The following is a 115,343-nucleotide window of genomic DNA, read 5'->3' on the forward strand; positions in this document are numbered from 1 at the left end:
TGGCAACCTTGTTGTTCAGTCTTGGGTTGCTGGCACTGTCAGGTTGGTTTATCACGGCAACAGCTTTGGCTGGTCTGACGGTCGTGACCGCTCAGAGATTTGATTTCTTCTCTCCCGGTGCCGGGGTCAGAGGTTTTTCAATCGGTCGTACCGCTGCCCGTTACTTTGAACGTTTGGTGAGTCACGATGCGACCTTCAAACTGTTGGCCTGGTTAAGAAGCTGGTTTTTCGAAAAACTGCTCCCACTTTCTCTGACTCAGTTGAAACGTTATCGTAAGGCTGAATTGCTGAACCGCCTTGTGGCGGACGTTGATGCCCTGGATCAGCTGTATCTGAGACTGTTCAGTCCGGTTATTGCTGCGGTGCTGGTTGTGATTCTGCTTTCTCTTGGGCTGAGCTTTTTTAGCCCTGTTCTGGCTCAGGGGGCGCTGCTGCTGATGGGAGTCTGGTTGATCGTTCTGCCGGTGATGTTCTACCGTCTGGGTTTCAAGAGTGGCCGGGCACAGGGCAAACTTCTGGGGGAGCTGAGACAGAAAGCCCTGGATTATCTGCAGGGCATGGCCGAATCCAGAATTTATGGATCAGAAGTCCGAATGAGGGAGCATATCGATGTTACCGGGCAAAATTTGAGTTATATCCAGAGAAAAATGTCAAGGCTGGAGGGGCTGGGTGGTGCGTTGATGGTGGCCGGGGCTGGTATTTCAGCGGTCATAATGCTCTATCTTGCTGCAGGGGAATACCAGCAAGGCGTTATTTCCGGACCAGTGATGGTTATGTCCGTCTTTGCAGTACTGGCAGGCTTTGAGGCATTGATGCCTCTGCCGGGTGCTTTCCAGTTTCTCGGCAACACGCAACTGGCCGCTGCGAGGCTGACAGAGATCCTTGAAGAAGAAGCTATTGAGTTTGGTGATCAAACCATTCCGGATGCCTTCAAGGGTCATATCATTTTTCGGGATCTGTGTTTCCAATACCCCGTAGCTGCGGGAATTTCGACAGCAGGGCCGATGATTCTGGATGGCATCAGTCTTGATGTTCCGGCGGGTCAGCACTTGGCGTTACTGGGTAAAACGGGCTGTGGTAAATCGACACTGATCCGTATCCTGACCCGGCAGCTACCGGGTTTTGAGGGCAGTATCGAGCTGGGTGGCATTGCTATTAATGAATATTCCGAGGCTTCACTTTATCAATTACTAACGGTGATTCCCCAGCAAACCCACGTGTTCAGTACAACGTTGAGGCAAAATCTGAAAATGGCCCGACCCGAAGCGCAAGACAGTGAGCTACTGGAAACTGTCAAAGTGGTAGGCCTGGATCGTCTTGCGGCGGCTGAGGGTGAACAGAACCTGCTGGATCTATGGTTGGGACAGGCTGGGATCGCTCTCTCCGGTGGTGAGCAGCGCAGGCTCGCAATAGCCCGGGCACTCTTGAAAAAGGGTGAAGTGTTGATTATGGATGAAGCCAGTGAAGGTCTGGACCCGGTCAGTGAGGATCATTTGATGAATCTGATTCTGGACGCATACCGGGATAAAACCGTCATTATGATTACTCATAAGAAGGCCATGCTGGAGCGCATGGACCGAGTGATCCGAATGGATGGCGGACGTATTGTGTAGTCCACAAACGTTATCGTCATGACGGTTTTTTTGGACGACCTTTCTCGTCCAGTTCGGTATCAAAGTCGACAAGGTTGTCATCACTGCCTTGTCGCTCGCTCAGAAATTGAGCGGTCTCCTGCTTTTGACGGTCACTGATCACTTTTCTCAGCAGGTTCTGCTCGGATAGCTGATGACTTTCCGGGTGGGTCGCCAATTCATCCCGGCAGGCTTTGAGGAGTTCGATCTGTTCACTGGGGGTATAGTTGCCAATAAAACTGTCCAGATACATATCGGCTGATTCCTCATCATGATCGAGATTGAGAAGTTTTTCGTTATATTTCTCCTTTCTTTCAATCTCATCCGGGGTATCTGTGGGCAATACGGTTAACAGGTTTTCCCTTTGACCAGCAGCTTCAGAGGGATGCAGCAGCTTAACTGCAATGCTCAGACGCAGGGACATGCGGGCCGCATGATTGCGATTAAGGCCCAGGCTGGCAAATTGCTCCATCTGCCAGGGGATAAGCTCTGCCTCCAGAAAGTGTTCCGGGAAAGGTTGATCGTTTTCAATGCACCAGAGAGCAAAACTGTACGGGTCTTTTTGCCAGAGTTCCCGGGCGAGGCGGGTGCGCTCAACAAGCTCCTGCTGAGGAATGTTGGCAGGAAAAAAATTCTGGTCAACCAGTCCAGCCCCGGCAACACTTCGAGCCCACCGGCATTCGCGAATTTCCCGTTCATTGATCTTTTTATTACTGAGCCAGCCCCGGCCCCTGAGTATATCGGCCAGCTTAAGACCGAAACCCTTTACTTTTCTGACCACACGCCTTCCGAGCCAGAGAGGCTTATTCTCAGATGTCTGCTGGCTTGTGGGAATGTCCTGAAGAAGGTCCTGGCGAAGTATATTGAGGCAGTTTTCAACGCTGCTGGTCATGATTAAGTCCCTGTAGAGCTGTCCTTATTGTGTTTTGAAAGAAGACACTCTCAGTATAGAAGGCTACCCATGATGGCTTATGACAGCTTGTCATGCAGGTAGTGATCAATTTTATCAGTCATGGGTCACCCTGTGGCGGATCAATTTATTCAAAGTTTTATCGCAGTGGGGAGAACTGTAAAAGAGATGTGTTGTTCCGGGGTATGATAAAGATTCAGGCTACCAGCCACCCGGTATTCACTCAGAATTCCGGGCGCTATGGGTTCACAGTTTTTTTGAAAAGAAAAGGCTGTTGGGGTCTTCGTGATAATCTCCAAAAGGTGCACAGGGCTCGAAACCAAAGCGTTCATAAAGCTCACAGGCCGGTTTGAAGTGATTCATTGAGCCTGTTTCCAGGTACACGGTCTTATATTGTCTTCGTTCTGCCTCACTGAGGATATTTTTTAAGAGGGCGGAAGCTACACCTCTTCTGAGAAAGCCAGATGAGGTTTTCATGGATTTGATTTCGCCTTCAGAGGGCGAGAGGGCTTTTAATGCACCACAACCTGCCAGGTTGCGGTTTATCCAGGCGGACCAGAAGGTTATGTCTTGCGAACGCAACCTCTCAATATCGAGGGCATGAACGCTTTCTGCCGGTGAGTGACTATACATATCATCCAGGTGGTCCTGGAGCAGATGGGCAATTTCCTGACCCTTTAGGTCGTCTAGTTTTATTTCCATAAATTATTCTTTTACTGCTGAATGGTTATTTAATCTGCAAAGCTGATGCTGTGATCCGCTGGCTGCCGGGTGAGCATCACGATCTTGACTAGTTTCGGTGGCTCATCGTGAATGACTCCGGTTCAGGACATAATACTTTACCGTATCCATGTCCTCTTTTACTTTTTCAAGAATTTCCGAAGTGGACCGAAAACCGAGCCTTAAAAGAACCTGTTCGGACTTTATGTTCCTGGTCAGTGCCCTGGCCCGGATCTGACTGAGTGGTAACTGTTCAAAGGCATGGTTTAGCAGTGCTTGTCCGGCTTCTGAGCAGTACCCTTGCCCCCAGAAGGGTAGACCCAGCCAGTAACCTAATTTAGCCTCGGTATGAGTTGCGTTATTCAATCCGATGGCTCCGATCAGTGTACTTGATGATTTCAATTTGATGGCATACACAAAAGCGCTGTTTGTTTCTCTCAGGCTTTCTTGATCTTTAATCCATTTTTCTGCCAGTCCGTCCGGGTAGGGGTGGGGAATATTTTCGGTCAGTCTGGCTACCCGCTCCTCTCCAGCCAGTGTCTGTACCTGGTCAGCATCCTGCTGAGTGAAGGCTCTGAGGATTAACCGGTCTGTGGCAATTGTTTTTTCCATAATGTCAGACTCTTGTTGTTTCTTCCTGTTTGATATCCTGCCATGGATTTAAACAAAAATCCCTGTTTTGGGGCTTATTGAGATAATGTTAAAGTCACTGACATGGCTTGGCCTTCAACACTTTCATCAAGAGCACTCAACAATATCGTCGATTGAAGAGTGCTTCAGGATCACAAGGACTTTAAGTACTCAACCGTACGAAATCATATTTTCTGACTCATTGTTCAGGCACTCGCGGCAACTGCTCCTGCGTTGCTCTAGCTCCTGCATCCATGCAGTCGTGCTGCGTTGCAACTCTGGTCACATAGCTTGCTATGTTCCCGTCGTTGCGCCTTGCAGTGCAGCTGCCCAATAAGCCAGAAATATTCGATTCCGTATGACTGAGTACTTATAATAAATAACTGATTGATCTATAGGGCTCAGTACTGTGAATGAATGTTCTCTGATCATCTGACAAGGACCTTATTCCTTTTTTGATTTGTCCTATGAGTGATCTTGACGAGGCTGAAGTTCGATCAAAGCCTTTCTCCAATCTCTTACTGGCCAGGTTTTTTATGGCATCTATAACCGTCTTATAAAGTGGCTCCGTCATATAGTGAAGGCCTTTACCGCTGTGAAAGGGGTCTTCGCCGCCACCGGCACCACCAATGGCACCCGAGTTTTTACCATTTTTGCTACTTTTTCCATTGCGTCCATGGCTACCACCTTTCTGGCCATTTCCATTTTTCTTGCTTTTGGCGCCAGCTTTTCCGTTACTGCTTCCTGAGTTACCTTTTTTAGTTGCCTGTCGGATTTTGCTGACAGGGGCTGTGAAGTCAGGTCCTCCCATATATAAGCCAGTGCATGCGGGAAGACCTATATCTGAAAAGCCAACACCTGAAACGTCGCCAGAAATCAATGCGCCAAAAAGGGCAAGACCTGAATGGAAACAGCCACTGATGGTGGGTTTGAGTTGAGAGCGATCGATGATGAAACCATTTTCAATAATCACATTGCCCGGCAGTTCCAAAAGAACTTCCTCTTCATAGCCCGGAGCTGCCATTAAGGTAGGTTCTTTCGGTGTTAAGCCATCAGAATAACCATCATTGCCAGCACTGGGAGAATACATTGGATAATATTTGACTGTATGCGAGGTGGGTTCTATTTTGTCGGATGAAATAAATGACACATCTACTTCTTTGTGATTTTGATGGTCGCGGGCTATGGGGCCTCCCGAGTCAGAAACCGGAGATGGTTTCAAAACAATCGGGAGTATGGCATCTACAAGAGAAACCTTCCTGTTGAGCTCGCTTAATGGAAGAACAGTGATGTTGCATTTATTATCAATCCACTCGCCATAGGCTCCTCCACGACTGGAGGGTGAGTTAGCCAAATTGAAACGCTCTCCATACTCTTCACACAATGTTTCTTTTGGTAATCCATAGGTGCTCGTCGACATAGATATCGAAACAGCCAGAAGAAAAGACGGAGTTAAAGTTTTTGAGAAAGAAGGAAATGTTTTATTCAACGAAAACCTCACAGTTTATAGTACAGTTTTATCATTAGTTGTGGAGTATTCAAACTAGTTTAAAAAAAGAAAAACGGTTGAGTTTTTTTTGTAAGCATAAGTACCTGGCCAGTTGGTTTCGCATATTCTGGCGAGTGGATTTTTTCATCCTTCAAGGCGCAACGACGGGCGCGTAGCCATAGCTACGCAACCAGAGTTGGAACGCAGAAGGATGGAAAAAGCCGCAGCCCAGAATATGCGAAACCAACGGGTTAGGTACTTAATGTATAGGTGTTTTTAACTGCCTTTGTGGGAGTATAAACAGATGGAAGCAGCTTAAACGGATGTCAGTTTGACTGCTTCACACTAAAAAATACATAAACACTAATGCGTGTCACTCTCATAATCTGAGCCATCTCTATTATTATATCTTGGGAGTGCACAATTACATGCTCCACTACAATCACAGGGATCAAAGAATCTAAGTTCCGCCCAAGAGAAAATCAGGGGAGGTTGGTTGGCTAAAGCATCATAATTATTAATAACAAACGACAGGGTATAATAATTAGAGCTAACCGAAATCGCTAATACCTGAAGGTCATTGGTGAGTGATCTCTTGAGGTGGTATCGCAGGACGGTTCCGTCGTCAAAGTATAATGATACAAAATCTGTTGGTTTCAGGGTGTCATCATCTTCACTCTCGTTTTCACTGTCTCGCTCTTGCACAAGAACCTCAGCAGGTCTGGCGGTATTGAATAACCCGGGTATTATAAATTCATGCGTCAGGTAGGTCTCCGAGTTTAGATATCCTGTTATCCATTTTTGTGTTTCCGGATTGCGCAGGAAAAGGTCAAATATATGGATATCATCGTCTATAACTTCTGTGTTTGATGACGAAAGCGTTTCATAATGACTGGTCATAGTTATATGAGCCATAGAGCGACTATCGATCGTGACATGTTCAGGCAAATGGTCTGGTGTTGCTGTTTCCAGCTCTCTCAGTTTTGCTTCCTGCTCCAGAATGTCTTGATTAATTATCTTGCTACTCAAAAAACAAGGAAGACAGAAAATGCAACATAATAATTGGGCAATAGATCCTTTTTTGGTTGTTGTTTGACCTCTTAGTGTGTAACGAGTATGAAAGCTGTGTTGAAGGTCATGGCTGCCATTTCCTAATAAGCCATGAAAAAAATCGGGCACATTAATGGTCGAATCATGCGGGTAAAATTCTATATTGGTGTCAGAGAGCAGATCGTAAATAACAAAATGATCCCCGGAAATACCACTCAAATAGTTAGTGAGGGCATCCCAATAGCCTTCTCTTGTGGCTTCGCTATGACCGGAGTGAGTGGATGATGTGACTTTACCATTGAGTACAAGTTGACCCAAATGCTCCAACTTCCATCTAAAGTGCAAGTCTTCTGCATTTGAATAAGACGATAGCAAGTAGAGAAAGAATACAATTATTACACTGACGTTTGTTTTCATTGTTAACTACCTGTTGCTCAGAGGTAAAACGATTGTGCTTGAGAAATGTGAACGGGTGGAGATAGCTTAACCTGATGTTCATTACAGTTTCGTATTGAGTTTGCCATCCATATCTTGCGATTCCTGGGTGCCCAGCGGCACTATCACTTCTGCATGATTGAGCATGTCCTTGCCATTATCACCTATGGTTTCACGCTGATAATTTGAATTATGGGTATCATTATTTCTTGAAGTTGCACAATTACATGCCCCATAATGGTGACAGGCTTGTTGTAATGGTAACTGTATTGGTAGCTCGGTGTAATGTGGCGGAGGCTGGTTTGCTATAACATCATAATTATCAATAACGAGTGTCAGAGTGTAACCAGCAGAACTAATAACAATTGCCAGTACCTCAATTTGATTGTTGGATAACCTGTTAAGGTGATATTGCACTCTAGTACCGGTCAGAAAGTTTAATGATAAAAAATGTGACGCTTGCAAGTTTTCACTGCCTTGCTCTTGCACGAGAACTGTAGCTGGTATAGCCGTTCGGATTAATCCGGGAATTATCAATTCCAATACATGGTTGGTCGTTGAATCCAGATGCCCTATAATCCATCGTTGAGTTTCCGGAGTATTCAGGAAAAGGTCAAATATACGGGTGTTATCATTTATGGCTTCTGTGTTTGACGATAAAAACGGTTGATAATTATTGGTCACAGCTGTATGAGATAGAGAGCGGCTATCAATAGTTACATGCTCTGGCAAATGTTCTGGTGTGGCTGCTTCCAGCGCTCTTACTTTTTCGTCCAACAAGTCTTGATAATCCCAAATGAAAGCCGAAAAACAACAAGGACAGAATAAACAGCATATAAGTTCAGTAATCATGGATTTCCTGGTTTCAATTTGACCTCTTAGTGTGTAACGAGTGTGGAAGCTATGTTGAAGGTTATGAAGGCCATTTCCTAGCAACTCATAAAAAAAAACGGGTACATTATTTCCAGAGTTCTGCTGATTGAACTCTATATTGATCGAAGAAAGCAGTTCATAAATGAGAATGTAATCCCCGGATAGATCACTAAAATCATTGGTGGAATCACCCCAATAACATTCTCTTGTAGGCCCGCTATGACTAGAATGGGTGGATGATGTGGCTGTGCCGTTGAGTACTAATCGACCCAAATGCTCCAACTTCCATTTAAAGTGCAAGTCATCTGAGTTTGAATAAGATGATAACACGATAAGGCAGAATAAAATCATTAATTTTATGTTTTCTTTCACTGTTAAATACCTGTTTTTAACTCATATCGATTTTTAGAAATCAGAGGTGAAGAGTAGCTCAAAAAAATCATACAACAATTTTTTGAAGCTTATAACAGCTATTAGACGTCCATGTACAACTTAAAAAAACGTATATATTTTTTTTCAACGTAATATGTGGTTTTTTTACCCGTCTTTGTGAATACAGTTTGCTTCAGGTAATCCTGTTCTCGATGGTTATCAAGATGATAATGCCTGAGAAATATAAGTACTCAACCATACGAAATCATATTTTCTGACTTATTATTCAGGCACTCTGACTGCGTTGCAACTCTGGTCACATAGCTTGCTATGTTCCCGTCGTTGCGCCTTGCAGAGCACCTGCCCAATAAGCCAGAAATATTCGATTCCGTATGGCTGAGTACTTAGACGATATTAAGTAGTTTAATCTGATGTTCACTTCAAATGCTCCAGACCTGAAATTACATGATCACTAGTGGTGTCACTCTGATAATATGAGTCATCTGTGCCGTATGATTCATCTGTATCATTTTTCCTTTGGTTGGCACAATTACAGGCTCCTGTGCAATGACAGGTGTTTGGTCGTGCTAATTCTGTCTGGTTACAATACGGGGGCGACTGGTTGGCTGAAGTATCATAGTTATCAATAGCGAATGTCAGGGTGTAAAGATGAGAGCTAACTACAATTGCTAATACCTGAATATCATTATTGGATAATTTCTTAATGTGGTATTGCACTCTGGCTTCGTTAGGAAAATATATTGATACAAAATGTGAGGGTTGCAGGCTTACATTGTTATCTTCACTGGTTTGATGCTGCACAAAAATCATAGCGGGTAAAGCTGTATTGAATAGCCCGGGTATTATCAGTTGTAACATCATTCCGTTTTTAAGATTTAGATGCGCTATTATCCATTTTTGTGTTTCCGGATTATTCAGGAAGAGATCAAATATATGGGTATCATCGTCTATTGCTTCTGTATTTGACAATAAAAACGTATGACGATCATTTGACACAGCTGTTTCAGATAATATTGAGCGGCTATGGATAGTTACATGATCTGGCAAATGGTTTGGTGTTGCTGCTTTCAACTCCTTCACTCTTTCTTGCTGAATTTGCGAATCTTGAGAAACCAGCTCAGCAGGCATGAAGCAGGGAGTGCAGAAAGTGGAATATAACAGCTCAGCAATTGAAGATGTCGTCTTTGGCGATTGACTTCTAAGTGTATAACAAGTCAGGGAACTATGTTTAAGGCTATTGAAGCCATCTCCTAACAAACTGTAAAAGAACATTGGTACAATATTACAAGATTTAGTCTGATTGAATTCTATAGAGGTAACAGTAGTTACTTCATAAACGCAAAAATCATACCCTGAGTAATCAGTCTTCGATTGAGTAAGGTCTCCATAATTACATTCTGTTAAATCTTCTCTATGACCACAATGATGGGATGATGTGGCTGTACCACTTAGCAGCAACCTGTCGTTCAGCTCCAGATTCCAGTTAAAGTGTAAGTCTTTTGAGTTGGAATAAAATGATAGCGAGTAGAGAAAGAATACAATAATTAATCTGACGTCTATATTCATTACTAACTACCTGTTTTTTACGAATATCAATTTCCAGACATTTGAAGCTTAGAATAGCTTAAACATTTGATATAACTTTTTTTATGAGTTCTTCTAGCGACCAATAGACGTCTTTGTATAAATGTAAATCTTCGGCGAGCTGCTAGTGGCGATCAGGTAGAAACTGACGTATTGTCTTGAGCGACAGCCTGGTATAAATAAGGGCGAGTATTCACTGATGTGGGGCAGTTTTGAAGCGAATTGACACAAAGATGGCACGATTCGACAAAAGCATCATAACAGAGCCACTGCTGGGACTCTGTTGCTGTTAATTTCGTTCAGTTGGCCAGGTCATTTTACCATCTGAATGACTCTCAGGGGGCTGGGAAGCAGATTGTTGCCAACGTCCACTGCCCAACGGAGACGCTCATTTTCAGCCTCACAAACGAGTATGAGGAAAAAATATACGAGGATTCATAATGTTAATTCTATGAATCCGATTATCTGAATTATCAGTATCATTTGCCCTTGAATGGTCACAATTACATGCGCCGTTACAGTTACAGGTTTTTGGTAATGCCGCATAATGTGGGGGAGGTTGGTTAGCTGTAATATCATAATTATTAACTACGAGTGTGAGGGTATAGCCCTCAGCGCTTACCACAATTGCTAATACCTCAATCTCTATGTCGGAGACTCGATTAAGGTGATATTGTACTTTAACTCCATTGGTAAAATCTAATGATAAAAAATGTGATGGTTGCAGGCTTTCATCATTAGTTTCCCCGTTATTCTCTTGCACAAGAATTGCAGCAGGTGCTGCTGTATTGAATAACTCAGGTATTATCAGTTCTAACCTCTGGTTGGTTTTTGGGTTTAGATTCTCTATTAGCCAATGCTGTGTTTCCGGAGTATTCAGGAAAAGATCAAATATATGAGTCTTAGCGTCTGTAGCTTCTGTGCTTGATGATGAAAGCATCTTATGATGACTGTCCACAGCCCCATGATATAAAGCGCATTTATGAATAGTGACATGCTCTGGAAAATCGGCTGCTATTGCTGCTTCCAATGCTCTGATTCTGGCCAACTCATTGTCAGATCCATGTGAGACTTTGGCTGAGCATTTCTTGAATCCCAGATAAAAAGGATGACAGAGCACGCAACAAAAGAGTTCAGCAAGGTTACTTGCTTTTGTTGTGTGACCTCTTAGTGTGTATTGAGTATTGAAACTATGGTCAAGACGATCATTGCCATTGCCTAATAAAGTATTAAAAAGCTTTGGCACAGTATAACCTGGATTATTTTGATCAAAATTCACAGTAGTAAAAGAGACTACGTCATAATAAATGGCAAAACTGTCCCCTGAACAAGAAACAGAAGGTGGAGTGGAAATGTCCAGCTCTGATGGGTGATCATTCCAACCTGTTAAAGAATTGCTATGACTGACCTGATTGGTTGTTACTGTTTTACCACTTAGTAGCAAATTATTATGGTGTTCCAGCTTCCAATTGAGGTGTAAATCTTTTGAATGCGAATAAAATGGTAGCAATAATAGTAGGAAAAAAATAATTGATCTGACGTGCATTTTCATTGTCAATCACCTGTTTTTCATTAAAATCAACTTGCTGGTGTAGGCAGTTAAGGATAGCTCAAGTCATTGGTGAGATATTTTTTTGAGGATTTTAATAATGGGTAAACATACAGGTATGTTTGAAAAATTTTGTGCCGGATTATAATGTTTTGGTTGCATGGTTTCGTTAACGATTTCAGTATTTTGTACTTTTATATGAATAAAGGCAGGTAGAGTTGTACTTAATAATTCAGGTATTATTAATTCTAAAGTCAGGGTATGGTTTGTTTAGCGTTCGGTTTGTACATGACTGGGTGGAATTGATAAATTGTAGTAATAGCTGTTAAACAACAGTCAGACCGGTTGAGTACTTATGGGTCTGACGGAGGTGAGTGATGACGGAGTTTTTCAAGATAGTTGTCCCGAAAACTGAATTTTAGGCTGCCTTTTTCTCGTTAATTCTTGCTTCAGACAACCGCTCAGGATTCAGTGCAACCGCACCTACAGGCTCCCAGTTTCTGATAACTCCTGACCAGCGCGTTGGATTAGCTTCTCGCGCTTTGGTATACACCTGTTTCCGGTGATTCAGGATTTCCTGATCTCTTTTCTCATGCCGTTGCGCAGGTGTCACAAAGCGGATTGAGCTATGGCGGTGTTCATTGTTATAAAAGCGCTCAAACTTCAGCATCCACTGTCGACTGTGTTCTAACGTCAGAAAACCTTGAGATGGCCACTGAGGACAGTACTTCACCGTTTTAAAGATCGATTCTGCAAATGCGTTATCGTTACTCACCCTTGGGCGACTATGAGAGGGAATAATGCCCAATTCCTCAAGCTTGGCCTTAAAGGTACTCGACGTCATTGGAGCCCCATTGTCTGAGTGCAGTACAAGCGGTGTTTTAGTGCATTTTTCAGCCACCATTGTCCGGTTAATCAGTTCACTGGCTAACTCACCAGACTCACGGCTATGAATCTCCCAACCAACAATCTTACGACTGTAAACGTCCAGTATCAGGTAGAGGTACCAGAACTGGCCGCGTACCCTGGAAGGTATGTAACTGATGTCCCAACACCAGACCTGGTTAGGGCCAGTAGCAACATAGGTTGTCGGCTTGTTGCTTTTCGATCGCTTTCTTGAACGACCGCGGTGGTGCAACTGACCATACTTTTTCAACACACGGTAAAAGCTAGATTCAGAAGCAACGTATACTCCCTTGTCTGCAAGGGCTGGCACGATCTGCGATGGTGGCAGGCTCGCATACTCATCTTCATTACTGATAGTCAGAATACGTTGCTCCTCTTCCTCAGTCAGTTTGTTAGAGGGTACCGGGCGCAAGGCATCCGGGCGTTTGTCCGTTAACACTGCACCATTGTCATCGCGCCAGCGATTCAGTGTTTTCAGGGATATTTCCAATTGTTCAGCAGCCTTCCAGCGAGAAGCGCCGTTTGCTATAGCCTCATCAAACCATGTCAGCAGTTGGCGGCGCTTATCGACAGGTGTCAGTTGTCCTCGCTGTCTATCCCGTAGAAGGCATCGAGCTTTTTTGATAGCACCAGCAGGGCTGCAGCTTCTGCCAACGCCTTGTCTTTACGGCGAAGCTCTTTTTCAAGGCTCTGATTGCGCTTACGCTCTTGTTTTAATTGCTTGCTTTCCTGGTCTGCACGCTGAGAAGCCTGAACAGCACCTGAAATACAAGCGTGCTTCCACTCCTTGACTTGTTGAGGATAAAGCCCTTTTTTACGGCAGTATTCACTTAACTCTGTTTCTGACAAAGCAGCGGTTTCGACGACCACGGCAAACTTGCTTTCAGCAGACCATTGTTCTGATTTTTGTTCGTTCCCTGGCACAGGTAATCCTTTGTCCCGTAGTTTTTTACGCCAATTATACAGGGTTTGTTCGCTGATACCTTCCTCTCTGGCAACATCCGGCACAGAGCGATTGTGTGGTGGTAACAGTTTTTTCAAAACAGCTGATTTACGTTCCTCTGAAAAACGAGGCATATTCAACGTCCATCGCCCACTGTCTAGCTTTTATTGGTTAATCAGTGAGCGGGACAACTATCCTGACACAGCGGGATGATAAGAGTCAGCAGAATTAACCATGTGGGCATTCGGGTAAGCGATTTGCAGACGACCAGGAGCTTTTATCAGCAGCTCGGTTTCCAGTTTCTGGCAGGGCCTGTGGGGCCAGAGCCGGTTGCCATTATGGAGCACCCCTGTGGCGTCAACCTGAACTTCATCCTGAACGCAACGGTTCAGCCGCAAGAGAATATCCTGATGGATATTGACCAAAAGCACCCGGGCTATACCCATATGGCGCTTGAAGTGGATGATATCCATGAGGTTCAGAAGCAGCTGCAGGCGTTTGGAATCACTATCACAGAAGGTCCTGTTACTACAAACAATGGCTCAATACTGCTTTTTATCCGTGATCCTGATAGCAATGTAATTGAGTTCCATCAGCCAGCGGGTAAAGGATGAATGAGTTTTTCTTGGTCTTTTAACCTTGCTGGACTAACTACGAGAAAAAAATCAGGAAAACAAACCGTTCTCTGGCTTCTATTGCTGAAGCGCTCGGACTGAGCGTATGTGTAAAGTGTTCCCCTGTCGTGGATTAGTATCCTCTACGACAGCGGGGGGCTGTGGTTGTATGTCACCGGTGATAAGCGATTCTGAAAAGATTCAGGCGCAGTGATCTGGTCAGGCTCGCTGTATTTTTATAACTATATGACCAAGTCTTTTCGAAAAATTGCCGAAACCATTATGGGTTGAGCGGGCACCCTCTCTAAGTCGAAAATAATCTAAGTAAAGACCACCTGTTATCCAGTGGCTTAACTACTTTTAGTGGTTTGTTATGAACAGGTCTGGTTATGAAAAAGCAGGTTATAAAAAAATATTTCAACCTGAAAGTCTTGTGGAGTTTTATCACTGTGTTGGCAATCCTGCTGATGCCCACGACTTCATTAGCAGGATATTACGTGCTTCACCTTAAAGGCACCAAGTCATACGTCGGACTATTGCTATCAGTCGAGCCCGATACAGAAACCGATGGATCATCGCAAGCGCAGGGGCCACAAGAGCCATCCTCCGGGTTGTTATCCAGAGCAAATCGGGAATCCGGAACCATTGATGACTTGTTTCCCCGGGAATCTGGCAGGACTGATAGCGCATCAGTCCCTCAGGAAGAGTGTGGAGCCGTTGGTGGCTTACCGGCTTCCCCGGCAATTGGAACAGCTGCTTTGCCAGTTATAACGACATTAATCGATTATATTAATGACTGGACTCGTTCCCTGACAACCGGAAGTACTACTGTTTTGGCTTGGTTAACACGTTTTAATACAGCAACAGACATGGAAACAGCAACAGAAATAGAAAATTTACCGGCTAATGAAATACCTGAAAGCGAGCTGCGTAATTATGTTATGACGCTTATCAATCTGATGGAGGAGCCGATCCTAATCTATGCCAATCAGCCTTCCGTGAGCTCTGGCAGCTGAACATGTGATTCGCTCACAAACCTGTGCGGGTGGCGTCGAAAGTTTGCAATTTTTTTGAGGTCTGTCACAACAATGGCAGGCACAGCTGGCAACTTTGGTTCAGGGATACCTGGCCTGGAGTTCGGATGGTTATTATTAGAAAGTGTGTCTACTTTTGGCTTTATCTCTCTTTTTAGCCATGGTCAGTTTCCAAATCAGTTTCAGGTGAGCTTCACATTCAGTAGTAACGGCTTGACCATCACTCAGGAAATCGACGCTTTGCAGCAAATAGCGCAGTTACTGAAGTGCTCGGGTGGCTATAATATAAGAGCCTTTGAACGACAGGTTGAAAGCAAGACACTGACGTTTAATGTCCAGGTATCGGATTGCGTGGATGCCGATCAGCTAAGAAGATTGCTCGAAACCAGTAATCAACAGTTAGCTAATCCGTTTAGTATAAAAGTCTCCCCTAACGGGTCCTGATGACAGCCTGTAGAAACTGTAACAGGCCGTTACTATCTGCGAGCGATTCAGACCATGGATGGTCTGTCGGTATTGAGCCCCCTTTATATTCCTCAACATGAATTGTTAACCCGTATTCATGCTCTTCACGTAAATCTTTTTGTTGCTTATCAATTGGCTCCGGTGATGGCCAGGTACTTATGATAATGACCAAATTAACTACTTCATTGTAACGGGTGAACTTTATAGAAATATTACTGTCCAACCGGGATGAATGATTTTCTTTTCCAACTTTTTGGCACCATGATCACTGAAAACCACAGGTATTAGCCATTAAGTACCTAACCAGTTGGTTTCGCATATTCTGGACGGCGGCTTTTTCCATCCTTCTGCGTTCCAACTCTGGTTGCGTAACTATGGCTACGCGCCCGTCGTTGCGCCTTGAAGGATGAAAAAATCCACTCGCCAGAATATGCGAAACCAACTGGCCAGGTACTTAAGTCATGGACAAACATTAGACGTTATATTGGAGATCTTGATGCTAAATCCTCAATTTGGCAGTCCTGATTATCAAAGCCCGACCACTCAACCCTCTCAAAATAACGGGGCCAAAAGCCCATCCAAGAGATATTTAAAGGATACTGATCCCCATGACACTCTGACCGAGACAACACCATTAGCCAAGCGCATCTGCCGTAAACCTTTTCCTGTTTCTTCTGACCATTCTCTCCCCGACCGGCAACAGCTCGGGGGCAAGGGTATGTTTTTACAGCGTATGCAGGAAGCAGGGCTGACTGTCCCACCCTTCAGATGTGTTGCAGCCTCTTTGACGAATGCTCTTGAACAACAGCCACTGGATAACCGTCGTTTAGCCCCGTACCTTCCTGAAATAGTGGCTGAATTGGGGGCAGAAACCAGCCTGGTGGATATCAGGAAGCACCTCACTGGCTGGCTGGATTCAGAGCCTACCAGATGGGTTGACTGGCTGACAGGGCTGGCAAAATTTGTTGCCAGTCATGACTTTTACGAGCAGGTAAAAGATTCAGAAACGGCTCAACAAATCAGGGATCTGCGCTTTGAACTGGGCGGGCCATCCCTATCGCAGCCTGTTATTGTCCGCAGCTCTGGTATCAATGAAGACAACTACGGCGATGTCCAGGCGGGCAAATACCTTTCTGAAATTCAGGGAGAAGATGATGTATTGCGCACCTGTCTTAAGGTTATGGCTTCAGGTTACAGGCCTGGAGTCTGTCATGGGGGTATACCGGAACCTATGGCACTGATCATCCAACAGTGTATTGTCTGCCAATATGGCGGTGTAGCCATGAGCTTTCAATCACTCCAGGATAATACCATCAGGGTTGAGTACTCATCCGGTCAGCCCAGAGGCGCAGTGGCTGGCAAGTCCGTTAACATGCCCCACCGCATCAATATTGAACGAAGGGGAGGGGCTGACCAGGTGACTTACTTTCCCGGGACGGTCTCAAGTCACTTTATCTTGCAAAGGAATAGCGATAACGACGGCTATTCGGAAACAGAGATTCATAATATCGTTGGCAAACCAGACAGTGTTGGGGAACGACTCAGTGATGACCTGGTTTCAGAACTCAGGCAGGCAGTGGCAATACTTGAAGACCTGTTGCTCTGTCCTGTGGATGTGGAGTTTGGCATCGATCAACAGGGTCGTCTGTTCCTGTTGCAGGTGCGCCCAATTACCCGACTTTCCGGGGGCATGGATTTTGCCATGGCCGAACCCGAAGAAACCCTTGCCAGTGGCGAGGGCATCAGCGAAGGCTATTGCACCGGACCACTCTGGCTGGCCAAAAAACAAAAGGCAGACTCTATGCCAGACGGCGCCATTGTCGTGGCACGACACGCTGAAGACTGGATGCTTGAGCCTGATTGCCTGAAGCGGATTGCGGGTTTTGTCTTTGTTATTGGAGGATTCAATGATCATGTTGCGATCCTCCTGAGACAGAAAAAAATACCTTTAATGCTGGCCGGTGACCAGTGCCTGACATTGACGGGCCAGGATGAACAACAAACCACGCTGGTCTGCGCCCGCTTTGACGGTATGCCCCACGCGTTTATTGTTAACGGTGACCTTACTGGAAAACTGGTCAGTCACAGAACCCAATCCTCTGGATTCTCTGATGTGCCATCAGTAAGAACCGGCAAGTCAGCGGATGATTTATCTCCCCCTGAAGGGACCTTCCGTGAAGTTGCCAGCGGGTTTCAATGGCTTGTGAATCAAAATGCCCGCCTGTTGGCATTCTTTGCCCCCGGCGGCGGACTGGATTGTCTTGCAGATCCAATAAAACTAAGCATGTCTCCAGAACGCTTAAAGATAATGTCAGAGACAGAGGATGACGTAACCCTGCTGCTTCAGGGAGCTGAAGCACTGTTGGGAGGTTACCGGGCATTCCTGTTACTGGCGGGTGAGCACCTTTCACCCCAGCTCGAGTCATTGCACGATGAATTACCACAACTGATTAACCGTTTCGGGACGCTGAAAGAGACCATCGGATCAGCGTTAAAGCGTATCATTCTTCCCCTGCAGGCGGGTGAAGCACTGAAACTGTGTCCGGACATGTTTAGTCAGTGGATGGCCACCTGCCATCATCTGCAATCTTCTCTCCAGGCACTCCATCCCTTGGAGGCTGAACAGGTTCAGAGTGTCCATGACCTGATTTTTGCCCTGCATCAGCGCTTTGTAAAAGCGTTGGCAATGGTCTCTCTGGCTTCTGGTCAGGGCAAAGTCTCTACTAAACAGGAAGTCACCTATGTTGATTGCACACCCCCGGGCGATAAAACGGCGCTATTGAATCAGACCTGCAAAGCAGCCATCGAAAAAATGCGGATTAATGCAACTGTCGTCAATATGGTTGATGCCGTGATTGTTAACCTGAATTTTGGCAATCATGTGGGTATCATTGAGTTACTTGAACAGGCAGAGGGTGGAAAAAAACGAACCTTGCGGCTGACATTCTCTGACCAGTTTTATAGTCCTGATGGCAGTGATCAACCCTTCAGGTTGAAGCGTATGTGGTTTCTGGTGCAGTTATTACAAGCGATCGAGCTGGATAAAAATGCTGATGGCATGAAGCTAAGTAGCAATGCCGTAGCGGGAGAAATTATCGTCGAATGCCCCCGAATGAAAACCACTGAAACTATGCAGGATGCCTTTGAGAAATTGATCGCAGTGTTAGACGATGCTCTTGATGAGGTGGAAGTTCACTTGAGGCACAATACGACCATTTTTGGTGGAGATCAGTGGAACTTTAACTTTCTTGCACAACGCCTTAATAGCGATTCTTTTGCAGAAGCTGATAGATTTGCCTTCCAGCATTGCCTTTTTTCAATGTTCTATTTCAGATTTTTCCACAGCGCTCCCGATTGGTGCCAGTTATTAAGCAGCCACCACAAGCAGTTTATGGATGACAGTCTACGGTTGGCAGAATCAAAGGAGAATCCTCAGGAAATGTTAATAAATGAAGGGATCGGTGAGGACAACTGCAAGAAATTTTTATTTCATCTCCTACTCGTTGGTTCCCGAAAAGCTACCCCATTATTTGAGCATTTTTATAGCCATCTGAGAAATGAATACTTTGTTATCAAGCCACCTCATACTTACAATCTGGAGTTTATTGTTTCACCGGGTCAATCGCTTCAGGATCACAAAGAAAAGGTCAGGAACATCCTGCTGGAATATGGGCTGACCTATGCCAGCCAACGGGTTCGAAGTGATAAAGATTTTGTATTACTCACCATTAAAGAACATCCGGGCGACCTGGAATATGCCAGCCCGGAACTTCGGGACAATGATGAGGTTGTAATGACCGCTATCGCAAAGTCCCCAATGGCTCTGAATGATGCAAGTGAAAGAATCCGAAGCGATAAGCACCTTATTCAAAGAGTCATTGCCGACGACATTAGTTTCTTATCATATGCCAGTAAAAAGATATTGAATGATCGCAAGTATTTGCTGAAATTAATTAAAAAGCATCCTCGTGCTTTCATTTATGCGGATGATGAGCTTAAAAATGATACAGTCTTTGTCAGGTCAGCAATTGAAAAAAACAGTAAAGTTCGTAAATTTATTTAGAAAGCGGCGCATAAGTCCTAGTTCACTATGCTGTCATCACGTAAAACACATCTGAGCTTTATAATGCGCTGATAACTTTGAGCGACCATTGGAAATCGTTGTTATTATTTATCATGTCTGCCTTGCCTGGTTCTTACTGCAAACCAGCGTGGCAGGAATCTTAAAACTCTTCCGTTTATTCAACCGGTCAATAGAGACAATAAAGTGCAATCTGAATCGAACATTAACAATCGGCCCTGGAGAGAAACTGCAGGACTATTTAAGCATCTTTGTATGCTGCGACTTTTCACTGCATTACTATTAGTAACTTTATCGCTGTCTGTGCCAAAGGTTAACGCCAGTTGTCCTGACTGCCAACATTTGTCAAGCCTCGGGGCAGTGGGTGGCGTTTGCGCCAGATGTTCAGAAACAAGTTCTGACACGTCAAGTCTGGGTTTGCAAGGGTTCTGCGAATTGCTGGTAGAGCTATTGAATGATAAAACAGACGACAATAGCATAATGAACGCAAATATACTGAGCGTTGCGAATAACTGTTTAACAGGTCAGCCAGTCATGCTGAATGAGAGGTTGAGCAATGAAATACAAGCATTCAGAGAAAGATCTGAATTGATGCAGCGACATATTCACCGAAACCTTCCCGGGGGAGATAGTGAAGGCTATGCCAGCTTGTTTAGTCCGGAAGATCTGACAATTTTTTTCGCCCTTATGGAGGCAGGTGGGATCACCGATATTGATTTAGATCGGCTTGAGAAAACCTTCTTTATCAGAATTGGCTGGCTGTCCATCGGAATAAAAGCAGAACTAACGAGCTATGACTGGAAGCAACTGAGGAATGAAAAACGTTTTTTCGTTTATCTCTATTACATTATACTGCGGCAACAGCAGGCCGGTCAGGAAGAGGATGATAGTCTGGCCAAACGATTGCATGGCTATTTACTGGATTATGATAGGGGAGATGAGAAAAGTATTGACAATCTTTTTGTTCCTGAGCACATGACATTTGGCTCTTATATTGAGTCCTGTGTTGTTCCATCCTCGGTGCTTGACATGACAAGTTCATGGAGATGGAAGTGGCTTACTCAATATCTCAATCCGCAGGGTTGGACTATGATGTATCTGCAACCGCAGGATTGGATTTTAAGATTCCTGCAAGAGGGACGATGGAACTTTCTGGGACGTTTTTATATATCAGATGGAACCTCGTCCTATCAATTACCAGAACCTCACTCTGACATCTGGATTTTGCTTGCTTTAAATGATGATCAAACGGTCACTTTGTTCACTAATTATGGAATGGGCATGATGATAGTCAACGAGAGTGACCTCGGATTGCTGTTGGAAGGAATGCAAAGCACTTTGGGTCATACAGACAATTTAAACTCTGGACCACCCGTATCGGATGACCAGCTTCAGTGGCTTCTGCCTGATGATCATTTTGGGATTGATTCTCCTGAACAATGAGTCAGAAAATATGATTTCGTATGGTTGAGTACCTAGATTACCGTTCTCTGGCATGTATGATTACACGTCTCAGGCCATTGTTGAAGGCTATAGCCATTGCTGTTGCAGCAACAAAGACTAATCCGTTCACAATAAAAGTCACTAAAACTGCAGAGGCTTCCGACTCTTTAGTCGGTACATTCGGACAGCTTTCACATTGGCACGGGGAGTGCCGCCCAAAGAATTTTTCATTCGTGTCATCAAAAGAACTGAAATTTACAAAATTATAGAGCCTGGTTTTTAGAGGTCGGTCTAATAAGCGGGGGTCAGAGATGTTATGAACATACATTTCAATCTCTGATATATTGCCGATAGGTGAGTCAAGTCGATTACGCACTTCATCTATGACATTAACGAAAAGGACATTGGGTAATACTATTCCATCAACCAGACAGCCTCCAAATGCACTGGCCGCATGCCTTCCTGTTTTGCTGCAAATGGGGCACTGACACTGGAGTGAGTTGTCTGAAAAGCTAATGAACTCGCCTTTAGTCTTAAATGAGTGCACAGATTTGTTGGCTGATAAAGCAAATTCTCTCACCGTATTGGCGCTGGTCAATAGCGGAAAACCATTTTTAGGATCAAAAATTAATACGCCCTGTTGGTACATATCCCTTATTAACCTTTCAGTGTTGATAATGACAAAAACACGGCAGCCTGTGAAGTTATAAGAAGGTTGTTCTATATAGTCAGTAAAAGTGTTTTCCAGTGGCTTTGTGTAGAGCGGTGAAAATATTGAAACAAATAATGCCCCTGCAGGGCTGAATCGAGTGAAAGTCGGATAGTAACTTCGGATCATTAACCAGACTCTCCTGATCCAATGTGGAATTTCTTCGTTTAGTTCATCAAGATCATCCAGGTGTTTTACTATTTTTCCTATCTCTTCATGAATAGTTCTGGCTCTTTCAGCGTTCATCTGAACAGCCGAAGTTGTAAAGTAGATTGGAGTTCCATCAGGATTTGCGCTAAAGACAGTGGATTGCCTGAAAGTTTCTAAGGCATTTTTTATTGCTATAGGGGGAGCCTGTGTGGGTAACTCGCTTTCACTAACGGCCACATGACTTTTATTGAGACTAATGGCGCCTAAAACAGTTAAAGACGAAGAAGTTGGTGTTGCGGCAAGTGTATTGGTTATAACAATTTCGGTATAGCCCGAATAAATTTCAGGGTCATCAGAGCCTGGTTGTTCGCTCGGTGGGCTCATTGGAACAGCCACCATCGGAACAGGCATGACCTGGCTCACAGCTTTTGAAACCGTAGATGCTTTGTTCTTTTTTTTTGAGATGCACAGGAAATACTGATAAGGACTGTCCTCCTTCAGTTTGGTGCCTGCTTCATTGCAGTATTTCGTAAGGCTATGAGAATATTTAAACTCCCAGGCAGAAAAAGCGGCGGGCAAAAAAAAAGACAGCAGGACACAGAGAAGTATTTTTCTGCTTTTTATTCTCCGGAATTGAGGTAAATAAAAAATTGAAGTCATGATAAAAATAACCTACTGAAGTACTACTTAAGTATAAATGTGAACAATAGGCGTCATTGGTAAGTATTTCTAATCTCTGCTCTCTGTTAAAGCATATCTCTGCTCCAGAAGCTTTTGTTCATGGAGTCTGGAGTTACCATTCGGAGTTTATCGCACAGCTTCAGTCAAGGGGCCTGGTAAAAGAATTGTCGAAATACTCTCTGCTCTGGGCAGTCATGACTTAATCATGGTCACAGAATTGTGACATGCAGTGCAAAAGATTTGTCAGTCAGACGCCAAAAAAGGCTCGATTCTGGCGGTCCAGCGAGGTGACCGGGCAGTCTCTGAGGGATTTTGTTAGGGGTGCTGTCGTTGCTGTTATGAACTTTTCTTGAAGACTAGGGCTCTAAACATTCATTTTATCAAGAAAGGGCTTAATCATGGATTCAACTATCAACCCAGTATTAACTGCATCAACTATGGCGCTGCCTCAAACGAGAGATGGAAGTGCATATTCTCCTGTGACAGTCGATCCTTCTCCTAAAAACCTTGTCCTTAAAGATGATGATGAATTCAAACCGGAAATCTTGAGGACAAGAAGAAAATTAGAAGAATATTCTGTTGCAAGGCAGCATAGTTTTCCTTCGCATAAAAGTAGAGTTGATCAAATTTTACCCACACAGCCTGATTCAGAATGGTTTCAAGATCAAGCTGCCTTATTACAGCCATCTGCAATGTCTGTGGATAAGCCTGATAAGCTGCCTGGTAACAGTAATGCTTGCAAACAAAGTAAAGTTATAAAGGCCTTCAAGGAAGGAAAACTTATTGCCAAAATGCTTGAAAATCCCAAACGATTCGTCATCAGAAAAGGTGGTCTGCGTTCAGGCTATGACAGAGTACGTTTAGAGGTGGATGAGCTAAAACATAGAAAATGCATTCAAGTGTCATCAGTAAGCTATATGTCCCCCAATGTTCCAATTGAGTTATTCAGAGATATTGGTTTTCTTCTTGAGCGTGATAAGTGCGAAGTAAAGGCTATATATTCGAAAGATGTGTATACACAATTACTGGATAATCAAGGCGAATTTTGTAAGTGGAGTTTAAACAAGCATGAATTTGTAAAAGATGAGCTCTTTAAGGTAATAGATCAAGAGTATGCCGGATCAGAAGCTGTTTCTTTAATGTTGAACACATACTTTAACTTTGCGCTACAGAATATTTACTCGAGGCTTACAGGTCAGGATCTTCGGGTTTCAATACCCGAGAAAGCCTTCGACTTAAACTTTTTTTTAAAAAATGAACAAGCCAAAAAAGCAAAATACTTTGAGCTGGAAACCAGTTTTGGAGGGTACTACCGAACGGTAACGGGGAGTCATGAATTTAAAAAGGAGTCCATTTCTGCACTGCAAGATTCATTGGATCTAAAGTATAACTCGGAAAAATGCCCTCTAGAAAACGAACTTATTATTTCATACTCGAAAAAATCCATTGTTGGAATGGTCGTTAATTTATCATCATATGAAAAAAAATATGGAAAAAATACTGAGGCAGGTTTATCGAGTCTCATTGTTAATTATATTTCAGAAGACTGTAAGTTGTTCCGGAACTTAGTGAAAAAAAAGTTAGGACTTGAACTGGATGTTTTTCTCTATAATTCTGATACCTGTGAACTGTCTGTTTTGGAGAGAGAGGTTCAGAGTGAGAGGTAGAATGACATGGCCAAAATAGGGTCAGCATCACTTTATTTTGATGGTTGCGGATTCTGTATTGACAATAATTCTCAGTAGGTATTATTCGCAAGTTTTATTGTCATCGTCTTAATATTAGTATTTGAAAGTCGTATTTATATCCCATGGCTTTTGTCTGGGTAGAAAATAAAGATGAGAATAAAAATGATAAAAACTTCTTTTGTCGGGCTGGCATCGCTGGCCACTGCAGTGTTTTCCAGTATGGCTATTGGTCATGGCTGGACTGAATTTCCCAAAGCAAGGCAGACAATCTGTGCTGATGATGGGGGTTACTGGGGTAATCAGGATGGCTCCACGATTCCCAATGCAGCTTGTCGTGCTGCGTTTCTGGAGTCTGGTACATACCCTTTTGTTCAGAAGAATGAGTTTGCAGCCAATGTTATTGATTATAATAACAACGCAGCTGTCAGGTCGGTTGTGACAGATGGTAGTCTTTGCAGTGCTGGCTCTGCCGCCAAAGCGGGCATGGATATTCCTTCCTCGCAGTGGCAGAAGACTGAATTGTCTGCCGGTACACACACACTGAGATTCAGGGCAACTGCACCTCACAACCCCAGCTATTGGCGAATTTATTTGACCAGACCCGGATTTGATTCTTCCCTACAAAGGTTGCACTGGTCCGATCTCGAATTGATCAACAGCCATGATGACCTGCCCGTAGTGAACGGGTATTTCGAGATGGATATCAATATTCCCGAAGGAAGAAGCGGTACCGGTATTCTTTATGTGCGGTGGCAACGCGCTGACCCTGCAGGAGAAGGCTTCTATAACTGTTCTGACATTGCTTTCAGCAGTGATGGGGTGACACCAGCTCCAACACCTTCTCCAGATCCGGATCCTTCACCTGAGCTGGTGAATGTTGGAACCTATGTGAGTACCGGGCACGATATTGCTGAAGCTGGTGACAGGGTCCGCTTCCGACTCTTTGACGGCACAGGTAAAGAAGTGGCGGATGAGCAGATTGCCATTACCAGCAGCAATGCCGACTTTAACCTCTGGACCACAGAGTTGGCACTGAAGGTGAATGATCGCAATCAGGGTAAAGGCTTCATTGGTATCTGGCATCAGGAGATGAATCATTTGATGTATGATGAAGACAACCTGTTCAGCAATCGTATCTGGGCTCCTGACACTAAACACTCTGCATCCACTTCCGTCATAAAAGCAGATAACGTTCCCACACCCTCTCCGACACCGAATTACGAATATAAGTATCCGGAAGGTAAAGGTAGCTATCAGCCTGGTTCAGTTGTCCTTGGCACAGATGGCGAGATCTATCAGTGCAAGCCTTTCCCTTACTCTGGTTGGTGTAATCAGTCTGCTTTGTATTACGCTCCGGGAACCGGTTTGCACTGGTCCGAGGCCTGGATGAAAAAGTAAGTCCGTTGATTCAGGTCGGGCTTTTGCCTGACCTGTTGACAGTTTTGAGAAAACCTTGTAGCTATCAACCCGGTGGCCATCAAAAATGGCAATTGATGTCAACAGAATATACAGATTAAAAGATGGGAGCCTATGTTTAGCTGTATATGGTGTGCAACCGGAAGACAGCTAAATTACTGAGACTCCCATTTTTAAACATTCCAATAATCAGTCAGCTTTTACCTGGTTAATATTTTTTGCAATGATACACTTTTTATCTTTTGTCAGTGTGAATGTATATCGACCGGTATAAGGCATTACATCATCCCCACAACCTATATAGCCAGGAATGCCAGGATCAAAAAATCCTAATTGTATATTTGAACCACGTTTTATACCTAAGTTTATTAATATGATATTGTCTTCAGTAATAGGTCTGGTGTCTCCTGGATAGAGAAACCCTCGTTGGTTATCAGCGGTAAAACCGTTTTTAGTTGCGGCAATTGCTGGGTAGACATTGATTCCTTTTTTAGTTGGATCACTTAGGTCACTCGAATCATTTCGGATGATAAATAAAGGAGCATCACCTTTTAAATGGTCCTGGCTTTTTGTGCAAGGAAAATCACTGCCCTCAAAAGCCCATCCATTTTTTTTACTTAGTGTAAAGCTATAATTACAACCTCCTGTATAGAACTGATCATTTAAAGAAGTGTTTAATACCAGATTTATAGGAGTTGTGAACTTGTCTACTCTTACTATGAAGTAATTGGTTTTAGGATTTCGATCAAGATAAATGCTTCTATCATGCTGGTCGTATATGAGTGAATCTCCATCAAATACTTCTATAGTGTATTCATCCGGATTGTCGAATACAAAAGAATCAGCAAACAAAGAAAACGAAAAAAATAGCAGCAGAGAAATTAAAAAGGAGATGATTGATTTCATGATTTCATCCTCGCTATTACTTATCACATAGAACATTATACAAGAATTGATTTTTGTCATATTGCTATATGACGATGTGGCTCTGTTCATGGGCATATATAGGGGCATATATAGTGCCTGTCAGAAAACCCCAGAAAATTCACAGCGAATTCTGACTGACATCCATTCATTACATATATAGTACATATATGAGCATATATAGTATATAGGACATCCAATATATTAGCTCATATTAAGAGTTCTACTGAGCTAAATCCAACTGTTAGAGTATTCCGGAGTTTTTCAAGATAGTTGTCCCGAAAACTGAATTTTAGGCTGCCTTTTTCTCGTTAATTCTTGCTTCAGACAACCGCTCAGGATTCAGTGCAACCGCACCTACAGGCTCCCAGTTTCTGATAACTCCTGACCAGCGCGTTGGATTAGCTTCTCGCGCTTTGGTATACACCTGTTTCCGGTGATTCAGGATTTCCTGATCTCTTTTCTCATGCCGTTGCGCAGGTGTCACAAAGCGGATTGAGCTATGGCGGTGTTCATTGTTATAAAAGCGCTCAAACTTCAGCATCCACTGTCGACTGTGTTCTAACGTCAGAAAACCTTGAGATGGCCACTGAGGACAGTACTTCACCGTTTTAAAGATCGATTCTGCAAATGCGTTATCGTTACTCACCCTTGGGCGACTATGAGAGGGAATAATGCCCAATTCCTCAAGCTTGGCCTTAAAGGTACTCGACGTCATTGGAGCCCCATTGTCTGAGTGCAGTACAAGCGGTGTTTTAGTGCATTTTTCAGCCACCATTGTCCGGTTAATCAGTTCACTGGCTAACTCACCAGACTCACGGCTATGAATCTCCCAACCAACAATCTTACGACTGTAAACGTCCAGTATCAGGTAGAGGTACCAGAACTGGCCGCGTACCCTGGAAGGTATGTAACTGATGTCCCAACACCAGACCTGGTTAGGGCCAGTAGCAACATAGGTTGTCGGCTTGTTGCTTTTCGATCGCTTTCTTGAACGACCGCGGTGGTGCAACTGACCATACTTTTTCAACACACGGTAAAAGCTAGATTCAGAAGCAACGTATACTCCCTTGTCTGCAAGGGCTGGCACGATCTGCGATGGTGGCAGGCTCGCATACTCATCTTCATTACTGATAGTCAGAATACGTTGCTCCTCTTCCTCAGTCAGTTTGTTAGAGGGTACCGGGCGCAAGGCATCCGGGCGTTTGTCCGTTAACACTGCACCATTGTCATCGCGCCAGCGATTCAGTGTTTTCAGGGATATTTCCAATTGTTCAGCAGCCTTCCAGCGAGAAGCGCCGTTTGCTATAGCCTCATCAAACCATGTCAGCAGTTGGCGGCGCTTATCGACAGGTGTCAGTTGTCCTCGCTGTCTATCCCGTAGAAGGCATCGAGCTTTTTTGATAGCACCAGCAGGGCTGCAGCTTCTGCCAACGCCTTGTCTTTACGGCGAAGCTCTTTTTCAAGGCTCTGATTGCGCTTACGCTCTTGTTTTAATTGCTTGCTTTCCTGGTCTGCACGCTGAGAAGCCTGAACAGCACCTGAAATACAAGCGTGCTTCCACTCCTTGACTTGTTGAGGATAAAGCCCTTTTTTACGGCAGTATTCACTTAACTCTGTTTCTGACAAAGCAGCGGTTTCGACGACCACGGCAAACTTGCTTTCAGCAGACCATTGTTCTGATTTTTGTTCGTTCCCTGGCACAGGTAATCCTTTGTCCCGTAGTTTTTTACGCCAATTATACAGGGTTTGTTCGCTGATACCTTCCTCTCTGGCAACATCCGGCACAGAGCGATTGTGTGGTGGTAACAGTTTTTTCAAAACAGCTGATTTACGTTCCTCTGAAAAACGAGGCATATTCAACGTCCATCGCCCACTGTCTAGCTTTTATTGGTTAATCAGTGAGCGGGACAACTATCCTGACACAGCGGGATTCGCTGAAATCGACGTATCCGTCAGCACATCCACCAGGAGCTCTCTCATCATCAATCGTCATTCAACAGACAAGAACATTCTGGTGGTTCAAAAAAATGGCCGCAGCCAAGAGTCTTCAAAAGCATATGTGGGAAAAGCATATGTGGGAAAAGCATATGTGGGAAAAGCATATGTGGGAAAAGCATATGTGGGAAGCATATGTGGGACATCCAATGTACTAGCTCATATTCAGAATTCTACTTAGCTAAATCCAACTGCATAAAAGAGCTCAGAGTATTTGCTGAAATCGACGTATCTGCAGGCACATCCACCAGGAGCTCTCTCATCAGCGATCGCCATTCAACAGACAAGAACACCCTTGGTGGTTCAAAAAAAATGGCCGCAGCCAAAAGTCTTCAATGATGACTTTTGGCTGCACCTGATTGGCAGGAGTCTCATAAGCTTAACCGTCAACAACACGGCTGTATTGCTCTCTGAGATTTTCCATAGCCTGTAGAATTGCCGAAGCGACATCTACCTTGTACAGTGAGGCATTGAACGACACTTTTCTTGTCTTGCAAACCTTGGGCTTGTTTCTCTGGAGGGCTTATGGATCAGCTTTAACCATCCTCGATGAACCTACCCCGGTGCGGACCCGAATGTCGATGTGCTTGGGGGCTGGAGAGTAGAGACATCCAGCTACCCGATTCAGGTGGCTATAGTTTTTTTTTAGCCCACCACTTATTTTTGTATAAGCGCTCTTTGAAGTAATTGACAGTTTTATCACGATCTAATGTAGTGGCTAGCCTTCTTTCCATATTAATCATGTTTCTTTCATCGACAGCATCTGATGAACTTCTGTAAACCAGCTGCATTAGTGCAAAGATAAAGTTATCTGATAGTGCGTACAGATGCTCAAGAAGACCGTGAATGAAAGGATAGCTTATAACCAAATACACAAGAGTTGGATTTATTTCATAGCCGTAGTGTGAGTATATTTCCAGAGGGTCAGATTTGGCTTTAACAGATATAACTAAAATTAGTAGCAGTACTCCAGTAGCTTTAAACATATGCATCAAAATGCCTTCCTAAAATGAAAAACTACCTATAAACACCTTCTTTATAGATCATCCTTCTAAGATAGCCAGTTACTGGTGTGCCACTATCACTGATTATAAGACATCCTTATATTTGACAAACAAGCCAGCTCGTCTAACTTTGTTCCCTGTCGCTGATTTTTAGTTCTGGCAGGAGAGATTATGACCCGTGCGCGAAGTTCTCTGATCGACCCAGGTTGCACGCCTTATTATCACTGTATAGCTCGATGCGTACGCAGAGCATATTTGTGCGGAGAGGATCATTTAACGGGCAAAAACTACGAGCACCGTCGGCAGTGGGTTGTAGATAAGCTCAGGGAACTGGTTTCAATCTTTTCTATAGAGGTCTGCGCCTATGCGGTTATGTCGAATCACTATCATGTGGTTTTGCATATCAATCAGAAGCCTGCCAGAGAGTGGACACGAGATGAAATTTTGAGTCGATGGACAAGGCTTTTCACAGGGCCGCTCCTGGTTCAGAGATATTTTGCTGCTGACCAGTTGAGTCATTCGGAGCTGGCTCGTTTGGATGAATTTGTTGAAGAGTATCGAAATCGTTTAACGAATATCAGCTGGTTCATGCGTTGCCTGAACGAATATCTTGCCCGTGAGGCTAACCAGGAAGATGGCTGCAAAGGTCGCTTCTGGGAAGGGCGGTTTAAAAGTCAGGCGTTGTTAGATGAGGCAGCGTTGTTGACCTGCATGGTCTATGTTGACCTGAATCCGCTCCGTGCTGAAATGGCGGAAACTCCAGAAGGATCAGACTACACGTCGATACAGGAACGAATAGAAAATGTGGCAGGTTCTAATACCCGAAAGCAGCCAATCACCCTTATGCCTTTCCGATCACAGGGGCAAAATCCGGCTAAGGCATTGCCTTATATTCTTCACGATTATCTTGAGCTGGTTGACTGGAGTGGGCGTGCAGTTCGATCAGATAAGAAAGGTTCAATCCCTTCAGATATCCCACCCATTCTGACCCGACTGGAAATTGATTCAAATGAATGGCTCAAAACCATGAGATTGAATAACCGCTTCTATCGGGCAGTGGGCAGGCTGGAAGTCATGAAAAATTTTGCTCAGGAAATGGGGCAGCAATGGGTACAGGGATTGTTTACCTGTAGTCGTTTATTTAATGGCGTAAGCTGATTGCCCGACTTTTCCGTTGTTGTTTGTTGCCCCCGGAGTTTTTCAAGATAGTTGTCCCGAAAACTGAATTTTAGGCTGCCTTTTTCTCGTTAATTCTTGCTTCAGACAACCGCTCAGGATTCAGTGCAACCGCACCTACAGGCTCCCAGTTTCTGATAACTCCTGACCAGCGCGTTGGATTAGCTTCTCGCGCTTTGGTATACACCTGTTTCCGGTGATTCAGGATTTCCTGATCTCTTTTCTCATGCCGTTGCGCAGGTGTCACAAAGCGGATTGAGCTATGGCGGTGTTCATTGTTATAAAAGCGCTCAAACTTCAGCATCCACTGTCGACTGTGTTCTAACGTCAGAAAACCTTGAGATGGCCACTGAGGACAGTACTTCACCGTTTTAAAGATCGATTCTGCAAATGCGTTATCGTTACTCACCCTTGGGCGACTATGAGAGGGAATAATGCCCAATTCCTCAAGCTTGGCCTTAAAGGTACTCGACGTCATTGGAGCCCCATTGTCTGAGTGCAGTACAAGCGGTGTTTTAGTGCATTTTTCAGCCACCATTGTCCGGTTAATCAGTTCACTGGCTAACTCACCAGACTCACGGCTATGAATCTCCCAACCAACAATCTTACGACTGTAAACGTCCAGTATCAGGTAGAGGTACCAGAACTGGCCGCGTACCCTGGAAGGTATGTAACTGATGTCCCAACACCAGACCTGGTTAGGGCCAGTAGCAACATAGGTTGTCGGCTTGTTGCTTTTCGATCGCTTTCTTGAACGACCGCGGTGGTGCAACTGACCATACTTTTTCAACACACGGTAAAAGCTAGATTCAGAAGCAACGTATACTCCCTTGTCTGCAAGGGCTGGCACGATCTGCGATGGTGGCAGGCTCGCATACTCATCTTCATTACTGATAGTCAGAATACGTTGCTCCTCTTCCTCAGTCAGTTTGTTAGAGGGTACCGGGCGCAAGGCATCCGGGCGTTTGTCCGTTAACACTGCACCATTGTCATCGCGCCAGCGATTCAGTGTTTTCAGGGATATTTCCAATTGTTCAGCAGCCTTCCAGCGAGAAGCGCCGTTTGCTATAGCCTCATCAAACCATGTCAGCAGTTGGCGGCGCTTATCGACAGGTGTCAGTTGTCCTCGCTGTCTATCCCGTAGAAGGCATCGAGCTTTTTTGATAGCACCAGCAGGGCTGCAGCTTCTGCCAACGCCTTGTCTTTACGGCGAAGCTCTTTTTCAAGGCTCTGATTGCGCTTACGCTCTTGTTTTAATTGCTTGCTTTCCTGGTCTGCACGCTGAGAAGCCTGAACAGCACCTGAAATACAAGCGTGCTTCCACTCCTTGACTTGTTGAGGATAAAGCCCTTTTTTACGGCAGTATTCACTTAACTCTGTTTCTGACAAAGCAGCGGTTTCGACGACCACGGCAAACTTGCTTTCAGCAGACCATTGTTCTGATTTTTGTTCGTTCCCTGGCACAGGTAATCCTTTGTCCCGTAGTTTTTTACGCCAATTATACAGGGTTTGTTCGCTGATACCTTCCTCTCTGGCAACATCCGGCACAGAGCGATTGTGTGGTGGTAACAGTTTTTTCAAAACAGCTGATTTACGTTCCTCTGAAAAACGAGGCATATTCAACGTCCATCGCCCACTGTCTAGCTTTTATTGGTTAATCAGTGAGCGGGACAACTATCCTGACACAGCGGGCCCCTGTCATATGGGAAGCCTTGCTATTTCTGACTTTTTTCTCTTTTGAGTGTTTCGCTTGTCGTTTGTTATGACAAACGATGATTTTGACTGGCTGTCAGGGTTTGATGGGCTGCTAGGCTCGCAGTTTGTGGACTGTATTTATATCTTATGCGGATATCCTATTTTTTTCCTTTTAATGGATGTCCTATTTTTTTTCTTTTTTCTATTTTTTTTTCCTATTTTTTTTCTTCTTTTTTTAATGGATGTCCTGTTTTTCTGTCCTATTTTTTTCCTTTTAATGGATGTCCTATTTTTTTCATTTTTGTGGATGTCCTATTTTTCTCTTTTTCTTTTGTGGATGTCCTATTTTTCTCACTCTGTTTCTCTGCTGTTTTTCTCTGTTTTTCTATGTTTATTTTTCTTGTCTTGGTTTCCCTGTTTTTCCGGTTCTTGTTTTTTGGTTCTCCAAAAACGCCACTCACTGCTTTTTGCAGTAGAGTGGCGTTTTCTCCCTGGCAACTGAATCAGACTTCAGTGGATGGTTCGAAATTGTAGTTTCTTATTGAGCATGTTCAGAAATCAAGGATTGAGTTTGAGAGTAAATAATCGCTCCCAAAGACCAGCATCAATCCTTATTGATTGGCTCCCCGGTCTCTTCATCAAAATGATCGGTGTGAAATTCATACCACATCACGTTAAGCGCCCCTTCCTGTCACTCTAACCTCTTGTTTTACTGCAATTCTGATTACCGTTGAGAACTATAAAACCCCTTGAAACACCTATAATTCATCAGCATTTACTCCCAAATTTACTCCCAAAAACTTGCTTGAAAGGTAATGCTGATGAGTATCTATTGCGACACCCGAAAGCGGAAGAAAGGCACTGTTTACAAGTTCATCGTTCAGGTCATGAAAAAGCATTTCGTAGCCAAAGAACAGATGACATTTCCGGACAAGCCGTCAGGACGTGCCTGGGCAAAACAGGTTGAAAAGGAAATGCTGAGAGAAGCGGAAAAAGAGGAACCAAAGTACGAGGCGGCTCAGTCTCGAACCGGCGATATTACCCTGAAATCTTACCTTGAACATTACAGGCTAAAACAGGGTACCCTGCCAGAAGAAAAGCAGATCAGCTATCGGGATATGCAGGCGATCAAATTTTGGGAGAAAAGCTGGCTGGCAGAGAAGAGGTCAAATGAAATTACCGAGCAGGATTTAATCAAAATCCTCGATGAACGACTGGAGACGGTTACTCCATCGACCAATCATTTATATGTCTCTGTACTGAGGCGTGCCGTCAGCTGGCAAAAGAGGGTAGGAATTTACTTCAAGAGTTTTATTAATGATGAAGTGATGAAGGAGCTTTGGAAGCTCGGATTGGTGGGAAAATCCCGACGGCACGACATATGGCCTACTGAGGAACAGATACTTCAGCTATATCAGGTACTACTGGCTGGTTATAACAAACCTACTGGAACCATACCTCACCATCACATCATGATGTTCAGCATATACAGCACCTTTCGTGAGGGAGAGGTTTGTAGCATCAAGTACAGTCAGCTCGATATGGAGCATGGGCTTGTGATCATTGAAGACAGGAAAGACCCCAACAATAAATTCGGGAACCATCAAAAAGTGCCCATACCTGTTGAGTGTCTTGAAATTATTGAGAGGCAGCCAAAGTTCGAGGGGGAAGACCGGATATTTCCTTATAAGGCAAAATCTATCGCTGTGCGCTTTTCCTATTGGACGAAAGAGCTTGGGTTTCCAGATATCCGGTTTCATTCCTTTCGGCACGAAGGTGTATCAAGGCTGTTTGAGCAAAATATGTCGATTCCTGAAGTGGCACTTCGTAGTGGTCATAAAACCTGGGAGCATCTGCGGCGCTATACTCACCTCTTGCACAAAGAGCCACCGGATTTATGGGGGCAGTGCAAGAGAATAGAAAATAATTACTGGGCTGAAAATGAGCTGGTGAACAGGCAGTTGCTCAAGGTTTCGATGTCGCTTTCATGGGGAACGGAGTAAGAAACTTAAAGTTCTGCCTGCTGTGGTCAGCGCATACTTTCTAAACCTGTAGCCACTGCTTCAGTGTATTCTCCAGTTTTTCAAGCTGCTGCTGATGCTTGTCTTTGTTTTTTGACAACCGCTGAATATTCTTTAGCTTCCAGCGGATAGCGGGAAGTTCTGCAGCAGAAGGCTCGTCAAACAGTGTCCAGTCTGGCTTGCCTCGTTTGAAAGATAATAGAAAATCCTGGTCTCTCTCGGTGAAGTGAGCTTGCAAGGCTGCCACCATACGAGAACGGGTTTCTATTAGTTCGTTCAATTCCACTGGTTCGTTCGTCATACCGGCAAACTCATCGTAAAACGTTTGCTCCAACTCTTTCCAGCGTGGTGACATGACTTCATGTATTGGGCGTGGATGGCTCAGTGTGTAGGTTAGAAAGCCAGTAAATATCTCTCTGGAAATTCCACCTGCATTTAGTATTCGCTGTACATCATACAAGTCTCGTGGGTGCTGGCGATCCATAGCAGCACAAAGCTTTCCTCCATATAAATCGGCCTGACTGACAACAGGTATTTCAGCATAGCCAAATCCATCCTCTACTGACTCAACCACAGGCAGCAACTCTGGGTCATGCAGTGTACCCCGGGCAACAGGAGAGACTTCGATTTTGATGGTTACGGATTCTGTAGTAACAATAATTCTTAATTCGTCTTGTCGGTTGTCCTGAAGCACTGCACTGGTTGAAGGCTGCGTATTAATCCGCTCAGCTATACGTTCGAGTGCTGAGCGAACATTTTTCAGTGCTTCATCCCATGGTTCGAGAGGAAGGTAGGCAAGGTCAATGTCTACAGAAAGTCGAGGAAAATTCTGAACAAACAAATTGATGGCTGTTCCGCCTTTCAGGGCGAAGACAGGCTCGGTTGCCACAACTGGCAGCATTTGGATCAACAGGGACAGCTGTTGGTAATAAACGGATTTTTTGTCCATTTTAGTCTGATCTTCTTTTACGATGCAGGATAGTGTAGAGATTGAGGAACAGTGATCTGGTAACGCTCGTCGAATCGACCGTTAGTCACTACTTGACGTTTACCTGAACCGAGTTGTATTTGAGATTCATCAAGACGGCCAAACCATTGATGGCCATAGTAATCACTCAGAAAGAGAAATATGCGGTTGGTCTGAACAGCACTACTGCGATTAAGAAGTGACTGCACTTTTCTTGGGCTCAAGTTAACTAAACCCTGAAATAATTCGGCGACGTGTTCAAAACGAATATTTTTCCCGATAGCATCGACCACTTCATAAGCTGCGAGTTCTGGGCGACTGGCTCTGAGTTCCTTTCCTTTTACGGTTACTGTAGTGAAATCTTTGTCAGTTAGTTCACAAAGCTTTTGGTTACCAGTATATAACCAGGGCTGTTCGGAAAACTCCCGAAACCATTTGGGCAGGATTTGCTTGCTTCTGGTCCCAACCCAGACCTGTTCTGAATTCAGTTGCAGATAATGGCTAAGCCCCTGGTGAGTCAAACTGCTAAGCCCTGCAAGGTGTATTGGCAACTGTAACTGTTGAGTAAGAGCCTGCAATGCGTCCGGCCAGTCAGGTTTGATCTTGCCACTGGGTTCCGGACGATAGTAGACACCAGAGCTGAGTCTCTTCAACCAGCCGCTTTTGGCATATTTCTGGGCTAGAGAATAACGGATACCGTTCTCCGTCAGCCATTGTTGGAGCACCAGAGAACCCGGAGAGGTATGGTTTATCAGCCAGTTTATTTTAGATGACATATTAATACCCAAGGTGTTAATTTATATCTTATGCCAAACAGACAGGTTTGTCTAAATGCAGATATTAATACCTAAGGTGTCAATATATTAAATATCATAAACTGTGCTGTTTTGATCAACGTACTCCTCTAACCTTTTCCCAAGTACTGCTATAGGTTTGATGCCGATTATCAAGATATTTGGCCAAGTCTGACAACCGAATCATCATCGGCGACTTCCTACTTTCAGTCAGTCGCACTACCGGTACAGGTAGTTGTTGGGAAGCTGCCGCTGCTTTGGCTTTTTTCTCACATAAACCAAAAAACTCGTCACATACCTCTTCGAGGCGGACGTAAGGTTTCTCGTACTTGGCAAAGAGCATCAGTTCAGTATTCATAATATTCAGACTATGACATTGGGTATTAGTGAGGGTTAAAGTGAGGCTTGCTAAATAGATTTATTTTTTCAGTTAGCAAACCTTTATCCCAGGTTTCATTGGTGATTCTGGTTTTCTGGAAGTCATCTTTATTGATCCAGCCTTGTTGATAGGCAACATCAACAATACGTTCCGTCAGGGCAGTCAAAGATGTGGAGCCTTGTCGTATAAGAACGATGTTGTCAGGAGGCTGCATAAGAAACAGTGCAGGGTATGTGGCAATATTCAGAGATGCAGGTGGCGACCTTTCTATTCGACTGTTTGGGAATGCTGGTATCAACTGTCCATCGGTAGAGATGGTGATCAGTTCAAAGTCGTATTCCATGCTCAGGAGCTGCACTGTCCTGGCCTGAATATGGCAAAGTCTGCAGCTGCCCCGGTAGTAGAAAACCAGGCCGGCTATCCGGGCAACTTTTCTCAAAATAATTTCCCTGGCCTTATGAGCCATATCATCTTTGATTTTTGCCGCTGCCGGAGAGATTGGTCGACGGACATTTTCATCCAGCATGGGGTCGCTTTCGATGATTTGTTTACCAACATAGGCAAACCGTTCTGCTTTTTCTTTTATCAGCCTGTCGAGATAGAGGTATTTACTCACGTTTTCTCTACTGGGAAGGTCGATGGCTTTGTCCAGGTATTGACCGATATTATCTCTGATCCATGCGGTTGTGAGTGGCTGGTGTCTTTTGGTTTGATCGTTGGCTACATTCTCGTCGGTTTCTGGCTCGGCAATCTGCTCATACCAGAACCAGCCTTCGGAGTGGCGACTAAACCATTGTTGTTCAGCTGAAGCAGTCACTGAACATATTCCGACTAATAGCAGAACGAAGGGCATCAGACTTTCTTCTGCCAGTTGGCTGTCCACCATCCCAGACATAGTGCAGCCAGCCAGGCGGCGGCAGGAATCAGCAATACTGGAACCGGCAGAGGGATGATGATTAGATAAAGAAATAAACCCGGAATCCATTTTGATGCCCGTCGGCTCCAGAGGTTTTGCAATGGACTGGTATAGTGAAAATCGTGATAACGGATTTTTCGGATCAAAAGGCCGTCGAGAATAGCTGCAATAAACATTACGCCCCAGAATGGCAGGCAAGCCAGCAATACGGAGATTCGATAGAACAGCTGTCGTATCAGACTAAGCAAGCTCTTAACCACACCCTGAATGAGCTCCATGGCCTTTGCCAACCCTTCACCCGAGTTTCGATCTGTAGTCGTATGTTCCAAAAGAAAGCGCTGAATACCCGATTTCATAATGGTGGCTGCATATAATTGGTCGCCTGTTCGTATAATCCATACAGCGTTCTCCTGCCCCAGCCTTTGAGCATATTGTTGCTGCTCTTTGTACAGGTACTGGTTCATGTTTTGGTCCGAAAACACCAACCAAAGCAGTATCAGACCGATTCCAAAACACCAGATTGCAACGGGGCTGGTTTGTTTTTGAGAAGTTGTCATAAGAAAGATGGAATCAAAGGTTCAGGATTTTGGGGAGCAAAGAATCGGGATTCTTCCTTTCAATAAACGTCCTCCGCCCAATCGTGCAACGCATTCCAGATTGGGCAGCTCACCAAGCAGTTGCGGCGGAAACAAGTCTCCGGTTTCTTCTAATTGCTGTTCACTGAGGTTGCCGGTGAATTCCATAGGGCGGTTAGCGTCGGTGCTGATGCCCTGATTACGGATAAAGTAGCGGTAACGAACCGGTGGCAGTTTATCGGTGATAAATTTCTGGGTGTCGGGGTTTTGTGTTCTCAGGCAGACAAGGTGATTGCAGTTGTCTATAAACTGTTGGGCAGCCGCTTTCGAGCCTAACTGAGCTTCAAAGTCAGCCAGCGTCTGGGTAGCGACGTATAACCGGAATTGAGCCCCCCGGCCTTTGTTAAGCAGGGACAGAAGTTGAGGGCAAAGCACTTCTGCGGCTTCATCGACAAACAGGTTGATGGGTTTGTCGTTGCTATCTGCGTAGTTATAACGATCCCCCGCCACGGCTGCCAGGTCTGCCAATAGCAACTGTCCGATAGCTTTGCCGACCATGGGATCAGACAGGGAATCGAGCCCAAAATACATCACCTTGTTTTGCTCAATCAGGCTGGCGGTATGGGTACAGGGGCGCAGGTCGTCTGTATCGGTGGGATCGGGTGATAGCAGTCGGGTCAGTGGGCCTCCTGTCAGCATTCCCAGGGCAGGCAGTAAGGTTGCAATCATTTTTCCATAGTGGGCTCGATCATGTTCAAACAGTGAGATCAGTCCTTCCACGTCGGTGCAGGGCGTTTCAGGCATGACCTTATCCCGATAGAACTCTATCCAGCGTCGTGCCTCGGCTTCGGCTTTATTTTTGCCCTTAACTTCCTTCGCCCGAATGATATCTGCTGCCTGAGCCAGGTGTCGTGTACAGACAATAGTGAGCGCTCTGATTAGCAGTCTGGTGACGCCACCTTCCAGTCCCTGACGAATCATGACAAGGGTAGGGCGCTGACCACAGAGCAGATAGCCCTGAACTACGGCATCAACGGCTTTTTGGGCAAAAGCCTGAAAGGGTGCATTATCACCACCGGAAGGCATCAATCCAGAAATCCGGCTGGCCAGCTCGCTGGAACGGTTGAAGTTCTGTAGCAGGTTGATACGAATGGAATTGGCAGGAAAGCCCGGATGGAACTTCATAAACCGGTATTGATTGCCTGACAGCTCGCAACTTCTGAGGGTATGGCTGGCAAGATCATGGTCGCCTTTTGGGTCGACGATAATAACGGGCTCATTGCGTAATACGGCTTGTGTCACCAACAAATCAAAGAGTCGGGTTTTACCGCTGCCCGGGACACCGATCACCATGGTATGCATCTGAGCCTGTTCAAGAGGCTGATATAACGGCTCCTCATGTTCTTCCATACCGTGAATCCAGCCTGCTCCCATGTTTTTTTCTGATTTGGCTGGCAGGTTATCACTTCGTAATAAGTCCCAGGCTCTTTGTCCATGGAGCCGTTGCCATTCAAAGCCCCAGCCTAACCAGACTCCTTGCTTCTGATTCTTTGTTTGCAATGAATGGCATTTTTTTCCCGTTAGCTTTAACAGAGCCAGCTTTTTCCCCTTAAGCCGCCGATGCTGTTGCCATCTTGGCAAAGCCTGTCTCAGCCGAATGAACATCATGACTCCGCAGGAAGCAGAGGTCAGGACAAAACCAATCAGTGGCAGTGAACTGAAAAACGATAAGGTATAGGCTGTAATCATGGCGGAGAACCATACGGCAGAAGAACTCAACTCATAAATGGGTCGCCAGTTTTGCAGATATGGGCGATCACTGATCATGCTGTGTCCCCGTGATGTTTTTTGTTGGCAACCATTGTTTGCACTGTTCGGAAATGACAGGTTGCAGAGCAATGACCAGTCGGCCATTACGTCGAAAAATAATCTGATTGCCAACAGGTCTGATCCAACCTCTCTGGTTCCATTGTTTGAGCAGAATATCCGGTTCTGGAGTTTCCCTGGATTTGACCGCATCAGGCCAAGGCAGCAGAAGGCTGTCTTTCGCCCATTTGATATCCTCTGCGTGGAGGTTACCTATAACCAGCTCAAGCCAACCGAGTTCATTATCCTTTTCCTCTGTTGGCTGATCCTCAGTTTTGGACGGTTTTGTGATCTGGTTAAGCGCCTCCGCATTTTCGAAATGCAATTTGATGCTTTTCAGACGTGCCAGCTCAACGGCATCGATGATTTGCGATACGCCATGGCCGCTTTTTTGTCCGGTAAGCGCACCGATAAAAGTCTGCCAGAGAGCACCATTACTGTTGTCGGGTTGCAGGGCATTGCGGAATGCCTGAGGAGTCAGCAGCGGCAAAAGTAACAGATTGATGGCCGTATATTCTGGTCTTAATGGTTTCCCGGGATCGGTATCACACTGTTTCCAATGGGGTGAGTAATGGCTAATGCGGTGTTGTTGCAACCAGCTTCCAAGAGGTTGCTGGAACGCTGGCCATTGCTCTGCTGATTGCTCTGCGGATGATGTTTGAACAACAAGACAAGAGGTCATTCTCCCACTGTCATATAAAAGTCCGGCGATCCCTGCCATTAACCGCCATAGCGGTTCCCTCGCTCTGCGTTGATCTGGATACAAGTCGTGGTCTCTGTGAATCTGCTGCATGGCTGTGACGGACCAGAAGGCCGTTTCCAGAGCATGGCGGATCGCGCCTGCTGGTTCACAGTGGTGCTGAGGATGAGTAGGTAAGAGATGGAGCCAGTTGGTGAGATTATCCAGTGTTTGGTCAAACATGCGCTGCAGGTCTGCTGGCAAATTCAGCTGCTCGTTTAACTGTTCCAAAAGCTTTTGTTGCTGATGCAGGATTGTTCCTGTGCTCACCTGATACCCAGCGCAACCTGAACCTGGTTGTATAGACTGATCAGCTTCTGGAAGATTGATTGGTAATAGGATTTTTTCATCAGCGTGATGCGGGTGTAACCATTGATTGATAATGGCTAAAGCCTTTGAGGTGGACATGGTTAAAGCCCGAAAATGGAATTAATAATGGTGGGAGTGACCTGCAATCCGACAGCGGCCCCCACCCCGGTAGCAAAGCCGATTAATGAGTTTCGAGCCATGCCGTAGGCCAGTCCGATCAGGACAAAAGAGATAGACAGTGTTCGCCCCAGGTCTCCCTTGATCCAACCCACCAAACGACCATAAATTTCCGCAAAGTCAGTGGAACCTGTCACATTGACAGGATTGGCCGCCTGCAGCTCCTGTGGTAGTAAAGAAAGCATGATCAGTGGTGCCAGGGACACCATCAGTTTCTGCAGCTTCATAACAAGTTGTGGTCTATCAGCAGGCAGTACATACATCTTCAGTGACTCCATTAATCATTAGACGGTGAATAGACGGGAATGGCAGACTGCCAGTCTCTTGGTGCGATATCGGTCATCACAACTCCGCCGCTGTGCCAGTTGCCCCGCTTGTCAACCCAGGGTGCAATCCAGATTTTCAGGATTTGAGCGGGTGTGCGGTTGGGTATCGCTTCGGGCGTTACAAAACGAAGATCGGGTTCTGAATAGTTTTTGGGAGCTGAAGGAAACAGGTTTTCAGCAGACGTTGAACCGGTATCCTGATAGACCTGTCTTGCCGATTTACATACGCCTTTGCCGGGTTCCGGGCAGGCATACTCAGCTTCACCAACACCAAACAGTGAGCAGCCCTGAATAACAGGTACCAGCGAAACCATCAGAAGCAATGCTCTGGTATCGTGTTTACACATAGAAAAAGCCTCGAAAGATTAGTTCTTAAGACCACGGGTGAGAATCAGGTCCACCTTACGTTCGGCGCTGATTTCAATGACGGGCACCATCTGGTCAGCCAGCTGCAGGTAAAAATCTGCCAGCTTTTCCAATGCTTTGTTACTGCCCTTAATCAAAGAGCTTTGCAGAGCTTGGCTGCCCTTTAAGCCAGACTGAAAAGGAGACTGAATCTGGCCGTTCTGGTTGGGGATTACAGACAAGACTGGGACGGGTTTGGTATCAAAGGCCTCACTGATACCGCTGAGAAAGCCTGCCATAGCCGCCTTGGCCATAACCTGCCCCTGTTTACTGACCAGCCTGCCACGTAATCCGGCTTTGCCATCTTCTCCGGCGATATAACCTTCTAAAGGTCGTTCAATCACTTCTTCCTTGTCGTTGTATTTGAGGATGCACGACAGGGTTTCACTGCGAAGATAAGCCCGCTCGGAACTCAGATCGCCATAGCCTGATGCCAGAACAAAGCACTCCCTGACGTTAGTGCGATAGCGATTGGGCAAAATGGCAGAAGCTTTGATGCGGATAAGGACAGGATAAGGTTCACGTCTTGCGCCTTGCCCTGTCGGAACATCCAGCCCGGTGATTAACTGGCCGGATAGCAGACTTCCGGCCGGTAAGCGCAAAAGCTTTGGTTTATCCTCTGGTTTTGAATTTAGGGTGACTGCCTGAGGGTTGGTAGTTCCTAATACCCGGATAGGTCTGGGTGGTTGAGGAGGTGTGTCATAGTAATCAGTTTCGTTGTATTGGGTTGTTGGTGATTGACTGTAATGATTCCACTGCAATACATCCGGAACAGACTCTGGTAGCGGAGGTTCAGGAACAGAGAGTGTGGGTTGATCGGGCTTCTTCAGCTGGCTAATTTCCTGTTGCAACCTCTCCATTTCTTGCTGATACGCTTCATGCAAAGCTTTTTGTTGCTGATGGATGCGTTCCAGATCACCACTGATACGGTTCAGAGTTAACTCTTTCGGTGGCACTCCGGTAAAGTCCACAGAGGAGGTGGTTTGCTCCGGAGTTTTAGTAATGTCTGAATCCTGCCGTTTACTGGTTGTAAAAATCAGGGTGACCAGAACCACTGCGGTACCCAGCACAATGCCATAACGCTTTATTCTTGGTGTTAAATAATGGTTGATGGTGTTCATTGCTTGATGATTATTTGGTCAGCAGGGAAGGGCGCAATATGGGAGCAGATTCATAATCAGGCGTATTCAGAAGAATAAACACCTCTCTTCGCTGGCCAGGATGCAGGGTGTTATTTGGCCACATTGCGACAGCGGCAGTGTGGCTGCCCTGACAGTTTTTTTCATGGAATGTAAGCGGTTTTTCGGTGTTATTTCGGGCAGTACCTATCAGAATGCTGAAGTGATGCCCCTGAACCTGCTGGCCTTTGGAAAAATCAAACATCAGGCCGTCCTGCTCGCAATGCTGAATATCAGATTGATGCAAAACGCTCAGTTCATAACCTTCCGGTATTTGTCCCTTCACCAGCGCAGCAAGCACTTCCGTGATAGCCTGCTGATAGTCCGAGGCTTCTTCGAATCGTTTTGCTAATGCCTTGTTATGGCTGATTTTTTGCTGCCATTGTTTTGATAGTGACAGTTGGATTTCTTTGGGAGGAACATCCAGTGGTGTTACCAGCAAAGAAAGGGCATGAGACTCATTATCATGAGGAGTGATGTAGACGACAAAAGGTTTTTCTTGCTGCGAAGAGAGATAAATCACTGAACCTTCAATCCGAATATCAGCCTGATCAATAGTTCGAATCTGGGGAGCGGCAAAAGGCGTGACAATTCGATTCAGGTGTAGACGACTCAGGGTTATGGGTTGCTGTTGACCCGGTGATACCTGCAACTTGACTGGTGCAGCTGCCAGAGTCAATGAACAGTAAAAACAGACAGCAACAAAAAGCGTTTTGTTCATAGAGGAATCTCTGAATAAAGGAAGGGTTACTTGAGATCAGATTCAATCTGGATGACAGCAAGCACAGGGCGATAACGGATCAGACTGAACTGAAAGGTAAAGGTTTTCTGCCCAGACATGCGCTGATGGCCTGATGAGAGAGCACTGTTCCCCGTCACTCTGACCTCATGAGTGTTTTCATCAAAGTCAAGCTGCAATGGCTCAAAGCTCAGGGAAACATTGTCTTCCCGTAACTGGTGGAACTGCCGATTCAATGTTTCATGGACTTGCCGGTGCAGATTAGGTGAAAGCAGACTTTGCAGCCTGGATTCAACAAACGACAGATTCTGTGGATTGAGATTGCCCAGCAATTCAGCCAGAGACAGCCCCCACCATTCGTAATAGATCTGCGAAGCCTCACCGGAGTGAATGACGATCTGCCCATCCATCAATGGCAAAGTCAGCTCAACAGCCGGTTTGCGACTCAGGCAGTGGATCAGCAGCAGTGCATTCGTCAGCACCAGTACCAGCAGCATCAGTCTGTCCACGCAGAGCTGCTGACGCCATTGCTTCAAACGACGCAGATAGTCTTGAATGGTCATTTTCGGGAAGGGTAAAAGACCCGAACATAAGGGTTGGGCAAGGTTCTGGCTTTTACAAAATAAAAGCCCAGCCAGTAAAGCCGGTGGCTCAGGTGGCCGTCGGGGTGACGATCCCGAAACCGGCGATAGACACGAATCGCCATCCAGCCCAGAAACATGCCCAGCAGCAGCTGGTCAAACCAGATACCCCAGATCAGGCCGACGGCTACGGGGTAGATTTCATCCAGAGACCAGAACAGGAACTGGATGGGGTCGTTGATGGTGCGGGGGATTTCCATGATGTCTCTCAGAAAGTTCGGGTTTGTTCGAATATTTCGTTTATTGCTATTTCGTTTATTTCGATTAAACTGCAGTTAAGGAAAAAACTTAGTAAATATTCGATCAGGGAATACCTATGACTACAAAAGACAAACTGACTCTGCCTACTGCTGAAGAGATTGCGATTGCACAAGAGTGCAGCCGGGAAATTTCAGCCTTTCTTGAGACGGGTGCTAAATCTCAGCAAATTGATATCAGCTCTAAGGATGGGGAAAAGCATGCGTTGTCGATTCCAACCAGAGCGTTGAGCCTGCTGGTTGATATTCTGGCGCAACTTGGACAGGGCAATGCGGTAAAAATCATCCCGATCCATGCGGAACTGACCACTCAGGAAGCCGCTGATATTCTCAATGTTTCCCGGCCTTATCTGGTCAGAATGCTGGATGAGGGGGAAATCCCTCACCACAAGGTTGGTCGGCATCGCAGAGTCCGGTATCAGGATTTAATGGATTACAAAGCAGCTATAGATGCTAAACGACTCTCAGCTTTGGATGAGTTGTCATCCCTCTCCCAGATGAACGATCCGGAGTATTAATGGCTTCTCAATTTACTGCTGTTTTTGATGCCTGTGTTCTTTATCCTTCGGTGTTAAGAGACGTGTTGTTAAGGTTGGCGATAACAGACACTTTTCGCGCCAAGTGGACAGACAAAATTCATGATGAGTGGACTCGCAATCTGAAAGCCAATCGTCCAGACATTGATGAGAACTACCTCAATAAAACCCGACAGCTGATGAACGCTCATGTCCGGGATGCAGTGGTTGAAGGCTTTGAGCACTTGATTGATTCAGTTCAACTACCAGATCAGGATGACCGGCATGTTGTTGCAGCGGCAATTGTCGCTAATGCCGATGTCATAGTGACTTATAACCTGAAAGACTTTCCTGATGAAGCCCTAACCCCATATGAACTTCAGGCTATTCATCCTGACAGCTTTATTCATGATCTGATTGATCTGCATCCGGCAGAAGTCATTGGCGTGATCCGCTCGGCGAGAGGTGCTTTAAAAAAACCATCATTGACGGTTGATGAATATCTGAGCAGGCTAAGAAAGCAAAGGTTGCCGGAAACGGTCACCTGGCTAGAGTCAATGAAGCTCGTTTTGTAAGAGGTAAGCCTTTTTACCGAAACAAGGTAGAAGTCGAAATCTCATCCTGAACATGGTGATATAAAACTTTTTCATCGGCGGTGAAGTGAAGAATGGCGTATCTCTTCAGATTTGGTTGCTTGATAACTGTTGATATGGCTTGGTGTTATATCGTGATAGCGCGCTTCCAGCCGCTTGCGACTGTCCTCCCGCTGCTGGTCGAAATCCAACCTTGACCCTTTGCCCGTCAGAGTTTCCAGATTCAACTGTTTCAGAGTATCGGCATTCAACTCTGGCAGTTTGTTTTGCAGTTTTAACAATGCCAGCCACTCGCTAAGGTCAATCTGGTTCCAGTTCACAGCTTGCAGAGTTTCAGGCGTTATACCCGAGCAATCGGGATGTTCGGCAGAGCCCCATCCAGTGTTCAGCTGCTTCCTGATCTGCACTTGCATGATGCGGGAAAGGGGTGAACTGAAACAGCAATAGCGGTTGTACTCCATGCTGCTCAATCCCAAAAACTTGTTTTCCCTGTAGCTGCCGACTTTATGGCAGGTTTTCATCTCCCGTTTGGCGGCTAATTCAAATTCTTCGGTTTCACATTTGTTGGTGATCTGAATAATCAGTTTGGTCATGGTGTATGCCGTATAGATCATGGTGACGACGCTGATCGCTGAGGTGATGGCCGGGTTCATAATCAGGGTTTGTTGGCTCAGCTGATTGCCCTGAGAAGCCAGGTTGTTACCAACCGTTCGAAAAAGCAGATTGGTGGCATCCTCGCCCAGAATTTTATGAACGACTTCTGCCATCTTTCGCATCAGTTGTTGCTGCATATTGCCGAGCATAGACTTCTGAGCTTCATGCGACAGTTCTCCGGCAATGGGCTTGGCAGTGGCAGCCTGGGTATGAACTTCAGCCGGTGTCGGCCATAGCCTTTCTGTGAGCTTGTCCCAGCTTTTGCCTAAATCGGACCATAGATTCTTTGCAGGCTGACTGAGCTTGTTGATGCCCTCCATCAGTGGTTCCCTCATTTTCTGATAAGACCCAGTCAGCTGATTGGGAAAATTCCCCTGTAGATGGATTGCTGATTGATCAAATAGATAGCCCATCAGCAGCAGGTTCAAATAGCTGGCAAAATTCACATGGGTAGGTAGATTGCAGCAGTCCACCATATTTAAAATGCCTTGTTTGCAGGTGCAGGGCTTGCCGCTGAATATCTTGCATCCACTCCCGTCCTGATTGCACTGCATATCGTGCGCCATATGTTTTGCAGCATGGAGACGGCTGACGGCACTGGCAAAGTCAGTGTTATCCGCATCGGTAATATTGGCCTGACACTCGCCTAACATGCACTGCATGGGTTGACCTTCGCAGTGAATACTTTCCTCGATACCGATGCGATTCACGTGGCCTTTGTAGCCACAGTCATAACGATCCTGTCGGGTATAACAGATGCCGGACTTTTCCCCTAAACAACGGCTGTCCAGAAACTCACAGTGAGGGTTATTGGCATAGTGAGCACAGTGATCCGGCGGAGATTTTGATGATCTCGTTTTGTAGAAGAAACAGTCGACTTCAGCCTTGGCCATTTTACAGTCCGAAGGTAATTCTGGAGACAGTGAAGAGAACAGAGGGACGGTTTTGCCGTGTACGGTATATTCAGCCGCAGGCAGTCGTTCAAGGCAGTGAAACGACAGCTTGCATAGACCATCGTTATGCCACTGCTGCATATTGGCCAGCTGCTCTTGTTGTGCCAAGGTCCCCCAATGGTCTGATGAAACCAGCTGGCTAAGATCAAAATACAGACGGACCAAGGCAAAGCCTTCCCCTTTATCACCGACGGAGGTTCTTAACCGAAAGGATATATCGGGTGCTCCGGACTGAATGACTTCCCTGGCAAGGCTGACTTCCTGGTTCAGGTAATAGTTTTTATCCCGGTCACACCGGCCACCGGATTCTGGCGGAAAATCTGGGTTGCTTTGCCATAGCTTGTGATCATTCAGCCAGAGTTGAATGCGGTCATCCCAGCGGGCATCGACCAGTTTGGCTTGATTGAGGGCTTCGGGTTTCAGCATTTTCACCGTCAGTGACTCTTCCTTAATACAGCAGCGGCAGCGGTAGTAGTTGTCAGCACTGCGGCTGATGCCCAACCGGATTTCCAGGCAACCTTCTGTGTCTGAACCACTGTCGCAGGCTCTTAGGCCGGAGATACTGCTGCCTCGTATATGTTTCAAAAAAGGCTGGACAGTCAGATGGCGATTGAGCGTCAGGCTGTGATCTTTAACTAGGACCCGGCTGCACTCCCTGATGTCCGGGCTGTGTACCTGACGGTCTTGTTTCAGTACCAGTGTTCTTTGGTAGTCACAGCCTCTGAAATGTCGACGTAGTCGTGCGATCGTGGCACTCATTTCGCTCTGCCCATCTAAAGAGTTGTCGTATATGGGATTGCCATTAGCATCTGTAGGCCAGTGCTTCTGTTTAGATCAGGTGTTGGGGTGCTGCAGGGCCTTAATACTTTGTTCTACAGGGTGGAGAATCGTGTGTTCGTTGGCATCGGGGTAATATCGATCCGGTGACTGGTTCAATAGGCGCCATGCTTCACCTACGGGGGATTGTTCAGTTTCCAGTTGTTGCGCCCGCTGTTCACCAAAAGATTGTAAGCCATCGAAATCTTCATTTTGATAATAACTTTCCAACTTCCGACGCTGAGTAGTGTCTGAAGGTTTTTCCATCATCAGGTTTGGTACCTGGTTGGTAGTAGGCTGAGGGTTTCTTGTAATAGCTTCAGATTGCTGGTTAATCTGATGGAGCCAGGTGGAGCGGGTATGCTGCTCAAATGTGCGAATGGCTTCCTGAGTGGTTTCTGCCATTGCCGTGTGAAAGCAGAAAGCTAACAACCGAGCCAGTAGGTTGTAGCAGGCACGTATTGTCATTGACTGACGGTCTGGCAACAATCCCGATATTGCCAAAGCAGATACATAGCGTCGTCTTTAGCCAATGGGTGACGATGCATTCCCCATGTTGCGGCTGAAGCCCCGATCCAGTGTGCATTCTGCTTCTCCGGCTCAGGCCAGAACATGCTCATTTTGTACTGGCTTTTGGGGAGCCAGGGAGTGATACGGCTCTGGCACTGGGCCTCTTCTCCTATGGTTTTTCTGCCAAGACCAATCCGGTGAATTTTGGCTAGAGCTCGTGTTGCCAGCAGACTGGTGTTATCGGCAAAGTGACCGTAGGTGCTGGTAAAACCGGACAATGGATAAAGGGAACCCCAGCTACCAGCGCACCAGTGTAGATTATCCATAGGTTGTGAGTTCAAAGCGGCTAGGCCATCAGTTGTACAAGCATTAATCGCCGCAGGATTGGCATAAGCAGCCAGGTCGGGAGAGAGCAGGGCGGCCAGCTCCGGGTGATTCCACGACGGGTCTACTTCTGACAAATTCAGCAGATCAAAATCCACCAGATCACTGGTACAGCCCCCAATGCCGGTATACATATTCAGCATTTCAATCAGTGGCAGGCTGTAAACATGAGCGTGGAGATAGGTTAAGCCTTTGGGAATATTGGCAGAACCCAGTGTTCCCCAACGACGCTGGTCAACCATAGATAGCTTGTGACCACCCAATGCCATCAGGCAGCCGGGACTGCGGGTAAGTTCAATCAGCTTTTGAGGTCGCCAGAAGCCGGTAGTCACGCCAGGGTGAAACATGCCAGCGCTGTCTTCGCAGAAACATGACCCCGTAATGGTGTTAGCTCTGTCATCAGGCTCTTTACCCGAACCCATTTTTGCCAGTCCGATACGAATGGGAAACAGCTCTTTCCAGGGTACAGAATTAATCAACTTCTCTGACAGAATGGGTACGTTCTGGCACAGGGCTATTGATGGGTTGTCTGTGGTTTCCTGCGCAGAGGCAGATTGTGCAGACATGGAAATCAAAGCTCTTGCCCATGACACCACATCAATGGCAGAAAACTGTGATACTGCTGCTGTTATCACTCGCCAGTGATTCAGGTTTTCTGGTGTCATTAATGCGGGCAAGGTAGTCAGTTGAAAGCGATGAATCAGCTCCGGGGGCATGATGTAAATTGGATGTTCATGCCAGAGACTGGATAGTTTTTGAAACTGTTGCAGTGATCCACTGGATACCAAAACCAGCGCATCAGGATATTGCTGTAACCATGGAATCACAGCCTTCAATTGCTGACGATCGTTAATATTCACGGCAACCACTGGGTCATGGGCGAGCCCGATCCTGTTTCAGGAGTGACGTTACACATCCGCTTTAATGGTTCAACGCCTTCTGTAATGCAACTGAGCCAGGCAGAGTTCCGCCAGCTAAAGGCATATATGGGAAGTTCGCAACAGCTACTGCAATGGCTTGCTCCCAAACTGAGCGGCAGAGAAGCATTTATTCACTTTCTTATGGATATGACCGCCGGACTGTCTGAACAGGATGAAGGCTCCCGACAGCAAATTGAAAAGCAAATCGATACGCTGGCAGAGTGGCCGGATCATGAGTTTAACCTGGAGTTTGAGTGGGAGCAGCTGGGTAGAACATTGACTGACTCAGGTAGAGTTAAAGACAAGACTGCGGGTCATGAACCCGATACAGAGACAATCTATGAAGGAGAGGATATCAATAGACTCATTTATCAGGCTATGAACAGCCAGTTTTGGGGAAGCCAGAAATCTACCTCAACCGGAGCAACAGGAAGTGGTAATAGTGGAAGTTACGGGCAAAGGGGGGGGCGGAGCACAGGTGGAGCCAGTGATAGAGAAGATGATAATGATGAACGGAGAGAGCGAGAGCTATTAGGTAACATGGAAGCGTTAAGTTTATCAAAACATCCCGTACTGAGAATAGTCTTTGTTGGGCAACAAGATGTTGGCAAATCATCACTAGGCAATCGGTTAGTCGGCTGGAAACCTTTTAAAGTAATTCCAGTTTTCAATGAAAATTCAGATCCTGTTTATCGATTTGGCGATTTAGAAATAAGATCTTTAAAAGGGTATGGGGATTTTGATCATGATGCTGATTACTTTAAAGGTCGATTTATTCAAGATCAAGAAATTCACCCCGACGATCTGGTTGTTTTTGTATTTGATCATGATCTGAATGGGTTTGATAAAGGAGCTATTAGCGCTTTAACAAAAAATGGGAATAAGATTGTTTTTGTTTGTAACAAGATTGATACATGCGTTGATCAAGAAAAAGAGAAAGAGCTGTTTAAAAAGAAGTTTGAAGAAAATTTAAAAAAATTAAAACTACATAAAACTCCAGAGCTGGTTTTTGCATGTTCCATTTCAGAAAAACAAGATGAGCTTGTGCCTACCAAAAAATTAGAGGATGTGATTCTTTCGGTTCTGGAAGAAGATAAACAAAAAAAAGAGCTTTTTGAACATTTCATTAAATCGAGAATACGTCCAGATAATAGGTTCATGACACTGATAAAAAAGAAGATCGAAAAGAAAGTTCAAGATTCTGATGGTAAATTACCTGACTTGAAAGAGATTAACAGCATTGTGTCGGATACTATTGTTTCCTACATAATACCGAAAGTATTCCCAGAAGAAACTATTACTGACAATTTCAAAAAATTTAATGCTGATTTTAATAAAGTTGTAAACAAACTTAAAAATATAGTACCTGATGAAGACTGTGAATTTTTTCTAAAAGTATGTAATGAAAGTAGCAAGAAGGGTTATTCAAAAGAGACTGCGGGGGTTACTGGTGCTGTTGTAGGGGGAGCTGTCGGCACACAATTTGGTGGGTCGTGGGGGTCTCTCGCTGGAGCCGCTCTTGGAGGTACACTCGGAGGACTGATTGGAATTGGTGGAGCCATGAGTGTTAATTATTTGTTCATGGATGATTTACGCATTAATCTTACTGAATACAGAAAATGCAGGGAAGATGTTCAGAAAGCTTTGGACAAAAGAATGAAAAATGAAATTTCAAAGATTTCCCCTCAAAAAGTGCAAGTCATGATAAAAGGAGTACTTCAGTACCATGAGCATCATAAAATAAAGAAAATCAGAGAGAGATACCGCCATATAATGGAGAAGTTTGATCCATGGGTTCATGAGCTTGGTAAAATAATAAAAGATGCAACACAGATATTGAGGCGTCTGGTTGAAGACGTGCTTACGTATTATCAGCTACACTTTGACGAAATTTATGCTCTCACCTACGAGTCTGTAACTGTTAGTTTGGACTTGCCAGAAACATACGAAGAGGTTCCAAACCAGTCGGTATCCAATCAGGCTATCCAGCAAGTTCAACCGGATGCCATTGTTTCTACTTCCTTACCTCCCGCCAAACCAGCCCATATATTGCAAAACGATCAGCCATTACCTGAGGAAATGACCGTTGAGCAAAATGCAGAGGTGTTGCAAGCACCTCATACTTCGGAGCTGCAATCAATACAGGACACACAGCCTGCAGTTCTTTTACGACTTGTAGAAAAGGCAGCCGATGGGGGTGGCAGCATGGGAAAGTGGGCAAAGCCCCTGTATGGCATCCACCTGAGAAATGGTGACTTATTTGATGAGCACATTGGTGATATGACCGAGCCTGTAGTTGTGGCAGTGAGTGGTTATGGTGTCACCGATGACGGGTATGCTTTTTTACTGTTCCGTAATTCAAAAAACGGAGAGTTCAACAGCTTTCATATCCTCCAGGGCCGCGACTACCCGGAGTTTATGGATAAAGAGGCCACAGTTAAGTACTTAAGGGCAGAGAAAAAACAATTAAAAGATGCTCTTTCGGTGAATAGGTTCAGTGACCTGTATGGCAGGGAGGCGGACCTGGGCAGGTTGAGAGAAATTTACTCACAGCTTTTCGGTGAAAAATGGAACTACAAGAAAGATAACAATTGTATGACATTCAGCCTACAAGCACTTGATGCCACACCTCTGAACCGAGAGACTTGGCTACATAGCGCTTCTCCACAAGGAGTACATTCACCCTACCACATCATGAAAGCGTTCAGGGAAAGCGAGGAAAAGGATTATTCAGCAGCAATGCATAATCCTTTAACCAACAATCTCGGCCTTCCTGACTGGCTAATTAACCCAATCCAGCCATAACCAGTGCACCAAGCTTTTGATGAATCCGTTGGCGACAAAAAACACCACCCCTTGCCCTGTAAAACATAACTTGGAAACCACTTTTTCATGGACTGGTCTGTTCATTTTAACGAGGGATTTTCTGAACGTTCGTTATATCCCTGTAACCCAGGAAAACCTGTCCAATTTTGACGTTAAGCTATCTGCCGTCTAATTTTTAGGCGGCTCACTAAGAGAGGTGGAAGTCATCGGTCCTTGAGCGATGGTTGTTCTGTTTCTACTATGAAATTTCAATTCTTACTCTTCTGGTATCTTGCTTTAATTTTTGAAGGCTCGGCTCGAGCTGCTTGTGATGGGCTTACTTTCAACAATGATCACTTCTGTGATGAAGAAGATGTGACCTTCCCCCATGGCCAGTGTGTCACTGCAGATATAGTCGTTTCTGGCCCTGGTGGCCAGGGTAACTATTCTTCAGCCAAGACATCATGTACTACTGGAGTAAGCGTTCAAGCAGGGTATAGACTCCCCCTACTTATCGAGATCGGATTTTAACGAATTGGCCCCGAATTTCTCTTTCCAGATTCGCGGGATTAGCTCCCGGATATCTCGAGCCGGATGGTAACTGATGCGCTGAAGCACATCGACGAAGTACTTGTATGGATCAATGCCTGCAAGAAGACAACTGACGATTAACGTCTGGAACACGGCTACATTGACTGCCCCTTCTTCTGTCCAGCAAAAAAGCCAGTTCTTTCTCCCCATCGGGATACACCTGAGACTTCGCTCCAGGTGATTCGTATCAATGGCGACATCCGGATTATCCAGATAAAGCCGTAGCTCTTTTTCCCGTTTGTTCACGTAGCCAAGAGCCTTGCTCAATGGGTTGCTTTTCACCAGATTCAGGCGACGAAGTTGTTCTTTATGCCAGTTAAAGAACTGATCAACCAGTGGCTTGGCATTCTGTTGGCGGTATTCCTGCTTTGCTTCGCCTTGCAGCCCAGCTTTGCGGATTTCGTCTTCGACTTGATAGATCGCACCTATGCAGTCCAGCGCCTCTTTTGCGGCTTCTGGCTCGACCTCTTGTGACTTGACGAAGTACCTCCTGCTATGTGTCCAGCACTGGGCATGGATGATTTTGGGATATTTCATGCACAGGCGGTCGTATTCCGAATAACCATCGGTCAGCAAGACCCCCTTATACTCTTTCAGATAAGGCTCTACGACCCTGCCAGAACGAGTGGTGGAGAAGGTAAAAGCTATCTCATTCTGGTCTCCGTAAAAACACCAGAAGTAGCCTCTTTGCATCTTGCCCTTGCTTTTACGGCCCGCTTTTCCGGGCGTTTCATCCAGAGTGAGGACATGACTTTCCAGACAGCTGTTGAGCACTTCGTCAGCGATGGGTTTGAGTAACTGCCCGGCACGCTGCTCAAGATGTGTCAGGGTTCCACGGCTGATGGTAATACCACTGGACTCAAGTTTCTGATGCTGGCGGTAAAGCGGTGCGTGAAAGCGGTACTTCTCTACCAGCAGACCTGCGATAAAGCTGACATCGGCAAAGCTGCGATCAAATAATCCTGATGGTGCGGCTACCGTTGTTAGCGTCTGGCTGGGCTTATGGCGAACGACTTCGCGCTGATATTTCAGGATGACATAGCTGGCAGGGCGCTGCGCCAGCCGATAGGTGTACTTGTAGTCAATGATTTCGTACTGGTCTGCGTCTTCACCCTTCATTTCTGCAGCAGGCATCGGGATGAGTTCAATCGGTACATCTTCAGTAAAGCGCAGTCCCTGATCGGTCACACAGTCTTCAGGGCGATTCTTTTTCCGCCGTTCGTAAGTGATGGTTTCTGTGGGAGTTTCCTGCTCTTCAGGCTTGTCCTGAAGGATTTCTCCCAGCGCCAGCTGGTCCGGATTCTCAATCAGGCGCTTTTCGGATTTTTCACCAAATAGCTGTTGTTTAAACCAGGCCAGCTGATGTTTAAGAGAAGCTATTTCCTGATCACGCTCCGACAGCAAGACCAGGATCTGCTGGAGCAGGTCCTGGTCAGTGGTGCCGGGGGTCGAAACAGGTAATTTCATGGCGGTTAAAGATAGACCTTTGACTCTCCTTTTGTGTAACGGGACGGTTGATGTTTGTAGCGTTTATATTGCTGAACGCAGCGGGTATCAATGCCTTCAAGGATGAGCTTCAGATCTGTCCACGCCATTGTTTGCTTGATGGATTTGCCTGCATGAGTATGAAACTGACCCTGTTCCAGTCGTTTGCTCCAGATACAGTATCCACTGCGATCAAAATACAGCACCTTGCACTGGGTTTGTTTGCGGTTGATGAAGACAAACAGCTGGCCGCTGAGTGGGTCTTCTTCAAGTTTGTTTCTCACCAGGGCAGACAGGCCGTCGTAGGATTTACGCATGTCGGTGGGCCGGTTGTAGAGCCAGATCCGAACCTGAGATTCTGGAAAAAACATGATCAGCGACGCATACGAAGAATAACACCACCGGGCAGCTCAAGTTCCAACTGCCAGTTTAAGCTGGCTGGAGGCTCAGTCAGCCCGTTTGGGACTTCAACCCATTCCGGGGCAGAAGCCTGAGCGATATCAAAGGAGTCAGTGTTGTTGTAATTCCTGAGTTTGCGTTTCCAGTTTGTGAATGTTGCCAGGCTTATGTTTTGAGTTTGGCAAAAAGCTTTCTGGCTCAAGCCACTGGCTATTTGCTGATCAATGATCTGTTGCCACTGCTCAGGGTTGAGACGGGTAAAGGGTTTTGTCAGTTGCTTCACGTTAGGTATCTCCTGCGTTGTTTGCAGGGGAAAGGCTGGCAGTCAGGTTGTGATTTTTGAAGACGTCCTCAAATGAGCGGTTACCTACTGGAAATGGTTGTGCATGGACATGTTATACAGATAAGCACTGTTCATCAGAGCCTGCTGAGTGTGCCACCGGCTATAAGTCCCTTTCCTGTAATTGTGTAGATATCAGTATGTCTTGGTCAGTTCAAATCAATGGTTACGATGAATACAGCTGGAAGGGTTATGATCCAGGCGCGTGTGATGGGTTTGAATACTATTTCAGTGACTGCATTAATAGAGTTATCGACAAATGCACTGATTATCAATTTGGTGCCATTGCGGAAGGAACATGCACCAATGCTCATACCAAGGAAGTCTGTAAATTCAAGGCCTTAGATGATATTAGATTTCCAGTTCCCTTCGATGATATAAAGTGCCCCTCTTGCAATGCCAGTCGTGCTTCTGACCCCAGTACGTTTGCCCTCTGTTCACCAGATAATGCCAAATGCTTTGACCATTGTAAGTTTGATACATGCATTAACAATCTTCCTGCTCCTTATCTCTTTGGCTGCCAAAATCCAATGATAAAAGAGTGTGAGGCACGAGAAACCTACGCAGGCTATGGAATAAGTCATGTGAGTGGAACCTGCACAAATCCCCAAAAATCAGAAACTTGTCAGTTTGAAATCGACTGCGATTTTGGAGAAATCAGTTCTTGTTCCCCTAAGGAATTTTATTACCTTAATCCAGTGACAACCACTGTGAATTGCTCAACGTTTACAGCCAAGCAGGTTACAGAAGGAGATGTCTCTGGCAATGGCTGCTCTTCCGTTGACTGCCTGCCAGATTGCAACCATGGCAAGCATCATAAGGGTGAAGGCACTGCCCGCACCAAATGGATTATTGTCGGTACGTCTGTGGGGGTAGGAGTGCTATTAGCCGTCACGTCAGCAGCCATAATTATTTATAAATGCACTCACAGGGCCGGATACCAGCAAATTAGTGAAAATTGATAGCCGTAGTTCAAGTTGAGAGAACAGCCTCTTTGATTTGAGCTAAAGGTTTTGATAACTTGCCCGGTGGCGGTATTTGTAGATCAGGCATCCTGCAACTGTGCCTATCAAAACCAGACCTCCCGCAACACCACCAACAATTGGCGCAATTAAATTTTTGCCATTATTGTCAGGTTTATCCTTGCAGCCGGGCATACAACCCTTGGGTTTGCACGTCGTTTTCTTGCTTCTGTCGTCAGGGTCATCTTCATGATTGTATTCCGCATAGCATGAAGTGCATTTAACAGTATCCCCTCCCCCTACATAATAAGGGTATTGCTCCTCTTCTATATACAAACTATCAAAGTCACACTTCTCACCTGATAGTGGATTTATACAAGTACCCGTTGCTTCTAATGTAGGGAAAACTTGGCAATATTTGAGTGTCCTTGTTCCACAATGAAAATGATATGTTTTGACAACTTCCTGAATGCATGTTTTTTCAGACAAAGTTAAAGTGGGATTTAAAACACCCAGCAATGAACTAATCACTACGCATGAATCACCAGATACAGTGCACAAGGCTCTTTGGTGCTGACTGACTAAAGCCCCATCAGGTAAATAGCTAACAGGTAATGGAATAGTCAATTGATTTGCAACAGGTAACTCCTCCAGAGATATTGCTTGCTTGGCAACGACTAACCCGTCATTGTTTTCCAGATAATAGACCACCGCATCAGTATTGCGGGTAGCATTACCAGAACTCAATGGAAGTGGCTTAAAGATCGTATTATCTGCATTCCTTTTGATAGGCAGAAACCCGCTTGCTGCCGCTTGACTGTTTAATTTTTTGATACGACCAATTGTTAAGCTATCAACGTTCAGAGCTTCGATAGTCAGTGCCTGTCTCGCCATATGAAATATTTTCTTGTAACACGCTTTCGAGGTTAATACACGGTCATCTGAAACACGAATGCCTTGGCAAGGCTGAGCTTTCTCCGGTATGTAAATCTGGGGCTGGAAGTACACAAGGTTGGATAAAACACCATCTTCAGTATCAGTTTCTGCAAAAGCTGAGTGATTGATATAACTGCAAATCAAGACAGAATAAAAAATGATGTTTTTTATTCTGTCTTTTTGATGACTTGGCTTAGCTTTAATCATGCTAATGCTCTCTGTTTTGATAAAAGCACGCGTTATTAATCGTGCTTTTTTATTCAGGAAAATGTTACTGCTGTCATAGGTCTAAGTATCAGCGTTACATTAACTGAGAAAACGTATTGCAAACTATAATCTCCTCAATTGCCTAATCTTTTATACCCGAAACGGTGGCGATTTTTATATAAGCAATAAGTGGTTATAACCAGCGCACAGAGAGCAGCTGAGCTTCCGGCAATTATGGCTACCAAGTGATTGCCGTGACATTGAGCACAATCGCTAGTGGTATCCATACAATTGCTCGGGTACAAAGAGGCGCAGTTTTTATGAGAATCATCCCGAAAACCAAAGAAAGTTTCACATTTGCACGTATCCGGAGCGTCTGGAGGACTACAACCTGTCGGGCAGTCAACACTTGAGCAGTAACCCCATGGGCAGTCATAATCACCTTTTTTATTATAAAAAACTTCATAATCACATTCCTGCTGTGTTTTTTGGTTGATACAGGTTCCACTTCCCGAACCCTCAATACAAGAATCCGAATCAGTGACCAAACACTGGAAGCATTTCAAATCGCATGAACCATCGTTAATTCTCTTTACTGATCTTGCCATGTTGCAGTGCCCTGACGAACTCACACACAACAATTTTCCGTTCTGAAAAATAGCTTCACCGTCACTCAAGTTTGGGTTGTCATCGTTTTGTAAAGCGCATTGATCATTCTGGCATCCACTAAGCAGCCAGTGATTAACCCTATGTTGTTTGTGTTCATCATTACCTATATATGGGGAATAACTTTGTACCGATATTGGTATATCTGAAACATAATCTTCCTTGTCAATTTTAGGCCAACGATTGTTTGGCCTACCGGGAGAGCTCAAGAGAACTGTTGTTAACTTTCCAGCCTCTGAACCTGTTATTACTTCTTCAGAAACAAATCGTATGCCTCCATAATCCTCACCTTTGCTTGAGAGTGCATGAATTTCATCGCCTGCCCCTTCATGAGTTTTCAGCCTTTTCAGACAGCTAATACTGGTAACTAGCTCAACATGAGAGATACGGGCTCCCAAGCAAATAACATGAGTGGCGTTATCCTGAATTATCTGAAAGCTAACAGAAGACTCAGCTGGCGTTTTAAATACTTTATATTTGTGATTGTCTGCCATAGCTTCTGAAGCCAGAGGCAGTAGTAATAGTAATACCCAAGCATAGACTTGCTTCAATACGCCAAGTAGAACATTAAAATTTCGCATAGATAAAACTTCCAGAAATTGAATGTTGCTCATAACACAACCCCCAGCCCTTTCACTGTATTCACAATTTCGTCCAGCCAGGGAGCGGAAAGTTTCCCTTGAATAAGGGTTGCCTTGGGCTTTCCATGATGACGCAAAGCCCTGTAAGTACCGGCTTCTTCTGACACGCCATATAATTCAGCGACCTGCTGAACGGCCTGTCTGCTTTTCCAGCAAGCCAGGCACAAGATAAGCAAGAACATTCAGTCGACACTCGTCTTATTCCAGATAGGTTCTAATTTGCTTAATGAGTAGATCAGCGGGTTCCATAATCGTGAGGTATTTTGAGTTTAAACACATCAAGACAGTGGATCTCGCTGACTTACTCCTGATTTTTGTCGTATACAATGTGCAAACCTCTCTACCTCGGATGAGGGATTGCCGATTAATACTACTGGGAATACAGCGGTGGTGCTGACTGTTGAGGCTGATTAGTAATAATAGGGGCCCGATCTATGCGTATGCCTCCATATTCTTCTATCCAGTTTGTCGCAGCACGATAAGCAGATAGAGGCCAAAAGATGGGCGCGCAGAAGAAAATCCCAACAATTGCATAACATCCAGAAGTTGAGTCGCAGTAACCGCAGTGTTTCTGGCCCAGAATACCAGCCCAGTAAACCCTGGCAGGCATACCCATGGCACGGGCTTTATGGTAGGTAGAGAGATAAAAAAATGCGGTGGCTGCTACACCAATAGCAGCAGCGATTCCTAAAACAATACCTAATGATTTTGCATCAAGTGAGGCAAAGATTTCGTCATCTGAATCATCATCTGGATCATACGGGTAATCTTTTAGATCTCTTCTGAATCTTGCAATTGGCAGTTCGCTGACAGAGAAGCATTGGTTGTCCGTACCTCTCAGACAAACCAGCTGGTTTTTGAGGTCGAAGATTGGTGAGCCCTGAGGTATTGAGAACTCTGAGGAAATAATAAATGTCGACTTATTTCGAGTTTCATCAAGAGCAAGAGTGACTGGCTGCTGAACCAGCTGTCGTTTTTCATTAACATTGTACGTAAATGCTTGCTCTGGAACTAATAAAGCATCATTAAAGGCAGGATAACTCCCCGGCCTGAAGGTCTTACTATCAAGGCTGATATTCACTAGCATACTGCTTTCAAGGGACTTGTCGGACTGTTCAGTGATGTACCCTACAGACTCGCCTGATAATGTTAAAGTTTCAATCAGTCCATCATTCGAGAGTTCCTTTGCCTTTAGCCCGCATGCTGGCGACGTAGCCATTAAATCTTTCGATACCAGCACCCCGCGACAAGGCGGAGAATCTGTTTCAGGAAAAAATTCTATAAGTGCTCCCGCAACAGGAAGGGGGCTAGCATTCACAGCCATACAACATGAAAGCGACGTAAATAGAAGGCTAAAGCCAATTATTTTTTGTGGTTCGATGATCATCATTAAAACCTTGACAAGATGTCAGATGTGACAGGCGTGATGGGTGTTGAAGGCGTGAGTATAGAACCGAAAAACTGTCCCTTCCAATTCTTCTCCAATAGTTTTCTCAGGTACGACTTACCACATGATCCTCCCAGACGTATTGATGACTTGCAGGAATCTATAGAAATTGCCAAATTCAGATAAAGTCGTGATAGAAGAATCGCTTTATGCAAATTCGCTTTGGTACAGTCGAATAGGAAGAGGTAAATGGAGTTACTGAACGACTGTCAAGCAACTACATGGGGATGCTTGAGTTAGCGGCAATCATGATCTGGCTGGCCTGATCATGAAACAAAATTAGATAGGCCGGTTAGATAATGACGCCCCTTAGGCAGGTGGCTCAAAATGATCAGCCAACCTGCAAAAGGGCCATATAATTGTAATGAACAACCCAGATTCATATTTGTGGTTGTGTGTTTATAATTGGTTTGCTCTCTGCAGCATTGGAAGGATCATAAGTATCAATCCATTTCCAGCCTGCCTCGCCCACTGCTGCGCACCATCCAAACATAAAACACCGGAACCAACTAAAATACTGGCAGTAGTCGTATGTACACAGCATACCTTTACAGAGCACACCACAAGGCATACCTTTATGCTTGGCTTTGCATGCCAGAATAGCAAACATCACGCCTGTCAGCAGTACGATTACAATTGGAATAGCGATGAGATATGTCATAAGGTCGGTATCAGTATCATCGTCATCATCATAGTCAAGCTTTTGGAAAAACTCCCCTTTCGGTAGCAAAAAACAGTAACTATCTGATGATGCCAAACAGACGAGCTTGCCGTCTTGGTCTAATATCGGCGTTCCATCAGGTAACTGAGTATTTGATGAAAGTTTGAAGTAACCCAAATCACCGGATGGTGTAAATGCTGAAACAGTTACTACCTTCTGATTTAACTGTTGTTCACCAATAAAATAAGCTTGAGTTGAGACTGGTGACTCAGTCTCTGAATCATAAGCCGTAGTATAAAAGTTAAACTCGTCATTTTGGCTGCTGTCAAAGCGAAGTAATGAAATGCCATCTATGCTAACACCCAGACTTGGCTTTTCTTCTTCTGTACCAAAGCTAAACCGGGTGATTTTTCCGTATAGTTGATTATGGGTACCATATACATCAACTGCCGCTTTTGAGTTTTGAACACTAATCATTTTCGCACACTTTGCCGTTGTTGCAATTACGTGCTTCGCCACGCGCACCCCCTGACACTCTTTTGTGGTCTCTGGAAAAGTTGAGGAAGAAAAGCGAACCAAACTTTCATTTATGGTTAACGTGGGTTCAGAAGCAGCACTGGATAGTGAAAAAATAACAATCGAAGGATAGATAAGGTTTCTTACATAAAAAAAAGCAGGGAGCATCATGATAAGAACCTGATAATGCGATTACTGTAAACTCCGGCAATCAATGACCCAAAATCACCGGTTTGAAATGACCTCTCGATTAACCAGTTTATGGCCGACTTTCTTAGTGTTACAAGCTCCTAAGAGCCATAATCAACCAAGAGGACTATCTCATGATAGAGCAAACCAGTGAAAAAGGCTGAAAACTTGATGATATTGCCTGCCCTGGCTAAAACACTAGTCCAGTTTAATTAGTTTTTGCAGCATATTGTGGATCGCAAGGTGATGCGTGAGCTTTCTGGTCTGGGTTTTATGGTTTGTGCAGAGAATGTTGTGTTGCTTGGTCCGGCGTGGGCAAAACCCATTTGGCTGTAGTCTTGGCAGTGAAAGATGCAGAGGCGGGCCATAGGGTTATGTTTATAGTAATGAATAATGAAAACCCAGATAAATTGGGTACAAGGTCGGAGCGAGAGTGCAGCTAACCAATAAGGATAAATTACGGCTGAGCGCAATCTAGCCTTATTCGTTGGGCGTACCGTTGCCTCTTTAAAATATCTAGAAGCACTGAACTGGTAAAACACGACACATATCAACAGATTTTACTAATGACTTATCCTTTGGTATCCAGCTCTCTTAACATACTTATAATAAATAATTGCAGCAGCTGTCAGCAGCAGCACGCCTCCACCGACGGATGAGGCTATTATTATAAGATTTTTACGGTGGCTTTCATTATCATCATTTCCATGACAGGCTGGTAGGCAATCGATAGGCGAGCACCCAGTAATGTTATTTATACTTGGAGTACTTGGGTATGCTGTAACATAAGCACTGCATGAAGAACAAACAGTCGTGTAATCGTTTATTAGATTCATTAGATTATAAAGGCTGAAATCACAGAGTTTTCCTGTCTTCGGGTTCAAGCATGTGCCTGTTGCATTTACTGTGCGATAATACAAATCTGATTCACACGTTTTATAGTTTTTTACCTCACAACCATAAAAATAATGTTGCGAATCACTCATGTGCTCAAGACATTGAGTGGATTGACATTTATCAAAGCAGATAACATTATCGGTACACGTTGCGCCAGGGTCGCCAATAGAACCATGACCTGTTGCGTTACATGAAGGACAATTAATGGTCTCGGAAAAATATGGGTCACCTTCTGATGCTGAGAATCTGCAAAGCTCCATAGTATTAGAATTAATACAGGTACCAGAAGCTTGCATAGAGATAGAGGTAGGGGAAAATGCATAGCAATATGTGAAGACCCTTTCGACGCAATCATCAAAGTAGAATGTCATATCAGAACAAACACTTCCAAATTTATAGCCTTGAGAGCTAGACATATCGTTTCCATTAATATTAATTGTATTATCTAAATTTTTACAATCACACGAAAAACCTGAATATACAGTAGGCTTAGTCGAACAGTTCTCATCTGAGTAGCAACGCCACGTACAACCACTTTCTTCCGAACATGAGCTAGTAGCTGATAAATAATTATTAGTTCCCGCCACAGTAATATTGGCCTTTATACATTCAGCCTCTGGAAATGAATATGTCTGACCATAACCACAATCAAATTCACTGAAATAAATACCATCACAAACAGATGAAGAGAGACTCTGTTCAGGCCAGACAGGTGAAGCTTCAAAAATAAAAAGACTACAAAGTACGGCGTTTGAGATTGCATTATTCATAGTGACCGCTGCAGCATGACATTGAAGAAAGTGGTCAGAGTATGCGCCTGACCCAGTCTATCAGCTGCCTGCAGGTTAGGTGGTGGATAGCTAAGTGTCAAACTTGAATGTCTGAGAATATTGAGATTTCACTGTAGTCAGAAAATATCCTGAAACAGTGGGCACGGTGAAGACCCTCATGCAGAAGCGGAGTGCGGGCAGTAGGTTAGACACCACCAGCTACCCGATTTACACGGCACTGTCTCAGTTTGTGACTATCCCTTCAATATGCTGATACCCTTGTCGGTTATAACGATGATTACAAAAGTAAACTGATACCCCGACAATGGCAGCGACTATTCCAACAAAGACAACACCTCCAGCCACAGATAAAGGAATAATATATTTTTCATTTTCAGGAGAAAAAGGATTAAAAGGAGAAGGTCTATTCATACAACCTAGTGGGAAATCATAAAGAGCCGGTTGATCTGGTAGATTCCAGCCTGCTTCGCAACCATCACATTTAATTGCCCCGCAAGTCTTGGATTTTGTGACTGGACAATCAGACGACATGATAACATCACAACTATCCATATCATTGGTGCATTTGCCCTGTCCATTACCATTTACACAAACATCCCATAAAACACCTTTGCATTTAAACGAATCAGGAAGGTGACAGCTTCCATCTTTTACGGGCTCAATGCAAGAATCAACAGAAAATTGATTAAAATCATTGCTATCTACAGGATAACCTATTGGACTTAAACTCCACCCAATACTATCTTCACAGCTTGGGCAGTTTAATTCACCATTGCTATTATCATGATTTGAAATTCTGCATATTTCATTCGACCTTGGATTTGTGCAATTGCCGATAGCTTCACCATTTTTACAACCCAGAAAGCTGGTATTATCACAGACATAATATTTCACATCACAACTTCCGTCGCGAATTAAATCAAAAGGTTGACAAGTATTCATTTGGTCATAAGAACAGCCGAAAGGGCATCCAAAGTAATCACCACCCTTTCGGTATGCAGCTGTTACATTTTTTTTCGAATTGTATAAAAATGCCTCGCCTTCGCCAGAACTACAGTAAAGCTAATCTATTTTCCAGTCATAAAAATCATAATAAAGGTTTATATAATCCTCCTTCTTAAACGCTTTTGGTAAAACGCATGTGCCATCATTTACTAGTGGAAAGCAACCTTTGGGAGTTTGGCACACTAGTGGAAAGCAACCTTTGGGAGTTTTGCACTGATAATAAGTTTCAAGACGCGTAAGAATTGTTACGCATGAATTATTATTGCAATTGATAGAAAAAAGGGTTTCACCAAACATTCCTCTACCAGAAATTGATACATGACAGGATGAGTCATTAGCTATCACTCCAGAACAATTTAAGTCATCGGATTCAGGATTAGAACAATTATACCATAGAAATTTTTTTTGAATGGCAAATTCAAAATCTATCTCTGCATCTCGATAAGGATAGTCATCTTGATAACATAAACAAGTTTGATTAGGAGCAAAAACAGCTACTGCCGAATCACCAAAACCCCAATACGGAAACATAAGAAATAAAGCATGAACAAGCTTCACGACGACACATCAACCTGATTCTAACTCCAAACAAAGTTCCAGACGGAGTATAGCCACATAACGAGTCTGCAGAAAAACACTGACCACCTTAAAGGCCGCTACCTCCAGAAGACTCACTTTAATATTCATTTAATCCTGTTTCAGCCATTCAGTTATATCAGAGTGGCTAAGTCGGATTAAACATTTGAAATACTCTCTGTCAGAGGATATGAACTACAAACCCTGATAAGTTGCCCTGTGGCGGCGTTTGTATACCAGGTAGCCCACTGAAGCAACTGCACTAATCAAAGCAACAGCTGCCACTCCTCCAACTGTCCACTCTACGATGGCGTTAACAGTTTTTTTACCAGAATGCTTTGGATCAGGCTTACCTGTACAACCAGGCATACAGCCTTTAGGATTGCAAATCACATATTTGCCGGGGTTTGACAGCGAATTAGACCACTCATACTGGGCTGAACAAGATTTGCATGCAATAACATCACCCTTTCCCTCATAATTCATTTCATCAGAATTAAAAACGTACAAAGAGTAGAATGTACACTGCTCTTCTGAATCAGGGTTAATGCATGTCCCATTTACCTCAATAGCTATCGCTTCTGGTGATACAGCTTCAACACAATCGTATATCCCCCTTTCTCTACAATGAAAATAGTAAGTCCTATTAGCATCTGGACATCTGGGGTCATTGTCTTTTGCAAAGGCATTTAATAAGTAGGATGACCTGATGCAGGTATCGCCTACCACTACACAGAACAGCTTGTTTCTTAGTTTCACCGGTGCCCCATCAGGGATACTGATATCCGATGGAAGTTTGATCATTGTTTGCACTCGGGAATTTTGCTGGCTATCAAAGGTAAAAGTAACATTCATCCCTTCATCGCTACCACGCATGTAATAAGCCGATAACTCATTCTCATTTGTAGTATTAACGGAACTTATCAAAGGCGGTTGATAGGGTAGGTTATCAGCATAAAGATCTATAGACAGCAGGCCTGCTTTGGCCGACCGCTTATGTGAAGTTTGAATATGGCCAATCCTTACGCCACCGGGACTCAGTACATTTATATCAACAGCTTGCATAAATAACGCGAGTATTTCCTTAGCACAGGATGGCGAGGTAAAAATTTGCTTTTTTGAAATTCGCACCCCCATACAAGGTTGAGCCTTTTCAGCAATATAAATCCGGGGTTGAAAGTAAACAAGATTAGCCGACGCATTGCCTTCAGTATTTTCTTCCGCAAAAACAGGCTGTTTAGAAAAATGAATAATGAAGAAAAAACAAAAAATAACGTTACCTATTCGTTTTTTTAACGGGCATTGTTCAGTTTTCATCAAAATACACTCCTGCCCCGACAAAAGCGCACCCTCACAAGTACGCTTCACTGTCAGGTGGCTGTTTTAGTGGCCACTGCAAATTTGCTGACACTCTTTCTCTTGCTCTTGAACAGCTCGTGAACAAGCTTCGCAGGCTTTATAAGACATACCACTCTGGCAAATTTGAGAACAGCTGTTAAACATCTGCTTTTCCTCTGATATGCACTGGGTGCAACTTTCCATGACTTTTAAGCTCATGGTGTTATTTTGCAATCGCAGCGTATTCACCTTTTCTGTATTATTGTTCGAATGGCTTTGTGAGATACAACCTTTTATGCACATGGAAGGCGTACAGACGTCAGAGGGATAGGGTTCTTCGGTATCACCAAAAAAGTCTGCACTGCATGAAGGGCAGGTAATACTGTCAGTATACGCTATTGATTCGGTTGAATAGCTTTCACTCGTGGTGAATTGGCAGTTTTCCTGTGACTGTGAGTTTATGCAGGTTCCTTTTCCGTCAACACTTCCCAGATCGTAACTGCAATGAGTGATCGTTCTGTTAACACACCCGGAATAAAAATAGAAATGAGGCAGGTAAGAATGACAATCTACTTTTATTCTGCTTAAGGTTTTTGCATCCATTACAGGTGCTCTGCAAGTTCCGTCAGCCGAGACTAGACAAACAATTTTACCTTCGTGAACAATTGGAGAACCCGCTGGTAAAGGATCACGACTATTCAAGGTGTAATAGTGATGGGTATCTGATCTTTGGTGATTGACTATCGATGGTACCGTCTGTATCGCAGCATCCACTGGTCGTACATAAAACCCCTCTACAGCTGTAAGTCTGGCAAGGGGTCTATGGTGTAACGCGGGATATGTCCGATGTATTTTTTGACCTTCGTTTTGAGCATCTATTCCCAGAAGACCTTTTTTGCTTTCAGTTCTGCCAAGTAACCTGACTTTGCCTTGAGGCCGCTTTTGTCTGTTCAAGATATTGACCGTTATGTCAGCATTATATTGCTTGCTGATCAATCGGGCGCACTCGGTGCTGGTTAACAAAATTTCTGCGCTTAGACGGACACCCAAGCAGAGCTGAAAGTCGTCGCCTATATAGATACCGGGTGAAAAAGTAACGATATGTTCCTGTATGTTGTTGTCTGTCAATTCGGCAAAGCTTCGGGCAGATAAAATGAGCAATAACAAACAATAGAAAAATGTTTGGTATTTGTGCAGTTTCATAATAAATAACCTCTGATGAATCAACACTTACGCCGCCTGCTTATTTACAGCAGGTAGCGGTGCCGTAGTGCAGGCTTTAGCAGACCTGAGAGATAGGGTAGAAGCGATGATGCAGTATAGCCTGTAGCGCTGGGTCTGGACTGAAATAATCAGATCAACCTGAATTCAGATACTCTGAAGTCAAGCCTCAATGTATTAAACGAAAAAAGTGTGGCTATCAAATAGAACAAAAGAACAGGCTCTACTAGACTCCTATCGGTTTTTGATTATTGGCAACCCACTGGTGCCATAAATGCTATTTCCCGAATACCTCACGCCAAACCCAGGTATCGCGTTGCTTGTATTCCTGCTGAGTCAGTTACCGGCCTATGCGGACGACAGCTGTCAACTTAAACATATTCAATGCGCAAACCCTTTTCTTAATAGCTGCAACAGTGGTTTCGGGGCTGGTCGGTGCACAAATACTGTAACTAACGAAACCTGCTCAATGGTCACTTTTCCCAAGGGGTTTTCCGGAAGCTACAGAGGCCGACCGGTCACTTGCGACGAAGCTGATGGTTGTGAGGCGGTAAGTTGCCCCCAGGACTGTGTCAATGACCCGACAATTCCTTGCAGCTGTGTTGCAAAGTGGGGGCTTAACGGTGACATTCATTTTGTACCTGCTTTTTGTATTCCCGGTTCAACAGACGACAGCTGCAAACAACAGTTTTTTAAGTGCAACCAGGTCGATTTCAATTTTTGCTATCAGGGCTATGGCACTGGTTTATGTCAGAACGTCGAGCATTCCAACCGAAACTGTACTGTGAATTATTACCCTGATCCTTTTAATAAAACGGTCAATGGGCATCATCTTAAATGTGATCACCAAAATGGGTGTGAAAGCATCGCTTGCACCGATGGCTGTCAAGGCTCCTGGCAGCTCAATCATAAAACGGAAGTTGTTCCTGGTAATTGTGCAGCAAACCGGGGGAAAAGTTGTGAGCTTAGGTTTTTACATTGTGATAACGCTCTTTTTAAATTTTGTAGAGAGGGGTTTGGAAGAGGGCATTGCCAAAACCCTGTGTCTGGAGAAAGCTGTACGACAACAGTGTTGCCAAATCACCAGACCGAAAGCTGTAATAACCCGGATGGCTGTGAAAAATTATCATGCCCGTCGTGTAAAGCTCTTTGGATGGTCAACAATCGTACATCGATTGTTCCTGAAGGCTGCGCCACTGGCTTAAACGACGGTAGTTGTCAGTTACGCTTCTTTAAATGCGCCCAACTGAAGCTGGACTTTTGCCAGAATGGCTATGGTTTGGGCCGGTGTTATAACGAGGCTCAGAAAACGGGTTGCACGGTTCACTTTGTACCCCATCAATCCAGCTTTGCTGATTCGGGAGGTCGCACCCATTGCCAGCATGCTTCCGGTTGTGAATCGCTAAAATGTGATAATGACTGCCGTGGCCATGGCCACGAAGGCTGGCAGGAAACAACACCAGGCAACTGCCTGCCAACAGCCAGTAAACCCTGCCAGCTGCAATACTTTTCCTGTGATGATGCGCAGTTTGACAGCTGCAAGGGAGGCTATGGCACAGGCACCTGCAGCAATTTCAAAACGGTAGAAACCTGCGATATTACTGTCTACCCAAGAGGCTGGAGGGAGTCACCCAATGATCCTTTGCTTTGCAGCAATGACCAGGGCTGTGAAGAGGTTCAGTGCCCTGAAGACTGTGGGGATGTTTGCGACTGTGCAGCCCAGTGGCAAGTTTATGGCAAAACCAATACCTATCCCCGGGGTTGCATTGATGACAATAGCAGCCAAAAAAAATCCAATGATCTTGCACTGGCTTTGGGTATCACCGGCGGTGTCGTTCTGCTGGCTGTAGCAATAGTGACCCCGGTGGCCTGTTATTACAGACACTCAAAACGCAGTACCTATCAAAGGATTTCCCCAGCAAATTGAAGGGGCTTCCATAACCACTGAGTTAAAGCTTTTTATGAAAATCACGATTCACGTTCTTCATAGGCAGCACCCCCGGAAAGTCAGGTTCTTTTTCTTAGTGTTATTCTCAGCCTTTGTCTGCCTGACAAACGCTGCCCCGAACGATGCGCCGGAAATGGTCGCCAATGCCTTCCATGCCGGAAGCGTAAAAAAGGCCGTTTTCTCTTCCGATGGGCGATGGTTTGCCACGGCGTCGGCGGATCATTACGCAAAGTTCTACAGCACCGGCCACCCCATAGAAAAAGTGGCTCACAAGCTGGCAAACCTGCCTCATGATAACGAGGTGAATGGTGCATTTTTCAGTCCTGACAACCTCTTGCTGGTGACCGTCTCCAACGACAATTCGGCAAAAATCTGGGAGGTTAGCCATCCCAAGACGAATATCCCCACACTAATATCAATCCTTCATCACAATGGCAACGTCCTTTATGCCAGCTTTTCACCATCAGGCAAATTGCTACTGACAACCAGCACCGAAGGGGCAGCCCTGCTCTGGGATCTTAGCCTGGTCAAATCAGGCAAGGTAACGCAGCTGGCAGCAATGGAGCACAATGCTACCGTATTTCAGGCAGTCTTCAGCAGCAAAGCAGAACAGGTGTTGACTGTATCAGCGGACTGGACAGCCAGGCTTTGGGATATAACCCGGATAAAAGACAAAACCCCTGTATTATTAGCGACACTGAAGCACTATGGCCCTGTCTATCAGGGGGCTTTCGACCCGGCTACGGATACTCTGGCTGCAACGGCATCCGACGATCATACCGCAAAACTCTGGGATTTCAGCGCAATCTCCAGCGGCGCAGCCAGACTGTTAACCACTATAAAGCATAATGGTTCAGTCACTGGCCTTACCTGGCACCCCGCCGGTTCAAAATTATTCACTTACTCGGTTGACCATACTGCAAAATACTTGGACATCTCCAAGGCAGAAACAAAGCATAGCGCCCAGTTACTCGCCACCATTGAACATGCAGCGCCGGTACGAGATGTCAGCTTTGACACTAAAGGTCACTGGGCAATTTCCGCTTCAGAAGATTATACGGCTGGTGTCTGGGATATGACGGCTATCAGCCAGGGAAAGCCGTTGCTGGTGTACACCCTGCATCACCCGAATTCAGTGAATTCAGCTTGCTTCAATCCAGTTGCCTTAAAACCAGACATTTTTATGCCACCGTTAATTCGTAGGCTGCTTCATAATTCGTTCCTGCAGGTTCTTACCGCTTCCGATGACTTCACGGCAAAACTCTGGCAATTAAGTATCAGGCGGGTGAGACCCTCAGGTAAAAAAAGTTCCCTTGGAGAATAAAGATGAAAGTGCAGGCTCTGAGCTGGATGATTTGTCGCCTTGTATGGTTCAGCTTCTGGGTGGCCAGTCCAGTGGTATTTGGGCAGGACAAACAGCCCGTAATTATAATCGAACCTTGGAATGTTTGTGATTGCTGCGATAACTTGGTGGACGCGACCTTTGATTTGACAGGGGAACGATTATACGTTGCTGCCAATGGAAAAAATCAGGCCGGTGATACCTACTCCCATCTTGGCCTTTTTGATATAACACGGACTAATCGAACTCTGGCAACAGCGCTTGTAAAAGTAAAAGGTCCGGTATTGGATTCCCGGGATTTTGGAATAAAACTTGATGCGACTGGTCGTTTAGTTGGTATTGCAGGCAATTCCCTGAAGTTATGGTATGCCAGGGTGAGTAATGGCACTTTGCCCTATCTGGCAACACTGGATAATGACTTTAACAGTATTTATTCATTTGCTTTCAGTCGCAAAAGTGACAAAGTAGCGGCTTGGTATAATGAAGATGGCGATAATTATCTTGGTGTTTGGGATACCTATCAACTTGAGGATGATAAACCGAAGCTGCTGGCCAAAGTAAAAAACAAAGACCGAGCAGTGTCTATTCAATTTGATCCTACAGGTCGTTATATTCTGGATGAAGGGGGGGAGGCGCTTGCTGAACTTTGGGATTTAAGCCAAATTAAAAGCGAAACTCCCGGTCGTATTGGGCTTAAATCATTCGGTTATCTATATAATCCATATACTGTTACCTTCGATCATGAGGGCAAGCAAATTGGCATCTCTATGGGCTATGAATGCTACTGCGGCGGGTTGTGGAGTATGGATAGTATTGTCAGCGGAGATACTGCTCCATTGGCATTCATGAAACATAATAGTAATGTGTATTCTATCGCTTTTGACCCAACAGGTCGTTATATTGTCACCACTTCCGAGGACCACACTGCCAAACTCTGGGATGGAACCCAGATTAAAAAGAATAGTCCTAAGCTTCTTGCAACGATGAACCATGACTGCACAGTTCGACAAGCCATTTTTACCCGCAACAACACTCGAATGTTCACCCGGGACGACTGTGATATTAGGTTCTGGGATATTCAACATATCCCGGTCGATGGCAAAGCAAAGTTGCTTAATACCTTTCATACCGATGGAGGTTACCATAAAATTGAACTCGACCCTGCAGGCATCTGGCTGTTAACTGTCAATAATAAAGCCGCTGAAGTTTGGGATATAGTAGCACTCCAGCCTGACTCGGAACTCTCCAATGCAGATTAGTATTTCAGCCATTAAGTCAGATTTAGTCTTCAGGTAGCATGCCGAAAAATAGCTGCATCAATTACAACTCGTTCCCACGCTCTGAGGGTGTCGCGAAACCCAAGGCAAACAGATATCATTGTCTTGATATCTGTTTGCCCATGATGACCAATGACAACTAAACAAAAAATCAAAGTGCACCAGCCACCCCAGCAGGATATGTTTTCTCCTGCTCCTTTCGAGAGGCAAAAGCTACGCACCACCTGCCATTCATCACGGCGATTTATTCATCCTGATGAGATCTTTTTGTCCGGCCATCCATTTCCAGGTCGGCAACCAACAGCCTGACCCCGAACGCAGCATGCACCTTTCTATGCACTACGCTCTCCGGTATTAATATCTTGCTGATTTACTCCATAGCTAGGAGCCTGACCGAGAATAGTCTGCCCTACTGCGGCGACAGCAAATTGGTCTGAAAATCCGCTTTTGTTCGTCAAATAGCTCGCTATTCTCCTCACAAAACCGAATTTTCATCCTCAATTTTCTGCCGTCCTCGCTACGGGCGCTATTCTCGGTCAGGCTCCTGGCGCCTGATCAAATGGGTTTAGGAAAATTACCACTTACAAATCACCAGGCCCCCAAAGCTATATACTGCTCCCGCCTTTTTTCCAACTCTTCATCTCCTTTAATCTGTCGCATCAATACTCTGAGATAACTCGCTGCTGACTCATAATCTCGCATCTGCTCACAAACATGCAGAAGCTTTTTCAGAATCGCTGGTTTCATTGGATATTGCTTGTTCAGAGATTCCAGTTTTTGGCGAGCCAGTTTGAAATTGGCCGACAACCCTTCGACAGAGGCATCGTACATCTGAACTTCAAATAAGTCCGGAGTGTTTTTCTTGGCAACTTTAATAAGCTGCCTTGCCTTATCAAAATTTCTTCTCTTTAAATAAACTTTTATTGCAAGCAGGCGGATTGTTGCCGCATCATCAGAGTTACTTTCTATAAGGTGAGGCTCTTTTTCAAATACCGCCAGAAAATCAAATAATCGGTTGCCACGGTATAAAGCATTGAGCTGTTGTAGAAGGGCTGCTTCATTCCCATTCTTTTTAAACTCTGTTTCAGCCAGTTTGGCTGCCTTGCGATATTCCCCCTGTTCAAGATTATAAACAACAGCAGAAGACCAGTCATCACAGGCTTCTCCTGATTTAGGAATGGTAAACGTCCGTGAAAAATTAACCTGACGAGCTTTTGCCGACTCGAACTGATCGATAAGCTGGTCTATAGATTCAGGGCGCTTTCCGGGGTCTTTTTCCAGGCAATTTAATATGAATTGCTCAAGCTCCAGACAGATACCACTATTAATTTCTGTGGGCTTACTGAAAGGATCATGGCTTCGTACTGCTGACTGAGTATCGTGTGGCAAAGCTCCTGTTGTCAGTTGGTAGAGCAACACGCCAAGGCTGTAAATATCACCTTTTATCAGCTCTTCGAACGAACCTTTTCGACTCACACAGTCAGAGAACTCTGGTGAAGAATAAAGTACAGTTCCACCATTTTCCCGGGTTCTGGTGTAAATTTCCTCGGGTAGAGCTGAACTGCCAAAGTCTGTCAGTTTAACCAGATCATCCTGACCCACCAGAATGTTATGGGGTTTTATATCACCATGAGAAACAGGTACCTCTAAATTAGCCAGATGTTTTACAGCCTGAAGAACCTGATCATATATTTTGAACAGTCGCTGATAGGTATTGCCAAAGTGGTGTGAGCGTTCTTCCAGCTTCTGGGCCAGACTTTCACTGGGGAAATATTCCATTTCGATGGCATAGCACTCTTTTTCAGGAGGTACTTTGCCCATGTCGTACAGCTCAATAACATTGGGATGCCCGGGAGTGTTAAGAAGTTCTTTTCCTTCTGCCAGTTTCCATTCAGGCTTGGTAGGTTGCTTGGGTATCTTAACGGCGACAACAGCACCATCCGAGCATCGCTCCGCTCGCCAGACAACACCGTGTGAGCCGTCACCCAACTGTTCCAAAAGGGTATATTTATTGCCCAGAGGCTTGTTAGAGCCGGGAATAAGGTAAGCTGGATTGAGATTCATGCCCCCTCCTGAAAGGTAATATCATTAAGCCTTATTGTTCCATCAGGCATGGATTCAAACATGAAGCGGCAGAATAAAAAATTATTGGCATCAATGCTGGGAACAGGAACACCTAGCCGATTGGTTGTCCCAGAGTAGGCTTGCAATGCAAGGCTCTTTACATTGGGTGCAGAGACAATATCAATATTCCATGCAGCCAGAATCAACAGAGGCTTTTCAAATAAGTTGTGAGCCGAAGCCTGCCAGCGTCCAGCCGCTTCCATTAAGTTTGATAGCTTATCAAGTAACTTCTGCTTGCTACCTTCACTGCCATCATACCTTTCAAACTCAATCAGCACACAGGGCTGTCGGGTTTCTTTATTAAACCAGGCTGAGTCTGAGCGGATGGAATCTCCGGCCGCGACCGGGGCAGGGCATTCAGCCACTGCCATGTGGTTTAACTCATGTCCAAGGGTATTCCAGAGACTGACGCCCATGCTGTGCACAAGCACGTCTTCATCTTTTAAGCCCCAAAGGGCCAATGACGGCATTACAGCATTTAGAAAAGCCGGATCTTTAAGCTTCTTCCTGATGCTCAAAGTCTTGTTATTCATTGAAGCTGTCCCATACCTTAAGCACTTCAGGCGATTCACCACCGTGAATGAGAGTCTTGTTACCCACTTTCACCAGCAAAGGAGCAGGAATCGAACGACCACAAACAAGAGCTTCGCCTGTTGAAAGGCTGGGCAACTCATCCAGATCAGCCTTACTTACCATATCGGATGCTTTCGAGATGAATCTCTGATCATCAGGATTTTTAAGCCGCATGGTGATCATAGTATTGCACTGTGAAGTGACATCTGCGTCCAGTTTAGAGGGACGCTGACTGACAATACCAAAGCCAACCCCAAACTTACGACCTTCACCGGCAATCTTTTTGATAATTCGGTGGCTAACGGCATTACCGCCTGCAGGTGCAAAATTATGACCTTCTTCATAGATAAGGAAGGACGGACGCAGAGGGTCAGTTTTACTGGCAGCTGCTCGCAGAATTTCACTGGAAAGCAGGGCACACACCACCTGTTTGGCGGTATCACTCAGTCCTTGCAGGTCAACCACTACCAGTCGACCTTTGCGATTAGCAGGTCGACCAATCATTTTGTAAATATCTGTTGGTTCAGCAAGCGTGGCAGAGTAAAAGCTTTGCGCTTCATTAAGAATCCGGCTTAATTTCATGGACGCCACCGCCGCACTTCTTCCATTTAACGCCTTGGCTTCCGCTTCAGATAAATCGTCCCACTCTCTGAGCTCTTCAATACCATCACCCAGGAAATAACGCAGGCGGTTAATATCTCTTGGCTGTGACTTATCGGTCTTTCTCCAATAACGAATAGCAACATCAAGAACACGTTGCTGCGGCTCCGTCAGGCCGGGCAGAATTTCTGCAACATCATCCATTTCAAAACTATCAAACTGCAATGCCAGTGCCTGGTTTTTGTTGGCATATTTATGACGGAAGGATTCGTGCTGAGGTGTGTAAACCTCAATACCGGCATCAGCCTTCTGAAGCTTTTCAATCATTTCCCTGATTTTAGGCAGAGCCTGACGATCCCGGACATCTTCGATCTCTTCAATGCCTTCAGAAAAATGCAGTTTACCTTTCGAAAGTGCTTTGCCGTATTCACCATGAGGATCAAAAACAACCACTGTACCGTTGTTCAGTGCCACCAGTCGCTCAATAATACGACCCACGGTATATGATTTACCTGAACCTGTCATAGCCAGAACAGCCATATGTTCGGTGACCAGCCTGTTCACATCCAGGAAAACGGGAACCGTATTTTCCCCCCGCTCATAGCCAACCAGATTGCCAAGGTGAAGGCTGGTGTGTTCATTAAACTCATAAAAATCACACAAGAACTGATAGTCCACGGTTTCAACTTTGGCGCCAGGGTCAAGTGGACGACGAGGAATCTTTATTTGTCGTGAAGCCGGGTCCCGGTATCCAACCAGCTCAAGGTGAGCATAAAGGTTTTCGCCAGTCATATTGGCACCAGGCAGAAGTTCAAGCTCAGTGACACTATCGCCAAAACCGGCATTAAAAAGCATATTGGATCGATGGATTTTCGTAACCCGGCCCAATACGGGAACCTCAGACTCATCCTGTCGTTCTCTATGCATAATCCGGACGAACTCGCCTCGGCGTACCGAAAAAGAACCTTCAACCACCATGGTTAATTTGGCCGCATCACCTGTGTTACCAACCAGTTTGCCCAATACTTGATGTTTCATCGCTTAAAATTCCTCATCCAGACCTGAAAGCCAGGTCTCTTCAATATCATTCTTCTTCAGGGCTTCACTGATTCCCTGGCGGTAATAAATAACAAACTGGTCCAGCAGCTTCAGTTGTTCCTGGCCGAGAAGCTGGGGTAGTGGCAATACTTTTTTGCGGTTCTGCATATCCAGAACCATCAGTTTCCATGCCACTTCGTCCAGTGTTTTGGTGTTCCAGTCGGGCTCTTCGCCTGCCAGTTGAACCATTTGAATCTGGCTGCCTCTGCCACCTTTATAATGGAAGCCGGTTACTCCCGGTGTGACTGCTTCAGAGGGTTCCAGCCTGGTTTCGCTCTCTGTCATTCTGAAAGCAATAGTTCGGGTAAATGCGCTAAGGATGCCGTTGATAAAACGGGTATCACCCACACCAATCAGTTTTTCATTTAGATTGGTCAGTTGATTTGCCTGTTCTTCAGAAAAACCATCTGACAGTAATAAATGTTTACGACCAGTCTCTGTCCGTAAATCATGCTTGGCAATGCTGATTATCGCGCTGAAGCGCTCTGCAACAATACTGGCGATGACCGGGCCTTCTTTATTCCACGGGAAAAGCTGCTCACGATGGGTCTCCCAAAAGCTGCGGATAAAATCACGGGTTTTGGTATATTCTTCTTTATGCTTTTGGTTTCTCTCCAGTGGTGCCATATCACGACTAATGAACAAAGGTGTGTCCAGCAAAATCAATTGTGGTGGGGTACTGGATTTCAACTGTTTTTCAACAAGCCGGTAGGCTAACCGCATTTCAATAAGATCGAGTCGCTTTCTTTGAGCTTCAAAGTCAATATCATCCAGCTCTGAGACGGAGTCACTTCCCTGAGTTGCCACTTGATTTCGATTAATCAGAATATTGCTCGCTACCGCCGCAGAAGCGAATAAAAAGCCGCCTAACGCTTTTTTGATGGTGGAACGTGTGGCAATGCCAGAAACGTTCAAGTCCAGCATTGCAGGCCGGTGAACAGATTTGACCAGCCCGGCATCACGAAATAGCGGGGCTACAGACTCAATATCCCTGATCTGTTTTATCAAACGCCCGGCGCTGCCGGGCAGTCGTAACTGGCTCTCAATAGCCAGAGACTGAGCAAGGTTTATATTTTTCACAAACTCTTCCTTAAACTGTCGGCATAGGCCAGATATGGAGAAGCCTCCAGAACAGAAACCCCGGCTTCTGACAAACTAATCAGCGATTCTTCTGCAACCAGATACTTTGCCTGCTTTAATCTTTTTAACGACTCTTCCAGTTCATCTTGCTCGATGGAGAAAACAGGAATGCCGCCTGTTGCATACAATTTATCAGTCAGGTCAGAAAGGGTTTGGCATGACCAGCCGTGGATACAAACCATAGTCGTGTAATCGGTATCCTTAATAACCACTTCGTTCTGCTGATCTGCTGAGGATTTCGTAGAGTCAGAAGCCTTTCCTGCATGGCTGTGAATATGACCTAGCCAGGACTGCAATAACTCACCGTGTCCCAGCAGAGATATCGACCAAAGAGGGAGAACGGTGGCCGCAAATACCCCTGTACCGGCGTGTTTCTTCCAGTAGCGAGAGTTTGGAGACATATCAAGCCATTGATGGTCATGCTCTGAATCAAAAGCGCCATCGGTACCCTGAAGAGAGAGATTCACCTCATCTGCCAGAACGCCCGGTAAAGAATCCTCATCAGCCGCAGCGGGTGATTCTCTGTAGGCAAAATGCCAGTCAATGAACTCTGACTCTGATAATTGTTTCTCGCTAAAAGGCGGAATCAAGAGCAGAGTCCTTCCGGGCTGACTACACCAGTTAAAAAATGCTTCCTGCTTTTCCAGAGCTAAAGCCTGAAATGCCTGCCCGGGCATCAACATTAGTCCGGCATCGGGGAAGGAGTTCTCTGATGCTTCAGCCTTAAGTAATTTACCCAGCAGTCTTCCACGTCGATGATTCGCCAGAGAAGACTGAAGATAGACTGATAATGTCATTTTTAGCCACCGTAGGTCGTGCGATAACGAATAATGCCAGCCTTTTCCAGTGCCTGACGTTCATCAGAGGTCAAGTCCGGTTCTTGCTCGGCATTAAGGGCTTTAGCAATCTCAATCCACCGCTGTAAATTGATACCGGTTGGTTCCAGCAACTTCTCTGCTTCTCTTGACCATTTTGCTTCCCTGGCCTCAAGAGTCAGACCAAGATCGTGTAGTGTCTGATGACTGATTTCATGCTGTTGAAGCACTGGCATTTCAGGCTGACCACAAACCTTGAACAATGGGTTTAGCGTTTCCATTAGCTCGCCATTGGCAGCGTCCAGCTTCTCCTTCTGATAACCTTTTATCTGGTTCTGAATAGTGAGCAAGTGTCCCGCAAATGCATTCAACTGTTTCTGAACCGGGCTCACCAAGCGCTCAGGAATATCTTTAATGCTGCTGAATTGCCCTTTGCAGGATTGCTCAGAAAATCGCTGCCGCTCACTTTCAACATTGTCGACAATATCTTCAAAGGCATCACCAATAAAGGTAAGTTGATCTTCCAGATCAGTGAGAATATTCAGAACATTCTTATCTTCATAATCAGCGGGGAGCATTTCCAACTGTTGCTTACAACGTTCTACCCCCTTTTTATAGCCGTCAAACTGTTCAAGCAGTTTTTTAAAGGAAGTCTTGAATCGCTTAAAAGTGGTCATAATATGCCCACTGATATCATCGGGGGCACAGAGGCTGTTATTCGACAGGTTGTAACCTACTTCATGTCCTAACAATTGAAGTCTGTTGTAGGCTTTATCAATTTTAAGATCTCTCAAATAATGCAGCAGTGTTTCCGAGCTGCCGCCCGCTTCACGCTTGGCAGTAGCTGATTCCATGTTGCGATCAAGTGCTCCTTCGAGGATATGAGTAATAGTCTGAAGTGAGAGCGTGAAAAGATTCTGGGGGAAAGGAACCTGGGCTTCAGGATCTTCTCTCAGGTCTTCAACCAGCTGAGAGACTCTACTACTGATTTTTTCTCCACAATTATTAACAATTTCTGCAAACTCTCTGGCTTGCTCAATGCGGTTGTAAAGGGGGATATCATCGTTGCCAAGATCTATAGTGTTGAAATTCTGATGTCCCGGCTTATAGCTATCAGCAGGTTTTACCCTGTCAACTTGTGCGAGTACATCATTACGATCTTTAATGCAGGAAACCATTGCCCGAGCTAAATCGTCCAGATCGATAGTAATATCCAGCTTCTCTTCTGCCTGCTTTAAACGGTCAAATGTGATCTGGGCACGATCAAGTGCGGTCACAGCATTAGTCGTTTTTGGGCCTGATGGAGCAAAAAGACCATTGATGCGCTCCTGCCCATACACTTTCTTCAGTTGCTCTACCGTTTCACGGTAATGCCCTGGCTGATCATCATCCAGCCAGTTTCTTGCTTCCGTAATCACATTTTCAAATGAAGCTCTGGGTACACCCGTCCACTTGGGGTCATTACCAATACGGTGTTCCGGTTTAACCTCCAGCAGGTTCAGCTGTGCAGCCCACCACATCCAGTCTTCAAACACTGATTTAGGATTATTGGCATTGTCCCACAGATACCCCCAGTACCAATTCATTTTGGCCTGGCTAAAAGTCCAGGCATGATCTTTAGCGGGGTTGGTGATACTCGCCAGAAAGGGTGGTAGCTGTGCCAATGCATGGTTCGGGTTGTCAACGTCGGAGAACAAGCCAGCATGTTCGGTTTTGTCGTAACCTTTACTGGTGACAGATCCTGGTACTGACAAATCACTCAGAAGGTTGGCAATTTCTACTGCATCCACAGAATGCTCTGATGTCAGGCTGGCAAGTCCAGTCCCCGGCTGATCTATACCCAGTAACTTCCAGGCTTTAAACAATTCGTCGCGTTTTTGAGGATTCAGTTTGCCTGAAGGACGCAGCGGCCACGCAATCAGTCCTTGCTCATTTAGAGATTTTCGCCATTGATGAATAGCCTGATAAGCATGGTCTTTCAGGTTATTCAGTCGTCCCTTGAACTTGGCGTTAAACAGATTGTTTTTAAGATCAAGACCCAAAGAATACTGTTGAGGCAAGCCGATCAGCTCAAAGGTATCCGTTTCGCTGGTGTTAAGTTGATAGAGCAGAATATCATTCTGCGTGCTGGTGGCAGTGCCTTTTCGGTAAAAGTCGAAAACACCAATGGATGTGGTAAAAGCCATTACCGGCAAACGTCCGGATGCACGCTGTGCGGTCACTTCACGGTGCAGGCTGTTTAACTCATCATTGTTATTGACCCAGGCGAACCAGACTTGGTTATTAGGGTGTAATCTGAGGCCTTCGCAAGACTGCAAGCCGCCTCTTGCTGGTTGAATAATGGCTAAATCAGAAGCGTTACTGTAAACAACGGGCTGATAGCCCCAGTTGTTATCCAGCAACCGATAAATACCCGTCAATCGGGTGATATTGCGAAGCAATGGCTCTTTAGGCAGCGCGGCTTCCCAGGCTGTGACGCCCTGACTGTGAGTATCGGCATGTTCAGTGTCCAGGAAAATCATGGAGTTACTTTGCTGGCTGCGATAACGCAGATCCAGCTTCAGCAGCATGGCAATACTTGGGCCAATATGGGTTGCAAACGCCTCCGACAGTTCCTTGTCGTCACCAAAGAACTTACGCCACAGGGCTTCTGCTGCGTATTCGGCGGCAGGGTGGTTATAGAGCAGGTTGATCAGATGGCGAAACTCACCCAAAGAGAGTGGAATCAGTAGGCTGTCTTCTTCAGTTTCATTAATGGCAAACGTCTGCAGATTTTGCAGTAAGGCATTAAGAGAAAGAGGCTGCTCAATACTTGGATAAGACCATTCTTCCTTATCCCGAATAAACTTATATTCTTTCAAGGCCTGACGGCATTCCAGCGGGTCCCATTTAACCTTGCGGTATAAACTGGCCACTGGCTCATTATCCTCGTTCTGATGATCAAGCAGGGCTTTTGTTAGTGCTGAGCAGCCTTCAAGAGCAACAGGTAACTGACCAAATAACAGGGTGCGTGCTTCTGCCAGCAAATCCCGGTTCAGAGTATTAATGCCATCTATGGCATGGTGATCAAGCACATGCTCTGAAACCCGGCCTGATTTGCGAATAAGAATATCAAATAGCTCGCCATTCGGCGGAACCGGTTGACCAGCATTGGTCAGCTCATCCAGCACAACATCCACATTGGACATAATCACGTTGAACCAGCCAAAGTTTGCACCGCTCATGGTATAGGCCGCTTCAACCAGTCCGGCAGGGTAGGTATGGCGCAACTTACGATCTGCATTCAGGCGTTTAACATAGTCCGATACATCGGCAAAGGCGTTGTGTTCCAGCTGCACCAGCTCAAAACGACGGGCATTGGATTTTACCTCTCGCATCTGCTGGCCGAGCAACGGAGAGCATAGTGCGACATAACGCAGCCAGGGGAAATTCCGGCGGTGGTCTTCTTCTTTAATGGCACGACCAATCAAGCGAATAGCCTGACCGTCCAAACGTTTGGTATCGTCGTCTTCAAGGCCAAAAGAAGCGGCTTCGGCAATGGTCTCCAGCTCATCCAGAACCAGCAAAACATGTTTGATGCCAAATTTCTCAAGATACTCGAACGCCTGATTAACCAGACGGGTTAACAGCCCGGGCTCTTCATACAAAGCTTGCGTGCTGTGTTTTTTATCCAGCTCCAATGCCTGTGCCAGCTGAGCAGAGTCAAAACCAAAACCTCTATAGCGGTTAAAGGCCTGTTTTGCGATCCCCCCCTGAATAGAGTCATCAAAGGTCTCGGTTGCCAGCGGTAACAGAGCTTTATAAACACCAAAACCAAACCAGTTGTTGGCATTCTGGAACTCAGAAGCGACCTGCGAGTATCGAATATAGAGACCGAGATAGCCGTCCCGGTCTTCTTCCTTATTGAACAGCTGGGCATCGTTCAGTTGGCCGGTTTTGCTGTCCCGAACAAACCAGCCCTGAGAGCATTCATTGATCTGGGCGATCAGTTCATGACCCAGACGGGATTTACCCCGTCCCCATTCCCCTTCAATGGCAAACACGTGGGCGAACTTATCTTCATCCCGGTCTACGGTATGGATAAAGGTTTTATAGCGTTCAAAGAAAAGCCCTTGTCCCACCAAGGGGTCTTGTGGTGGATAATCGGATACACCCGTTGCGGCCCAGTTGTGATGCCTGGCAATGGTGGCCACACCAGCAGTTGTCATTGCTCCTGTATTCATAAATTAGCTCCTGATAATTTGCTGGGTTGCCGGTTCTGTCCATCAAAATTTGCTAACGTCTTTTGTTGCCGGAGTTTTTTCCCTGAATGCTTTTCTTTCCGCCACTGTACAGCTTGTTTTCTAACGGCTTCCCAGACAGGGCGACCCAGTCGCCCAAAAAGACGGCTGCCTTCTATCCCGTAACATTCGTCGGCAAAGGCCGGATCAATGGTGTAATAACCCTGTTCACCCGACAGCCCTTCATTAAACCACCACAGTTTCTGTTCCAGCATTTTTTGAATCATGGGGGATAACAGGGCATTAAGCCCATGGGTATCGGGTGTTTTTGGAAAGAGTTCCATACCCAAAGCACCCAGCATGCGTGTCACCAATTCTGCCAGAGTGCCGCAGAAAATCTCAATTCCTTCGCTGTCTTCAACCAGCACCTGAATTTCTGTCGGGTGAGTGGGTTGCTGACCTGCTGGTAACTGCAGCAATAAACCGCCCGTTTGTTCCGCTGCCCAGCTGTCCTGGGCGTAGACAATGGCGCATAACAGGAAATACCAGGGGGTGGCAGCAATATCGGCCAGCTTGCCATGGCTGCTATGGGGTTTTTGTTGTTGTAACAGCATTTGTGGCTGTTTTGAATCGGTGTTTATGGCCGCAAAATGATTACTGGAGAAGATGAATGGCGGCAGTTGCAGTAAACGCCCGGAAACCCAGTTTTTTTCAGGGTTGCAAGTATCGTCCAGAGGCTTCAGTTCTGGTAAAGGGTAGGGTTGCCACTGTGTCAGCTGGGCTGCTGCGGCTAACACCCGGGTAATAACGGGAAGCGACTGGCTTTGCTCAACACCGGCACCTAATAATTGTTGCTCCAGACTCTGAAATTCTGTTGGGGCAATACTGGCCGAAGGCAGGGCTTCTTCCACCCAGGGTGCGGCAGAGCCAAGGCGAGTAACCAGCTGTATAAGGGCATCCTGATTACTAAGCTTGCCTGCTTCTTTAACCCTGCCCGCCATAACGGATAACCAGGGCTGGCGAATGGTTTTATCGGTGGCGAGAATGGCTGCTACCGCTTCTTCGTCAGACGACAGCTGGCTACGAACTTTTAACAGCCTCTGGCTGATGCTCCAGAGCTTTGACTCAGGGGCAGGGTGGGCCAGCCCGGTCAGTAATGTATCGAGCCGGGGGGCAAAACGACATTGTCCATGGCTGAAGAGTTTCAGCAGGGCAGCAACAGGGTAGTCTTTCATTCCTGGTTATCCTCCGCCTTGCTGATTTTATTTTTTTGCTTTTCCAGTTGTTTAACGCTGGTTTCCGGTGTGGGCAGGTCTTCAGGCATAGTGCCACCCAGCTCATCAATGGTCTGTCTTACTTTGGCGCCGACCTGATGATGGGTCTGGTTGGCCTGGGTTTTGCCCTGCACCTGATCACGGCGTAACTTTTCTTCGGTCTGGGTAGCCCGGAACAGGTTGGCGGCCAGTTCGGTCGAGCCCATAAAATCGAGAATTTTATGGCTTTTTTTCAGCCCTTTGCGCTGGTGGATATCTTTGGCATCCAGCCCGCCATAAAGCCCCCGGTAACCGTGGTTCTGGAAAATGGCAAAATCCATATTGGTGGTGACACCGGCATCGGCCGCAGCGTCCACCAACTGTTTATTATGTTCTTTCATCTCTTCCCGCAGCAGTAAGCGTTTTTCATCTTCCTTCAGCTGCTTGAAAGCCTGATCATCGGCCAGCTCCTGACGGCGGGTTTGCAGGGCAAAGTAGGTCTGACCATTGGCGATCACTGGCTTGGACGGGTCACCGTTCTGAACCACCAGATAACAGGCATAGCGGGACAGGCGCACGTCGGGCAGTTTGCGTTTGGCACCGGAGCCGATCAGAACCATTTCGTGGATCTCCACGAAATGGTCTGAAATAGCCTGATCGCTGTTAGTGCAGGCCTCGGCGGCTTTCGCTATGACGGGCTGAAAGTTTCGATATTCAGAATATCCCAGAACTTTGCTTAATTGTCTGGCAGACCAGAATGCCTGACCGTGTTCATTCACCTGCCTGATGGACTCAAAACTCTGATGATCTGTGTTCATTGATTTATCCATGCTCTGTCTCTACCTGTATAAAAAAACAGTTATTATATAGCACGCCCTGCCCGTTCTGGCTTCTGACCATATTGCGCAGCTGCGCAATAGGGTCGTGAAGGAGGCCGGTTCAATGTCATTCCAGCAGCCGCTTTTTCAGCAGACTCTGTAAATCCCTGCGGCTATCAATAACGGTGAACACAAAGACCGACTGTTCCCGAATCTGGTAAATAATCCGGTAAGGTGGATGAGACAGTTCCCGGTGAGTTTTCATACCTGCGGCCAGCATCTCCGGTACCCAATGGCCCCGCTCAGGCATAGTGTTCAGGGTGCTGATGGCATTTTGCAGTTCATCCAGCCAGGTCAGCACCTGCTGTTGTCCGGTTTTCTGCAGCAGGAAACGGCTGATATCCTGTAAATCCTGTTGTGCCCAGCGGGTGAGGTAGACAGTGTAAGACGGACTTTCGGTTGCCCCGGACGGTTCAGGTTTGCTCATCAATTACCGCTCGCCAGACTCTATCTGTTGTTTAAGCCGATTGAAAAACGCTTCAGCGGGTTCGGTATCGCCCTGTTCGATCTGTTGCTGACCAGTGGCCAGAATTTTCAGCAGTGCCAGTAACTCCTGCTGTTGCTGGTAGCTATCGGCATCGAGAATGACGGCGCTGGCCTCGCCGTTCTGGGTAATCACCATGGGCTGGCGGTTTTCCCGGATTTCGTTAATCACCGCTGAGGTGTTTTTTTTCAGATAACTGATCGGTTTGATTTGGTCCATACGCATGGCGTCCTCCTGATGAAAGTCTTATAAAGTGCCTTTTAAGGTTCTTAATTATAGTCCTTAAAAGGCGCTTTGTAGCAAGGGCGGATTTACTGATCCGCCGCTTCCTCCAGCAGTTGTTCCAGCTGGTCAATATCCGGGAACAGGGGTTCGCCTTTGCCATCGAAACCATCGGTTTTCAGGCGTTCCAGAAGGGCGCGGTTGGCGGTTGCGCTGGATTCGGCTTGGATTAGCTGTTGTTCGGTGAGTTGGCCTTCGATCAGGGCTTCGACCAGGAATTTGGCTGCTTGGGTAAGAGCTTTGCATGCCCTGATGCAATTTTCCCGGTCTTTCAGTATTGCCAATAATTCATCAGCAGCATCAAGAATGAACTGAGGAATAGGTAGCTTCAGTAATTCATCTTGGCCTATCTGCGGTTGGACAGCTCCATAACTGATCTTGTGTTGAAGCACATTACCGGCTTCTGAATTCAAAAAACTGGAAACAGCAGCAGCGACTGATTCTGATTTGAACTCTAGTGTAGTGCGTCGTTCTTTTTGCAACTTAACCGGCGATTAGCCCGAACGACTTTTTCTAAGATATCATTTGCCTTAGCAGTCCAGATAAACGGCTTTGGATTTTGATTATGCTTTTCAATATATTCATCAATCGCACTGACTAGCTGTGGCACACTGACAAACACACCACGGCGTAAACGCTGACTCGTGAGATCCCGAAAAAATCTCTCAACCATGTTTAACCATGATGCTGACGTTGGCGTAAAGTGCATATGAAAACGAGGATGTTTTTCCAGCCATTCTCGCACCTTCGGGTGTTTGTGAGTCGCATAGTTGTCGCAAATCAGGTGCAGCTCTTTGTCTTTTGCCGTTTCCCTATTTATCTGTTTAAGAAACTTCAACCATTCCACATGGGTATGACGCTGCTGGCACTGACCGATGACAGCACCATCAAGTACATTCAGTGCTGCAAAGAGAGTGGTTGTACCATGTCGTTTATAATCATGAGTCATTGTTGCGGCACGCCCTTTCTTCAACGGTAAGCCAGGCTGTGTTCGATCGAGTGCCTGAACCTGACTTTTTTCATCACAGCACAGCACCAACGCATGTTCAGGAGGAGACAGATAGAGTCCGACAATATCTTCAAGCTTCTCCACAAATTTCGGGTCTCGGGACACCTTGAATGTCTTTTCCAGGTGAGGCTTGAGGCCATATGCATGCCATATCCGGCGAACACTTCTCTCACTGATACCGCTAACAGCAGCCATAGTTCGGGTGCTCCAGTGAGTGGCATTTTCCGGAAGGGTGTTTGTGGTCAGACTCACAATCTCAGCAGCATCAATCTTCTTTTTACGGCCACTGCGAGCTCGATCCTGTTCAATCCCGGAGAAGCCTTCCTGAGCATATCGGTCACGCCAGCGGCTGACCTGATGACGACCGATCTTCAGTATTTGCGCAATCTCAAGATTGCTTTTTCCTTCTGCAGAGAGAAGAACAATCTGGGCACGGCGGGCCAAGCGAAGAGGGCAAGTATTTGATGAAGTAATCTTTCTGAGTCGTATTTCTTCAGAAGCATCAAGTATTATCTCTGTGGCAACTCGCATAGTAAAAACAGGCAGTGGTTGGAATAACATCCATAGTAGACCGTTAGGAGTCTTTATGTACTGTTAATTAGGTCGCACTACACTAGCTTAATAAGGTGGCTGCTGATAACGGCATGCTTGTCTCGTTCATCTACTTTGACAGCATTGCCAATAGAACCTGTTCTAACTGCCAGAACGCAACGCTCATTGATTTGTGCTTTGTCAGGTATGTCCGCTTCTATACTGATTTTTGGTGATGTACTCAGGTCAAGTCTGCCAGAAGAAACCTCAGAAACCGTAATGTAATCAACACCAGTTTCTGTAAAGCTACGTTCCTCAAATCCATTGCTAATTTCTGCAACAAGTGTGTAAAGCGGTACGCTGTTTTGATGGGCCGCACGCAGAACTTCCAAGGCCCTGTTTCCGTAATATTTAGGATCAAGTCTTGGTGTTAAATCTAAAACATTGGGACGGCTGATATGTTTTGACTTAGTAGCCAAAGCCATTTTTATTTCATCAGAGGATGTCGTTTCTGCCAAATCATTCTCAATCTCTTTCGCCCAAGCCCTGAGCCGCTCGGCCTGACGGACTTTATCGCCGATGTATTTTTCAACTCGTTTATCACACTGAATAATTGGTAGGCCTCGAATATGAGTACTGGAGATGCTTATTTGTCCTGTACTGCCATAAACTCCTTTTTCAAGAAGGCGTTCTCCCCAATAAGAACGAAGATAAGCGGCTACAAAAGCAGAGTCACCATTCGATATCGAAACTTTAAATATAAGATCGTCGGTATTTAAAGGTTTTTTACCGCAGAAAATCGAAGCTCGGCCAATAGTACCTGTACCCTTTCGAGTAATAACAAGATCTCCTGGATTAACTTTGAATTTCTTATGCGCTTTGGCAAACGCTGGATCAACCAGATCTCCATCGACATCAATGCAAAGCAAATCAGCTGTATGCTTCGATTTAAGGCATGGATCACCATTGTGTCCAAAAGTTGGAGTTGGGCCTTGTCTAATTATTTCCCTACATAAACTTTGAAGTGACGTATGATTGAATGCCTGCACTTTATCGTAAGCTGAAGTGATTTCAGGACGATAGGTTTGAGCTGTGAGGAAGTCATCAAGCTGATTAGTAGAGATTCGGTTTATATGATGCGTTTCGCGCAAGGTATCAACAGACATCACTCACCCCGCCTATAAGCACCAACAATCTTATCCAGATCATTGGAAACACCCGCGGAGTAATCCTCCACATTATTCTTCACCAGATAGCCCAGAGTTTCAGCCACAGCCATAAATACATCGCCCTGAGGTTCCGGCAGAAAACGATCTTCATTCTCAGGATCAGCCGGACGTTTCTGCAAATAAAGAATAGAGGTTTTGGCACCCGTACCCGACAGTTTAAAGGTATCTGCTGGCAGACTGACTACGGCTTTAACAATGGCCTTACCGCCCACAAACTCACCGCTTTTCTCATCCTTTTTGCCCATAATGTATTCCCGCACATAACGGTCACCGGAGTTGCAGAGAATGCCATCGGGCAGAACAATCAACAGACGACCGCCGGGTTTCAGCAGTTGCAGGCAGCGGTCAATAAAGAGTACCGCCGGATCAATGGAGCCGCCTTTTACCTGCTTCCACTCGCCACTTTTATTGGGTTTGCTGCCCAATGCCAAACCTTTAGGAGAAGGGCGTAGCTGGTATTTGGCTTTTTTGCCGTTGGAAACATTACGCAGGTCAGTTCTGAAACCTGCCCAGAGTGGATTACCATCGTCGTCTTTAAACAGGTCGCCAGTATCTTTCCATTCCATTCTTTCATAGTCGTAATAGGCGTTATACGATTCCACCACCTGCTCAGCAGGACGGAAACCACCCAGCACTTGCTCCATATTTTCTTCGTACTGTTTTTTGGATTCCTTGCCGCGCTTGTCGCTTTTGAACTTCGGCGTACCAAAGGGCGGGTTGGTGCAGATCAGGCTCAGGCTATTAGGCTTCAGGGAGCGGCTGGTCAGGGAGTTATCGGTATAAAAAATCTTGGCTTTGTTTGCCCCCTGCAAGGCCATATTGACCCGCGCCAGCATCACCATGCGTGGGGCGGCATCAGCACCGATAAAGCTGTTGTTCAGCATATCTTCCCAGAGCTTGTCACGCAGGTTGTCCTGCATGGGCAGTTCATCCAGAGCGGTCCTTAAATGACGCATGGCCACAGAACCAAAACCGTAGGAACCGCAGGTAGGATCACCAAACATAAATACCGGATTACCATCGGCATCACGGGCGGTTAACTCTTCCGGGGATTGTTCTTTGATATCGTGAAACGCCATTTCCAGCATGGCCTGTTTCACTGGATTGGGGGTCAGGTAAACACCCAGTCCGCCTTTGGATTCAAAGTTGGCACGCAGGAAAACATCGAACACCCGACCCAGTAAATCGCCGGACATATCTGCCAAAGTGCCTTGCTCTTTGTTCGGAACCGGTAGGTTGCGGTTATCAGTTACCGGCCCCAGATCCTGAATTGCTTTTAACAGGGTTTCGTAATTACGGGGTTGCACCAGACGCAGGTGGGTTTTCTCATCAAAGATCGGGTTGCGGTTGCCTTCATCATCGACCACCACATAATCTTTATGCAGTTTCAGCTCATCAAAGGCTGCCTGAATCTGATGTACGGCGGTGTCTCCTTTATCTGCCACGTAGTGATAGTTGAAGACTTCACGCAAATTCAGCTGCTGACCTTTATAGGTAAAAGTCAGGTTCTCACCGTAATGCAGACGGAAGGATTCCAGAAACAGCAGCTTGGCCACTTCTTCAATAATGTCGTTTTTGTCAGACACCTTATCTTTAACGGTCTGGTACACTTGCTCGTGGAAATCATCCAGTCGGTGCATCAGTGTCGTGTAGGTTTTCATGGACCAGCGAAAGGTCGGGTCTTCATTCAGTCGCTGATGTTCTCGCATCAGTTCCACAGAAGGGATTTCATCAACGGAATGGGTGCCTTGTTTGCCAAACAGGCTGAAATAAACATTTTTGTGGGTGGCAGTGTCGTGCAGGTGGGCAAATACCGGCCAGTCTCCCGGAATGCTGGCGCAGAGTTCAATGGCCAGTTCTTCCAGTCTGGTGGGTTCGGAGTAATCCCAGTGCCCTTCATTCAGGGCGATCAGCAAGATATGCGGTGTATCGTTACCCTGGTGTTCGCCCCAGACTCTGGCAGCCTGGGCAAAGTCGTGAGTTTTTGGCAGATCATCGCTGCGGTCGTATTGCTTCTGGCGATATTCGCTCAGAAGATACTGGGCGTTGAATTCTGTCGCTGTCTGGTCAGACATAGGTTGTTCCTGTTTAACTGTGCGCTATTCGTCGTTAAATAATGCAAACGTGTTTTCAGTGCCTGCGGACAAAAGGTCCCATCAGGCTTAATTCAGGGTGCTGGTTTACGGCAACTTTGATTTGTTCAATAGTGACCATTTCAACCGGAAGTTTTTGAAGCAGAGCATTGATTTGAACGCGCCCGCCCAGATTATCGACGGTCTGTAGAATCAGGCTGCCCAGATCGTCGCCCTGTGCTTCGTTACTCGCAAAGCTGTATTCAGGGTTGTCACTGTCGCTGTTCTGGATACTGATATCGGGTAGGGCGCTTAACCACAGTCGCAGTTGCCCTTGATCCCAGCCAGCTTGCTGCCAGAGTTGCTGGTAGCCCTGCCAGAGTTGTTCCAGTGTCTGTGCGCTCTGGCTGAGGTTTCTTTTAATGTTATCCAGCCCTGAATGAATCGGGTTCATGATTTGCCTCCCTGCCAGGCGTGGGCCTGATCAAAAATCTGTTGTAAAGCTGGGGCTAGTTCCGTCATTTGCTGTCGGGCTCTGGCGGCCTTTGTCGTGCTTTTAACCAGTAAGCGGTGCCAGCGTTGGGCTTGTTCGGGGTTTTGCTCAATAGGGGGTAGTACCAGTTTGCGAATCATGGTGGTCGGTACAAACTGTTGCACCGATCCTGTTGCCAGCCGCGACAACTGACTGCGAACAAAGGGGGTTTCCATCATCAGGGCATAGGCTCCCTGGTATTTATGAAAAGCGAGGGTGGCCAGCTGATCGCTGGGCAAGGTTTCCCGATCAGGTGTTTGCTCAATAAAGCCCACTTTAATTTGATGGATAAAGGTTGAAACCAAAACATCGTATGGTTGATTGGGGCGTGGTCGGGTGCGCCATATCATTTCGCTAAGGGGCTGAGGTTGGCTTGAAAGACCAAAATGGTTGTCGATATCCCGGATTCTCAGGGCGCGTGTTCGATTGTCCTCACCTGAGTATTCGGGCTGACGTGGGTTGATAGACGCCAGGTTTTCAAGCAGGCAGGCATTGTATTCCTGCACACATAATCTGGCCATATAGCGTTGCTCGGTATAAGACATCAGCCAGTTATCACCGATATCGGATGCCGGGAATGATTGCCAGCGTTTTTGCCAGGGCTGGTGGTTTATAAACCTTTCCAATCCCTGTTGCCAGTCTTTCATCCACTTGTTGACTTCCTGTCTTAATGCATCCAACTGGTAGCGAGCTTCGGCCAGCTGCCGGTATTGGGCGATAAAAACGCTTGCCGGTTGTTTGAAGCTTTCCGGCATGGGGTTCAGAGGCATTTGTTTAAGTTGTTTGATGCCAACCCGAATCAGAGAGGTAATACGCTCGGAGCTTTCCAGGTAATCTCGATATAAAGGTTGCTCAAGACATTTTGTCAGCCATAAAGCCTGTTCAGGGTTCATTCCCCGAATGATGGCGAGGTTGGCATCGGCAGGGTGTTGCCCGTGTTCAGGCAGAGTGAGTGCTGCTTTGATGCCGCCGACTTTTTTAATCACAACATCCCAGGGCTGAATGCAGAAAGGCTTTGATTTTATAACGGGTGTTTGGGCGTGTTGGCTGTCTGTTTCAAGAATGGAATTCTCGATATGCCTCAGTCTGTAGAACGGCATCTCTTCAATATCATGCTCTGATAAGCCAGCGACTGGCTTCAATGAGGTCCTCCAGCCTTCGATACAATCGCTTCCCAGCTGTTGAATGCTTGGCCAATGTTCTCCCATTTCTGGCAACAGGGCGGCTGGTGACAGGTGATAACTCGCCCGCCAGTCGTCGCTGTTGTCCAGTCTGTTTGCTGTTATGTAGCGGGTTTTCATTGGTTTCCTGGTCCAAATAGAACTCTGGTGTTGGGTTATATTGGCTTATTCTGACTGAATATTCAATATACGTAAAAATGTGAGTATTAATGCGAAAGTAATATTTGCTCTTGTAGTTCTGCATAATCTGATCTAAGTTGATTTTGCGGTTAGACAAAAACACGAGCCTGATCAGCGAATTCCGCCACTCTCACGCAAGGAGCTTGAAGGCTTGCCGCTACTTCCTTCCGAAGAGCAGCGACGGGACTTCAGGAAAGCCTGTCTGAATATGGCGTTATTGCCGATTTTTCAGGCTGACGAGTCGGTTGTTCTGATTCAGCTGGATAATGCACCTAACCTATTGAAGGTCTATCTGGATCAGGCTTTATCCTGAGATAACTGGTCGTTACTTGAAAATGCTTTGCTTGAAGGTCAGGTTCCGGGTTTAAAAAAGCACGCTCTTGGAGAAGCAAAATTTCCGAAAAACCAGAGGTGGTGGACTGTTTCTTCTGGAGTGATTCCGGGCAGAGACAAACATTCCTATAGCAGCCTGTCATCATTACTGCTGAAGCCTCATGAGTACGTTTTGCGATATGGGGCCAAACTTTCTGAGGGAGCAATCAGAGCTGTCTCATTGGACAACCGGCTTAAAGGAAACCTGGGGCACAAGCTGGTTGAGTGCTGGTTCCAGCAAAATATCTGGAGGGGTGAAAAAATTGTGCGATCAGACGTTGAACGCTGGTTGCATGCAAACTTTGATGAATTTGCTCTCCGGTATGCTTTACCAATGCTGGCACAGGGAATGCGGGCAGTAAAACACTTATTTCTTGAGACGATGACTCATTCACTGACCAAACTGCTTGAGCATTTTTATGAAGCAGAGGTTTCTGAGGTTTATGTCGAGAAAACCCTGTCACAGGGTGAGTCTTTCGGGGAACTTGAAGGCGCTCTCGATCTTTTTGTATTGAGAAAAAGCGGTAAATGGGCGGTGATTGATATCAAGTGGGGCAGTGAATCACGCTATTCCACTGAGCTTAAGGAGTCTCGTTATTTGCAGCTGGCAACTTATCAAAAACTCTGACTCTGGCCGGTGCTGGTTCAGGTAAAACTTATAAAGTTGAGCATGCTACGGCAGACAAATTGCTCGATGACAATATTTCACCAGCCAATCTGATGGTTGTCACTTTTACGGTTCTGAAAATTGTTAAGCAGGCACGAGTTAACCGGATTGATGCCGAGGCCTTAAACAAGTCTGCTCAACTCTCGGTCAGTGAATTGGAAAGCCTTTTGCCGCGAACTGATGACTCAGTGACAGAAGTTCGGGTAAGGCTGCTAGTGCCTTCCAAGGTGGCCATGAATGAGCTGGGAGATGCTATACATCATTCCCTTGCATTATGATTCAAAAAAATGGCCGCAGCCAAAAGTCTTTAATGATGACTTTTGGCTGCGGCCTCATTGGCAGGAGTCTCAAAAGCTTAATTTAATATGCTTATCGAAGAGGGTGACAGGATGTGCCCGCCGCTTGATTGTCAGCTGGGAAGGAACTCCTTGCCCCAGCCTGTACCGGCGATTCCGCGCTCAATCATTGACTCAATAGATTCACTGTCGTAGCCCATTTCAGCTAACACTTCTCTTGTTGAATGACCAAACCTTTCAGTAGGCGTGGCAGCAACGATAACTGACTCTGTGGGTCTAATGGAATAATGGTCGATCTGTGTGATCTGATGGCCGCTGGGATGCTCAGGATAGATCGAGAAGGCAAAGCTGCCCAGGTCGGTACCTGCTTTACCATCAGCAACACGGCTGTATTGCTCTCTGAGATGTTCAATAGCCTGTGGAATGGCCGAAGCCACATCTACCTTGTCCAGCGAGGACTTCCAGTAAACGGCTGGAGCTGTTTTAAAGGCTTCTGCAAGATAATCTGAGAGATTGTCAGCAGTTAATATACCTTTGAGGCCTTCTACCTGATCCAGTCTGCCCAACTCGGTGTCGTTGCTGTCCAGATAAATCCAACCTTCCTGTGTTTCATAGAAGTGAGACAGGGCGTTATAGCCCAGAGCCTGTCGACCTGAAGGCTCATTAAACGCAGCTCTTCCCTGGTAGTCAAAGGCAAAGGGAATCTGTGCCAGGTTGGTTACCGCAGACAAAGACGTTCTTGCCCTGGTAGGCTGACCTGTTTTCTGGCGGTGGAAGAGAGAGACTGCCATAGCCAGTCCACCGGAGAAACCGCAGTTTACGTCCAGAGTGCCGAGGTGGGCGTGTTCTTCCGGAGTCTCACGGCCACCGAAGCGACTCATGATACCACTGTTGGCCTGAATGATGTCGTCGTAACCAATGTAATTGGTTTTTGGTCCGGGCAAAGGGCCGCCTAAACAATCCAGGCGACAGAAGAGAACACCCGGGTTAATGGCTTGCAATGATTCGTGGTCCAGACCCAGAGGCTTCATCTGGCGTTCAGGAGCATTGATAACAACTATATCTACCGACTTGACCAGTTTGTTGAATACCTCACGTCCTTCTTCAGATAGGATGTCGACCAGAGCGCTACGTTTGCCAACGCCGGTCTGGAAGGTAAACAGAGTACCAATCAGAGGATCATAAAGAGGGGTGACCGGGTCCAGCTTAATAACTTCGGCACCAAAGCGAGCCATGAAGGCTGTAGAGTGTGGTCCGGCAATAACATTGGTCAGATCAAGAATGCGCAATCCGTCCAGCCATTGAGCGGGAGCTTTCTTCTGCCTGCGAGCGGCAAACCGATTCTGGTCATTTTCATCAGTGACTGTATTCAGTTCAAAGAGGGCTTCTTCGTAGCAGACATTCTTGCGTGGATTAGGAGTAACCATCTGCTCGGCAAACTCTTCAAGCCAGGCAATGGGGCCAGGTTGTTTCATCAGACCATAGACGGGATCATTAACCTCAACGATCAGGCCAGACTGATTGGTGTGCTCATCATTCACCCATTCCCGGGTTGTTCTGTGAGGAGCGCCCGGGATCTTTCCTTCACCGAAAATTTCACCCCACTCTTGCGAGGTTTTGCTCAGGAACACTTGCTTCATTTTGGCTGAAATAATGTCAGCCCATTTCTTCGGTAATGGATAGACGCCTATGGATGTTTCACCATCCCACTCTCTGATTGGCAGGTGAAGGTCTTCAACATCTGGTAGTCCCTCAGCCAGCAGTTCTTCATAAATACCGAGAGCCTCAAGGCACCGGCGGGCATGATTACGGTGGGATGGGCATACACAGTAGAACATTCGGCCATCGGCGCATTCGTAGGTTCGGTAAAAGGGGTCCAGGTACTCCTGAAGCTCTTTGTAACTGAGATCCATGGGAATGTTGTTGTGCTTGCGATGCCCAATTTCATGTTCACGCATGGTTTTGTAACGCTCTGGTAATCCTTCGACAACGTAAGAGTTATAGGAGAGGCCTTCCATCATGGCAGCAATTATAGGGACTTCAATGTGATCGCCTCTACCGGTTTTCTCACGTGCAGTGAGCGCCAGAACCACTGAACTGGCTGCGAGAGATGTGGCATAGGAAGAAGCCAGTGGCAGAGGAGAAAAGCTTGGGTCCAAACCCATCAGAATGCGGTTGAATCCCATGTCCGTGAAAGCACCAGCAGTTGCTGCAACAACTGCTTCAGTGGCTTTCCATTCCCTTCTCAACTGGTCATTACTGGCAAAACCAGGAATTGACAGTGTGATCAGATCCGGGCGCGACTCTCTCAATTGTTGAAAATCAATGCCCAGACGTTTCATAACGTCGGGTCTGAAGCTCTCAATGACGATATCGGCTTTTTCAATCAATGACAGTGCCCGATCCAAGCCGGATTCAGTTTTGAGGTCAAGCTTCAGGCAGAGTTTGTTTCTATTTAGAATGGCATTGGCGGGATGGTCCCATTGAGGACCTTCGGGCGGATCGATATGGACAACGCTTGCACCCAGATCGGCCAGTACCATGGCAACAGCCGGACCAGCAATCTGCTGACCAAAATCAATAACCCTGACACCATTTAATGGTAATTTATTTTTATAGTGCATCTGGTAATCCTGCTAAAAAGAAGCAGCGCTTCATTAAAATACGGTGCGTTCATTGCACGCGTTTATGCTCGGAAAATGGTATGAATGGATGGCACGATCGACCAGCAAAAAAAAACATCCCTGAGACCTGATTTTTTTTATTGCAGAAAAAGGGCTTGCCATTCTTGCCGTGACTTAAATGAGAGTGTTTTCAAAATAAACTGGCTGATGTCGAAGTTTAATGGGCGTTTCCGAATTGAAAGGTGAATCCCTTCTCTGTTTAGCTATAAAAATAATATGGTCTCAGGTGTCTATTTTATTGTTTCTCATTTTTTTTTCAGCCACTGATAATAAATGCGCGCTCTGATATGCAAATTGCATTTAATGATGCCCCTGAGGATAAATACCCCCAAAAGAAGGGTTGAAAATGAAAAATAAAAATAAAAATGTATCAATTCCCATAGATCAATGCTGTGAAAGTTTCTGGGAGCGCTCGCACCCCACTGCTATGGATCTGGCCTTAAGTCACCATGCCAAGTGTTCCGTCATGGTTGTTCGTGAACCTGGAAAGAGCAAAACATAATGAATAATAATACCACGTCGTATACTGGCTTGCTTTCGGGAGCCAATCCAGTTATGGCCGTTGGCTCCGCTTTACTGATTCTGGCATTTATTGTTTTTACCGTTGCCAATCCTGAATACGCCGATGGTATTTATACTTCGGCAAAAAACTTTATTGCTTCAGATCTGGGCTGGTATTACATAGGGATAATGTCGTTTTTCCTGTTTTTTTCTGTTTGGCTGGTGTTCAGCCGCTACGGCGACATTCGCCTGGGCAGTGATGATGACAGACCGGAGTTCAGTAATTTCGCCTGGTTTTCCATGTTATTTGGTGCTGGCATTGGTATTGGTATCCTGTTCTGGAGCATTGCCGAACCGATTTACCATTTTCAAAGCAATCCGTTCGTCAGCGAAGACGAGGCCATGACAGTCGAAGCGGCTCAGATTGCCATGAGAATCTCGATTTTTCACTGGGGTTTGCACGGTTGGGGGCTGTTTTCTGTGACTGGTCTGATTCTGGCCTATTTTGCCTATCGCAAAGGGCTGCCCATCACCATTCGCTCGAGTCTTTACCCCATCTTCGGTGACAGGATTTATGGTCCTATCGGTCATGCAGCTGACTTACTGGCAGTATTTGGAACAGTTTTCGGTATAGCTACTTCGCTGGGACTGGGCGCACAACAAATGAATGCCGGGTTGGGCCATCTTCTGGGCATAGAAGTGTCTACCACCAATCAGGTGATCCTGATCGCAGTTATTTCGGTAGTGGCAACTCTTTCAGTACTGACCGGGTTGAACAAAGGCATTCGTATCCTAAGTGTTTTCAATATGCATCTGACCATAGTTATTTTGGGCCTGTTCGTCATCTTTGGCCCAACTGCCTATCTGCTGGGTGCATTCTTTACCAATACCGGTGACTATCTGTTGAATGCTGTTTCCCTGGGGTTGTGGGTTGATCCAGAGCCAGATGCTCAATGGCAGGGATGGTGGACCATCTTTTATTGGGGCTGGTGGATTGCCTGGGGTCCTTTTGTCAGCATGTTCATTGCCCGTATCTCCAAGGGCCGGACCATTCGTGAATTTATCCTTGGTGTTCTCGTGGCACCTACGACACTGGCAGCTTTCTGGATCACTATATTTGGTAACAGTGCCTTCTATCTCGAGCTGTATGGCGATGGCGGTGTCACAGAGGCTGTGAACAAAGATATCACTACTGCGTTGTTTACCACCCTGAAACTGCTCATTGAGAGTGAGTTGATGTCCCTACTGATGGCATGCATCTGCACCATTATGTTGGTGACTTATTTTGTTACCTCCGGGGACTCGGCGACGCTAGTAATCTGTACCCTGGTTACCATGGGGGATGATAATCCGCCTGCCAGATTCAGAGTGTTCTGGGGACTGGTGATTGGTGCCTCGGCAGCCGTTCTGTTGCACTCCGGTGGTCTTAAGGCTCTGCAAACAGCTTCTATTGTCGCGGCCCTGCCATTCTCGATCATCCTGCTTCTTGCCACTTATGGACTTATCAAATCCCTGCGCGAGGAGGCTTTACCAGCTGAAGAGGGTTACAGGGTGTCCATGGCAAGAGACGGGCGTTCCTGATAGATATTGGCTGTGCGCTGGACTCGCACGGTCATTTTAGTAGATTAAAAGAGGTTTGTTATGTCTACACGAGTGATTTTGCCCCGCATAATGCAGGTGGGGTCAGGTGCTAGCCTGGCTCTTCCTGATGTTCTGGCTAGTTTGAGCTGTGCAAAGCCTCTCATTATTTCTGATGCCATGATGGTTCAGCTAGGTTATGTCCAGGCATTGCAAGACTGTCTGACAGAAAACGACATTGAGTCCAGTGTTTTTGCAGATACTGTACCGGAACCCACCGTCGGCTCGATTCAGACGGGTGTTGAAATGGCCAGGCAAGGAAACTTCGACTGTATTGTTGCTCTGGGTGGAGGTAGTCCTATCGACAGCGCCAAGGCAATAGCTGTTCTCTCATGCCATGGCGGTGAAATGCGGGATTATAAGTTCCCGAGGATCATGGATCAGCCCGGAATGCCTGTGATTGCCATACCCACTACAGCCGGCACGGGTTCTGAGGCCACTCGAGTAACCATTATCACAGATGAGACCTGTGATGAAAAAATGCTTTGTGTCGGGGCCGCTTATATGCCCACAGCAGCGTTGGTGGACTACAACCTTACATTGACTGTGCCTGCCCGAACGACAGCAGATACAGGTATTGATGCACTGACCCATGCCATGGAGGCCTATGTCAGTAAAAAAGCCAGCTTGTACAGTGATAGTCAGGCTCTGGAAGCCATGCGCCTGATTGCACCGAATCTGCGAACTGCCTACCACAATGGCAGTGATGAAAAAGCCCGCGAAGCCATGATGCTGGGCTCAACCCTGGCGGGTGTCGCCTTTTCTAATGCATCAGTAGCTCTGGTCCATGGAATGAGCAGACCTATTGGAGCTTTTTTTCATGTTCCCCACGGCTTGTCCAATGCCATGCTATTACCGGCTGTCACTGAGTATTCTATTCCTGCTGCGCCCGATCGTTATGCTGACTGTGCGCGGGCAATGGGCGTTGCCGAACAGGGAGACAGTGATGAAGCGGCAAACCAAAAGCTGTTGATCGAACTGAAAGCCCTGAATGATGAGCTTTCAGTTCCCGGGCCACTGGAATTTGGTATTGATAAAGATGCATTTTTTGATGTGCTGGACACCATGGCAGTGCAGGCACTGGCATCCGGGTCACCTGCTAATAATCCCAGGGTGCCTGACGCAGAAGAGATTAAAGCCATTTACCAGCGGCTCTGGGACTGAACCAAAACAAGATAGTCACAAGCTAAGCAGCCTGTCGGACTTAAGACTGTCCTACTGCGGTTGCAATAAATTGGTCTAAAAATCCCTGTTTCTTCGTCAAATAGCTCGCTATTCTCCTCAGAAACAGAGATTTTTATCCTCAATTTCTTGCAATCCTCGCTACGGACGCTTAAGTCCGACAGGCTGCTAAGAAAACCATTTCTGATAATAACAAGAGAGTGAATCATGAACACAGTTGCCCACCTTATCAATGGTAGCGAAGTCAATGATGATGTACGTCATCAGCCGGTTTATAACCCGGCAACTGGTCAGGCTGAAAAGCAGGTTGCTCTGGCTTCAAAAGCTACGGTAGAAGAAGCTGTTGCCGCCGCAGAAGCAGCTTTTCCTGCCTGGAGGAACACGCCCCCCATTAAGCGTTCCCGCATCATGTTCCGGTTCAAGGAACTGCTCGAACAAAATGCCGAACGTATCTGTGAATTGATTGGCCAGGAGCACGGCAAGATTTCTCATGATGCCATGGGGGAGCTGCAGCGTGGTATTGAAAACGTTGAGTATGCCTGCGGTGCGCCAGAGCTGCTAAAGGGAGAGCACAGTCGCAATGCCGGACCAGGCATTGATTCCTGGAGTGAGTTCCAGCCTCTGGGGGTTGTCGCCGGGATCACTCCCTTCAATTTCCCGGTCATGGTGCCTCTCTGGATGTACCCGATGGCCATTGTCTGCGGCAATACCTTTGTTTTGAAGCCTTCCGAGCGGGTGCCAAGTTCAACCCTTTTCGTGGCTCAACTGCTGCACGAAGCTGGTCTGCCTGCAGGTGTCATGAATGTTGTCAATGGTGATAAGGAAGCTGTCGATACTCTACTCCATGATGAAAGGGTCGAGGCTATCAGCTTTGTTGGATCGACTCCTGTCGCTGAGTATATCTACACGACAGCAACAGCTAAAGGCAAAAGATGTCAGGCATTGGGTGGTGCCAAGAACCACGCGATCGTAATGCCTGATGCTGATATGGATAATGCTGTTAATCAGCTGCTTGGTGCAGCTTTTGGTTCCTCCGGCGAGCGCTGCATGGCATTGTCTGTAGCCGTTGCCGTGGGTGATGATGCGGCCAACCAGTTGGTAGGCAAGCTGGCTGAAGCCATGCAGTCCCTGAAAGTCGGTGCTTACAGTGATAGTTCCAATGATTTTGGACCGGTTATTACCCGACAGCATCAGGAAAAAGTAGTCGGTTTCATTGACAGTGCCGAAGAACAGGGAGCCGAGATTGTAGTTGATGGTCGCCAGCCAGATGTTTCTGATTATCAGGAAGGTTACTTTGTCGGTGGCACTCTTATTGACAGGGTAACGCCAGAAATGACCAGCTATCAGAATGAAATCTTTGGCCCTGTTCTGCAGGTTGTCCGAGTCAACAGTATGCAGGAAGCCATGGATCTCATTGATTGTCATGAATACGGTAATGGTACTTGCATATTTACCCGGGATGGCGAAGCCGCTCGTTATTTCTCCGATCACATCAGGGTAGGAATGGTTGGTATCAATGTGCCTTTGCCAGTGCCAGTGGCCTATCATAGCTTTGGTGGCTGGAAACGCTCACTCTTTGGTGATCTCCATGCTTATGGTCCGGATGCGTTGCGTTTTTATACACGTCGCAAGACCATTACCCAGCGCTGGCCTTCGGCGGGTGTTCGGGAAAATGTCCAGTTTTCCATGCCTACTATGAAGTAAGCGAAGCCCAGGTAATAAGCCCCGCAATTAGTTTGATTGCAGTTTTGTTACAAAAAATGAACTGTCTTCAATTTGTCTGGGGATGATACTGCAGGGCTTTGCCCTGCTGTGATTATTACAATGAAAAAGCGACTACCCCCTTTGAACTGGCTGCGCTCCTTTGAGGCGTCTGCTCGTCTGCTTAGCTTTACTCATGCAGCCAATGAATTGAATCTTACCCAGGCTGCGGTCAGCCAACAGGTTAAAGGTCTTGAGTATCAGCTTGGAGTAGCCCTGTTCAAAAGGCTTCCCCGTGGGCTGGAAATGACGGAAGCCGGTATGGCTTATCTTCCTGCTGTTCATGAAGCAGTCAGCTCGCTGGCCGTGGCTACTGAAGAGCTGTTCGGTCAGGGCAGGGACAGATTGTTGACTGTCAGGGTCAACCTGGTGTTCTTTACGACCTGGCTGGCTCCCAGAATGGTCCGTTTCAAGGAAGAGTTCCCTGAGATCGGAATACGTTTTACCAGTAATATCTGGGCAGAGGACAAGGACAGGGAGGCGGACCTTGAAATACGTTATGGCCGGGGCGACTGGCCGGGGCTGAAGGCTGATTGTTTAACTGAGGACGAGCTCTTCCCTGTTTGCAGTCCTGAGTTGGCCAAGGGGCTGCCACTGCCTGATTGTCCGGAACAGCTAACGGATCATACCTTATTGCATGTTATTGGCTACGAAGAAGGCTGGGGGTACTGGTTCAGGCAGTTGGATTATGAATTCCGTGAAAACTCTTCAGGCATGCAGTTTGATACCCTGATTACAGCACTGGAAATGGCGAAGTATGGTCAGGGTTTTGCACTCGGCCGGACGTCACTCGTCGCAGGAATGTTGGCCAGTGGTGAGCTGGTGGCACCGTTGCCGCAAAAAATCAGGGCTTCTGAGGGATTCTATCTCACTTCTCCTTCTCGTCAGTATCTGCATCCCAAGGCAGAAATGTTCAGAAGCTGGGTTCTGGAAGAGAGCCGGAAAAGCAAAGTTTCGTCATCAACGAGTCAGCTAAATAAGGATGCGAAGGCAGCAAATACTGAAAACTGATTGACCTTATCCTCTGGCCACACTGATTCCATTGAGGGATTGGAGATGCGGGTGATGTCCTTGGAGCAGTCAGTTGTTGCCTGTATCTCTGATGATCTTGCATTTCATAACGTGGGACACAGCAAGGAAGCATTGATAGCTCGGCAATTTTCGACTTCGGTTTTCCATATATATGCAGTTTCTTTTAGTCCATCCAGTTTTCGGGATGATTAATCACCAGGCAAACCTCCGGCTATGCTGGGGAGACGCGCATAGGTTATACCGAGGCTTCGATAGCCAACCTCGAAGGTTCCGCCAAGAACCGAGAGGTTTAACTTATGCCAGACTACAAAAGTCTGACTCATACTCGATGGGATTGTAAGTATCACATTGTCTTTATTCCCAAAAAGAGGCAAAAGGTTATTTATGTGAGCTTGAGAAAATTTCCGGGAGCCATTTTCCAGGATCTTGCCAGTCGCAAAGGGTGTGAAATTGTGGAAGGGCATTTGATGCGAGATCACGTTCATATTTGCATTAGCATTCCGCCGAAATACTCTGTTTCAAAAGTTCAAACATAGACAAATCCTTTCCCATTTTAAGGATTATTAAGCCAGCAGGATGAGGTGCTCATAAACGATAGACCATGAATGTCTTGAGCAGGGAATGGGCGCGCTTTGAAAAGCTTTATATCATGACATTGGTTTGCAGTTGTCCCTGTTCAATCATTAGCCTCAGGGCTTCATCAGCTGCCTGTCCATCAGGGATAAGCAGTGTGTCCTCAAACACAATGAATTGTGTCCATTCGTCAGGGTTTTCAGTGGCTACTTTAAGCAAACTATTACTACTGTCTTGCTCCAGTTTCAGATAACGCTCCGGATTTTTGCTGGCTTCCCGGGGCAGAAGCTCGGCGATATCCACAACATCCTTATTGCCGTCCACAGATGCAAAGTTTTTCAAAATGTCGGAAGCTGGATTCATGGTTGTACCTTCATGCCCTTTCTTCCAGATAGATGTATCTGTACTGCTCCCCAGAATATACTGATCATTACCGCTGTTTCCTATCAGGTTACTGCCTGATAAGTGGGCGTAAAGCACATCGTCATCCCCACCGGCGTCCAGAGTCAGGCCTCCGACAGTATCGCGCAGTACATCAGAACCTTCATGTCCATATTGGTTAGATACCTTCAGGGTGCCGGACTCTACAAGAGCGCTGAGTCTCTGTGCTTGAGTCATGCTATCGCCACCGGGAATGAGGGTATTAAGAGGCAGGCTGTTGAGATAGATCAGCTGTTTGATGGAACCGGAAACTTGGACACTGTCGTCATTACTGATGTTAAAAGACGATGTCCCGCCAGTGCTATCGTCGGTCCAGTAAATCACTATATTATGATTGGCGGATTCAGTGATCACCAACTGGCTGGAAAGTTTCGATGTATCCCAAACAGTCTGGATATTGAGCATGGCCGAGAGGTCAATTTTGTCCAGACCGGGCTCAAAATCCATGATATTGTCCCAGGCTCCGCCGGCACCTTCATCACCCTTCTGCCAGACGAAGTGGTCGGTTTTTCCATCACCATTTTTGTTAATCTCACCCCCCCAAATCTGCCCGTTGCCTGACCCTTCAATGACAGTGTTCTCGGCCAGGCCTGCTCCAATGGTATCATTTCCCCCCTGAGTGTTTATGGTTCGAGCTTTGTCACTACCCAGTACAAAATCATCTTTATCGGACGTTTGAATATTGGCTGTTTCCGGGGTCACTGTGACTGAAATATTCTGGATTGCACTTTGCTGTGGTGCACCATCGGCAGCATCAGAAACGGCTTTCAATTGCAGGTCATACTGACCTGTGGGCAGATTTATGATGGCAAGCTCACTGAGCTCGCTGGTTGTCAGTGCCCAGCCAGAAGGTGAGGCCGATGGTACTCCTGATGGCTGGCCCGTAACACTGTTGATCAGCGATGCAGCCGGTGGCAGGTTTTCCAGAAGCACGTACAATTCAGTTTTGACCAGGTTGTTGACCTGAAGAGCCGGGTTCACCACAGCCGCTTTGATACCAAGAGGTACCGGAACATTTTTTGATACAGTAATGTTGTCGTATGCTATCTGGCAGTCAGGCTGGTCTGATGCGGGTGCAATGATAACTTTGATTTGGAGGCTGACATCTGAACCTTCTCCGGGAACGAGACCGTCAGTGTTATCAACCGAGTGAGCCGTAATCTGCAGATCTGCTTTGCCATGTCCATCTCCGGGCTGATAGATCAAATGTGGCAAAGTAGTGGTGGTTGTTTCAAGTCTGGCTTCGATCTCTGTTCCTGATTGGATAAATAGAGCCCGAAGGCCATCAGGGGTTTTTATATAGGGCTTTTCAGCTTTGCTTTCCGTTGGGAAAATGGTCGGTTCACTGCTGCTGAGTATTTTGACCGATACAGCGATCACTTCAGGATGATCAGTGGGGTCTGAGGCAGTGTCTGTGATCCTGATATCCAATGGCAAGTTTATGGCAACATTTTCATGGCCGTTGCTCTCTGTCAGCTCTTTTAGAGTCAGGTCATCCCCTATCGGACGGACTTTCACCGGGAGCGGGCTCATATTGGTACAGAATGTGGTCAGAGATTGTTCATGACTGTAACTGGTTAGTTGCAGGTTCAGCTCACCGCTGAAATCAAGGGGAGGCCTTAGATTTAATGGAGCGATTTGACCGGAGCTGTTGATCAGGCTAGCAGGAATTTGCCAGCTGCCATTACCGTTAGCAGGCAAAAGGTTATTCGATTGATCTGACAGGGTTGCGCCGTTGGGCATGTTTTCGATGAGGGCTGACAGGGCCTCGGAGCCGTCATTGTCATTGAGTGTTGCCTGCAGACCAGAAAGCAGAATATCAGAGTCTTCATCACCTTCTGCTGTCGGCGAGGTCAGGGATGCACAGTTATTTGCAGGTACAATCTCCAGCTGAAGCTGTCGGCTGAAATCTTTTTCCCGGGACTCGCTAATATCGGGTGCATAGTCCTGTATCCTGAAATCGACAGTGACAGATACCTTCCCTGAAATACCCTTGGCAGGAATAAAATGAATACTTGCCAGTCTCTGGTTAAATGCATCGACAGACTCACCGGGCTCTCGGGTGAGTGTATATCGAGCGCCATCAAATGAAAGACCGGTGCCTTGTAATTGAATGCCTGTTGGAGGAACCAGTTCAACACTTATAACTCTTTCAGAACCATCAGTATCCGCCGGATTTATTTTCAGATTCATGGGCCAGGGTTGATCTTTTCCGTTCCATTCAGAGCCTTTGGCTTGCGGGTCTGTCCTGAGATCCGGGTTGTCGTCAACTATTGGACTGACCTTGAAAAGCAGATCCTGTGAACTGACTTTGGTCTGATCACTGATATTGTTGCGCTGAAGAATTTGTAAAGGAATGACCTGCTGTCCGGAAAAGTCCCTGGCCGGTTTAATGACAATATTGGGAAGGCTGCCGGGAAGAATCAGGTAACTGATTGTCTCGCCACTCTCACCCCATGACCTTGTGTAGTCACCGTTCAGGCTCCAGTTCGGAGGCAGATCGGAAGCATTGATCCGAAATGCTGTGGTCTCATGACTGAAAACAGCTTGTGCAGGATCAACGCAACCGATAAGAGGGAGTGAGTTATCTTCATCTGTCTTGATGCCATCAGCGCAGGTAAAGACTTCGCCGGGATCATGGGGAGGTGTATCCACCGAAGATTGGTTGTTGATCACATTAAAATGGGCCGAGCGAGCTTCAAGGTCGCCAATATCCGTGATGAGTGATTCCACCTTCATTTCATAATGACCCTTCATTGAGATATGAAGAGTCGTGCCTGTCAGGCTGTTTTTGCTTACCAACCATTCATTGCCATTATACGTCAAGATGTTGGGATTACTGCCGGATAGATGCCAGCCGCTGCTCAGAGGCTGACCCCCGGCGTCCAGCAAAGCAATCCTGAAAACAGGGTTGTCTTGATTAACATGCTCGCTCTGATCTGTGTCAGTTGAAGTAAACTGATAATTCGTCAGAAGTATATCCGGCCCTGTAAAGGAATAGCTGGAGGGATATTCTATGCGGGTATTCTCATCATTGTTGACCGGCGAAGAAGTAGGACCGTCGACCTCACCGGTCCAACGAATGGTTGCCTTCATGGTGATTTCGCTGGTGGTCTCCAGATTGTTTTGTTGGTCACGAATCACCGGGTAGAAAGTGAAGTCTGTAACGGTTTGACTGGCTGTCGGAAAGTCGGTGTCGATATTGCCTCCTGTTCCGGGAACAATGACCAGCGTTTTCTGGCGCAAAGCCTCGATTAATGAATCCCTGCCACCGAGCTGACTGGCCAGAGGTTGATCTGGATCCAGACTGGAATAGGTAGCAATGCTTTTCTGGTAAAGCAGAAATCCGGCAGGCAGTTGAACTCTGTTGATATCCTGAAGGCTTTCACTGCCATCAGTATCTTTCAATTTGATGCTTTCCAGTGTTAAAGCAGCACCGCCTGAGAAGCCCTTATGGTCAGGCAGCAGATCCACTTCCCGACCTCTGTAAGACAAGGGTTCACCAATAGTATCGACAATTGGGAGGAACTTTGCGGTCAACTCAACGGGAAACACGGAACGGGCACCGTCTCTTTCGGTGATCAGGGTTTTCAAGGTCAGCTGCTGTTCACCGGCGTAATCCACAGGAGGGATGATGCTGTATTTTCCGGTTTTCAGATCATTCTGACTGACCTGGTAGACAGGCTTGTTAGAGGAAATACCTGCAATAGGAGGCTGTTGATCCAGAGAGTCCCTGATCATAAACCGATTGGAAAGAAGAGCGGTATCCAGAAGGACATTCAGGGATTCCGACCCATCGATATCAGAAGACCTGATATCGAACTGTATAGGCAATGCATGATCCTCCTGACCCGTGCCTGTCAGTGAAAATCTATTTTGGGGGTCTGTTATCCAGACAGCGTTGCCTGTGACCGAGGGAGCATCGGGTACCCCTTTTATGTTGAGCTCGAGAAACCTATCTGCAGAAACGGCTTTTTCTGCAGAGGGGACAACCCCCTGCTGAGAGTCTTCTTTACTGACCGCATTGATTTTCAAACGAAGGTCAGCAAAGTTTGCAGAACTGCGATCCTTTGCGGGTTGATAAGCAAGATCGGACAAGTGATCGTAAGCGATTTCGGCGCTGCCATCCGGTAGCATTCTGGCATTCTGGTTTTTGCCAGTGGTTAGAGGATCACAGCTTCCATCTGTTTTTTCGAGGCAGAAGCTTCCGGGATCTTCTCCAGGGTTCACCATGGGTTTAATGTGAATAAACAGTTGCTCTGAACCATCCGTATCCGAAAGCTTTGCATGGATATAATTGGCCACCAGAGTCTTGCCATCTTCCAGAGTTGAAACTCTGGCTGAAGTGCCCCCCGCCATTGCTGGAGTAACGGAAAGTGATGGTTGATCGGCTACGGGTTGTACATCCACAGTCAGAGTATGTTCAGCCTTAGCTGTCTGGACCGAGAAGGGAGGAGCCTCAGTGACTATGGCTTTGAGCGGTATTAACAGTTTCCCACTCCAGTCAGAGTCCGGAACCACTTCTATTTGCTTAATCTCTGATGTCGTTAAGATGTGTCCAGCCAGGAGGGTTGTGCCGTTTAGTTTAAGAGCGGAGTGTTCTGGTATGCCCAGTATTTCGTATGAAAGGGTTTCGGATCCGTCAGTATCCTGCAACCGGGCGCCAGCCCCCGTTAACGTCAGAGGATGATCTTCTTCTGTCGTAAAGTAGTCGATGTCCTTACCTTTGTTCCACAATGGCTCGTCTGCAACCCCGCTGATGTTGATTTTCAGCTGACTGCTGATGCTCTGATCGGGTCCGGGATTTTTGCTGATACCAGCTTCTAGTCTCAATCGGATTTTATTTTGGGCGAAGCTGTAATCAGAGCCATTTGCGGGTGGCAGATAACCCAGTTCAACTGAGGTAAAGAAACGATAACAGTCCTCCTGGGAAGGCGCTAATGCTTCAGAAGGTATATTAATCTTTCCGTCATTTGTCGGGAGCGGATTGCCCTTGTAAGTCAGTTGACCGTTTTGCAGTGAACGCTCAACAACCCATAATTGGCTGATTGTTTCACCACGGTCTGTATCACCCAGCAATATTTCAAAATTCACAGGCACTGGGGAAACCTGGTCTTCAATGCCTGATGCATTCTGTATTTTTCGAAAGCGTGCATCAAAGTCTCTGATTGTGATCGAGGCTTCCGAAGCGGAAGTGTCCTGATCGCCATCCGTAATCGTGTACTGGAAGGTTTCGGTTCTGTCTCTGCCGCCGCTATGATCAATACATGCTCGTGTATTCAGAGACCATTGGCTGTCAGAGAAAACGGTCAGATTGCCCAGGGGGGTGTCCACTGCTATTGATGAACCAGCAGGAACCTGATGATCATAAGGTGGATAATGCAGCCCTGTAATTCTGGCATTGTCTGCATCGGCGTTCAGCTGATCATTGTTCATCAGCCCACGACTCTTATCCAGAGAGACGGTTTGACCTTCACGAGCCAGAGGGCTGCCATTGTTGAAATAGTCTGGTGAAGCAGAAGGGTTGGTATCTTTAATATCAATATGGATGATTTTGTATTCTTTACTCTCGTCACCATCAGAGTCATGCAGCCAGACTTTTATCAAGACTGACCTGGTTTTCGCAAATTCTGGAAATAAAGCTGTTGGCAAGTGGTCAATATTGTCGAGCTGTCTGACTTCCAGTGCAGCCTGATTGCCAGGTAGTGCTTTGCCTTTCAGGGTAAACACGAGCTGATTATCTGAACGATAAACATTAATAGAACCATCAGGGGCTTTTTCTATTTTATTCAGTAGATGCCCATCAGAACTGAACCCCCCAAGCCTGCTTTGCAGATCGTTGAGCTCAATATCGGGGATGACCCGGTCAGAACCGGGGGTAAAATCAAGCGTTGCTTCAAGGGTGTTTACCTGACCTCGATTAATGTCCACAGCAGGTTCGGGTGACCGGGGATCCCCAGGCACCGGTAAAGTACCATCAGTCAGAGTCAGGATGATCTGATCCTGAACCCTGGAACCGTCAGTATCTATCGCAGTCACGGTCGTTGGCAGTTTTAAATTATCTTTTTGTCCCTTGTCATCTTGATGATCAAGGAAGGTGAACCATTCAATCTTCAGATGAACAGTAGCAAAAGTATTAGCAAGGATAGGGTTGCCCGAACTGGGGCAGTCCTGACAGGTAAAGGTGAAAACCTTCTGGTCCGGAGCTCCATTTTTATATGCCCAGGCTTGAATCGATTGGTCGCCTTCTGTCTTATAGTGAACAGGTAATCCATCATGCAGGAGGGGATGGCCTGAGTCATCAATGGCCCGGTTCTGGCTATCAGTAGCAGGTGTCAGGAAATGAACCTGTTCTATGTTATCAGTGCCAGCGTGTACAATGGCTGATGTCATATCGGTTGTTGGCGAAGGTGCATCCAGCAGGGGCTCAATCAATGTTAATTCAGGTGTATTCACCAGAATATCGAGACCACTGATGTTGTCTCTGATATCTGCTGCCAGAATAAACGTTGTAATGTCACCATCGGAGTCTGAGATTTCTGCTGCAATCTTCAGGGGCCATTGGCCTTGGTCCTGATCCATTGGACTGTCCATTTGAACGGACCACCGGACCTTTGAGGGTGCATTTGGCGCTGGAGCACCCTCGAGTTTAATGGTCAGCACCTGAATAACAGGGTTTTTGTTGATGACCAACCTGAGAGACTGGTCATTATCCCGAATCAGAGTCAGTGGCTGGTCATTGCTGAAAAGACCCGACAGGCCCGGTTGATTGTTTGCAAATCGCAGGCTGGAAGGTGCTATCGGGTCAGACCCTGGTTCCAGAGTCACGGACTCAGAGTCTTTGACAGGAATGTTTTTCTCGTCGATGCCTATCTTGGTGATATTCGTTACTTTCGGCATTATTCCATCCTTGATTTTGATCTCCAGAAGCCCTGTTTTCTTTGCGGGTGAGCCATCAAAGTCGGAAAAAGTCATGGGTAGCTTCAGATCAATGTCAGTCCCATCAACACTGACAAGCTCATTGATTTGCCCAGTGCCCTGGTGATCCAGCGGTCTGAACAGCTGCACTTCATGAGTGACGGGTGTATCCTTGCTGGAAGAAGCCATCGAAAGGTGAGTGAAAATAGACAGGACTGTTATTCCAGCACCCGTTTTGCCTTGCAGAGACTGTTTTTCCTGGGTAAAGGACAAAGGTTCGCCCAGCGATGTCAGTTTGTTATTCAAGTCGCCAAACTGACCAGCAAAGCGGACACTGTTTGGATCAGCCGGGTCCGAACCTCCGGGTAAAAGACTGTGCAGTGAGCCATGGACGGGGTAGGATCTCTGCCCGCTGACTTCCCCCTCAGTTATTCTTATTTTTCCCAGGTTATGGCCTTCCGGTGGCGTTCCGTCAACAATAGAAATATAAACACTGGCATGATCCTTGTGGCCCTCAACATCCTGCAAGGTGTAAGAGAAAATTTGTTGGACCGAATCAGGATTATTTTTCAGGGAGTCGCTGGCATCGAAACGGTAACTGCCGTCTTTATTGACCATCAGCGATCCATACTTTGTGGTAAGCGGTGTTCCGGGTGGGTAATTGAAGATTTTTTTGGGGTCGTTCCCTGCAGTGTCGAAGTGGGAGCCAAGATTGACAGCAATGACGGCTGTCGTGTCCATACAGGTTTCATCATTGTCCATCAGGTTACCGGTGACGGTCTCTCCCTCAATAACATCGTTATAGTCATCAACGGCGGTTACAGTGCCATCAATCATGTTCAGATCGACAGTTGCACGAACGGTGTCGTCATCATGATCAATAGCCTTTAACGAAACAGGCAAAATGACAGGTTCAGTGCCGCTTACCTGAAAAGCGTTTTCCTGCAGAACGTGAATTTCAGACTTCAGGTTTCCGGTGCCGGGATCTGGAAAAAAATTCTCCAGAGAGATCAGCAGAACGGTTTTACCTTCGTCGGTTTTGAGCTCGAGACGGTGGTTGTCAGCGTCCTGATTCAGGCCTGACAGATCTATCGGGTGACCATTACTCTGAGGGCTTCTGCTGGCTAAAGCTGTCCTGAACAGCTCAAGGGTTTTATCCGGATCGAATTGCAGAGATTGATCGACTGGCAGACTGTCTGAGCCTTTAATGACAGTGATTCTGCCCCTGTCAGCTTGAGACAGGGACTTGCACTCCTGATTGATATCCAGAGTCATTAATTCACCGGAGACGTTTGAAGGACTCCCGGTTGAGGGTGGAATCGGAGCACTGGTTGGATCAAAGTGAGGCGGTGTCCCATCTTCGACGGTAAAAGTAATTTGTGCGTTGGACTGATCACTATCCGAATCGGTCAGTGTGTAAGTCAACGTCTCTGATAGAATATTTTCTGGTGGATGAATCAGGTTTGGCAGAGCCTGATATTGCCAGGTGCCGTCAGGTTTTACTGACAGGCTTCCAAGCTTTCCGGGGAAGACCTGAAAGTCGGTACTGGAAGTCAGTTCAGTGCCATTGATGGCGGTGATCTTACCCAGGTCTGCTCCTGCCTGTTCAAGTGTGAATAGAGTTCCTTCCTGACTGCTGGAAATGTTCTCGCCTTCGATAAGCCTGAAGCTGTGGTCCACAGCCTTGGGTTGATCATTGCTGATGTCCAGAAAAAACCATCCCTGAACCTTGTCGTTGTCCATATCAGCGGCCTCAACCGCCAGCTGTATTGGCCATGCCCCCCGATCCTGATCCATTGGCTGGTGCAATTTAGCTGTCCACTGAAGCATTGACTTGTTTTGTTCTGAAGGCAGGTTATCCAGCGTCAGGGTCAGAACCTGTTTGTTAGTGTATGAATCTTTAAGTTGAATGACTCTATTGATGGTCCCGGTTTCGATGAGCAAAGAATGTCCCAGGGAGGTAAGATTGAGCAGGCCAGGCTGATTCGACGAAAACTTCCAGCTGGACGTGTCAATTTTGTCGGAGCCTGGGGTCAGCAGCAGCTTTGCAGTTCCTTGTATCACAGCTTGGCTGATCAGGGCGGATTCATCCAGAGTAGCCATTTCCTGATCTGAAAACTGTAAGTTTGCTCCATCCTGAACAGTGAGAGAAAGACTTCCGTGGTTTACTAATGGACTGCCATCAATATCAGCCGCATTGACCGTTAAAGACATATCTAATGCGTTGTTTTTCGGGTGCTCCAGAGGCTGGTAGAGCGTTGCCTTGTAGCTGAATTCGAGGTCCTTTCCGATTTGGGTTTCCGGGATCAGCTCGACGTCCAGTACTTTTGTACTTGCCGCCAGACCCGAGAGAGTCTTTCCAGAAACCGTGAAGAGAACCGGAACATGACCAGAGAAATATTTCCCCGATAAATCTTTGGCATTGCTGTCACTGAATACCAGGCTTGAAGAAGCTATGGGGTCTGAACCGTCTCCAGAGATGATGACCCTGTTGCTGTTAGTGACAACCGGATAAAGGGGAGGGTTTTGCAGCCCGGCTTCTTTGAAAGTGAGACTGGATAAAAAGCCGCCGGCAGGAGGGGCACCATCCGTTACATCAATAGTGCAAGTGGCTGCGGTTTTATGGCCATCAATAGCAATAAGGGTGTATTTGAACGGAAGTTGCTGAGGTTGTGACTGATTCAGCGAATCCCTGCTGCTAAAACTCCAGGACCCGTCCTTTTCAACACGAAGCTCACCCTTAAGTGTTTGAATCGTTTGTTCCGGAAGGAAGTGACTGTCCGTTCCTGAAGGAAGAAAACGGCCATTAATAAAGAGTTCTGATACCTGGGCAACGTGCGAGCAGAGCGTGTCGTTTGAAATAACATTGCCACTGAGTTTCTGGCTTTCAATAACGGACCCTGTGTCGTCACGGGCTTCGAGTCTGCCATCTTTCAAGGTGATATAAGCGGTACCTTCTGCCATATCATCCTTGATCTCACGGGCATGGGTGACAACCGGGAGAATAAGATCGGATGTGCCCTGTGCATCCGTTACTGAAAGATTGAGATGCTGTAGAACCGAGATACGGGCGCTGACATCCCCCTTGCTGTTCGTTGTCACCGAATCTATCCAGAATTGTGCGACTGTTTTTCCATCGACTGTTTTCAGCTCAAGATTACGTTCTTGACGGTCAGGATAAAGACTGCTGAGATCGAGAGCTACGGCACTGCTGGTAGCCGTTCTGCCTGACAGGACCTGTTTGAATTGAGAGAGTGTCGCATCTGCATCAAAAGTCAGGCTGTTCTCGGCAATAGTGTCTGAACCTTTGAAATAGGTGACTATCCCACTGTCAGCAGCGGGTGGTGACTGGCATTCCTGGTCAGCTGTGAAAAAAATATCGGCAGTAGAAATGGCAGTGCCGTCCAGAACATCGAAAGTAATACTGGCCGATGAATCATCCCCATCGTAATCGGTTACGGTAAACTCAAACGTTTCACTCAAGGGTTTGCCCCCTGGGTGCAACTGACCTGGCGAAGCCTTGTAAAACCAGCGACCGTCCGCCTGGAAAAAGAAGTTTCCATATTGTCCTGTTAGCTTATTCCAGTCAGCCCTGTTTCCAGAGGCTTCAGCAGGGTAGTCTTCTATGGCCTTCTGGTTAACAGCGGTCAATCTTGCATCATCATTCCCGGCATCATTTTTAGTGAATAGTCTGCCTCTCTGGTGCCAGCTAGCTAAGGAGCCTTCTATCAAATCTACCGCCGCGTGGACTTTTGCGACAGGCACGTCGTCGGTAACTTCAACTTCTTGACCGGCCAGGGAGCGGTGTTGAGTAATGAGATCACTTTTTAGATAAGGGAGGGTAAAACGGATACTGTTCTGCCCCTGACCGTCAGGATGCTTTAGCGGTGCATCAAGAGTAAATTCAGCCAGACCGGAGCCGCGCGCAGGCATCTGGAAGTGAATGGCTATCTTTTCCTTGCCGTTAACGGAGTATATTCCATTAAGAACACGTGAACTGTCTGATATTTGCCAACGCAGAGGGTAAGCCTGTCCATTATCAATCACTTCAAGATTCTTTGGAGCGAACTTCTGCAGTGATGGCAGGTCAAAAGTAAGATCCGTCTTTTCACTGCTAATGGGAGGGTTCTGTTGTCTGACATAAATGACCGTATGCTCATCAATGGCCAATCGAATTGGGTTACCAATAGGAGGGAGGTAATCTGTCGCGATGTTGCCAGCCTGGTCACTGACGTATGCATTGGGACTGATACCGATAAGGTCCTGAGTAACGGGAATCGGGGTCTGCCAGCTTGAGCCGCCATTGGGAATCAACCTGGCATAGGGGAACACAACAGGGTTAGTGTCTCTCAGTTCAATTTCCCTGCTATTTTCGACTCCGTCTATGCGACCACTGAGCATTGTGGGTAACGTCTGACCGATACTGTCAACGTCATCGATTCGGGTCCATGCAAAGGTATCCAGAATAAATGAATGGCTGTCACTGGCTCTATTCCCAAAAAGATCGGAAGCTGAAGCATCGATCAGAACAGAGCCATCAACAAGACCTGCACTGTTGCCTCCCATTTCATTAAAAATGCATTGCCAGTGACCACCGGAAATAGTACTTGAGACTTGCAGGCTTTTACCGTTTTGATCCGTCAGGATGACCAGAACACTCTGGCCGTCTTCAATATCCGTGACGGTACCGGTGATGAGCAGGTGCCCTGACTCCTTGAGATTAACGACATTATCGACTGTGATCGGTATAGCAATTTTCAGAACAGCACTGTTGTCGTTTACTTGTGCCCGATCATTGCTGAACTGGCCAGAGCGCAGCCGTTCAGACTCTGCACCTTCAGATCTTGCCCCTGTTTGAAAGCCCGCTGCTGGTACAATCCGGACCAGACTCAAGGGTAAGACAAAGGGCACGGTGACACTTTGGCCATGTCCGGATGTGGTGGCAGGCTCTCGTCTGAGAGCATCAGAAGGTTCGCTTGTCTCTGTAAAAAGCTCATCCAGGGCCTGGGGTT

The 115,343-nt window shown here is 46.2% G+C and carries 87 protein-coding genes and 2 pseudogenes (2 of these 89 only partly in view); 27 read left to right on the forward strand and 62 right to left on the reverse strand.

All coding sequences use genetic code 11. The annotated features are described in order from the left end of the window. Positions 1–1,613, forward strand: partial view of a heme ABC transporter ATP-binding protein/permease CydC gene (gene cydC, locus ACOMHB_RS12440; protein ID WP_448216853.1) — the 3' portion only. Its footprint begins 79 nt before the window's first position; the window shows 1,613 of its 1,692 coding nt (coding positions 80–1,692); its start codon lies beyond the left edge, outside the window; the stop codon is at positions 1,611–1,613. 16 nt (positions 1,614–1,629) lie between these two features. On the opposite strand, the gene ACOMHB_RS12445 is transcribed toward cydC, so the two are convergent. The 9 genes from ACOMHB_RS12445 to ACOMHB_RS12485 all read right to left on the reverse strand — a co-directional run bounded on the left by ACOMHB_RS12445 (position 1,630) and on the right by ACOMHB_RS12485 (position 13,247). Beyond that, positions 1,630–2,523 (reverse strand): hypothetical protein, encoded by an 894-nt coding sequence (locus tag ACOMHB_RS12445; protein WP_448216854.1) that lies wholly within the window; start codon positions 2,521–2,523, stop codon positions 1,630–1,632. Between the two features lie 264 nt (positions 2,524–2,787). Further along, positions 2,788–3,243, reverse strand: a complete 456-nt coding sequence (locus ACOMHB_RS12450; protein WP_448216855.1) for a GNAT family N-acetyltransferase — start codon at positions 3,241–3,243, stop codon at positions 2,788–2,790. A 102-nt stretch (positions 3,244–3,345) separates the two neighbouring features. Then, a complete protein-coding gene (locus ACOMHB_RS12455; RefSeq protein ID WP_448216856.1) occupies positions 3,346–3,873 on the reverse strand; it encodes a GNAT family N-acetyltransferase in 528 nt (175 codons plus the stop codon). Between the two features lie 388 nt (positions 3,874–4,261). Next, positions 4,262–5,380 (reverse strand): hypothetical protein, encoded by a 1,119-nt coding sequence (locus ACOMHB_RS12460; protein ID WP_448216857.1) that lies wholly within the window; start codon positions 5,378–5,380, stop codon positions 4,262–4,264. A 363-nt stretch (positions 5,381–5,743) separates the two neighbouring features. After that, positions 5,744–6,847, reverse strand: coding sequence for a hypothetical protein (locus tag ACOMHB_RS12465; RefSeq protein ID WP_448216858.1), 1,104 nt, complete (start codon positions 6,845–6,847; stop codon positions 5,744–5,746). 81 nt (positions 6,848–6,928) lie between these two features. Beyond that, a complete protein-coding gene (locus tag ACOMHB_RS12470) occupies positions 6,929–8,110 on the reverse strand; it encodes a hypothetical protein (protein ID WP_448216859.1) in 1,182 nt (393 codons plus the stop codon). Positions 8,111–8,545: 435 nt separating this feature from the next. Further along, complete coding sequence (locus ACOMHB_RS12475; RefSeq protein WP_448216860.1) at positions 8,546–9,697, reverse strand: hypothetical protein; 1,152 nt, start codon at positions 9,695–9,697, stop codon at positions 8,546–8,548. A gap of 418 nt (positions 9,698–10,115) precedes the next feature. After that, on the reverse strand, positions 10,116–11,267 hold the full coding sequence (locus ACOMHB_RS12480; RefSeq protein ID WP_448216861.1) for a hypothetical protein: 1,152 nt from the start codon (positions 11,265–11,267) through the stop codon (positions 10,116–10,118). A 415-nt stretch (positions 11,268–11,682) separates the two neighbouring features. Continuing rightward, positions 11,683–13,247, reverse strand: a protein-coding gene (locus ACOMHB_RS12485; protein WP_448215008.1) for an IS3 family transposase whose coding sequence is annotated in 2 segments (ribosomal slippage) — positions 11,683–12,794 and positions 12,794–13,247 — 1,566 coding nt in all. Because the reading frame shifts where the segments join, the coding sequence is not laid out codon by codon here. A 75-nt stretch (positions 13,248–13,322) separates the two neighbouring features. On the opposite strand from ACOMHB_RS12485, the gene ACOMHB_RS12490 reads away from it, so the two are divergent. The 5 genes from ACOMHB_RS12490 (at position 13,323) to ACOMHB_RS12510 (ending at position 20,750) form a co-directional block, all read left to right on the forward strand. Beyond that, positions 13,323–13,727 carry a VOC family protein gene (locus tag ACOMHB_RS12490; protein WP_422133587.1) on the forward strand — a complete coding sequence of 135 codons (405 nt, stop codon included), beginning with the start codon at positions 13,323–13,325 and terminating at the stop codon, positions 13,725–13,727. A 389-nt stretch (positions 13,728–14,116) separates the two neighbouring features. After that, on the forward strand, positions 14,117–14,743 hold the full coding sequence (locus ACOMHB_RS12495; protein ID WP_448216862.1) for a hypothetical protein: 627 nt from the start codon (positions 14,117–14,119) through the stop codon (positions 14,741–14,743). 72 nt (positions 14,744–14,815) lie between these two features. Further along, positions 14,816–15,205, forward strand: coding sequence for a hypothetical protein (locus ACOMHB_RS12500; RefSeq protein WP_448216863.1), 390 nt, complete (start codon positions 14,816–14,818; stop codon positions 15,203–15,205). 517 nt (positions 15,206–15,722) lie between these two features. Beyond that, complete coding sequence (locus ACOMHB_RS12505; RefSeq protein ID WP_448216864.1) at positions 15,723–19,289, forward strand: PEP/pyruvate-binding domain-containing protein; 3,567 nt, start codon at positions 15,723–15,725, stop codon at positions 19,287–19,289. A 468-nt stretch (positions 19,290–19,757) separates the two neighbouring features. Further along, the gene (locus ACOMHB_RS12510) at positions 19,758–20,750 is read left to right on the forward strand and encodes a hypothetical protein (RefSeq protein ID WP_448216865.1); all 993 of its coding nucleotides are present in this window, start codon (positions 19,758–19,760) and stop codon (positions 20,748–20,750) included. A 37-nt stretch (positions 20,751–20,787) separates the two neighbouring features. Here ACOMHB_RS12510 and ACOMHB_RS12515 read toward each other — a convergent pair whose 3' ends face one another. Then, complete coding sequence (locus ACOMHB_RS12515) at positions 20,788–22,269, reverse strand: hypothetical protein (protein WP_448216866.1); 1,482 nt, start codon at positions 22,267–22,269, stop codon at positions 20,788–20,790. A gap of 419 nt (positions 22,270–22,688) precedes the next feature. On the opposite strand from ACOMHB_RS12515, the gene ACOMHB_RS12520 reads away from it, so the two are divergent. Together ACOMHB_RS12520 and ACOMHB_RS12525 are read left to right on the forward strand one after the other, a co-directional pair. Then, complete coding sequence (locus ACOMHB_RS12520) at positions 22,689–23,957, forward strand: hypothetical protein (protein ID WP_448216867.1); 1,269 nt, start codon at positions 22,689–22,691, stop codon at positions 23,955–23,957. A 183-nt stretch (positions 23,958–24,140) separates the two neighbouring features. Beyond that, entirely contained in the window at positions 24,141–25,376 is a 1,236-nt protein-coding gene (locus tag ACOMHB_RS12525; RefSeq protein WP_448216868.1) for a lytic polysaccharide monooxygenase, read from the forward strand. Positions 25,377–25,583: 207 nt separating this feature from the next. Here ACOMHB_RS12525 and ACOMHB_RS12530 read toward each other — a convergent pair whose 3' ends face one another. The 3 genes from ACOMHB_RS12530 to ACOMHB_RS12540 form a co-directional block, all read right to left on the reverse strand. Further along, positions 25,584–26,300, reverse strand: coding sequence for a hypothetical protein (locus ACOMHB_RS12530; RefSeq protein ID WP_448216869.1), 717 nt, complete (start codon positions 26,298–26,300; stop codon positions 25,584–25,586). A gap of 310 nt (positions 26,301–26,610) precedes the next feature. Then, a protein-coding gene (locus ACOMHB_RS12535) for an IS3 family transposase (protein WP_448215008.1) occupies positions 26,611–28,175 on the reverse strand; the annotation gives its coding sequence in 2 pieces (ribosomal slippage) (positions 26,611–27,722 and positions 27,722–28,175; 1,566 coding nt in all). A 773-nt stretch (positions 28,176–28,948) separates the two neighbouring features. Beyond that, entirely contained in the window at positions 28,949–29,308 is a 360-nt protein-coding gene (locus ACOMHB_RS12540; RefSeq protein WP_448216870.1) for a hypothetical protein, read from the reverse strand. 183 nt (positions 29,309–29,491) lie between these two features. Between ACOMHB_RS12540 and ACOMHB_RS12545 the strand changes: the two genes are divergently transcribed. After that, a complete protein-coding gene (locus ACOMHB_RS12545) occupies positions 29,492–30,478 on the forward strand; it encodes a transposase (protein ID WP_448216871.1) in 987 nt (328 codons plus the stop codon). A 70-nt stretch (positions 30,479–30,548) separates the two neighbouring features. On the opposite strand, the gene ACOMHB_RS12550 is transcribed toward ACOMHB_RS12545, so the two are convergent. After that, positions 30,549–32,113 (reverse strand): IS3 family transposase gene (locus ACOMHB_RS12550; protein ID WP_448215008.1). Its coding sequence is split into 2 segments (ribosomal slippage): positions 30,549–31,660 and positions 31,660–32,113, totalling 1,566 coding nucleotides; the frame shifts between segments, so codons are not numbered across the junction. Between the two features lie 338 nt (positions 32,114–32,451). Beyond that, the gene (locus ACOMHB_RS12555) at positions 32,452–32,652 is read right to left on the reverse strand and encodes a hypothetical protein (RefSeq protein ID WP_448216872.1); all 201 of its coding nucleotides are present in this window, start codon (positions 32,650–32,652) and stop codon (positions 32,452–32,454) included. Positions 32,653–33,012: 360 nt separating this feature from the next. Here ACOMHB_RS12555 and ACOMHB_RS12560 point away from each other — a divergent pair, with 360 nt between their 5' ends. Continuing rightward, positions 33,013–34,194 (forward strand): tyrosine-type recombinase/integrase, encoded by a 1,182-nt coding sequence (locus ACOMHB_RS12560; protein WP_448216873.1) that lies wholly within the window; start codon positions 33,013–33,015, stop codon positions 34,192–34,194. A gap of 40 nt (positions 34,195–34,234) precedes the next feature. On the opposite strand, the gene ACOMHB_RS12565 is transcribed toward ACOMHB_RS12560, so the two are convergent. The 13 genes from ACOMHB_RS12565 to traL all read right to left on the reverse strand — a co-directional run bounded on the left by ACOMHB_RS12565 (position 34,235) and on the right by traL (position 44,423). After that, positions 34,235–35,161 carry a nucleotidyl transferase AbiEii/AbiGii toxin family protein gene (locus ACOMHB_RS12565; RefSeq protein ID WP_448216874.1) on the reverse strand — a complete coding sequence of 309 codons (927 nt, stop codon included), beginning with the start codon at positions 35,159–35,161 and terminating at the stop codon, positions 34,235–34,237. A 17-nt stretch (positions 35,162–35,178) separates the two neighbouring features. Further along, on the reverse strand, positions 35,179–35,955 hold the full coding sequence (locus tag ACOMHB_RS12570; RefSeq protein WP_448216875.1) for a type IV toxin-antitoxin system AbiEi family antitoxin domain-containing protein: 777 nt from the start codon (positions 35,953–35,955) through the stop codon (positions 35,179–35,181). A 115-nt stretch (positions 35,956–36,070) separates the two neighbouring features. Further along, on the reverse strand, positions 36,071–36,331 hold the full coding sequence (locus ACOMHB_RS12575; RefSeq protein WP_448216876.1) for a pyocin activator PrtN family protein: 261 nt from the start codon (positions 36,329–36,331) through the stop codon (positions 36,071–36,073). 25 nt (positions 36,332–36,356) lie between these two features. Continuing rightward, positions 36,357–37,169, reverse strand: coding sequence for a conjugal transfer protein TraF (gene traF / locus ACOMHB_RS12580; protein WP_448216877.1), 813 nt, complete (start codon positions 37,167–37,169; stop codon positions 36,357–36,359). Positions 37,170–37,204: 35 nt separating this feature from the next. Beyond that, complete coding sequence (locus ACOMHB_RS12585) at positions 37,205–37,732, reverse strand: IncC plasmid conjugative DNA transfer DtrJ family protein (RefSeq protein ID WP_448216878.1); 528 nt, start codon at positions 37,730–37,732, stop codon at positions 37,205–37,207. A gap of 114 nt (positions 37,733–37,846) precedes the next feature. Further along, positions 37,847–39,670 (reverse strand): conjugative transfer system coupling protein TraD, encoded by a 1,824-nt coding sequence (traD, locus tag ACOMHB_RS12590; RefSeq protein ID WP_448216879.1) that lies wholly within the window; start codon positions 39,668–39,670, stop codon positions 37,847–37,849. Further along, positions 39,660–40,856 carry a TraI domain-containing protein gene (locus tag ACOMHB_RS12595; RefSeq protein ID WP_448216880.1) on the reverse strand — a complete coding sequence of 399 codons (1,197 nt, stop codon included), beginning with the start codon at positions 40,854–40,856 and terminating at the stop codon, positions 39,660–39,662. The genes traD and ACOMHB_RS12595 overlap by 11 nt, the downstream gene beginning before the upstream one ends. Before the next feature lie 2 nt (positions 40,857–40,858). After that, positions 40,859–41,197, reverse strand: a complete 339-nt coding sequence (traA, locus tag ACOMHB_RS12600; RefSeq protein WP_448216881.1) for a TraA family conjugative transfer protein — start codon at positions 41,195–41,197, stop codon at positions 40,859–40,861. A gap of 14 nt (positions 41,198–41,211) precedes the next feature. Then, positions 41,212–41,607, reverse strand: coding sequence for a TraV family lipoprotein (locus tag ACOMHB_RS12605; protein ID WP_448216882.1), 396 nt, complete (start codon positions 41,605–41,607; stop codon positions 41,212–41,214). Positions 41,608–41,625: 18 nt separating this feature from the next. After that, a complete protein-coding gene (locus tag ACOMHB_RS12610) occupies positions 41,626–42,786 on the reverse strand; it encodes a TraB/VirB10 family protein (protein WP_448216883.1) in 1,161 nt (386 codons plus the stop codon). 10 nt (positions 42,787–42,796) lie between these two features. Then, entirely contained in the window at positions 42,797–43,564 is a 768-nt protein-coding gene (locus ACOMHB_RS12615) for a hypothetical protein (protein WP_448216884.1), read from the reverse strand. A gap of 26 nt (positions 43,565–43,590) precedes the next feature. Continuing rightward, positions 43,591–44,145, reverse strand: coding sequence for a TraE/TraK family type IV conjugative transfer system protein (locus tag ACOMHB_RS12620; RefSeq protein WP_448216885.1), 555 nt, complete (start codon positions 44,143–44,145; stop codon positions 43,591–43,593). Beyond that, complete coding sequence (gene traL / locus ACOMHB_RS12625; protein ID WP_252180164.1) at positions 44,142–44,423, reverse strand: type IV conjugative transfer system protein TraL; 282 nt, start codon at positions 44,421–44,423, stop codon at positions 44,142–44,144. Before traL ends, ACOMHB_RS12620 begins: the two co-directional genes overlap by 4 nt. A gap of 116 nt (positions 44,424–44,539) precedes the next feature. On the opposite strand from traL, the gene ACOMHB_RS12630 reads away from it, so the two are divergent. Then, the gene (locus ACOMHB_RS12630; protein WP_257279627.1) at positions 44,540–44,998 is read left to right on the forward strand and encodes a helix-turn-helix domain-containing protein; all 459 of its coding nucleotides are present in this window, start codon (positions 44,540–44,542) and stop codon (positions 44,996–44,998) included. Beyond that, on the forward strand, positions 44,998–45,570 hold the full coding sequence (locus ACOMHB_RS12635) for a VapC50 family PIN domain-containing toxin (protein WP_422137535.1): 573 nt from the start codon (positions 44,998–45,000) through the stop codon (positions 45,568–45,570). The genes ACOMHB_RS12630 and ACOMHB_RS12635 overlap by 1 nt, the downstream gene beginning before the upstream one ends. 71 nt (positions 45,571–45,641) lie before the next feature. Here ACOMHB_RS12635 and traN read toward each other — a convergent pair whose 3' ends face one another. From traN to ACOMHB_RS12650, 3 genes are all read right to left on the reverse strand, one after another. Then, complete coding sequence (traN, locus tag ACOMHB_RS12640; protein WP_448216886.1) at positions 45,642–47,954, reverse strand: conjugal transfer protein TraN; 2,313 nt, start codon at positions 47,952–47,954, stop codon at positions 45,642–45,644. 75 nt (positions 47,955–48,029) lie between these two features. Then, entirely contained in the window at positions 48,030–48,479 is a 450-nt protein-coding gene (locus ACOMHB_RS12645) for a hypothetical protein (protein ID WP_448216887.1), read from the reverse strand. Further along, the gene (locus tag ACOMHB_RS12650; RefSeq protein WP_448216888.1) at positions 48,476–49,765 is read right to left on the reverse strand and encodes a TraU family protein; all 1,290 of its coding nucleotides are present in this window, start codon (positions 49,763–49,765) and stop codon (positions 48,476–48,478) included. Before ACOMHB_RS12650 ends, ACOMHB_RS12645 begins: the two co-directional genes overlap by 4 nt. On the opposite strand from ACOMHB_RS12650, the gene ACOMHB_RS12655 reads away from it, so the two are divergent. Beyond that, positions 49,742–52,630 (forward strand): P-loop NTPase family protein, encoded by a 2,889-nt coding sequence (locus ACOMHB_RS12655; protein ID WP_448216889.1) that lies wholly within the window; start codon positions 49,742–49,744, stop codon positions 52,628–52,630. The genes ACOMHB_RS12650 and ACOMHB_RS12655 overlap by 24 nt on opposite strands. 507 nt (positions 52,631–53,137) lie before the next feature. Here ACOMHB_RS12655 and tnpC read toward each other — a convergent pair. Genes tnpC through tnpA (ACOMHB_RS12670) form a run of 3 tightly spaced genes read right to left on the reverse strand, consistent with a single transcriptional unit; the run spans position 53,138 to position 55,388 of the window. Next, a complete protein-coding gene (gene tnpC, locus ACOMHB_RS12660) occupies positions 53,138–54,688 on the reverse strand; it encodes an IS66 family transposase (RefSeq protein WP_448215512.1) in 1,551 nt (516 codons plus the stop codon). A 5-nt stretch (positions 54,689–54,693) separates the two neighbouring features. Further along, a complete protein-coding gene (tnpB, locus tag ACOMHB_RS12665) occupies positions 54,694–55,077 on the reverse strand; it encodes an IS66 family insertion sequence element accessory protein TnpB (RefSeq protein WP_422452200.1) in 384 nt (127 codons plus the stop codon). 2 nt (positions 55,078–55,079) lie between these two features. Then, complete coding sequence (gene tnpA, locus ACOMHB_RS12670; RefSeq protein WP_448215511.1) at positions 55,080–55,388, reverse strand: IS66 family insertion sequence element accessory protein TnpA; 309 nt, start codon at positions 55,386–55,388, stop codon at positions 55,080–55,082. 197 nt (positions 55,389–55,585) lie between these two features. On the opposite strand from tnpA (ACOMHB_RS12670), the gene ACOMHB_RS12675 reads away from it, so the two are divergent. Then, positions 55,586–56,407: a hypothetical protein gene (locus ACOMHB_RS12675; protein WP_448216890.1), complete on the forward strand. Its 822-nt coding sequence runs from the start codon at positions 55,586–55,588 to the stop codon at positions 56,405–56,407. A gap of 42 nt (positions 56,408–56,449) precedes the next feature. Here ACOMHB_RS12675 and ACOMHB_RS12680 read toward each other — a convergent pair whose 3' ends face one another. The 10 genes from ACOMHB_RS12680 to ACOMHB_RS12725 form a co-directional block, all read right to left on the reverse strand. Then, the gene (locus ACOMHB_RS12680) at positions 56,450–57,550 is read right to left on the reverse strand and encodes a hypothetical protein (protein ID WP_448216891.1); all 1,101 of its coding nucleotides are present in this window, start codon (positions 57,548–57,550) and stop codon (positions 56,450–56,452) included. A 134-nt stretch (positions 57,551–57,684) separates the two neighbouring features. Then, positions 57,685–58,830 carry a hypothetical protein gene (locus tag ACOMHB_RS12685; protein WP_448216892.1) on the reverse strand — a complete coding sequence of 382 codons (1,146 nt, stop codon included), beginning with the start codon at positions 58,828–58,830 and terminating at the stop codon, positions 57,685–57,687. Further along, positions 58,827–59,039, reverse strand: a complete 213-nt coding sequence (locus ACOMHB_RS12690) for a hypothetical protein (protein ID WP_448216893.1) — start codon at positions 59,037–59,039, stop codon at positions 58,827–58,829. The genes ACOMHB_RS12685 and ACOMHB_RS12690 overlap by 4 nt, the downstream gene beginning before the upstream one ends. A gap of 188 nt (positions 59,040–59,227) precedes the next feature. Then, positions 59,228–60,247, reverse strand: a complete 1,020-nt coding sequence (locus ACOMHB_RS12695) for a hypothetical protein (protein WP_448216894.1) — start codon at positions 60,245–60,247, stop codon at positions 59,228–59,230. A gap of 436 nt (positions 60,248–60,683) precedes the next feature. Further along, positions 60,684–61,652, reverse strand: a complete 969-nt coding sequence (locus tag ACOMHB_RS12700) for a hypothetical protein (RefSeq protein WP_448216895.1) — start codon at positions 61,650–61,652, stop codon at positions 60,684–60,686. Between the two features lie 581 nt (positions 61,653–62,233). After that, positions 62,234–63,337, reverse strand: coding sequence for a hypothetical protein (locus ACOMHB_RS12705; RefSeq protein WP_448216896.1), 1,104 nt, complete (start codon positions 63,335–63,337; stop codon positions 62,234–62,236). Between the two features lie 243 nt (positions 63,338–63,580). After that, on the reverse strand, positions 63,581–64,252 hold the full coding sequence (locus ACOMHB_RS12710) for a hypothetical protein (protein ID WP_448216897.1): 672 nt from the start codon (positions 64,250–64,252) through the stop codon (positions 63,581–63,583). 168 nt (positions 64,253–64,420) lie between these two features. Further along, a complete protein-coding gene (locus ACOMHB_RS12715; protein WP_448216898.1) occupies positions 64,421–64,921 on the reverse strand; it encodes a hypothetical protein in 501 nt (166 codons plus the stop codon). A 213-nt stretch (positions 64,922–65,134) separates the two neighbouring features. Beyond that, positions 65,135–66,256 (reverse strand): hypothetical protein, encoded by a 1,122-nt coding sequence (locus tag ACOMHB_RS12720; RefSeq protein WP_448216899.1) that lies wholly within the window; start codon positions 66,254–66,256, stop codon positions 65,135–65,137. A 66-nt stretch (positions 66,257–66,322) separates the two neighbouring features. Further along, positions 66,323–67,480, reverse strand: coding sequence for a hypothetical protein (locus ACOMHB_RS12725; RefSeq protein ID WP_448216900.1), 1,158 nt, complete (start codon positions 67,478–67,480; stop codon positions 66,323–66,325). Positions 67,481–68,319: 839 nt separating this feature from the next. Here ACOMHB_RS12725 and ACOMHB_RS12730 point away from each other — a divergent pair. The 4 genes from ACOMHB_RS12730 to ACOMHB_RS12745 all read left to right on the forward strand — a co-directional run bounded on the left by ACOMHB_RS12730 (position 68,320) and on the right by ACOMHB_RS12745 (position 72,047). Next, positions 68,320–68,703 (forward strand): hypothetical protein, encoded by a 384-nt coding sequence (locus ACOMHB_RS12730; protein ID WP_448216901.1) that lies wholly within the window; start codon positions 68,320–68,322, stop codon positions 68,701–68,703. Then, a complete protein-coding gene (locus tag ACOMHB_RS12735; RefSeq protein WP_448216902.1) occupies positions 68,652–69,425 on the forward strand; it encodes a hypothetical protein in 774 nt (257 codons plus the stop codon). Before ACOMHB_RS12730 ends, ACOMHB_RS12735 begins: the two co-directional genes overlap by 52 nt. Before the next feature lie 97 nt (positions 69,426–69,522). Next, on the forward strand, positions 69,523–70,770 hold the full coding sequence (locus tag ACOMHB_RS12740) for a WD40 repeat domain-containing protein (protein ID WP_448216903.1): 1,248 nt from the start codon (positions 69,523–69,525) through the stop codon (positions 70,768–70,770). Positions 70,771–70,772: 2 nt separating this feature from the next. Next, a complete protein-coding gene (locus tag ACOMHB_RS12745; protein ID WP_448216904.1) occupies positions 70,773–72,047 on the forward strand; it encodes a WD40 repeat domain-containing protein in 1,275 nt (424 codons plus the stop codon). 606 nt (positions 72,048–72,653) lie between these two features. Here ACOMHB_RS12745 and ACOMHB_RS12750 read toward each other — a convergent pair. From ACOMHB_RS12750 to ACOMHB_RS12825, 16 genes are all read right to left on the reverse strand, one after another. Further along, on the reverse strand, positions 72,654–74,129 hold the full coding sequence (locus ACOMHB_RS12750; protein ID WP_448216905.1) for a protein kinase domain-containing protein: 1,476 nt from the start codon (positions 74,127–74,129) through the stop codon (positions 72,654–72,656). Next, positions 74,126–74,722, reverse strand: a complete 597-nt coding sequence (locus ACOMHB_RS12755) for a hypothetical protein (protein ID WP_448216906.1) — start codon at positions 74,720–74,722, stop codon at positions 74,126–74,128. Before ACOMHB_RS12755 ends, ACOMHB_RS12750 begins: the two co-directional genes overlap by 4 nt. Beyond that, positions 74,715–76,400, reverse strand: coding sequence for an ATP-binding protein (locus ACOMHB_RS12760; RefSeq protein ID WP_448216907.1), 1,686 nt, complete (start codon positions 76,398–76,400; stop codon positions 74,715–74,717). The genes ACOMHB_RS12755 and ACOMHB_RS12760 overlap by 8 nt, the downstream gene beginning before the upstream one ends. A 3-nt stretch (positions 76,401–76,403) precedes the next feature. Then, positions 76,404–77,540: a hypothetical protein gene (locus tag ACOMHB_RS12765; protein WP_448216908.1), complete on the reverse strand. Its 1,137-nt coding sequence runs from the start codon at positions 77,538–77,540 to the stop codon at positions 76,404–76,406. Further along, entirely contained in the window at positions 77,537–78,397 is an 861-nt protein-coding gene (locus tag ACOMHB_RS12770; RefSeq protein ID WP_448216909.1) for a hypothetical protein, read from the reverse strand. Before ACOMHB_RS12770 ends, ACOMHB_RS12765 begins: the two co-directional genes overlap by 4 nt. A 2-nt stretch (positions 78,398–78,399) precedes the next feature. Continuing rightward, a complete protein-coding gene (locus ACOMHB_RS12775) occupies positions 78,400–82,638 on the reverse strand; it encodes a hypothetical protein (protein ID WP_448216910.1) in 4,239 nt (1,412 codons plus the stop codon). Further along, positions 82,635–83,870, reverse strand: coding sequence for a hypothetical protein (locus ACOMHB_RS12780; protein ID WP_448216911.1), 1,236 nt, complete (start codon positions 83,868–83,870; stop codon positions 82,635–82,637). The genes ACOMHB_RS12775 and ACOMHB_RS12780 overlap by 4 nt, the downstream gene beginning before the upstream one ends. Beyond that, on the reverse strand, positions 83,867–84,718 hold the full coding sequence (gene dinD / locus ACOMHB_RS12785; protein ID WP_448216912.1) for a DNA damage-inducible protein D: 852 nt from the start codon (positions 84,716–84,718) through the stop codon (positions 83,867–83,869). The genes ACOMHB_RS12780 and dinD overlap by 4 nt, the downstream gene beginning before the upstream one ends. Before the next feature lie 115 nt (positions 84,719–84,833). Then, on the reverse strand, positions 84,834–85,193 hold the full coding sequence (locus tag ACOMHB_RS12790; protein ID WP_448216913.1) for a type II toxin-antitoxin system RelE/ParE family toxin: 360 nt from the start codon (positions 85,191–85,193) through the stop codon (positions 84,834–84,836). A 3-nt stretch (positions 85,194–85,196) separates the two neighbouring features. After that, positions 85,197–85,475 (reverse strand): type II toxin-antitoxin system Phd/YefM family antitoxin, encoded by a 279-nt coding sequence (locus ACOMHB_RS12795; protein ID WP_448216914.1) that lies wholly within the window; start codon positions 85,473–85,475, stop codon positions 85,197–85,199. An 86-nt stretch (positions 85,476–85,561) separates the two neighbouring features. After that, positions 85,562–86,014 (reverse strand): hypothetical protein, encoded by a 453-nt coding sequence (locus ACOMHB_RS12800; protein ID WP_448218681.1) that lies wholly within the window; start codon positions 86,012–86,014, stop codon positions 85,562–85,564. Further along, positions 85,987–87,072, reverse strand: coding sequence for an IS630 family transposase (locus ACOMHB_RS12805; RefSeq protein ID WP_448218589.1), 1,086 nt, complete (start codon positions 87,070–87,072; stop codon positions 85,987–85,989). Before ACOMHB_RS12805 ends, ACOMHB_RS12800 begins: the two co-directional genes overlap by 28 nt. 77 nt (positions 87,073–87,149) lie before the next feature. Continuing rightward, on the reverse strand, positions 87,150–88,238 hold the full coding sequence (locus ACOMHB_RS12810) for a restriction endonuclease subunit S (RefSeq protein WP_448216915.1): 1,089 nt from the start codon (positions 88,236–88,238) through the stop codon (positions 87,150–87,152). Further along, positions 88,238–90,376 carry an HsdM family class I SAM-dependent methyltransferase gene (locus tag ACOMHB_RS12815; RefSeq protein ID WP_448216916.1) on the reverse strand — a complete coding sequence of 713 codons (2,139 nt, stop codon included), beginning with the start codon at positions 90,374–90,376 and terminating at the stop codon, positions 88,238–88,240. Before ACOMHB_RS12815 ends, ACOMHB_RS12810 begins: the two co-directional genes overlap by 1 nt. A gap of 55 nt (positions 90,377–90,431) precedes the next feature. After that, positions 90,432–90,827, reverse strand: a complete 396-nt coding sequence (locus ACOMHB_RS12820) for a hypothetical protein (RefSeq protein ID WP_448216917.1) — start codon at positions 90,825–90,827, stop codon at positions 90,432–90,434. Further along, a complete protein-coding gene (locus tag ACOMHB_RS12825) occupies positions 90,824–92,206 on the reverse strand; it encodes a restriction endonuclease subunit S (protein WP_448216918.1) in 1,383 nt (460 codons plus the stop codon). The genes ACOMHB_RS12820 and ACOMHB_RS12825 overlap by 4 nt, the downstream gene beginning before the upstream one ends. Before the next feature lie 211 nt (positions 92,207–92,417). Here ACOMHB_RS12825 and ACOMHB_RS12830 point away from each other — a divergent pair, with 211 nt between their 5' ends. The 4 genes and pseudogenes from ACOMHB_RS12830 (at position 92,418) to ACOMHB_RS12845 (ending at position 93,583) form a co-directional block, all read left to right on the forward strand. Beyond that, positions 92,418–92,579 carry a hypothetical protein gene (locus tag ACOMHB_RS12830; RefSeq protein ID WP_448216919.1) on the forward strand — a complete coding sequence of 54 codons (162 nt, stop codon included), beginning with the start codon at positions 92,418–92,420 and terminating at the stop codon, positions 92,577–92,579. Between the two features lie 120 nt (positions 92,580–92,699). After that, positions 92,700–93,266 (forward strand): PD-(D/E)XK nuclease family protein, encoded by a 567-nt coding sequence (locus ACOMHB_RS12835; RefSeq protein WP_448218634.1) that lies wholly within the window; start codon positions 92,700–92,702, stop codon positions 93,264–93,266. Between the two features lie 2 nt (positions 93,267–93,268). Further along, positions 93,269–93,319: pseudogene (locus ACOMHB_RS12840) on the forward strand (hypothetical protein); the annotation flags it as partial. Between the two features lie 6 nt (positions 93,320–93,325). Further along, the gene (locus tag ACOMHB_RS12845) at positions 93,326–93,583 is read left to right on the forward strand and encodes a hypothetical protein (protein ID WP_448216920.1); all 258 of its coding nucleotides are present in this window, start codon (positions 93,326–93,328) and stop codon (positions 93,581–93,583) included. A gap of 131 nt (positions 93,584–93,714) precedes the next feature. On the opposite strand, the gene ACOMHB_RS12850 is transcribed toward ACOMHB_RS12845, so the two are convergent. Next, positions 93,715–96,225: a CoA transferase gene (locus ACOMHB_RS12850; RefSeq protein WP_448216921.1), complete on the reverse strand. Its 2,511-nt coding sequence runs from the start codon at positions 96,223–96,225 to the stop codon at positions 93,715–93,717. 561 nt (positions 96,226–96,786) lie between these two features. Here ACOMHB_RS12850 and ACOMHB_RS12855 point away from each other — a divergent pair. The 5 genes and pseudogenes from ACOMHB_RS12855 to tnpA (ACOMHB_RS12875) all read left to right on the forward strand — a co-directional run. After that, on the forward strand, positions 96,787–98,367 hold the full coding sequence (locus ACOMHB_RS12855) for a BCCT family transporter (RefSeq protein ID WP_448216922.1): 1,581 nt from the start codon (positions 96,787–96,789) through the stop codon (positions 98,365–98,367). Positions 98,368–98,427: 60 nt separating this feature from the next. Continuing rightward, positions 98,428–99,588: an iron-containing alcohol dehydrogenase gene (locus ACOMHB_RS12860; RefSeq protein ID WP_448216923.1), complete on the forward strand. Its 1,161-nt coding sequence runs from the start codon at positions 98,428–98,430 to the stop codon at positions 99,586–99,588. 225 nt (positions 99,589–99,813) lie between these two features. After that, positions 99,814–101,310: a CoA-acylating methylmalonate-semialdehyde dehydrogenase gene (locus tag ACOMHB_RS12865; protein WP_448216924.1), complete on the forward strand. Its 1,497-nt coding sequence runs from the start codon at positions 99,814–99,816 to the stop codon at positions 101,308–101,310. Positions 101,311–101,430: 120 nt separating this feature from the next. Further along, positions 101,431–102,378: a LysR substrate-binding domain-containing protein gene (locus tag ACOMHB_RS12870; RefSeq protein WP_448216925.1), complete on the forward strand. Its 948-nt coding sequence runs from the start codon at positions 101,431–101,433 to the stop codon at positions 102,376–102,378. Between the two features lie 317 nt (positions 102,379–102,695). Beyond that, a pseudogene (gene tnpA, locus ACOMHB_RS12875) lies at positions 102,696–102,920 on the forward strand (IS200/IS605 family transposase); the annotation flags it as partial. A gap of 121 nt (positions 102,921–103,041) precedes the next feature. On the opposite strand, the gene ACOMHB_RS12880 reads toward tnpA (ACOMHB_RS12875), so the two are convergent. Beyond that, positions 103,042–115,343: the 3' portion of a VCBS domain-containing protein gene (locus tag ACOMHB_RS12880; protein ID WP_448216926.1), read on the reverse strand. Its footprint extends 178 nt past the window's final position; the window shows 12,302 of its 12,480 coding nt (coding positions 179–12,480); the start codon falls outside the window, past its right edge; it ends in the stop codon at positions 103,042–103,044.

The organism is Endozoicomonas sp. 2B-B (genome assembly GCF_053470045.1).

What these genes read in the sequence shown, in the direction of transcription:
- ACOMHB_RS12445 (WP_448216854.1), bottom strand. Translation starts at nt 2,523, where the DNA reads ATGACCAGCAGCGTTGAAAACTGCCTCAATATACTTCGCCAGGACCTT.
- ACOMHB_RS12450 (WP_448216855.1), bottom strand. Translation starts at nt 3,243, where the DNA reads ATGGAAATAAAACTAGACGACCTAAAGGGTCAGGAAATTGCCCATCTG.
- ACOMHB_RS12455 (WP_448216856.1), bottom strand. Translation starts at nt 3,873, where the DNA reads ATGGAAAAAACAATTGCCACAGACCGGTTAATCCTCAGAGCCTTCACT.
- ACOMHB_RS12465 (WP_448216858.1), bottom strand. Translation starts at nt 6,847, where the DNA reads ATGAAAACAAACGTCAGTGTAATAATTGTATTCTTTCTCTACTTGCTA.
- ACOMHB_RS12475 (WP_448216860.1), bottom strand. Translation starts at nt 9,697, where the DNA reads ATGAATATAGACGTCAGATTAATTATTGTATTCTTTCTCTACTCGCTA.
- ACOMHB_RS12480 (WP_448216861.1), bottom strand. Translation starts at nt 11,267, where the DNA reads ATGAAAATGCACGTCAGATCAATTATTTTTTTCCTACTATTATTGCTA.
- ACOMHB_RS12490 (WP_422133587.1), top strand. Translation starts at nt 13,323, where the DNA reads ATGATAAGAGTCAGCAGAATTAACCATGTGGGCATTCGGGTAAGCGAT.
- ACOMHB_RS12495 (WP_448216862.1), top strand. Translation starts at nt 14,117, where the DNA reads ATGAAAAAGCAGGTTATAAAAAAATATTTCAACCTGAAAGTCTTGTGG.
- ACOMHB_RS12500 (WP_448216863.1), top strand. Translation starts at nt 14,816, where the DNA reads ATGGCAGGCACAGCTGGCAACTTTGGTTCAGGGATACCTGGCCTGGAG.
- ACOMHB_RS12505 (WP_448216864.1), top strand. Translation starts at nt 15,723, where the DNA reads ATGCTAAATCCTCAATTTGGCAGTCCTGATTATCAAAGCCCGACCACT.
- ACOMHB_RS12515 (WP_448216866.1), bottom strand. Translation starts at nt 22,269, where the DNA reads ATGACTTCAATTTTTTATTTACCTCAATTCCGGAGAATAAAAAGCAGA.
- ACOMHB_RS12520 (WP_448216867.1), top strand. Translation starts at nt 22,689, where the DNA reads ATGGATTCAACTATCAACCCAGTATTAACTGCATCAACTATGGCGCTG.
- ACOMHB_RS12525 (WP_448216868.1), top strand. Translation starts at nt 24,141, where the DNA reads ATGATAAAAACTTCTTTTGTCGGGCTGGCATCGCTGGCCACTGCAGTG.
- ACOMHB_RS12530 (WP_448216869.1), bottom strand. Translation starts at nt 26,300, where the DNA reads ATGAAATCAATCATCTCCTTTTTAATTTCTCTGCTGCTATTTTTTTCG.
- ACOMHB_RS12540 (WP_448216870.1), bottom strand. Translation starts at nt 29,308, where the DNA reads ATGCATATGTTTAAAGCTACTGGAGTACTGCTACTAATTTTAGTTATA.
- ACOMHB_RS12545 (WP_448216871.1), top strand. Translation starts at nt 29,492, where the DNA reads ATGACCCGTGCGCGAAGTTCTCTGATCGACCCAGGTTGCACGCCTTAT.
- ACOMHB_RS12560 (WP_448216873.1), top strand. Translation starts at nt 33,013, where the DNA reads ATGAGTATCTATTGCGACACCCGAAAGCGGAAGAAAGGCACTGTTTAC.
- ACOMHB_RS12565 (WP_448216874.1), bottom strand. Translation starts at nt 35,161, where the DNA reads ATGGACAAAAAATCCGTTTATTACCAACAGCTGTCCCTGTTGATCCAA.
- ACOMHB_RS12570 (WP_448216875.1), bottom strand. Translation starts at nt 35,955, where the DNA reads ATGTCATCTAAAATAAACTGGCTGATAAACCATACCTCTCCGGGTTCT.
- ACOMHB_RS12575 (WP_448216876.1), bottom strand. Translation starts at nt 36,331, where the DNA reads ATGAATACTGAACTGATGCTCTTTGCCAAGTACGAGAAACCTTACGTC.
- ACOMHB_RS12585 (WP_448216878.1), bottom strand. Translation starts at nt 37,732, where the DNA reads ATGAACCAGTACCTGTACAAAGAGCAGCAACAATATGCTCAAAGGCTG.
- traD (WP_448216879.1), bottom strand. Translation starts at nt 39,670, where the DNA reads ATGATCAGTGATCGCCCATATCTGCAAAACTGGCGACCCATTTATGAG.
- ACOMHB_RS12595 (WP_448216880.1), bottom strand. Translation starts at nt 40,856, where the DNA reads ATGTCCACCTCAAAGGCTTTAGCCATTATCAATCAATGGTTACACCCG.
- traA (WP_448216881.1), bottom strand. Translation starts at nt 41,197, where the DNA reads ATGTATGTACTGCCTGCTGATAGACCACAACTTGTTATGAAGCTGCAG.
- ACOMHB_RS12605 (WP_448216882.1), bottom strand. Translation starts at nt 41,607, where the DNA reads ATGTGTAAACACGATACCAGAGCATTGCTTCTGATGGTTTCGCTGGTA.
- ACOMHB_RS12610 (WP_448216883.1), bottom strand. Translation starts at nt 42,786, where the DNA reads ATGAACACCATCAACCATTATTTAACACCAAGAATAAAGCGTTATGGC.
- ACOMHB_RS12615 (WP_448216884.1), bottom strand. Translation starts at nt 43,564, where the DNA reads ATGAACAAAACGCTTTTTGTTGCTGTCTGTTTTTACTGTTCATTGACT.
- ACOMHB_RS12620 (WP_448216885.1), bottom strand. Translation starts at nt 44,145, where the DNA reads ATGACCATTCAAGACTATCTGCGTCGTTTGAAGCAATGGCGTCAGCAG.
- traL (WP_252180164.1), bottom strand. Translation starts at nt 44,423, where the DNA reads ATGGAAATCCCCCGCACCATCAACGACCCCATCCAGTTCCTGTTCTGG.
- ACOMHB_RS12630 (WP_257279627.1), top strand. Translation starts at nt 44,540, where the DNA reads ATGACTACAAAAGACAAACTGACTCTGCCTACTGCTGAAGAGATTGCG.
- ACOMHB_RS12635 (WP_422137535.1), top strand. Translation starts at nt 44,998, where the DNA reads ATGGCTTCTCAATTTACTGCTGTTTTTGATGCCTGTGTTCTTTATCCT.
- traN (WP_448216886.1), bottom strand. Translation starts at nt 47,954, where the DNA reads ATGAGTGCCACGATCGCACGACTACGTCGACATTTCAGAGGCTGTGAC.
- ACOMHB_RS12645 (WP_448216887.1), bottom strand. Translation starts at nt 48,479, where the DNA reads ATGACAATACGTGCCTGCTACAACCTACTGGCTCGGTTGTTAGCTTTC.
- tnpC (WP_448215512.1), bottom strand. Translation starts at nt 54,688, where the DNA reads ATGAAATTACCTGTTTCGACCCCCGGCACCACTGACCAGGACCTGCTC.
- tnpB (WP_422452200.1), bottom strand. Translation starts at nt 55,077, where the DNA reads ATGTTTTTTCCAGAATCTCAGGTTCGGATCTGGCTCTACAACCGGCCC.
- ACOMHB_RS12675 (WP_448216890.1), top strand. Translation starts at nt 55,586, where the DNA reads ATGTCTTGGTCAGTTCAAATCAATGGTTACGATGAATACAGCTGGAAG.
- ACOMHB_RS12680 (WP_448216891.1), bottom strand. Translation starts at nt 57,550, where the DNA reads ATGATTAAAGCTAAGCCAAGTCATCAAAAAGACAGAATAAAAAACATC.
- ACOMHB_RS12685 (WP_448216892.1), bottom strand. Translation starts at nt 58,830, where the DNA reads ATGAGCAACATTCAATTTCTGGAAGTTTTATCTATGCGAAATTTTAAT.
- ACOMHB_RS12690 (WP_448216893.1), bottom strand. Translation starts at nt 59,039, where the DNA reads ATGTTCTTGCTTATCTTGTGCCTGGCTTGCTGGAAAAGCAGACAGGCC.
- ACOMHB_RS12695 (WP_448216894.1), bottom strand. Translation starts at nt 60,247, where the DNA reads ATGATGATCATCGAACCACAAAAAATAATTGGCTTTAGCCTTCTATTT.
- ACOMHB_RS12700 (WP_448216895.1), bottom strand. Translation starts at nt 61,652, where the DNA reads ATGATGCTCCCTGCTTTTTTTTATGTAAGAAACCTTATCTATCCTTCG.
- ACOMHB_RS12705 (WP_448216896.1), bottom strand. Translation starts at nt 63,337, where the DNA reads ATGAATAATGCAATCTCAAACGCCGTACTTTGTAGTCTTTTTATTTTT.
- ACOMHB_RS12720 (WP_448216899.1), bottom strand. Translation starts at nt 66,256, where the DNA reads ATGAAAACTGAACAATGCCCGTTAAAAAAACGAATAGGTAACGTTATT.
- ACOMHB_RS12725 (WP_448216900.1), bottom strand. Translation starts at nt 67,480, where the DNA reads ATGAAACTGCACAAATACCAAACATTTTTCTATTGTTTGTTATTGCTC.
- ACOMHB_RS12730 (WP_448216901.1), top strand. Translation starts at nt 68,320, where the DNA reads ATGGGCATCATCTTAAATGTGATCACCAAAATGGGTGTGAAAGCATCG.
- ACOMHB_RS12735 (WP_448216902.1), top strand. Translation starts at nt 68,652, where the DNA reads ATGGTCAACAATCGTACATCGATTGTTCCTGAAGGCTGCGCCACTGGC.
- ACOMHB_RS12745 (WP_448216904.1), top strand. Translation starts at nt 70,773, where the DNA reads ATGAAAGTGCAGGCTCTGAGCTGGATGATTTGTCGCCTTGTATGGTTC.
- ACOMHB_RS12750 (WP_448216905.1), bottom strand. Translation starts at nt 74,129, where the DNA reads ATGAATCTCAATCCAGCTTACCTTATTCCCGGCTCTAACAAGCCTCTG.
- ACOMHB_RS12755 (WP_448216906.1), bottom strand. Translation starts at nt 74,722, where the DNA reads ATGAATAACAAGACTTTGAGCATCAGGAAGAAGCTTAAAGATCCGGCT.
- ACOMHB_RS12760 (WP_448216907.1), bottom strand. Translation starts at nt 76,400, where the DNA reads ATGAAACATCAAGTATTGGGCAAACTGGTTGGTAACACAGGTGATGCG.
- ACOMHB_RS12770 (WP_448216909.1), bottom strand. Translation starts at nt 78,397, where the DNA reads ATGACATTATCAGTCTATCTTCAGTCTTCTCTGGCGAATCATCGACGT.
- ACOMHB_RS12775 (WP_448216910.1), bottom strand. Translation starts at nt 82,638, where the DNA reads ATGAATACAGGAGCAATGACAACTGCTGGTGTGGCCACCATTGCCAGG.
- ACOMHB_RS12780 (WP_448216911.1), bottom strand. Translation starts at nt 83,870, where the DNA reads ATGAAAGACTACCCTGTTGCTGCCCTGCTGAAACTCTTCAGCCATGGA.
- dinD (WP_448216912.1), bottom strand. Translation starts at nt 84,718, where the DNA reads ATGGATAAATCAATGAACACAGATCATCAGAGTTTTGAGTCCATCAGG.
- ACOMHB_RS12790 (WP_448216913.1), bottom strand. Translation starts at nt 85,193, where the DNA reads ATGAGCAAACCTGAACCGTCCGGGGCAACCGAAAGTCCGTCTTACACT.
- ACOMHB_RS12795 (WP_448216914.1), bottom strand. Translation starts at nt 85,475, where the DNA reads ATGCGTATGGACCAAATCAAACCGATCAGTTATCTGAAAAAAAACACC.
- ACOMHB_RS12805 (WP_448218589.1), bottom strand. Translation starts at nt 87,072, where the DNA reads ATGCGAGTTGCCACAGAGATAATACTTGATGCTTCTGAAGAAATACGA.
- ACOMHB_RS12810 (WP_448216915.1), bottom strand. Translation starts at nt 88,238, where the DNA reads ATGTCTGTTGATACCTTGCGCGAAACGCATCATATAAACCGAATCTCT.
- ACOMHB_RS12815 (WP_448216916.1), bottom strand. Translation starts at nt 90,376, where the DNA reads ATGTCTGACCAGACAGCGACAGAATTCAACGCCCAGTATCTTCTGAGC.
- ACOMHB_RS12820 (WP_448216917.1), bottom strand. Translation starts at nt 90,827, where the DNA reads ATGAACCCGATTCATTCAGGGCTGGATAACATTAAAAGAAACCTCAGC.
- ACOMHB_RS12825 (WP_448216918.1), bottom strand. Translation starts at nt 92,206, where the DNA reads ATGAAAACCCGCTACATAACAGCAAACAGACTGGACAACAGCGACGAC.
- ACOMHB_RS12850 (WP_448216921.1), bottom strand. Translation starts at nt 96,225, where the DNA reads ATGCACTATAAAAATAAATTACCATTAAATGGTGTCAGGGTTATTGAT.
- ACOMHB_RS12855 (WP_448216922.1), top strand. Translation starts at nt 96,787, where the DNA reads ATGAATAATAATACCACGTCGTATACTGGCTTGCTTTCGGGAGCCAAT.
- ACOMHB_RS12860 (WP_448216923.1), top strand. Translation starts at nt 98,428, where the DNA reads ATGTCTACACGAGTGATTTTGCCCCGCATAATGCAGGTGGGGTCAGGT.
- ACOMHB_RS12865 (WP_448216924.1), top strand. Translation starts at nt 99,814, where the DNA reads ATGAACACAGTTGCCCACCTTATCAATGGTAGCGAAGTCAATGATGAT.
- ACOMHB_RS12870 (WP_448216925.1), top strand. Translation starts at nt 101,431, where the DNA reads ATGAAAAAGCGACTACCCCCTTTGAACTGGCTGCGCTCCTTTGAGGCG.